The organism is Nocardia sp. NPDC059177, assembly GCF_042755165.1.
GTDB lineage: Bacteria > Actinomycetota > Actinomycetes > Mycobacteriales > Mycobacteriaceae > Nocardia.
On the sequence record NZ_JBHZBX010000004.1, the window covers coordinates 1 to 112418 of the forward strand.

Sequence of the window (112418 nt, forward strand, 5' to 3'; positions counted from 1 at the left end):
GCTGAACTGACGCGACTTCTTCTGTGCCACAACAACTCCGTTCAGTTACCCAAATTCTACTTTGGGCCACTGTCCGAAGAACTTCGGGCACCTCACCATGCGTTCGAGGTGCGCGCCGGTGAACACGCGATGCCGATGCTCGGTGACAAGAACCAGGCGAGCGCGGAGGACGAAACACAGTGTCTACCAGTACGAAACACGGTTGCAGTCAGCCATAGGCTATTGCTATCTTTATGGTGTGTACCTCCGATACCAGTACCGCCTCAACCCCACCCCGGGGCAACAGATGGCACTGGCGCGTGCGTTCGGATGCGCGCGGGTCGTCTACAATGACGCGATCGCCACACGCAAGCAGGCCCGGCGGGACGGACTGCCGTACCCGAAGGACGGCGAACTGTCGAAAGCCCTGACCGCGGTGAAGAAGACACCCGAGCGTGCATGGCTGACCGAAGTATCGTCGGTGGTGCTGCAACAGGCTCTCGCTGACGCGAACACCGCCTACCGCAACTTCTTCGCCTCGATCACCGGCAAACGCAAGGGTCCCAAATTGGGGGCACCCCGGTTCAGGTCGCGTCGCGACAATAGGCAGACGATCCGGTTCGTCCGAGGCGCCCACTCCGTCACCGCTGGCGGGAAGCTGCGCCTGCAGAAGATCGGCGACGTGAAAGTCCGCTGGTCTCGCGAGCTGCCGTCGGAGCCGTCGAGTGTGACTGTTGTCAAGGACGCGGCCGGACGATACTTCGCTTCGTTCGTTGTCGAGGTCGATCCGGCCCCGTTGCCGGAGGCCGACACCGAAGTCGGTATCGACCTCGGACTCGCGACGTTCGCGGTCTGCTCGGACGGGAAGACCATCACCTCCCCGAAGTTCTTTCGCCGTGCCGAACGGCGTGTGCGGAAAGCGCAACAAGCTATGTCCCGCAAGGACAAAGGTTCGAAGAATCAGAACAAGGCACGTATTCGTGTCGCCAAGGCCCACGTGCGGGTGGCCGACGCCAGACGCGATTTCGCACACAAACATTCCACGACACTGATCCGCGAGAACCAAGCGGTGTATGTCGAGGATTTGTGTGTGAAGGGTTTGGCGCGGACTAGGTTGGCGAAGTCGGTTCATGATGCTGGGTGGGGCATGTTCACCCGGATGTTGCTGGAGAAGGCTGCCCGGTACGGGCGGATGGTGGTGAAGGTCGACAGGTTCTTCCCGTCGACTCAGATGTGCTCGGACTGTGGGCGGGTGGACGGATCGAAACCGTTGTCGGTGCGTACATGGGCCTGCTCGTGTGGGGTGGTCCACGACCGTGATCTGAACGCCGCGAAGAACATCCTCGCCGCCGGACGGGCGGAGAGGCTAAACGCCTGCGGAGGGACTGTAAGTCCTGCCGCCTAGCGGAAGGCACGTCCCTGTGAAACAGGAACCCACCGAGAGCGCCTGTGAGGGCGCTGGTAGGAATCTCCCCTTCAGGGAAGTGGCCGTCAATTCGAGACAGAGCATCCGTGTATAGACGAATAGCACGGCAGCGAACACCGCAGGCTGACCCGCATCACCCTGGCCGGGGAGATCCCCGTCGGTGTCGACGGCGCCTCCAGCACGGTGATCGCCGGTGACGCGGCGCCCTATGTGCGGGCCCCCTGGCAGCGTGCGGCCTAGGAATTGACCACCACCGCAACACCTGCCGAGCCTCGGGTCCCCGGACCGGTGCCCGGGATGGATTACCCTTCGTCGACACGCACGTCCGGTGATCACGCGCGCCCAGGTCCCGACCGGCCCGGCCCGACGAGGGGATTCCCGTGAATTTGTGGAGTTATGTCCGGGGGCGGGGAGAGATGCTGAGCTTCCTGACCTATCAGCACGCCTCCCTGGCCTTCCAGACAGTGCTGGTCGGGACGGTCGTCGCGATCCTCATCGCGGTCACGGTCTACCGGCTGCCGCTGGCCTCGGCGCTCACACTCACCTCCAGCCGGGTCGCGCTGACCATCCCGTCGCTGGCGTTGCTGGCGCTGCTGCTCGTGCCGTTCGGGCTCGGTGTCGTCCCGTCGTTCATCATGCTGGCGTTCTTCGCCGCGCTGCCGGTGATCGGCAACGCCATCGTCGGCCTGCGCTCGGTGCCGGCCTCGGTGATCGAATCCGCGCGCGGAATCGGCTTGTCGCGCGGGCGGATCCTGCTCACCGTCGAGTTCCCGATCGCCTGGCCGGTGATCCTCACCGGCATCCGGGTCTCGACCCAGATGATCGTCGGTGTCGCGGCCATCGTCGCCTATGTACTCGGCCCCGGGCTCGGCTCGCTCATCTTCAACGGCCTGTCCCGCCTGGGCGGCGCCAACGCTCTCGAGATGGCGCTGACCGGCACCATCCTCATCGTCGCGATCGCGTTGGTGTTCGACGCGCTCCTCGTCCTGCTCGGACGACTCACCATCGCCGAAGGACTGTCATGACCGATGTGACCAGCCAGCCCGCCCCGGTGACCCCGCAGCGCACGGTGACCGGTGCGGCGATCACCCTCGACGGAGTCGTCAAGCGGTACAAGGGCCAGGACAAGCCCGCCGTCGAACGCCTCGACCTGGAGATCGAGGCCGGCGACATCGTCGCGTTCGTCGGGCCGTCCGGCTGCGGCAAGACGACCACACTGAAGATGATCAACCGCCTGATCGAGCCGACCGAGGGCCGGATCTTCATCGGCGGCCGCGATGTCACCCGGGAAGACCCCGACAAGCTGCGCCAGTCGATCGGCTATGTCATCCAGTCCGGTGGTTTGTTCCCGCACTGGTCGGTCGCCAAGAACATCGGCGCCATCCCGCGGGTGCTCGGTTGGGACAAGCAGCGCATCGCCGAACGCACCGAATACCTGCTGGACCTGGTCGGGCTGGACCCGGCCACCTTCGCCGACCGGCTGCCCAAGGACATGTCCGGCGGCCAGCAGCAGCGCGTCGGTGTTGCCCGCGCGCTCGCCGCCGACCCACCGGTGCTGCTGATGGACGAGCCGTTCGGCGCGGTCGACCCGATCACCCGGGTTCGCTTGCAGGACAGCCTGATCGCGATCCAGCACGAACTCGGCAAGACCATCGTCATCGTCACCCACGACTTCGAGGAAGCCACCAAGCTCGGCGACAAGGTACTCATCCTGTCCGAGGGCGGGCACATCGAGCAGTACGCGCGCCCGGAGGAGATCCTCACCGACCCGGCGACCCCGTTCGTCGAGGAATTCGTCGGCTCCGGCGCGAAACTGGCCTATCTCACGGTCTCGCGGGTCCGCGATGTCGACTACGACCCGGTCACCACCGCCCGGATCGGGGAAGCGGCGCCGACGGTGATCGGGCGGGCGAAAGCCGCCGGGCACACCTGGGTGGTGGTCGTCGACGAGTCGGGCCGCCCGCGGTCGTGGCCGTCGCTGACCGAGGTGGCGAGCAAGCCGGAAGTCTCCGACTACCTGGACCGCAGGCTGCCGGTGGTCGCCCAGTCCTCCACGCTCAACGACGCGCTCGACGCCATGCTGGCCGCCAGCCAGGGCGCCACCCTGGTCACCGACGGGCGCGGCGCGGTCGTCGGCTCGCTGAGTATCGGGTCGGTGACCGAGGTGATCCAGACCAAGCTGGCCGAGGGGCACGCCGCCGACACCGCATCCTCCTACGAGACCTACGTCGACGGGTCCGACCCGACACCGACCCCGGTCGTCGCCGCCGACGACGAACCCGGAACGGCCGAACCGTCGTGAACCGGCTGCGCCGCGTCCCGATCGACGTGTGGTTCGAGCCGATGATCATCGTGGTGATCGGCCTGGGCTACCTGTTGTGGTACCGGTCGACCACGTTCACCGCGACCGAGCAGGCCTCCCTGGGCTGGGACAACCTGCAGACCACGATCGGCGAACACATCCGGCTCACCGTGGTCGCCACCCTGATCGTGGTCGTGGTGGCGATCCCGCTCGGTATCGCGCTCACCCGGCCCGCGCTGAAACGGCTGGAACCGGTCGCGGTCAATGTGGCCAATATCGGTCAGGCCGCACCCGCGGTGGGCCTGCTGGTGCTGTTCACCTTCTGGCTCGGCACCGGATTCCGGACCGCGATCGTCGGCCTGGTCGTGTACGCGATCCTGCCGATCCTGCAGAACACCATCGTCGGGCTGCGCCAGGTGGATCAGCGCACGATCGAGGCGGCGCGCGGCATCGGGTTCTCGGCGGCGCGCACACTGGTGCGGGTCGAACTGCCGCTGGCGGTGCCGGTGATCCTCAACGGTGTGCGTACGGCCCTGGTCATCCTGGTCGGCACCGCGACGCTGAGCACCTTCATCGGCGCGACCAGCCTGGGCACCCTGATCACGACGGGCGTCACCCTGTTCCTGCCCAAGCTGCTCATCTCCGGCGCCGTCCTGGTCGGGCTGCTGGCATTGATCATCGACTGGCTCGGCCGGCTCGTCGAACTGGCCGCGACCCCCCGAGGTGTCTCATGAGACGAGCACGGCTGATCGGGCTGGTCGCGGCGTTCGCGCTGGCCGCCGGCTGCGGACTGGTGAGTTCCTCGGGTACCTTCCACGACGCGAGCCTGCCCGGCGGTGACCGGCCACTCGACGGTGCCGACCTGGTCGTGACCTCGAAGAGCTTCACCGAGGGGGTACTGCTGGGCAAGATCACCGCGACCTACCTGGCGGCGGCGGGCGCGTCGGTCACCGACCTGACCGGCGCGCCGGGTTCGGCGTCCTCGCGCCAGGCCCAGCTCAACGGCGACGCCGATGTGCTCTGGGAGTACACCGGCACCGGCTGGGTCAACTATCACAACGAGACCGAGACGATCGCCGACCCGCAGGAGTTGTGGCAGCGCGTCCACGATGTCGAGAAGGCCGACCACGACCTCGAGTGGCTGCCGCCGGCCAACTTCAACGACACCTACGCCTTCGCCGCCTCGGCACCCACCGCCGAACGGCTCGGGGTGACATCGCTGTCGGAGGTGGCCGCCTTGCCGGTGGCCGATCGCACCTTCTGCGTCGACGACGAATTCTTCAGCCGCTCCGACGGTTTCCTCCCGATGCTGCAGACCTACGGGATCCCGTACAACGACCCGAACGGCGTGCCCTCCGACAATGTCACCCGGATGGACGCCGGTGTCGTCTACACCGCCACCGCCAAGAGCGAGCCCTGCAATTTCGGCATGGTCTACACCACCGACGGCCGGGTGAAGAACCTGGATCTCACCGTCCTCGCCGACGACGAGAAGTTCTTCCTCCCCTACAGCGGGACCGCGGTCGTGCGCGGGGAGGTCATCGAGGCGCACCCCGAACTGCGCGAGCTTCTCGGCACCATCTCCGAACGCCTCACCGACGAACTCATGCAGGAACTCAACGGCCGCGTCGACATCGACGGGGAAGATCCCGCCGATGTCGCCTTCGACTGGCTGAAGAGCGAGAACTTGATCGAATAGGCCGGATCAGGCCGTACCGAGGACACTTTCGGGCGCCGGGGCGAAGGTCGCGCCGAGGTGGCGGACGAGGTCGTCCGCGGCGGCGGGCGACGCCGCGTAACCGAGATAGCCGTCGGGCCGGACGAGGTAGGCGGCGCCCGGTGCGCAGTGGTAGTGCCGGGCGAAGTCACCGTCGCTGTCGCGGATGACCGGCAGGATCGTCGGTGCGACAGCGGCTTCCGGCGTGGCCAGGAGATAGGTGTCGAGGTGGTCGTCGGTGAGCTTGCCGAGCAGCGTCACATGGCGCTCGATCTCGCCGAGCGCAGCCGCGTCACAGGTGTCGCCGGCATACCAGAGCAGCGTGTGGTCGGGCCCGGCGAGCAGGGGGAACAGCCGGAAGGCCGACGCCACACCGTCGCGGGTGAGACCGATCGCGTCGGGCGCGCGGCTGCCCGCGGTGGGAGCGGCCGCGCCGGTGGGGGATTCGGTGACGATCGGGCTGTCGCGGTAGTCGATCAGCAACTGGGCCTCGCGCAGCAGCACCCGTTCGGGATCCGATTCGCCGGCGCCGACGCCCTCCTCGGCGTCGCGCACGGTGCGGTCGACCACCTCCGTACCGACCGGTCTGCGTTCGGCGTCGTAGCTCGCCAGCAGCGACGGCGCGGCCACCTCGGCGACCGCCAGCGCCAGCTTCCAGGCGAGATTGTGCGCGTCCTGGATGCCGGTGTTCATGCCCTGAGCGCCGGTGGGCGGGTGGATGTGGGCGGCATCGCCCGCGACGAAAACCCGTCCGCGGCCGTAGGAGTCGACGATGCGGTGACTGATCCGGAACAGCGAGGACCAGCGCAGATGTGAGGCGGTCGTCGGTTCGGGCGCCAGCCGGTCGAGCACCGACTGGATATCGCGCAGCGACGGTCCCGGGCCGGTGGCCAGTCCGTGCTCGATCCGGTCTCCGTCGCCGGAGGTCTCGAGTTCCGGCGGCACCCGCATCGACACCCGGTAGCGCTGCCTGCCGGGCAGCGGAATACACACCAGGACATCGTCGGTGACGCCGTCCGTGCGATGCATCGACCGGATGTTGTAGCCGTGCGGCTGCGACCAGTCCAGCTCGACATCGCCGAGCATGTACTGCTCGGCGAAGGCCGCGCCCTCGAAGGACAAGCCGAGCGTCTTGCGGACGGTGCTGTGCGCACCGTCGCAGCCGACCAGATACCGGGTGCGGAGGGTGTGCGCACCGTCCGGGCCGGTGAGCACGGCGTCGACGCCGTCGTCGTCCTGGGTGAACCCGGTCAACCGCACGCCGCGCTCGACCCGCGTCCCCAGTGATGCCAGGTGCTGCCGCAGAATCCGCTCGGTCTCGTATTGGGGGAGCCCGAGGAACCCGAACGGCACCTCCGGGGGCAGGGCCAGCTCGAGCCGGTCCGCCTCGGCCCCGTTGACGTACACGATCTGCCCGCGCAGCACGATCCCGGCGTCGAAGACCTCCCGCAGGATGTCCATCGCCTCGAACAGTTCCAGCGTGCGGGGCTGGATGCCGACGGCTTTCGCGTAGTGCGGTGGTTCGGTCAGCGCGTCGACGATCCGGCAGCGCACCCCGCGCCGGACCACCTCGATCGCGGCGGCCAGACCCACCGGACCCGCGCCGACGATCAGCACATCGGTCTCGAACATGCGACATCACCTCACTGTGGAAGCCCCCGCCTCATGTTGTCCGCTGATCGTACGCCTGGCGTCGACCAGCGGAATCCCCGCTGACATCCAGTGAAGTACTGGCAACTGTACTCGGTGGTATGGTCGCTCCCGCGGTGCCTGCGACGACGCAGCCAGGGAAGGGTTCTCGAACATGGAACATCCGATCGAACGCCGCCGGTTCCTGCGCGCGGCCGGGGCGGGACTGCTCGGCGCGATGGTCTGGGAATCGCAGGCCGCGGCGGCACCGGCCACGCCGCCGGGTGTACGCAGCCCGCTGCTGTTCCACTCCCCGGCGGTCGAGCCGTTCGTCGACGAACTGCCGCGCCTGCCCGTGACGCGGGGCGAGCGCCTGGAACTCGTCGCGGAGTCCACCACCCACCGCTTCCACCGCGACCTGCCTGCCTCGCCCTCGCTGGGCTACAACGGCATGAGCTATCTGGGCCCGACCATCGAACATCGGGCAGGCACCCCGCTGCACCTGCGATTCGCGAACCGGATGACCACCCATCCGCTCGCCGCCGACATGGACACCAGCCTGCACGGCGTCGCCGAGAGCTTCCGGACCGAGCCGCCCTCGTCGCTGCACCTACACGGCGGCGTGACGCCACCCGGCAGCGACGGGCATCCCGAACAGCTGGTCTATCCCGGTGGCGACATCGACCACGACTTCCCCCTGGTCCAGGACACCGGTCACCTCTGGTACCACGACCACGCGATGGGCATCACCCGCGTGAACGTCTACGCGGGTCTGGCCGGAATGCTGTTGCTGCGCGACGAATTCGACACCGGCGAACCCGGCAACCCCCTGGGATTGCCGGCCGGCGAGTTCGAGGTACCGCTGGTCCTGCAGGAGAAACTGTTCACCGCCGACGGGCACCAGTCGGTCCGGTCGACCCCGATCGTGCCCGAGGGTAGCTGGGAGGGTGGCGCCGTCGGTGACATCGGCGTGGTCAACGGCAAGATCTGGCCGTATCTGCCCGTCGCGCGCGGCCTCTACCGGTTCCGGGTGCTCAATGCGGCGTCGTTCAGTGTGTGGAATCTGTTCTTCGGCAACCGGATGCGGTTCTGGGTGATCGGCAACGATCACGGCCTGCTCGACGCGCCGGTCCCCGCGCACGAACTGCGGCTCTCACCGGGGGAGCGGGTCGACCTGCTGGTCGACTTCGCCGAACTGGCCCCGGGCGAGACCGTGGAACTGCGCAACGACGAGGCGCCGGTCTTCCAGGCCGCGATCCTCGGCGAGGTCGCGATGCCGCGCTTCTGCCAGTTCCGGGTCGAGGACCGGCCGGGCTTCGCCGGCGGGGTGCCCGAACGTCTGCGCGGCGGGCCGGGACTGCCGCCGCCGCTGCCGCCGATCGAGACACCGACCGTGATCCGCACCGTCACCGTGAGTCAGCCCTACGAGCTGCGGGTGCCGCCGGCGATCATGTCGCTGAACAATCTCACCTTCGCCAGCACCGATATCGAGCTGCCGCGCCAGGGCACCGTCGAGCAGTGGAACATCGTCAACATCACCCCCGACCCGCATCCGATCCACCTGCACCTGGTCACCTTCCGGATTCTCGGCCGGACGCCGCTGCGCACCGTCGACTACCAGCTGGCCCATCCGCAGCCGCCGGTGGGGCAGAAGTGGGCGCCGCCGGCGGACGGGTTCCTGGCCGGGCCGATGGTGGCGCCGCAGCCGTGGGAAGCGGGCCACAAGGACATCGTGCGGGTCGACGGCGGCACCGTCACCAGCATCATCGTCCGGTTCCCGACCGCGGCGGAACTGGGCTTCGACCCGGACGCGCCGTTCCCGCGCCGGGCGGTGACCGAGCGTGCGGGCGCGGACACGCACACCGGGCATCGGACCACCGACCATGCTGGTCATCAGCACGACGACCTGCGCGGATACGTCTGGCACTGCCACCTGCTCGATCACGAGGACCACGACATGATGCTGAAGTACCGCATCGTGCCGTGACGGTTCCATACTTTCAGGTACTGAACACTATTCGGCGTAGTATGGTCGAGCCGATCGCAGTCAGCGAACGGACATGCTCACATCAGGAGGGCGGCAGTGGTCGAATCCGTCAAAGGCCAGGTCGAGCCCGCCGGGCCACCGGTGAAGTGCCCCACCGCCTTTCGCTACTGGGAGGCGCGCGACACCCCGCTGGTGCGCCGGGTCGAGCGCGTTTTCGAGACCGTGACCAGGCAGCGGCTGTTCCCCACCGACGAGCAGGCGATCGCCCTGTGCGAGGACCTGTTCAGCGGTGACCCGGTCGCCGAGCGCTTCGTCGCCGAGGTGATGCACGGCGAGATCGGGCCGAAGGCCGGGCGGGCGATGCTGGAGACGGCGCTGACCGAGGGCATCGACGCGGTACCGGACGCGCCGGAATCCATGCGCGCGCTGTTCGCCGAGTTCGAGACGGTGCCCGACTGGGTCGTCCCCGAACTGGTCGAACAGGGCGCGGCGATCTGGCGGCGCTGGGGCACCATGCTGTTCAGCTTCGCCGGCGCCGAAACTCTCGAGATGTACACCGAGGCCGCGGTCGCGACACCGCTGTCGCTGGCCGGTGGCTACGCCGGTGACAGTGCCCTGCGCCGCTTCCTGGAGACCTGCCGGTTCTGGATGGACGTCTCCGCGCGCGACGCCCTGCTCACTCCCGGCTCGGCGGGCCGGGCCACCGCGCTGAAGGTGCGGGTGATGCATGTCTCGGTGCGGGCGAAGGTCGGCGGCCATCCCGAATGGGATATCGAACGCTGGGGCCTGCCGATCAGCCAGACCTACCAGATGCTGACCCTGCTCGCCGGCAGCGTGACACCCGGCCTCGGCCTGTGGGCCCTGGGCTATCAGACGACCCCGTCGGAAATCCGTGCGCTGCTGCACTTCCAGAAGTACATGGGCCATCTGCTCGGCGTGCGGCTGCGCTGGTATCCCGACACCGTCCTCGACGGCCTGCGCGTGCTGGCGATGACCATCGCCTCGCGCTCCTACGACGCCGGTCAGCACGGGACCGAGCTGATCGAGTCGTATCCGGCGGCCTTCGCGCCTCGCGACGGGCACCGCGGCCTGGCCCGGTTGCGTGAGAAGTACAACTTCCGGATCAACTCGGTGTACTCCGCGATGTACATGGCGCCCGGCACCCGCCGCCACTACACGATGCCGCCCGCCTTCCCGTGGATCCTCATCCCGGTGCTGCGGTTCCCGCTGATCACCGTGATGGAGCTCGTGCGCCGGTTCTGCCCGCCGTTCGCGCGGGCACACGAGAAACTGATGCTGGCCCATCGCGAGAACTGGTACCGAGCCCAGATGCAAGGTCGCGAAGCGGCCTTCGACGCCAGCGGCGCCCTGCGCCGATGACCCCACCGAAAGCAGCCATGACCACCGCAGACATCGTCGAAGTATGGAACGGGCCGGGCCGCAGCGACGGCGAACTGACCCCGGTCGAGCCGCGCCACAACGGGTTACACGCCTCACCGAGCAAGCTCGCCTTCGAACACTGGTACTTCGACGCGCACCTCGACACCGGTCACGTGGTGATCGGGTTCCTCACCAAGCGCCGCCCCGAAGACCTGCCGCTGGCCCGGCCGTGGGTGGAGATGATGGTGTACGCCCCCGACGGCACCCGCCGCCAGGTGTCGAAGCGGTATCCGCATTCGGCGACCTCCTTCTCGCCGGATGCCTGCGATGTGCGGGTCGGTGCCAATACTGCGCGCACCGAATTCCGCGACGACGGCCTGCCGACCCATCATCTGCGGATGGCCGAGGACGGCCTGGTCTTCGACCTGCAGTTCCACAACGAGGTGCCCAGCTGGATGCCCGGCAAGGGCGAAACCCGCTTCGGCGCCAAGGATTCCTTCGGCTGGATGGTCGCCGCGCCGCGGGCGCGGGTGAGTGGCGCGATCGAGCTCGACGGCGTGCGTCATGAGGTCACCGGGCGTGGGTACCACGACCACAACTGGGGCGTCGGCGACATGAAGAAGATCATCGAGCGCTGGCATTGGGGGCGGCTCTACGTCGAGGACTACTCACTGCTGTTCGCCTCGGTGCTGACCCAGCAGAGCAAGGGCGGCCACGAGATCAACCCGCTGATGCTGGCCCACCACACCGACATCGTGCTCTCCACCGGCGAGACCTTGCTCACCGAGGGTCCCGCGCGTTTCGACGCCACGGCGGGTCGCACCTACCCCGAATGGGTCGAACTGCGGGTGCCGGACCAGCTCGAACTGCGCCTGGACGTGGAGCGGGTCATCCACGCCCACGACCTGCTCGACGATCTGCCGGTGGTGCGTTCGCGCCTGGCCAAGCCGCTGGTGCACCGGCTGGTCGGGCACCCCGGCTACTTCCGGTTCGAGTCCACCTTCGAGCTGACCGTGCACACCGGCAGCGGCACCGAGCGGCGCGGTGGAACGACGCTGCACGAATTGGTCGCGCTGACATGACCGCGGCGATCCGGGTGCCGGTGTCGTAGTCTCGGTGCGGATCTGGAGGTAGTCATGGTGTCGGCCGCATTGCTCGTCGTCGCGGGGATCGAGCTGGTGTGCGTGGTCGCGTTGTGGACGCGCACCCGCCGCGAAGCCCGCGTTCTGATCCTCGGGCTGGTCGGGCTCGGCATCGCCTACGACTCGGCGATCTTCGCCCTCGGCGCGCTGATCGGTGAAGGGTCACTGCTGCACGCGCTGAGCGTCGGCCGATTCGCCGGCCACGCCCTGCTCACCCCGCTGCTGGTGCTGTGGGCGGTCGATCGCGTCGGCGCGAGTACCCGGTGGCGCCGTGCCGGTGTGGTGCTGACGGTGCTGCTGGTGGCGTGGGGCGTGCTCGGCGAACTCGTGCACCTGCGGCTGGTGCCGCGCCATTTCGCCGACACCGTGCGCTACGCGGGCGAGCATCCGGCGGTGCCGATTCCGGCGCTCGTGGTGACCGCGGTGCTGCTGGCGGCGGGTGTGGTGCTGTGGCGGGCAGAAGGGCTGCGTTTCCCGGTGTTCGGCATCGTGGCGCTGATCCTCGCCTCCGGCGCGGCGGTGGCCTGTCCGCCATTGGGCAATGCCGGGGAAGCGGTGATGATCGTCGCGCTCACCGGTGCCGAACTCGTTGTGGCGGGCCGCGGATCAGCCGGTCAACTGCGCGGCTCGGAACTGGTGATGAACCGGAAGAACTCGCGGCGCTGATCCGCGGTCGGCACCGGCAGGTTCTGGTTGCCGTGCACGAAACCGATACCGGCGAAACACATCAGACCGGCCCGCATCTCCGCCTGCTCGGCCGAGAACCCCATCTCGATGAGCGTCTTGGACAGCGTGTGGAAGATCCGCTGGTCGAGGGCCTTCACCGCGTCGGCCACCTTGGCGTTGGTGCGCGCCCAGTCGCGAACCGCGAGCTCGACCTGCCAGACTCGTTCGCCGGTGAGCAGTCCGCCCATCCGGTCCAGGCGTTCCTGCACGGGGAGGTCGTCGAGGTCGTGGAATCCGCGGGCCGCGTCGTTCTGATCGGCGCACCAGAACTGCGCCGTGGTCTCGAGCAGCTGATCGATGCCGTCGAAATGCCAGTAGAAGCTGCCCTTGGTCACCCCCAGCTCATCGCAGACCTTGGCGATGGTGATGGCCCCGACACCGTCGCGCAGCAGCACACCCAGCGCCGCGGCGGTCCAGTCCTCGACGCCGAGCCTGCGCGCCGCCCCGCGCGCCGCCGCCGCTTTGCGCTTGGACACCGGCGCCGCCGGCCGGGAGCTCCCGGGTTCGTCGGTCATGGTCGTCTCCTCTCGGCATCGCGGACAGACCGTACTCGGTCGTACAGTTGAACCTACCAAAAGGTATGGGCAGGGGTCGCGGGTTCAGTCCGCCGCCGGCGGTGGCCGCTTGCGGCGCGCGGTCGTCTGGTCGATGCGCGGGTCCTCGGTCACCGAATAGTGTTTCACGTACTCGGACAGGAACGCCTGCACGGTCGCCGTGGCCGGGATGGCGAGCAGCGCGCCGACCGCGCCGAGCAGCGCGCCACCGGCCAGCACCGCCAGCAGCGCGATCGCGGCATGGACATCGACGGTGCGCGCGGTGATGCGCGGTTGCAGCAGATAGTCCTGGATCCACTGGTAGAGCACCGCGAAGACGATGATCCAGACCGCGTCGAGCGGGTCGACGGTCAAGGCGACGAACACCGGCAGGATCGCCGCGATGTAGGTGCCGAAGGTCGGGATGAACGCGGAGATCACGCCGAACCAGATGCCCAGCGCGATCGCGTTCGGAATGCCGAGGATCGCCAGGAACACCCCGTGCGCGACGGCCGAGACGATGGCCAGCAGCACCCGCGAATACAGGTAGCCGCCGGTCTTGTCGATAGCCAGGTCCCAGGCGTGCAGGAAGCTCTGTTGCCGGTCCGGGGGCAGCAGCGAGCACACCGTGCGCCGCACCTTCGGCCCGCCCGCGGTGAGATAGACGCTGAACAGGGCGATGGTGAGGAGCTGGATCAGCCCGCCGAGCACCGTGGTCGACACACCCCAGGCATTGTCGGCGGCGGTGCGCGCGTAGCCCTCGATCAGGTCGGACTCGCGCAGCAGCCGCTGACTCAGGTCGTGCGGGGTGAAGTCCTGGCCGAACGCGCGGTTGACCCAGCCGATGCCGTCGTCGAGCAGCCGCGGCGACTCGTGCGCCAGATTCGTCACCGTCTCCACCAGCAGGGTGACCAGCGCCGCGAGAAAGGCCAGCACGCAGGCGAAGGTGCCGACGAAGACCAGGGCGGTGGCCAGGCCGCGCGGCAGCCCGCGGCGCACCAGCAGCGCGACGGCGGGTTCCATGGCCAGGGCGATGAAGAAGGCCACCAGCAGCACGATCAGCAGACCGAGCAGCCGATGAAAAGCCCAGTCGGCCAGCAGGAACAGACCGAAGAAGACCAGCCCGAGCGCCATCGCGCGCGGCAGCCACGGCGGCATCCGGGCGCGCGTGCGCGGTGGGTTCTCCGGGGATTCGGTGTCCACGGCTCCCAGTGTCACCCCGGTCGGTCCCGCACCCCGGTACCGACCCGCGCACGATCATCGCCGGCGGGTGCTCACTGGCCGCGGGAGAAGACCGCGACCAGGAAGTCCGCGTCGTCGGTGAACGGGCGCAGGTCCCAGGTCGAGAGCAGCAGATCGACCGACAGACCGGCCGCCGCGGCATCGGCGAGGAACTCGGGGAACGGATAACCGCGGTCGGCGCCGAAGCCGGTGACCACCCGGCCGCCGGGCGCGAGGTGGCGGGCGAAGCCGGACAGCACCGCCGGCCGGGTCGACGGCGCGACGAAGGTCAGCACATTGCCCGCGCTGACGATGACATCGAAACCCGGATCGGGCAGGTCCACTTCGGCGAGGTCGCCGACCAGCCAGGTGGGTCCCGGATAGTCCGTGCGCGCCGCCTCGATCAGCACCGGGTCGATGTCGACGCCGACCACCGTGTGCCCGGCGGCGTGCAGGTAGCCACCGACCCGGCCGGGTCCACAGCCGGCGTCGAGCACCCGGCTGCCGCGCGCCAGCATCGCATCGATCAGCCGGGCCTCGCCGACGATGTCCTGGCCTTGCGCGGCCAGCGTCCGGAACCGCTGCACGTACCAGGCCGAATGATTCGGATCGGCGGCGGTGAGTTCCTCCCACCCGCTCGGTGTGCGCTCGTTCGACGACGCGCCCATGCTCGTCTCCTCCGCGATTCGACAACACTGTTGCGGCCCACCCTAGGCGGGACGGTTCACCCTTTGAGGCGCAGGACCGCGAGCACCCGGCGGTGCCGGGTGTCCGAGGGTGGCAGATCGAGCTTGGTGAAGATATTGCCGATGTGCTTCTCGACCGCGCGTTCGGTGACCGAGAGGGCCGCGGCGATGGCGTTGTTCGTCAGGCCCTGCGCCATCAGTTCGAGGACTTCGCGCTCACGCGGGGTGAGCCGCGCGAGGGAATCCTGCTGGCGGGAGGCACCCATCAGCTGGCTCACCACCTCGGGGTCGAGGGCGGTGCCGCCGGTGGCGACCCGGTGCAGAGCGTCGACGAAATCGCGGACATCGGCGACCCGGTCCTTGAGCAGATAGCCCACACCGCCGGCGCCACCGGCGAGCAGCTCGGTCGCGTACCGGGTCTCGATCCACTGGGAGAACACGAGCACGCCGGTCAGCGGGTACTTCCGGCGCAGTTCGATGGCGGCTAGGAGGCCCTCGTCGGTGAAGGTCGGTGGCATCCGGACGTCCACGACCGCGACATCGGGCGCGTGGGTGCCGACCACCTCGCTCAGTGTCGTCGCGTCGCCGACCATGGCGACCACCTCGTGGCCGCGTTCGGTGAGCAGCCCGGCCAGCCCGTCGCGCAGGATGGCGTTGTCCTCGGCGATCACCACCCGCAGCGAGTCGTGCGCGGCGGTCACTGCGGGCCCGCCGTCGGCAGCAGCAGGGTGATCACGGTGGGTCCGCCTGCCGGGCTGTGCACGTTCAGTGATCCGTCGACGGCCTGGGCACGGGCGGCGAGCCCGGTCAGGCCGCTGCCGGTGGTGTCCGCCCCCGGGCGGGGTGCGCCGCCGATGCCGTTGTCGCGCACGGTGACCGTGATGGTGCGGATACTGTCGGGCAGCACCGACACCTCGGCGCGGCTCGCCCGCGCGTGCTTGACCACATTGGTGAGCAGTTCGGCGACGGAGAAGTAGGCGATCGCCTCGATGGCCGGGCTGGGGCGCTTCGGCAGATTCACCTTCAGGGTCACCGGGACAGCGCAGCGTGCGGTCAGCGTCTCCAGCGCGGGGCCGAGGCCGAGTTCGAGGGCGGGCGGATGGATGCCGCGGACCAGTTCGCGCAGCTCGGTCAGGGCTTCCTTGGCCGAGGCGTGCGCGTCGGCGAGGAGATCGCGGGCGTCACCGCCGACGGCCAGGCGTTCCTCGGCGCGGCCCAGTGCCATGGCGATGGTGACCAGTCGCGCCTGGGTGCCGTCGTGCAGGTCGCGTTCGACCCGGCGCAGGGTGGCGGCGGCGTCGTCCACGGCGGCGCGGCGGCTGGCGCGCAGTTCGGCGAGCTGATGATCGCGCGGTGTCGCGGCCAGCAGGTGCACGGTGTGCATCCGGTGCAGCCAGCACACCGCGCGGATCAGCCAGGGCAGGGCGAAGCACCCGATGATGCCGACGGCGGACATGGCCAGTGCGCGCGGCCAGGTGTCGACGTAGAACGAACCGAACTGGACGAGGCTGTGGTGTTCGACGCCGTTCTCGTCCACCTGGACCGGATCCAGCAGCGCCCACGGAAGGGGGGAGACGGCGGTGAATCCGACGACGGCGATCACCGTGAGCAGCACATAGCCGACCACGACGCCGAGCACCGACTGCGCGACCAGGAACAGTGTCGCCCGCCAGCTCGCCCGATCGGTGAACGCGCTCTTCAGGAACCCGAAGAACCCCTGCTGCGGCGCGAAGTCCGGTGGCGGTTCGACCGTCGCGCCGAGCAGTTCCCGGCCGAGGACCCGATAGACCCGTCCCCACACCCGCCCGCCGAGCAGGACCAGTGCCAGCAGCGGAATACCGACGAGCAGGATCGAGAGATACAGCGCGCCGCCGAAGCCGAAGAACAGATAGCACACGGCCACGCAGCCGAGGACGAACGACAGGATCAGGTAGGCGAATTCTTTCCAGGTCCTGGCCTGGAACGGGGCGCGCAGGATCGCGCCGAGCACATCGGGCACGCGCGTGCCGGGGCTCGATGCGGGCTGTACGGCGGCCGGTGCGAGGGTCGGTTCACCACTGGGGTCGAGGACCAGGGTCGGCTCGGCGGGTTTCTCGGTCATGACTTCCATGGTTGTCGTCGTGGGTCGAGTTCTCGATCGAGCTGTCCACCGAATCCAAGGTGTGGCCAGCTACACCCTTCTTCCCTGGAAGGTTATCTTCTTCGGAGAAGTATCTGCTGTACCGAGTGCATGTGAGGGAGACGGATCCTTGTCGACATCTGGGCGCGGAAGCGATCCCGGCGCGATCTTCCGCCGGTATCTGAGTTCGGTGGTGCTGCACGCGCAAGCGGGCGCCAAGGCCGTCGACCTCGGCGCGACGGACCTGTACGCGCTCAATATCCTCGAGCTCAGTGGCGCGATGACCCCCGGCGAATTGGGGACGCGGGCCGGCCTGACCACGGGCCCGACCACCCGCCTGGTGGATCGGCTCGAACGGGCGGGCTACGTGCGGCGCGCCGCCGACCCCGGCGATCGCCGCAAAGTGATCGTCGAACCCGTCGATCAGCCCGCCGATCTGGACGCCGTGCTGGCGCCGGCCCGCCGCCGCATCGCCGACATCGTGGCGAGCTATACCCCGGAGCAGCGCGCGCTGCTCTTCGACTACTTCCACCGCGCGGCCGAGGCCTTCCAGCAGTCGGTCGACGACATCGCCGCGCGCGGCGCCGACGACCGGATCAGCTGAGCGGATCGCCGGGACGGCGCCGGCTGGACTGGTCGGCGGTGAGGTTGTGGTACAGCAAGCTCAGGTCGAGCGAGTCGGGGGTCGCCTTCCTGGCCTGCGTACCGCGGTCGACCTGGCGGTGCAGGGCCTCCATGGTCTCGTCGAGCTGGGTGGCGACCTCGGCGGCCTGGGCGAGATCGGTGCGCAGGTTCGGCGGTACCTCGCCGCGGTACTTGTAATAGATCTTGTGCTCGAGGCTGGCCCAGAAGTCCATCGCGATGGTGCGGATCTGGATCTCCACCGGGATCCGTTCGGTGCGGTCGGAGCGGAACACCGGAATCGACACGATCAGGTGCAGGCTCTGGTAGCCGTTGGGTTTGCGGTGGGTGATGTAGTCGCGCTCCTCGAGGACGGTGATGTCCTCCTGACCGGCCAGCATGTCCTTGATGACCCCGATGTCGGAGATGAAGCTGCACACCACCCGCACCCCGGCGATGTCGAGGACGTTCGCCCGGATCGAGGCCAGGTTCATCGCGTAGTTCTTGCGCTGCACCTTCTCCAGCACGCTCTCGGGCGATTTGAGCCGCGACCGCACGTGCTCGATGGGGTTGTACTCGTGGGCGTTGTTGAAGTCCTCGCGCAGGATATTGATCTTCGTGGTGACCTCGTCTATCGCGAACTTGTAGCCGAGCATGAAGTCGACGAACTGTTCACGCAGTGCCCACAGATCGTCGACGTCGACCCGCTCGCCGTTTCCGAGCGGAGCGAGGTCGGTCGTGTCGTCCAGCTGCCAGGGTTTCATCGAGCTCCATTGTGCCTGGCGACCGAATGGCGAGACGTTCTGGTGATTTCATCTCACGGTCGTGTGATCGCCCGGGCGGCCGTGTCCGCGACCTGTTCGTCGCTGAGACTGCTGTCGGGCAGGAGCGCGTGGGACAGGACGGTGCGGACGATGACCTCGGCGGCCTGGCGCGGGGGGAGCGCGAGCGCGGTGTCGCCGCGTGCGGCCACGAGTGGTTCGGCGAAGGTGGCGACGGTCTCGACGAGATTGCGCTCGGACTGATCGTGGCGGATCGCGATGGTCAGCAGCCAGGCGGGTTCGTGGTTGCGCAGGTAGGTGAATGCCGCGTGCGTGCGGAGGTATTCGAGCGCGAAAAGGGTCGCTGATCGGGCGATATCGGCAACGGGTTCGAACAGGTCGAGTGTGCCGTAGGCGGCCGCGACCATCCGCCCGATCTCGTGGCGGCCGAGCGCGGAGATCAGTGCCTTCTTGTCGCCGAGTTCACGGTAGGCCGTGGCGCGTGAGATGCCGGCCCGCTCGGCGACCATGGTCAGGGTCAGCCCGTCGAGGCCGGATTCGGCGATCAGGTCCACGGCGGTGTCGAGGAGTTCGTCGATGGACCGGGTCGAGGAGGTCATGGCTCTTTCTACTCCGATCGGGCCAGGGGATCTCTTGACACCCCGCTACATGCTGAGACTAATCTACCGAAGAGTCGCACGGTGGTGCTGCGGCGAATCGGTCGTGCGGACGCCGGACAACGATATCGGAGGGCGAAGTGGCACAAGAGCGAACCCATGCGGTGGTGCTGGGCGCGAGCATGGCCGGGCTGCTGGCCGCGCGGATACTGAGCGAGAGCTTCGCGCAGGTCACCGTGGTCGAGCGCGACGATCTGTCCGCGCCGGGGGACCGGCGCGGGGTGCCGCAGGGCAGGCACGTGCACGCACTGCTGGCGCGCGGAACGCAGATCTTCGAGGAGCTGTTTCCCGGGCTGACCGGGCAACTGCTGGCCGACGGTGCGGTCGAGTGCCGCGCGCTGAGCGAGATGCGGATGTCGCTGTCGGGCCACACGCTGCGCCGATCCGACAGCGGGTACTCGGTGCTGCAGGCGAGCAGGCCCTTCCTGGAATGGCGGGTGCGCGAACGTGTGCGCGCCCTGCCGAACGTCGTGGTGCTCGACGGACACACGGTCGAAGGACTGGACTACGACCGGGCCGCCGGGCGGGTGCGCGGCGTTCGGGTGGCCGGGCTGGGCGAGCTCTCGGCCGATCTGGTCGTCAGCTGTCTGGGCCGGCACGGGCCGATCGGGGACTGGCTCGCCGACCTGGGCTACGAGCGTCCGGCCGAGGAAGGCGTGCGGATCGACATGATGTACGCCAGCCGGAATGTCCGGCTGCCCGCCGGCGCGGTGGACGGCAAGGAGATCATCGTCTCCCAGCAGGACCCGGCCCGCGGGCTGGCGATGTTCGCGGTCGAGGACGGCAGGCATCTGCTCACCCTGATCGGCTACGGCAACGACCACCCGCCGACCGATCCCGACGGCTACTGGCGCTTCGCCGCCTCGGTGGCCCCGCCGGATGTGCGCCGGGCGCTGGTGGAGGCCCAACCGCTCACCGACATCGCCACCTACCGCTACCTGGCCAACCAGCGGCGTCGCTACGAGCGGCTGACCCGGTTCCCCGACGGACTCCTCGTCCTCGGTGACGCCGTGTGCAGCTTCAGCCCCGCTTTCGGCCAGGGAATGACGGTCTCCGCGTTGCAGGCTCTGCGCTTGCGCGCGGTCCTGGCCGACGGCAACCACGAGCTGCCCCGCCGCTGGTTCCGGGCCGCGGCCACGGCCATCGACGACGCCTGGCTGATCACCAAACTGTTCGACCTGGCCATGCCACACGTCGACGCGAGCGGACAGACCCGGATGCGGCTGGCCGGGCACCTGGCCGGGATCGGGCTGGCGGCGGGGGCCCGCGACGAGCGGGTGGGTCGCGCGGTCGCGCGCATCGCCGGGCTGCTGGACCGGCCGACCGCGGTCCTGCATCCGGAGACGCTGGCGCACACCGCCACCGCCCTCGGCGGCGTCGGCCTCGACCAGGCCCGGCAGCTGCTCACTGCCCCGCTGCGGACCCGGCACAGCACCTCGTTCGACCCGCTCCCGTACGGACCGGCGCGCGGCTTCCACCGGCTGACCGTCCGCTCGGTCGTGCGCGACACCCGCGACAGCGCGATCGTCGAGTTCACCGTCCCCGCCGAACTGTCCGGCAACTTCCGGTACGCCGCGGGCCAGCATCTCGTCGTGCGCGGCATCCGCGACGGCGAACCGATCCGGCGTAGCTACTCCCTCTGTGATGCGCCCGGTGCCGGCCGGCTGCGGATCGGCGTGAAACGCCAGGACGCGGGTGCGTTCTCCACCTACGTCGTCGACGGCAGGATCGCCGGGTCGGCGCTCTACGTCGGCGAGCCCGCCGGCGCGTTCACCCCGGTGCTCGATCCCACGGCGCGCCGTAGCTACGCGGCGGTCGCGGCGGGCAGTGGGATCACCCCGATCGCCGCCATCATCGCCGCGGTGCTCGGCACCGAACCGCACAGCACCTTCGTCCTGTATTACGGCAACCGCGTCGCCACCGACATCATGCTGGCCGACCGGCTGCACGAACTCGTGGATCGCTTCCCGGGGCGCCTGCGGGTGCGCCATCAGCTCTCGCGACAGGGCACGAGCACCCTGCCCCGATCGACGCAGGAGGTGATCTACCGGCGCGGCCGGATCGATCCGGCCGCGCTCGCCGGCGCCGACCACTGGTTCCTGTGCGGTCCGAAAGAGCTGGTGTCCCAGACTGTCACGGTGCTGACCGAGCGCGGCGTCGATCGTTCCCGGATCCAGTTCGAACTCTTCGAGACCGGCACCCCGAGCGCGCCGGCCGGGGACGCGCCGATCAGCCGCGTCACCGTCACCGGATACGGTCCGCCGCTGGAATTCGACATGCCGAGGAACCGGTCCATCCTCGACGCCGCCCTCGACCGCCGCGAGGACCTGCCGTACTCCTGCCTCGGCGGTTCCTGCGGAACCTGCCGCGCCACCGTGGAATCCGGGCAGATCGAGATGGACGAGGACCCACTGCTGGCGATCACCGACGCGGAGACCGCCGCCGGATACGTCCTGGCCTGCCGCACCCGCCCGGCCTCCGACGACGTCGCGCTCCGCTTCGCACCCTGACCGCACGACTGTGCCCCGCACCCGAGGGCGCGGGGCACAGTGGGGGATCAGAGGAAGCGGGCGATGAGGTCCTTCATGACCTCGTTGGCACCGGCGTAGATCCGCGCGATGCGCCCGTCCGCCCACATCCGCGCGATCGGGTACTCCTCCATGTAGCCGTAGCCACCGTGCAGCTGCACACAGCGGTCGATCACCTGGGACTGCTGATCGGTGGTCCAGTACTTGACCATCGCGGCGGTCTTCACATCCAGCGCGCCGCGCAGGTGCTTCTCGACCGCGGAATCGACGAAGGTCCGCACCACCTCGGCGATGGTCGCGCACTCGGCCAGCTCGAACCGGGTGTTCTGCATCGCGAACAGCGGCTTACCGAAAGCGTTGCGCTGCTTGACATAGGCGAGGGTCTCCTCGACCGCCGCCTCGATCGCCGCCGCGGCCGCGACACCACAGATCAGCCGCTCCTGGGGGAGCTGCTGCATGAGCTGGATGAAGCCCTGGCCCTCGGCGGTGCCGAGCAGGTTGGCCTGCGGTACGCGCAGTCCGTCGAAGAACAGCTCGGTGGTGTCCTGGCCCTTCTGGCCGATCTTCTTGAGCAGCCGGCCGCGTTCGAAGCCGGGGGTGTCGTCGGAGACCTCGGCCACGACCAGCGACACGCCCTTGGCGCCCTGGGTCGGGTCGGTCTTGACCGCGATGATCAGCAGGTCGCAGTTGCGGCCGTTGGAGATGAAGGTCTTGGCGCCGGTGATCAGGTAGTCGTCACCGTCCTTGACCGCCTTGGTGGCGATGTTCTGCAGGTCCGAGCCGGTGCCGGGCTCGGTCATCGCGATCGCGCCGATCCATTCGCCGGAGGCGAGCTTGGGCAGCCAGCGCTTCTTGTTCTCCTCGGTGGCGTAGGCGAGCAGGTAGTGCGGGACGATGCCGGTGTGCACGCCCAGCTGCATGGACGAATCGCCGCCCTTGACCTGCTCGCTGAACAGCACGGCCTCGTGGGCGAAGGTGCCGCCACCGCCGCCGTACTCCTCGGGCACCGACATGCACAGCAGGCCCAGCTCACCGGCCTGCCGGTAGACCTCACGGCTGGGGTATCCCTGGGCGGCGAATTCCTCGCGGTGGGGTGCGACGGTGTCGGTGAAGAAGGCGCGGGCCAGCTCGGCCAGGCCCTGCAGCTCCGCGTCGGCGTCGGTGTCGACGGTGCTCATCGAGTTCTCTCCTCGTTGTGGATGGACAGCACCAGAGTGGACATCCTGTTGGCGATCTGTCAATAGTCCCTGAAGAGTGATTTCATAGCGATGCCGAACTTGTTGACAATCTGTCAACAGTCCGCCATGGTATGAAGTACTTGGACATCCAACTATTGGATCACCTCCAACTATGCGCTCGGGCGCACCCCCAACGAACAGGACTGGCATGGTTCGCGAACTGACTCATTTCATCGGCGGCGCGCACGTCTCCGGCACCTCCGGCGCCTTCGGTGACGTCTTCGACCCGAATCTCGGCCGGGTGCAGGCCCGGGTGCCGCTGGCGAACGCCGGCGAGGTCGAGGCCGCGATCGCCGATGCCGCCGCCGCGCAGCCGGTGTGGGCCGCGTTCAACCCGCAGAAGCGCGCCAGGGTGCTGATGAAGTTCCTGACCCTGGTCAACGACGAGATGGACAGCCTCGCGGCGCTGCTGTCCTCGGAGCACGGCAAGACCATCGCCGACGCCAAGGGCGACATCCAGCGCGGCCTCGAGGTCATCGAGTTCGCCGTCGGTATCCCGCACCTGCTCAAGGGCGAATACACCGAGAGCGCGGGCACCGGCATCGACGTGTACTCGATGCGTCAGCCGCTCGGTGTCGTCGCCGGTATCACCCCGTTCAACTTCCCGGCCATGATCCCGCTGTGGAAGGCCGGTCCGGCGCTGGCCTGTGGCAACGCGTTCGTGCTCAAGCCGTCCGAGCGCGATCCGTCGGTGCCGCTGCGGCTGGCCGAGCTGTTCCTCGAGGCGGGTCTGCCGCCGGGGGTGTTCAACGTGGTCAACGGTGGCAAGGAAGCCGTCGACACGATCCTGCGCGACCCGCGGATCAAAGCGGTCGGCTTCGTCGGTTCGACCCCGATCGCCCAATACATCTACGAGACCGCGACCGCCAACGGCAAGCGCGCCCAGTGCTTCGGTGGCGCGAAGAACCACGCGATCGTGATGCCCGACGCCGACCTCGACGACGTCGCCGACCAGCTCATCGGCGCCGCCTACGGCTCGGCCGGTGAACGCTGCATGGCGCTGTCGGTGGCCGTGCCGGTGGGGGAGGAGACCGCCGATCGGCTGATCGGCAAGCTGACCGAGAAGGTCAACAAGCTCAATGTCGGCCGCTCCGACGACGCGGGCGCCGACTTCGGTCCGCTGGTCGGCGCCGACGGCGTGGACCGGGTGAACGGCTACGTCCAGATCGGTGTCGACGAGGGCGCGGAACTGGTCGTCGACGGCCGCGGCCTCACCGTGGACGGCGCCGAGGACGGCTTCTTCGTCGGTGCCAGCCTGTTCGACAAGGTCACCGCCGACATGCGGATCTACCAGGAGGAGATCTTCGGCCCGGTGCTCACCGTGGTCCGCGCGGGCGACTACGAACAAGCCCTCGGCCTGGTGAACGACCACCAGTACGGCAACGGCGTGGCCATCTTCACCCGCGACGGTGACACCGCCCGCGACTTCTCCTCGCGCGTGCAGGTCGGCATGGTCGGCGTGAACGTGCCGATCCCGGTGCCGATCGCCTACTTCACCTTCGGTGGCTGGAAGGGCTCGGGCTTCGGTGATCTCAACCAGCACGGCCCCGACTCGATCCGTTTCTACACCAAGACCAAGACGGTGACCCAGCGTTGGCCCGCAGGCCAGAAGGAATCCAACGCGTTCGTCATCCCGACGATGGACTGACCCGATGTTCACACTCGATGCCGACGAACGGGCGATCGGCGAGACCGCCCGCCAGTTCGCCGACGAGTTCCTCGCGCCCGACGCGCTGGAATGGGACGAGCGCAAGCACTTCCCGGTCGACGTCCTGCGCAAGGCGGGCCCGGTCGGATTCGGCGGGATCTACGTGCGCGAGGACGTCGGCGGCTCCGCGCTGCGCAGGCTCGACGCCGTCCGGATCTTCGAACAGCTCTCGACCGGCTGCCCGGCCGTGGCGGCCTACATCTCGATCCACAACATGGCCGCCTGGATGATCGACACCTACGGCACCGAACAGCAGCGTCACCGCTGGGTGCCGGGGATGGCCTCGATGGATCTGCTCGGCAGCTATGCCCTCACCGAACCCGGGGTCGGCTCCGACGCGGCGGCCCTGACCACCAAGGCCGTGCGCGACGGAGACGAGTACGTGCTCACCGGTGCCAAGCAGTTCATCTCCGGTGCGGGCGCCAACGATGTGTACGTGATGATGGTGCGCACCGGCGGCGACGGCCCGCGCGGGATCTCGGCGCTGATCGTGCCCGCCGACACCCCCGGTCTGTCGGTGGGGCCGAACGAGCGCAAGATGGGCTGGAACGCCCAGCCCACCCGTCAGGTGATCCTGGACGAGGCGCGGGTACCGGTGGCCAATCTGCTCGGCGCCGAGGGCGAAGGCTTCTCGATCGCGATGAACGGGCTCAACGGCGGCCGGCTCAATATCGCGGCGTGCTCGCTCGGCGGCGCCCAGTCGGCGCTGGACAAGACCATCGGCTATCTCACCGAACGGCACGCCTTCGGCAAATCGCTGATCCGCAACGAGGCCTTGCAATTCGAACTCGCGGACATGCGAACCGAACTGGAGGCCGCGCGCACACTGCTGTGGCGGGCCGCCGCCGCCCTCGACGCGGACGCGCCGGACAAGGTCGCACTGTGCGCGATGGCCAAGCGGTTCGCCACCGATGTCGGCTTCGACGTGGCGAACAAGGCACTGCAACTGCACGGTGGCTACGGCTACCTGCACGAATACGGCCTGGAGAAGATCGTGCGTGACCTGCGGGTACACCAGATCCTCGAGGGCACCAACGAAATCATGCGGGTTGTCGTGGCCCGTTCACTGACAGGAGCGGCATGACCGACGAACCCGAAGTGCTGATCACCGTCGCCGACGGGCTCGGGCTGATCACCCTGAACCGGCCCAGGGCGATCAACGCGCTCAATCATCCGATGGCCCAGGCCATCACCGAGGCGCTGCGCGCGTGGGCAGGCGACGACGCGGTGCGTGCCGTGGTTGTCACCGGCGCCGGTGAGCGTGGGCTGTGCGCGGGCGGTGACATCGTCGCCATCCACGCCGACGCGAAAACCGGGACGGCGGGCCCGGATTCGCCGACCGGGGTGTTCTGGCGCGACGAGTACGTGCTCAACGCGCTGATCGGCCGCTACCCGAAGCCGTATGTGGTGATCATGGACGGCATCGTGATGGGCGGCGGGGTCGGCCTGTCCGGGCACGGCAGCCATCGCATCGTCACCGAGCGGTCCCGGATCGGGATGCCCGAGGTCGGGATCGGTTTCGTGCCCGATGTCGGCGGCACCTATCTGCTGTCGCGGGCGCCGGGCGAGATCGGCACCCACGTGGCGCTGACCACCGCGCGGATGAACGCCGGTGACGCCATCGCCGCCGGGTTCGCCGACCACCACGTGCCCTCGGCCGCGCTCCCGGACCTGCTCGACGCGCTGCGCACCGAGACCGTCGACGCCGCCATCGCGAAGTTCGCCCAGGCGGCGCCCGCCTCGGACCTGGCCGCCCAGCGCGGCTGGATCGATGCCTGCTACCGCGCCGACACCGTCGAGGAGATCGTGGCCGCGCTGCGGGCCGACGAGTCCCCCGAAGCGGCCAAGGCCGCCGAGGATCTGCTCGCGAAATCGCCGGTCGCGCTGAAGGTCACGCTGCGGGCCCTGCGCGCGGCCCGCGCACTGCCGGGTCTGGAAGCGACGCTGAACCAGGAGTACCGGGTCTCGATCGCCTCGCTCGGCTCGCACGATCTGGTCGAGGGCATCCGCGCTCAGGTCGTCGACAAGGACCGCAACCCGCGGTGGCAGCCCGCGACCCTGGCCGAGGTCACCGATGCGCAGGTGGCGGCCTATTTCGCCGACCTGGGCGCGAACGAACTCGGTCTCAGCACTCCGGAGGCACAGGCATGAGCAAGAAGATCGGTTTCCTCGGGCTCGGCCACATGGGTGCGCCCATGGCCGCCAACCTGGTCGCGGCGGGCCATGACGTGCTCGCCTACGACCCGGTGCCCGCCGCCCAGGACCAGGCCCGCGCCGACGGCGCCACCGTGGTCGTCTCCGCCGCCGAGGCGGCCACCGGCCGCGACGTGGTGATCACCATGCTGCCCAACGGCAAGCTGGTGCTCGACGTCTACGCCGAACTGCTGCCCGCCGCGGCACCGGGCACCCTGTTCATCGACTGTTCCACCATCGACGTGGCCGATGCGAAAGCCGCGGCCGCACTGGCTGTCTCGGCCGGGCACCGGCCGCTGGACGCGCCGGTCTCCGGTGGTGTCGCCGGCGCGGCCGCGGGCACCCTCACCTTCATGGTGGGCGGTGCGGCCGCCGACTTCGCCGACGCGCTCGCGGTGCTCGAGGTGATGGGCGGCAAGGTGGTGCACTGCGGTGCCGCCGGGGTCGGCCAGGCCGCCAAGATCTGCAACAACATGCTGCTCGGCATCTCCATGATCGGTCTGTCCGAGGCGCTGGTGCTGGGCGAGCAGCTCGGCCTGAGCCACCAGTCCTTCTTCGACGTGGTCTCCACCGCCTCGGGCCAGAGCTGGGCCCTGACCAGCTACTGCCCGGTGCCCGGTCCGGTGCCGACCAGCCCGGCCAACAACGACTACCAGCCCGGTTTCGCCACCGCGCTCATGTCGAAGGACCTCACCCTGGCCGCGAACGCCTTGCGCGCCAACGGCATCGACGGCCAGCTGGGCGAACTCGCCGCCGCGATCTACGCCCGGTTCAACCAGACCGACGCAGGCCGCGACTTCTCGGCCATCGTCACCGACATCCGGGACCGGTCCGGGGAGGCGGGCGCGTGAGCGAGTTCGACACGATCCTGCTCGAGCGCAAGAACCGGGTCGGCTGGATCACGCTGAACCGGCCCAAGGCCCTCAACGCCCTCAACACCCAGGTCCTCGACGACATCGTCGCCGCCCTGGACGAACTCGAACGCGACGACGAGATCGGCGCGGTCGTGATCACCGGCTCGGCCAAGGCCTTCGCGGCGGGCGCCGACATCAAGGAGATGCAGCCCAAGTCCTACATGGACATGTTCATGGACGACTTCTTCGCCCGCTGGGACCGGCTGGCGCAGTTCCGCAAACCCACCGTGGCAGCCGTCGCGGGCTATGCCCTCGGTGGTGGCTGCGAACTGGCGATGCTGTGCGACATCCTCATCGCCGCCGACACCGCGCAGTTCGGGCAGCCCGAGATCAAGCTCGGCGTCATCCCGGGCATCGGCGGTTCGCAGCGGCTGACCCGCGCGGTCGGCAAGGCCAAGGCGATGGATCTCATCCTGACCGGCCGGAACATGGGCGCCGAGGAAGCCGAGCGGGCCGGGCTGGTCTCGCGGATCGTGTCCGCCGACCAGCTCCTCGAGGTCGCCGGTGCGGTCGCCGAGACCATCGCGGCCAAATCGCTGCCGGTCACCATGATCGCCAAGGAAGCGGTCAACCGCTCCTTCGAGACCACCCTCGCCGAAGGCATCCGCTTCGAGCGCCGGGTCTTCCACTCACTGTTCGCGATCGAGGACCAGAAGGAAGGCATGAGCGCCTTCGTCGACAAGCGGACCGCACAGTTCACCCACCGCTGACCTGTCACACGACACAGTTTCGAGGAACCATGACCGAGGCATTCATCTACGACGCGATCCGCACCCCGCGCGGTCGAGGCAAGAAGAACGGCGCCCTGCACGGCGTGAAACCGCTCGCCCTGGTGGTCGGGCTCATCGACGAGCTCAAGGCCCGTCATCCCGGACTCGACCCGCGCACGATCGACGACGTGGTGCTCGGCGTGGTCTCCCCGGTCGGCGACCAGGGCGGCGACATCGCCAAGACCGCCGCCCTGGCCGCCGGCCTGCCCGACACCGTCGCCGGTGTGCAGCTCAACCGGTTCTGCGGCTCCGGGCTCGAAGCGGTCAACACCGCCGCCCAGAAGGTGCGTTCGGGCTGGGAGCAGCTGGTGATCGCCGGTGGCGTGGAATCGATGTCGCGGGTGCCGCTGGGTTCCGACGGCGGCGCCATGGCCCTCGATCCGATGACCAACTACCAGGGCTACTTCGTCCCGCAGGGCATCGGCGCCGACCTGATCGCCACCATCGAGGGCTTCACCCGCGAGGACGTCGACGCCTTCGCCGTGCGCTCGCAGCAGAAGGCCGCGGCGGCCTGGTCGGGCGGCTACTTCGCCAAATCGATCGTGCCGGTCACCGACATCAACGGCGCCGTGATCCTCGACCACGACGAGTTCATGCGCCCGAACACCACCGTCGAGAGCCTGGCCGGGCTCGCCCCGTCGTTCGCGGCCATGGGCGAGATGGGTGGTTTCGACGCGGTCGCGCTCCAGCGCTACCACCACGTGGAGAAGATCGACCACGTCCACCACGCGGGGAATTCCTCGGGGATCGTGGACGGCTCGGCACTGGTGCTGGTCGGCAGCGAATCCGCCGGTGTGGCCGCCGGTCTCACCCCGCGGGCCCGGATCGTCGCCGCCGCGGTGAGCGGCGCGGACTCCACCATCATGCTGACCGGCCCGGTCCCGGCGACCGAGAAGGTGCTGGCGCTGGCCGGCCTCACCGTCGACGACATCGACCTGTTCGAACTCAACGAGGCCTTCGCCTCGGTGGTGCTCAACTTCCAGAAGAAGCTGCACGTGCCCGACGAGAAGATCAACGTCAACGGTGGCGCGATCGCCATGGGCCATCCGCTGGGCGCCACCGGCGCCATGATCACCGGCACCATGGTCGACGAGCTCGAGCGCCGGGGCGCGCGGCGTGCGCTGATCACCCTGTGCATCGGCGGCGGCATGGGCATCGCCACCATCATCGAGCGCGTCTGAGCGCCGGATCCCGGATAGAGGAAAGACCATGAGCGAGAACATGATTGCCTGGGAGCTGGGCGCCGACCGGGTGCTCGTGCTCACCATCGACGACCCGAGCCAGGCGACGAACACCATGACCGAGGCGTTCGCGCGGGATCTCACCGCCACCGTCGACCGCCTCGAGGCCGAGAAGGACAGCTTCGACGGGGTGATCCTCACCTCGGGCAAGCCGACCTTCTTCGCCGGCGGTGACCTGAACCTGCTGATGAACGCCACCGCCGCCGACGCACCGCAGATCGCGCTCGGTCTCGACACCTACAAGGCGGCCTTCCGCCGGCTGGAGACCCTCGGCAAGCCGGTGGTCGCCGCGATCAACGGCACCGCGCTCGGCGGCGGCTTCGAGGTCGCCCTCGCCACCCACCACCGCATCGCCCTCGATGCCAAGGGCAGCCTGCTCGGCCTGCCCGAGGTCACCTTCGGTGTGCTGCCCGGTGCGGGCGGTGTCACCCGGACCGTGCGGCTGCTCGGCATCACCGCCGCGGTGCTGAACGTGGTCGGCCAGGGCCAGCGGATGAAGCCGGCGAAGGCGTTGCAGGTCGGGATCGTGCACGAGGTCGCCGCGACCCGCGAGGAGATGTTCGACAAGGCCCGCGCCTGGATCGCGGCCAACCCCGAGGCCGCGCAGCCGTGGGATGTCAAGGGCTACAAGATCCCCGGCGGCACCCCGTCGAGCCCGGCGCTGGCCGCGAACCTGCCCGCCTTCCCCGCCAATGTGCGCAAGCAGCTCAAGGGCGCGCCGATGCCGGCGCCGATCGCGGTGCTGGCCACCGCCGTCGAGGGCGCGCAGGTCGATATCGATACCGCCTTCGCGATCGAGACCCGCTACTGCACCAACCTGATCTGCGGTCAGGTCTCGGCCAATATGATCAAGTCCCTGTTCTTCGATCTGGGGACGATCAACAAGGGCGGCAGCCGCCCGGAAGGCTTCCCCGTGCGCACGCCGGAGAAGGTCCTCGTGCTCGGCGCGGGCATGATGGGCGCGGGCATCGCCTATGTGCAGGCCCGCGCCGGCATGCAGGTCGTCCTGAAGGACGTCACCATCGAGGCGGCCGAGCGGGGCAAGGACTACTCGCGCAAGCTGCTCGACAAGGCGCTGCGCAAGGGCGCGATCACCCAGGACAAGTACGACGAGATCCTGGGGCGCATCCACCCGAGCGCCGATCCGGCCGACGCCGCGGGCTGCGATTTCGTCGTGGAAGCCGTCTTCGAGGACCCGGGCCTGAAGAAGAAGGTCTTCGGCGAGATCGAGGCGCTGGTGAACCCGGACGCCCTGCTCGGCTCCAACACCTCGACCCTGCCCATCACCGATCTGGCCACCGGCGTGCAGCGCCCGGCCGACTTCATCGGCCTGCACTTCTTCTCGCCGGTCGACAAGATGCCGCTGGTCGAGATCATCGTCGGCGAGCAGACCAGCGACGAGGCCATCGCCCGCGCCGTCGACTACACCCTGGCGATCAAGAAGACCCCGATCGTGGTGAACGACAGCCGCGGCTTCTTCACCAGCCGGGTGATCGGCCAGTTCATGGACGAGGCCATCGCCCTGGTCGCCGAGGGCGTGCACCCGGCCTCGGTCGAGCAGGCCGCCACCCAGGCCGGCTACCCGGTGGGCGCGCTGGCACTGGCCGACGAGATCAATATGAAGCTGGCGCAGAAGATCCGGCGCAGTCTCAAGGAGAACCTCCTCGCCGAGGGCAAGCGCTGGACCGAGTCCAAGGCCTACCCGCTCGTCGACGCCATGGTCGACGACTTCGACCGCCCCGGCCGCTTGGAAGGCCGCGGCTTCTACGAGTACGACGCCGACGGCAAGAAGCTGGGCCTGTGGCCCGAGCTGGCCGGCAAGTACACCCGCTCCGACCACGGCATCCCGTTCATCGACATGCAGGAACGGATGCTGTTCGCCGAATCCCTCGACACCGTCCGGTGTTTCGACGAGGGTGTGCTGCGCACGGTGCCGGACGCGAATATCGGATCGATCTTCGGTATCGGTTTCCCGGCCTGGACCGGCGGTGTCATCCAGTACATCAACCAGTACGCGGGTGGCCTGGCCGGATTCGTGGCCCGCGCGGACGAGCTGCGCGCCGCCTACGGTGACCGTTTCGAGGTCCCGGAGTCGCTGCGTACCAAGGCGGCGGCAGGCGAAACCCTCGGCTGACCTGCCCGTTGTAGCCAGCGACCCCGGTACCGGTGACCCCGGTGCCGGGGTCGCTGTCTTCGGCAGCTCCGCTGCTGCGGTAACTCTCCATTAGGTGTGCCGCAGATGCGTGGAATACACTTCTTCTGTGTCGTATTTGCGGATCAGTGAAGTCGCTGCCCTGATGGGTGTCAGCGATGACACCGTGCGTCGTCACCTCGACCAGGGCCGGTTGACCGCGGTGCAGCTGGACAACGGGCGCAAAGGGGTGGACGGACGCGAGCTGGCGGAATTCCTGCACGCCGGCGCGGAACATCCCGAGCCGGGCGTCACGGTCGCGACCTCGGCGCGCAATCGTCTGCGCGGGATCGTCACCCGGATCGTGAAGGACACCGTGATGGCCCAGGTCGAGATGCAGGCCGGGCCGTTCCGGCTGGTGTCGCTGATGAGCCGCGAGTCCGTCGACGAACTGGGTCTGGAAGTCGGCAGCATCGCGGTGGCCTCGGTCAAGTCGACACATGTCGTGGTCGAAATACCGGAGAACTGATGAGGGCGAACATGATTCGTACGATGTGCGTGGCCGGTGCGGTGGCGCTGGCCGCGGTCGGCTGTGGAACCGAGGACACGGCCGCGCCCGGGGACGGGATCTCCGGGACGGTGACCGTGTTCGCCGCGGCCTCGCTGACCGAGACCTTCACCGAGCTGGGTAAGCAGTTCGAAGCCGCGCACCCCGGCACGAAAGTGGTGTTCAGCTTCGCCGGCAGTTCGGCACTGGCCGAACAGATCGAGCAGGGCGCACCCGCGGACGTGTTCGCCTCGGCGGCGCCCAAGAACATGCAGCAGGTGCTGGACGCGGGCGACATCACCGCCCAGCCGGTGACGTTCGTGCGCAACCGCCTCGCGATCGCGGTCCCCGCGGGCAACCCCGGTCACATCACTGGGCTGGCCGACTTCGGCGCGGCCGAGCCGAAGATCGCGGTGTGCGCCGAACAGGTGCCCTGCGGTGCGGCGGCACAGACAGTGTTCGCCGCCGCCGGGGTCACCCCGCGGCCCGACACCAGGGAATCCGATGTGAAAGCCGTGCTGACGAAGGTGATCCTCGGCGAGGTCGACGCCGCCCTGGTCTACCGCACCGATGTCCAGGCCGCCGGTGACAAGGTCGAGGGCATCGCCTTCCCCGAGGCCGACACGGCGGTCAACGAGTACCCGATCGCGCCGCTGGCGCAGGCGCCCAATGCGGCGGCCGCGGCGGCCTTCGTCGAATTCGTCGGCTCGGCGCCGGCCCGCGCGATCTTCGCCCAGGCGGGATTCGACACCCCGTGACCCGCGTCGCGCGCCGGCGGGCGACGCGAGGACGGCGACCGCTGATCCTCGTGCTCCCCGCCGTGTGCGGGCTGATCTTCCTGGTCCTGCCGATGGTCGGACTGCTGCTGCGGACTCCGTGGCGCAGCCTGCCCGAGCGGCTGACCAGCGCCGAAGTCGGGGAAGCGCTACGGCTTTCGCTGGTCTGCGCGACCTCGGCGACCGTGGTCTGCCTGGTGCTCGGCATTCCGTTGGCCTGGCTGCTGGCCCGTGGTGACCTCCCCGGTGTCGGCCTGGTGCGGGCTCTGGTGACGGTGCCGCTGGTCCTGCCGCCGGTGGTCGGCGGCGTCGCGCTGCTGCTGGTGCTGGGCAGGCGGGGCATCGTGGGCAGGCACCTCGAGGAGTGGTTCGGGTTCTCGCTGCCGTTCACCACGCCCGGGGTGATCGTCGCGGAAGCCTTTGTCGCCATGCCGTTTCTGGTGATCTCGGTCGAAGGCGCGCTGCGCAGCGCCGACCCGCGTTTCGAGGAGGCGGCCGCGACCCTCGGCGCGTCCCGCTGGCTGACCTTCCGGCGCGTCACACTGCCCTCGGTCATGCCAGGGGTCGTCGCCGGTGCGGTGCTGTGCTGGGCTCGGGCACTGGGCGAGTTCGGCGCCACCATCACCTTCGCGGGAAGCTTCCCCGGCACCACGACCACCATGCCGCTGGCGGTGTACCTGGCCCTGGAAACCGATCCGGAGGACGCGATCGTGCTCAGTATCGTGCTGCTGGCGGTGTCGGTGGCGGTGCTCGCCGCCCTGCGGGACCGGTGGACGAAGGGGACACTGTGACCCTGCACGCCGAGATCCGGGTCGCCCGTGCGGCCTTCACCCTCGATATCGCCTGCGCAGTCGCGCCGGGGGAGGTGGTCGCGCTGCTCGGACCCAACGGGGCGGGCAAGACCACCGCGCTGCGGGCGCTGGCCGGGCTGACCCCGCTGACCGGCGGCCGGATCGCGCTCGACGACCGCGCCTGGGACGCACCACCGGGCACCTTCGTGCCGCCGGATCGCCGCTCGGTCGGGGTGGTCTTCCAAGACTACCTGCTCTTCGCGCATCTGAGCGCGCAGGAGAACGTGGCCTTCGGGCTGCGGGCGCGCGGACAGCACCGCCGGGTGGCCCGCGAGCGCGCCGCGCACTGGCTCGAACGGGTCGATCTCGGCGCCCGCCTGCACACCAGGCCGCGTGCCCTCTCCGGTGGCCAGGCGCAGCGGGTCGCGCTCGCGCGCGCCTTGGCGACCGACCCCGAGCTGCTGCTGCTGGACGAACCGCTGGCCGCCCTCGACGCGGGCACCAGATTGCAGGTGCGCTCGGAACTGGGCAGGCATCTGCGTGACTATCCGGGGCGCACGGTGCTGGTCACCCACGATCCGCTCGACGCGATGGTGCTGGCCGACCGCCTGATCATCATCGAGAACGGCGGCATCGTCCAGGAGGGGCCACCGTCCGAGGTCGCCCGGCACCCGCGCACCGACTATGTCGCCGACCTGGTCGGCCTGAACCTGTACCGGGGCATCGCCACGGGCACCACCGTCGACCTCGGAGGCGGCGCGCACTTCACCGTGGCCGAACCCGCCACGGGCGCGGTGCATATCGCCTTCGCGCCGAACGCGGTGAGCCTGTACCGGCAGCGACCGGACGGCAGCCCACGCAACACGTGGCAGGCGACGGTGGCCGGCATCGAACAGCACGCGCACACCACCCGGGTGCGGTTGGTGGGCGCGCCGTCGGTGCTGGCCGAGGTCACGCCCGCCACGGTCGCCGAATTGCGCCTGGAGCCCGGTGCGCGGCTCTGGGCGACGGTGAAAGCGACCGAAATCCGCACCTATCCCGCCTGAACTGCCGCTTCAGGCGCCCATCAGGCCGATATTGCTGTCGAGCAGCGCGGCCTGTTCGGCGAGCGCGCGGTCGTCGGGGGGATCGCCGACCTGGTCGACGAGATCGGTGCGGGTGATGACCACCAGTCCGCCGTCCCCGATATCGGGACCGGTCCTGACCTCGACGTGGCCCGCGGTCAGGACCAGGCGCGCGTCGGCGGCGGTGGTGTTGAGCAGGCGATGCAGGAGGGCGCTGGTGATGATTGCCTGCTCCGCGTGGTTCTCGTTCATGATCGGGTCACTTTCGTCGTGGCGATCGCTGAGCCGGGTAACCGGAAGTCATCGCGTTCAGCATACGCGCGGCTACCGGCTCGATCCGTCACGCCGGCCGATCGCGCGCACCCGCAGTGCGCGCGCGAGGTGATCACGCTGCTCGATCACCAAGCGGCGCAACGCACCCGGCGCGTCGGTGTTCGCCGCGAGCCACCGGTCGACGTCGTCGAGCGAGTCGGCGGCGGGGAACATCCCGAGCACGATCCGGCGGGCCAGCTCGATACTGCGCTGGTCCCAGACCGTGCGCAGATTCGCGAAGTACTCCGCGTCGAAACGGGCGATCAGCTCGCGGTGCTCGGCGGCCCGGAATCCGGCGATGACGGCGTCGAGGTGATCGTTGGTGAGGGCGGTGTCGGTGAGTGCCGCCGTCCACGCCGCGGCCTTCACCCGCGGGTCGGGGCGAGCCGCGAGGGCGCGGCGGTGGGCGGTGCGGCCCGAGGCGGTGTCGTCACCGGCGAGTTCGGCGTCCAGTTCGGTAGCGTCGGCGCGGCCGGTGGCGGCCAGGGCCGTCCACAGTGCCCAGCGCAGGTCCGGGTCCAGGGCCAGCCCCTCGGGCGCGGGCGCCCGGCCGTCGAGGATCGCCCGGATCTCGCCGGCGCGGCCCGCGTCGGTGGTGGCGGCGGTGGCCGTCGCGCGGGCCCAGGCCAGCTGCGCGCCGGAGCCGGGTTCCGCGGAAGCCAGGGTGGTCCAGCAGGATTCGAGCCACTCGCCGCGCCACAGCTGTCGCGCCTGGTCGGGCAGATAGTGGCCGATGGCGAAGGACGCGTTCGCCAGGACGGCGCTCAGCAGTGCGGTGTTCGGCTCCGAGGGTGCGAAGTCGCGGGCCATCCGCAGATAGCGGTCCACCGCGAGTTCCCCGTCGCGGGTGGCGTTCCACAGCGCCGACCAGATCAGGCCGCGGGCCAGCGAGTCGGTCACCCGGTCCAGGCTGCGCTGCACCGTGTCGAGCGATTCGGTGTCGAGGCGGACCTTCGCGTAGGTGAGGTCGCCGTCGTTGAGCAGGCGCAACGGGGCGGGCGCGAGGTCGACCGGGGTGCGCTCGGCCACGATGTCGAGTTCCACCCGGTCGCGGCGGACCAGCTCGCCCGCGTCGTCGAAGTCGTAGAGGCCGATGGCGAGGCGGTGCGGGCGTGGATCGGTCTGCACGAGTTCGGCGCCGTCGAGCGTCAGCGTGGACATGCCGCTGGTCTGCAACCAGGCTCGCGCCCAGCCCGCCAGGTCGCGCCCCGATTCCGTGGACAGCTCGGTGAGCAGGTCGGCGAGGGTCGTGTTGCCGAACGCGTGGGTCCGGAAGTAGCGGCGGGCACCGGCGAAGAAGGCGTCGCGGCCGACATAGGCGACCAGCTGTTTGAGCACGCTGGCGCCCTTGGCGTAGGTGATGCCGTCGAAATTGAGTTTGGCGGCCTCGAGATCGGTGATGTCGGCGACGATCGGATGGGTGGTCGGCAGTTGATCCTGCGAATACGCCCATGCTTTACGGCGATTGGCGAAGGCCACCCAGGCCTCGGTCCATTCGGTGGCCTCGGCGCTGGCCAGTGCGCCCATGTAGTCGGCGAAGGATTCCTTGAGCCACAGGTCGTCCCACCACACCATGGTGACCAGATCGCCGAACCACATGTGCGCCATCTCGTGCAGGATCGTGTTCGCGCGGGCCTCGTACTGTGCCGCGGTGGCCGCGCCCCGGAACACATAGGATTCGGTGAAGGTGACCAGGCCGGGATTCTCCATGGCGCCCAGGTTGTATTCGGGCACGAACACCTGGTCGTATTTGCCCCACGGGTACGGGTAGCCGAAGTGCTCGGCGAAGAAGTCCAGGCCCTGCCGGGTCACGGTCAGAATCGTGTCGGCGTCGAGGTAGCCGGCCAGCGAGGCACGGCACAGCACGCCCAGCGGCACGGTGAGTTCGTCACGCGCCCACGAGGATTCGACCCGGTGATACGGGCCGGCGGCGATCGCGGTGAGGTAGGTGGAGATCGGCAGGGTGGGGGAGAACTCGACCCGCTGGGACGCACCCTGCGCCTCGACCGTGGCGGCGGGCCGGTTCGACACGACCTCCCAGCCGGCCGGTGCGGTCACCGCGAAGGTGAACGGTGCCTTCATATCCGGTTGTTCGAAGCAGGCGAAGACGCGGCGCGCGTCGGCGGGCTCGTACTGGGTGTAGAGGTAGGTGCTGCCGTCGACCGGGTCGAGGAAACGGTGCAGCCCCTCACCCGAGCGGCTGTAGGCGCCGGTGGCCCGCACGACGACCACATTCGACGCGGCGAGCCCGGACAGTGTCAGGCGGGCGCCGTCGTAGTCGACGGGCACCTGCTGCCCGTTCACCGTCACCGAATCGACCGCGAGACCGAGAAAGTCGAGCCAGGTCCGCGTGCCGGTGGCATCGAAGGTGACGGTTGTCGTGGTCGCGAAGCTGGGCACGCTCTGATCGGCGGCCGCCGAGAGGTCCAGGTCGACCCGGTAGTCGCGGACAGTGACCGCGGCCGATCGCGCGGCGGTCTCGGAGCGGGTCAGGTTCGCGGTATGCACGCCTCGATCCTGCCAGCAGCCCGCGTGGGGCGGGCATCGACCGCGAGGAGTCCGGCCGGGATCGTGCCCGCCGGACGGGACCGCAGCTCGGCCGGTGTCCCGAGGTCGACGATACGACCGGCGTCGACGACCGCGACCCGGTCGGCGCGGTCGAGCTGACCGCGCAGATCGTGGCTGATCGAGAGAATCGCGGCGCCGTGGCGGTGCCGGTAGTCGTCGAGATGGTCCAGGACCCGTTGCGCCAGTGGCTGATCCAGGGCGGTGGTGATCTCGTCGCAGACCAGCACGCGAGGCTGTGCGCCGAGCGCCCTGGCCAGCGCCGCTCGTTGCAGCTGTCCGCCCGAGAGCCCGGCCGGATAGCGCCGGGCCTGGGTTTCCTCGATACCCAGTTCGGTCAGCAGGGTGATCGCCTGGGACGTCGCGGCGCCACGATCGGTGCCGCGCAGCCGGATCGCGGTGGCGGCGACCTGGTCGAGGACGGTGCGGCGCGGATCGAACGAGGCGGCCGACTCCTGCCAGACGTACTGCACGGCCGCGATCTGGGCTTTGCCGCGCCGCCGCAACGGCGGCAAACGCTGTGCGTCGAGCTGGATCTCGCCGCCGGCGGGGGTGACGAGCCCGGCGATACAGCGCCCGATCGTCGACTTGCCCGCGCCCGAGACACCGATCATGGCCAGCAGCTCACCGGGGTGCAGCTCGAGGTCGATCCCGTGCAGTGTCGGAGCGCCGCGATGGGTCACCGAGACTTCGCGCAGGCGCAGGACGGGTGTGGCCGGTGGGCGCGGTGCGCGTTCCCCCATGGCGGGGACCTCGGGTAGGTCACCGGTGGTGTGCACGCGGCCGTCGCGGACGAAAAGCGTTCGGTCGCCGACCTGTTCGACCGCGGCGGCGTCGTGCGTGACCAGCACGACGGCGGTGCCCGTATCGCGCAGGGCGGTCAGTCCGGTGAGCAGGGTCGCGCGGGCGATCGGGTCGAGGCCGACGGTCGGTTCGTCCATGACGAGCACGTCCGGGTCGAAGGTCAGGACCTGGGCCAGGGCCAGGCGGGCACGTTCGCCGCCGGAGAACTCGAACGGATACCTCCGCGCCAGCGCGTCGAGATCGGTCGCGTCGAGGTCGAACGCGGCGGCGGCCAGGGTCGCGGCCAGCCGGCGGCGCAGCTGCGCGCGGCCCGGGCGGGGCAGGCCGAGCCGGCGTGCCCGCAGCCGGGCGAGTTCGCCCAGCGCGGTCCCGATCCGGCGCGCGGGATTCAGGGTCGCGGCCGCGTCCTGTGGGAGATACCCGACCCGGATCGCGGCCCGGCGCCGCACCTGCCCGGTGACGGTGGTGCCGGTGACCGGTATCCCGGCGAGTGCGGTGGCGAGGGTGGTCTTGCCCGCTCCGGACGGGCCGAACAGCGTCACGATCTCGCCGGCCCCGATCTCGAGATCGGCGGCGTCGATGAGCACGGCCGTGCCCGCGGTGACCCGGAGTCCGCGCACACTGATCAGCGGCTCAGTCATCGCGGCTCATCCGGGCCATGCGCCGGGTGGCGAGGGTGCGCGGGTCGGCGAGCAGATCGTCACAGAGCAGATTGATCCCCACGATCAGCAGCACGATCAGCCCGGCCGGCAGCGCGACCGACCACGGCGCGATGGTCAAGGCGTCCTTGTTGGCCGCGACCGAGACCGCCCAATCGGTGGAGGTGGTGTCGAAGCCGAGGCCGAGGAAATTGGCCGAGGCCAGGAAGTAGACGGCGGCGGTGAACCGCAGGCACAGATCGGCGGCGATCGGGCGGGCCAGCACACCCGCCGCGTAGTTCCCGTAGCGGAGCGCCCGCGACTCACCTTGCATCCGTAAGGCATCCATGACCGGACTGCGGACGGTTCCGCGCGCGGCCATCCGCACGAACCGGGTGATCGGCGCGATCAGCGCGAAACCGATCGCACAGGCGATCGCGACCGCCGACCCGCGCGTGCGCAATGCGGCCACCATGATGATGAGCAGCGACGGCAGACACAGCAGCACGTCCATCGGCCGCATGAGCAGCTCGTCGACCCAGGCCCGTGGCGCCGCGGCCGCCGCGATCCCGATCACCGCGCCGGCCAGGTAGGCGATCAGCACGGTGCCGGCCGCGACGAGCAGAAAGGTCTGCCCGCCGGTGAGCGCGGCCGCGAGGACATCGCGACCGAGCCGGTCGGTGCCGAACGGCGACCAGTCCGACGGCCCGAACGGCGCCTGCCGATGCCGCGGCGCCCACCGGGCGAACACCGGACCGGCGAAGGCGACCAGCAGCGGAATCACGACGCAGCCGAGATACACCGCGCGACGCGCCGTCATCGCAGCGCTCCTTCGGCCGAGCGCGGGACCATGCGCTGTCCGGCGATATCGATCACGGTGTTGATGGCGATGGCGATCACGCCGGTGATCGCCACGATCGCCAGGATGACCGGGTCGTCGCGATTGCCGATGGCGCCGATCAACGCCGAGGCGATACCGGGCACCACGAACACCGCCTCCACGATCAGCACGCCGGACAGCAGGCCGTCACCGGTGCGGCCGAGTTCCTGCATCGCGGGCGCGAGCGCGTTGGGCGCGACATGGCGCGCCAGCAGCGACCATCGCCGCACCCCGAGCCGGCGCGCCTGGGCGATATAGGGCTGATCGAGCACATCGACCACACCGGCGCGCACCAGCCGGGCCAGCGGCGCGGCGACGCGGGCGACCATGACCACCAGCGGCAGCACCAGATATTCCGGTTGATCGAGCAGCGTGTCGAGATCGGTGCCGAGGAAGGTGGCGGGCAGCAGGTCCAGATCGATGGCGACATAGCTGACCAGCAGCACCGCCAGCACGAAATCCGGTATCGAGTCCAGCGCGATCCCGACCGTGGTGACCAGGCGATCGCACCACGAACCGGGCCACAGCCCAGCGGCGAACCCGGCGGTGACCGCCACCGGTACCAGCAGCGCCAGCGCCAGCACGGCCAGCAGCGCCGTGGTCAGGAACGGGTCGGCGATCACGCTGAGCACGCTGTGGCCGTTGGCGTAGGAGACGCCGAAGTCGCCGGTGAGCGCGCCACCGAGCCAGTCGAGGAAGCGTTGCAGCGGTGCGACATCGAGGCCGAGCAGCTGTCGTGCGGTCGCCCGCTGCTCCGCGCTGAGGACATCGTTGTTCTGGACATCGGCCGCGTCGCCCGGCAGCAGCAGCGAGAGGACGAAGACCAGCACCGCCAGCACGAACAGCTGTCCGGCCCCGATCACGGTGCGCCGCAGCAGGAATCGGGTGAACGGTGTCGACACGCGCACCGGTGCTACCGGATGCCGACCACGACGCGGTCGTCGCCGTACTGCCACACGATGCCGGCTTCGGCGAACCCGGCGTCCCTGGCGAAGGACACGTAGTCGTGGACGGTCGGCCGGTCGTGCACGGTGTGCTCGAAACCGCCGTCGCGCAAGCGGACCAGTTCGGCGAGTTCGGGCGCCCGGTGCACCGCGTCCCACCACTGCGCCCAGTCCTCGGCGTCGGCGGTGCCCCGGCGGGTAGCGCGCCGGACCGTCATGGCCTTGCCGAGCGCGTCCAGGCGCGGACCGGCGGGACCTTCGTAGAGATGGTCGCCGTCGATGAACACCCCGCCGGGTTTCAGTGCCGCCGCGCACGCGCGGATGAGCTCACGCAGCGGATCGCGGTTCATCCAGTGCAGCGCCGTCGTGCTGACGAAGGCGTCGGGCACCCGGTCCAGTGCGAGGGCATCGAGCCAGCCCTCGCGGCGCAGATCAGCGGAAACGGTACGGAACCGGGGTGATCCGAGCGCGCGGTCGGCCAGCCCCAGCAGCAGCGGATCGGCGTCGACGCCGACCACCCGCGCCGCGGGAAAGCGGTCGAGCAGTCGCTGTGCCAGGGTGCCGGGGCCGACCCCCAGATCGACGATGAGCAGGTCCTCGCGTTCGCGGAGTTCGTCGAGGACATCGCCGATCACCTCGAACCGCTGTTCACGGTCGGGCATGTAGTGCTCCTGCTGGCGATCCCAGCGGTCGATCCAGTAGCGGGCCCTGGCCGCGTCCAGCGCGGTCATCGGACGCGCACCCGGTCGAAGCGGGCCCAGCCGTGCGAGTTCGGCACGGCGGTGGGTACCTGCTGGAAGCGGTCGCGCGCGGCACTGTTCCACGCGGTGGTCCCGAAGAACACGAATCCTCCTCGATCGTGCAGAATCTCGTGCATGGTCCGATAGATCGCCGTGCGATCCTCGACACCCGGGGTGGCCTGGGCCTTCGCGTAGAGGGCGTCGAATTCCGGATCGGACCACTTCGTGCGGTTCTGCGGCGATCCGGTGAGCAGGCGCGACGCGAAATGATTCGGAATCGCCAGCGGCCCGGACTGTCCCATCGTCAGGTGCCCGGTCGACAGTGCGTCGGTGTAGTAGGTGTCCTTGGCGCCGAGCACCACGTTCACCCGCACCCCGCAGCGTTGCGCGTGCTCGGCGAACAGCCGGGCCGCTTCGACGAATCCGTGTGCCACCGGCGCGGTGAACAGGTCGAACGACAGGTCGCGCACACCGGCGCGGCGCAGCAGCCTGCCCACCTCGTCGGGATCGTAGGTGTGCTGCGGCAGTTCGGCGTAGTGCTGGAAACCCTTGCCGAACACGTCGTTGGACACCTCGCCCTGGCCTTCCAGGGCGATCTTCACCAGTTCGTCGCGGTCGAGCATCCGCATCACCGCGCGGCGCACGTCGGGGTTGTCGAACGGTGCCCGATCGGTCTTCATGGCGAAGAAGTGGATACCGCTGTTCGGTATCGCGGTCAGGCTCAGCCCACTCCGGCCCTGGAGGGTGCGCGCCGCCGAGGGCGTGAGGTTGTCGGCGTAGTCGACCTCGCCGCTCTGCACCGCCGAGAGCCGCGCATCGGACTCGGCGCTGACGATCCGCAACCGGCGGATCGCCGGGGCGCCGTCCCAGTAGTGGTCGTTGGCGGTGGCGACGAATTGCCTGCCCGCCTCGAAGGATTCGAAGACGAACGGGCCGGTGCCGACCGGGTGGTCGAAGTCGGTGGCGCCGTTCTGCACGATCTTGGTCCCGTAGGCCGACAGCGCGATCAGGAATTCGAAGGAGGGCTCGCGCAGCGCGATCTCGACCGTGCGCGCGTCGACGGCCCGGCTCTGGGCGAGATCGACGTGCTCGAGCGCGGAGGCGCCGATGAACGGCCGCCGCTGCGGCGGGCCGAGTACCCGCGCGAACGTGTACAGCACATCGTCGGCGGTGAAGGCCTTGCCGTCGTGCCAGCGCGCCTCGCGCAGCGCGATCCGCCAGCGGGTGCCGTCGGCGTTCGGCTCGGCGGCGGTGGCCAGGCGGGGGATCGGCGTCATCGTCTCGTCGATCTCGAAGAGGCCGTCGTAGACCGACTTCATTCTCGCCTCGTCGATGAACAGGGTGTTCACGCCGGGGTCGATGCCCTCGCCGGCACCCGAACCCTGGAACGCGGCGGTGAAGGTGTCGACCGCACCCTCGCCGTCGGCCGGCGACCGGTTGCACCCGGTCAGGGCGGCGCCCGCGGCGAGCGCGCCACCGAGCAGGAAGGTCCGACGACGCAACGTCGAGGACGGCATGTGTGGCTCCTATCGCGTCTGGTTCTCACGCGACGAAGACATGCGGAAACGAGCCACCCGGGGTGGCTCGGTTCGGCGTATCGATCAATACCCACGTGATCACGACCGTTCAGCACTGCATCCGCAGGTATCTGGCTTCGGCTCGCACGCGAGCCTCACAGTTGCGGGACAGCCCCGGAATCACACCGGTCTTCCCTGCGGACAGGCGTCATCCTACGCATGCCGGCGCGTGCGTGGATCTGCCTGCGGCCGTGCTGTGTTCGGGCGGAAATGACATACGAAGCCGGCGATTCGGATAACTGGAGAATTGCCGATTGTTAAATGGGTGGCAAGCCTTCTTCGACGAGCTGGTCGTGGATGACCGCGGACATCTGCTCGGCCAGTGGATCCAGCGGGGACGCCGGAATGGGCATTCCGTCATCGGTCTGTACCTGGATGAGCGCGCAGGCGAGTTCGGTGAAATCGCAGGATCGGATGATGCCCCAGGTGCGCATCACGACCATTTCCGTCGCCGGTGCGATGGTCACCGAACGGCTGCGCCAGCGCTGCGGCGGGGGTGCGCTGCGCCGGCGGCGGCGGGTGGCCGCCGCGGCGGTGGCCGTGTGCCGCTCGGCGATGAGCGCGGGCGGGATGTGCGCGTAGAGGTTGTCGCACAGCACCGCTGAACGGGCATCGGCCCTGGCCAGGGCGGTGAGTTTGCCCAGCGGCATGGCGTCGTCGGGGATCGCCCAGCCGTAGGCCGCTTTCCAGCGGTCGACCAGGTCGTCGAGCACGACCGATTCGAAGACGGTGATCCGGGCGGTCAGGTCGACCGATTCCTCGTCGATGAGGGCATGACGCTGGGCGGGGGTGAGGCGGTGGTCGACGATCCATTCGGTGCGGATTCTGGTCACTTCCCGCCAGACATGCAGATCGATCGCGCGCGTGCGAGATCGTTCCTCGTGCTCATCGCGATGTGATCGGGTCATTGCGCGCAATCCCTTCATCGTGCTGAACGGCCGTCTATTGCCTTTCCCTGAATGCGGTGGTAATTGCGATATCGGTCCCGACTCTATCGGCACGATTGCGCATTCGGCTATGACCGCGCATGGATAGTCGCCAAATATTTGCCGCGGATCTATAGCGGCCGAGATGAATTCCGCCGGCGCGGGGAGTGTGGGTCAGTTCGCGGGAGCGCCGAGGATGTCGGCGAGCACGGTCGCCTCGCTGATATCGGCGCGGCGGGCCGCGGTGAGCAGGGTGAGGGGTCCGTGCGCGGCCATCGTGCGCAATTCCGCGAGCGCGTCGGCATGGTCGGCGTCGTCGAGTTCGGCGCGATAGCGGCGGGCGAACTCGGCGAACCGGTCCGGGTCGTGGTCGTACCACTTGCGCAGGTCGGTGGAGGGCGCGGCCGCCTTGCACCAGGTGGTCAGGTCGGCGCGCTCCTTGCTGACACCGCGCGGCCACAGCCGGTCGACGAGTACCCGTTGTCCGTCGGTGGGTTCGGGGTCGTCGTAGATGCGGCGCACCACGACGTTCGGTCGCTGGGTCATCGGTTTCTCGCTTCCTGTTCGGCGGCAATGCCTTTCGCTGTCCGCAGGATGTCCTCGAGCATGGCGGGGGTGAGCCGGCCGGTGAAGGTGTTGTGCTGGCTGACGTGATAGCAGCCCAGCACGGTGACGGCACGGCCGTCGGGATGGGTCAGCCTCACCCGCGCGCCGTGGGCGAAGCGTGGCCGTGGCCGCGGCACCCGCCAGCCGCCTTCGGTCAGGACCGTGAACAGGGCCTGCCAGCCGAAGGCGCCCAGGACGACGATCACTGCCAGGGAATCGGCGAGCAATTCCAGTTCGCGGCTCAGGAACGGCGCGCACCGGTGCCGTTCCTCGGCGGTCGGCTTGTTCTGTGGTGGGGCGCAGTGCACGGGGGCGGTGAGGCGGGTGCCGAGCAGTTCGATGCCGTCGTCGACGGCCACCGGGTGCGCGCCGGTCGACAACCCGACCGCGTGCAGCGCCGCGAACAGGACCTCACCGCTCTGGTCGCCGGTGAACATCCGGCCCGTGCGATTGCCGCCGTTGGCCGCCGGCGCCAGCCCGACGACGAGGATCGACGCGTCGTCGGGGCCGAATCCGGGGACGGGCCGGGCCCAGTAGTCCTGATCGCGGAAGGCGGCCCGTTTCACCCGCGCGACTTCCTCGCGCCAGGCGACCAGCCGGGGGCAGGCGAAGCAGGAGGAGACCAGGCAATCCAGTTCGGCGACGGTCCGGGCCGCGCCGGCGGCCGACGGCGCCTGTTCGGGACCGCGATGGTTGATCTCGGTGGGTTCGCAACTCACGTCGCCGACCATGGCGACAAGTTTAGCCGCGCGGTACCGGCGGTACCACGTACGGTATTGGCATGGTGTCAACTGAGATCGTGACCGCCGACGGAGTCGTGCGCGGTCGAGTGGGCCGTCATGTCGTCAGCTGGCGTTCCGTTCCCTATGCGGCGGCGCCGGTCGGTGACCTGCGCCTGCGTGCCCCCCAACCGGTGCGGCCGTGGACGGGGGTGCGCCCGGCCATGGAGTTCGGCCGCGCCGCCGTCCAGCATCCCAACGGCGCGCGAACCGGGCCGCGCACCTGGCAGCCGATCGGCGAGGACTGCCTGACGCTGAATGTCACCGCGCCGGTCACCCCGTCTAAGACCCCGCTCCCGGTCCTGGTGTTCATCCACGGTGGCGGCTACCTCTTCGGGACCTCGAGCATGTACTCCGGTGCGCGTCTTGCGGTGCGCGGCGAGGTGATCGTGGTGTCGGTGAACTACCGGCTCGGCGGGCTCGGCTATGTCGACTTCAGTGAATTCTCCACTCCGGAACGGCCTTTCGACTCGAATCTGGGGTTGCGCGACCAGGTCGCGGCGCTGGGCTGGGTGCAGCGCAATATCGCCGCGTTCGGTGGCGACCCCGGCAAGGTGACCGTGTTCGGTGAGTCGGCGGGCGCGCACGCGGTGGTCTCGCTGCTGGCGACGCCGTCCGCGCGCGGGCTGTTCCATCGGGCCATCGCGCAGAGCGCCCCGGCCGACTGGGTCGCGCGGCCCGAGCAGGCGCGCCGGTTCGCCCGCCGCGTCCTCGAACGCCTCGGCGCCGATCCCGCCGACGCGGTGCGCACCCTGACCACGGTGCCCGCCACGGAGCTGTGCCGGGCCGCGGACAAGGCGCTGGGCCGGGCGCTGCGCGAGGAACCGGGCAGCTTCCCCTACGCTCCGGTGCCCGACGGCGACTTCCTGCCCGAAGCGCCCCTGGACGCGATCGCGGCGGGCCGGGCGCACCCGGTCCCGCTGATCATCGGGACGAATCTGGACGAGGGGACGCTGTTCCAGCGTTTCGGCAAAGCGGTGCCGCACACCCCGCAGCAACTGGACTCGGTGTTCCGGCGGTGCGCGCCGGGGACCGGCAAGCAGGTGATCAGCCGGTATCACGGCTATCCCGCGCCGCGCACCGCGGTACGGATCGGCGGGGACTTCATGTTCCTGCGGCCGACGCTGGCGGTCCTGGAGGGCCACAGCCGCTACGCGCCCAGCTACGCCTACCGCTTCGATTTCGCGCCGCGCGCGCTACGCGTGGCGGGCCTGGGCGCGACCCACGCGCTGGATCTGGTCCCGGTGTTCGGGTGGGTCGACGGACCGGTCGGCCGGATGATGACCGCGGCGGGCGGGCGCCGCGCGTTCCTCGCCGTGCAGGACTTCATGCAGGACAACTGGCTGCACTTCGCCCGCACCGGCAGTCCGTTGCCGACCTGGTCGCCCTACACCGAGCAGCGCCGCGCGACCTGTGTCATCGACCAGCCGCCCCGCATGCTGATCGACCCGGAGGCCGGCCGACGGGAAGCCTGGCACGGGGTCGTGGTCGCCGCGCGCGCCGATCGGAACGAGGCATGACCGTCGAGGCAGGCGCGGGCACCTTGGCGCAGCGGATCAAGACGCTCTACGCCGAGGACGCGCAGATCCAGGCGGCCAGACCCGCCGACGACATCCACGCCGAGATCACCAGGCCCGGTGCGCCACTGGCCCGGATCGTCGAGACGGCCATGACCGGCTACGCGGACCGCCCCGCCGTGGGTGTCCGGCGCACCGAGCTCGTGGGTGACCCGGTGTCCGGGCGCGTGACCCGGCGCCTGCTGCCCGCCTTCGACCTGTTGACCTACCGGGAGCTGTGGGAGCGCGCCCGCGGCGTGGCCGCCGCCTGGCACGCCGAGGGTCTGGCCGCCGGCGATTTCGTCGCCCTGCTGGGGTTCACCAGTGCCGACTACACGGTCCTGGACCTGGCCACCATCCATCTCGGTGTGGTCGCGGTCCCGCTCCAGGGTGGGGCCGGACTGGAACAGCTGCGCTCGATCCTGGACGAGACCGCGCCACGGGTGTTCGCCGTGGACACCGCGCATCTGGCCGTCGCCGTGGACGCGGTGCTCGCCGGCGCCACGCCGCACACCGTGGTGGTGTTCGACCATCACGCCGACGACGACGATCACCGCGACGCCCTCGCCGCCGCGCGGGCCCGCCTGACCGCCGCGAACTCGACGGTCACCCTCCGTACCCTCGCCGAGGTCGTCGACCGGGGCCGGGCCCTGCCGCCCGCACCGCTGTTCGTGCCCGCGCCCGGCGAGGACCCCCTCGCCCTGCTGATCTACACCTCCGGCAGCACCGGCACGCCCAAGGGCGCGATGTACAACCAGCGGCTGGTCGCGGTGAGCTGGCAGCCGCCCCGGCCGCTGTCGGCGATCACCGTGAACTTCCTGCCGCTGAGCCATATCGCCGCCCGCTTGACCCTGGCCTCGGTGCTGGCGCGCGGCGGCACCGCGTATTTCGCCGCGGCGGCGGACATGTCGACACTGTTCGACGACATCGCGCTCGCGCGGCCCACCGAGATCTTCCTGGTGCCCCGGGTGTGCGATCTGCTCTGGCAGCGCTACCAGCGTGAGCTGGCGCGGCGCGGCGGGCCGGATGTGGACGCCGACGCGCTCGCCGAGGAGGTGAAAACCGAACTGCGCGAACGGTTCCTGGGTGGCCGGTTGCTGCAGGTGCTGTGCGGCAGCGCGCCCATCGCCCCCGACCTGCGCGCGTTCGTCGAATCGGTGCTGCGGATGCGGATCCACGACGGGTACGGTTCCACCGAGACCGGCGGCGGGGTCATCTTCGACACGAAAGTCATGCGGCCGCCGGTGCTGGACTACAAGCTCGTCGACGTGCCCGAACTGGGCTACTTCACCACCGACAAGCCGTATCCGCGGGGGGAACTGCTGCTCAAGACGACCACCATGATCGCCGGTTACTATCGGCGGCCCGAGGTCACCGCGGCGGTGTTCGACAGGGACGGTTTCTGCCGCACCGGTGATGTGGTCGCCGAGCTCGCGCCCGACCGGCTGGCCTATGTCGACCGCCGCAACAATGTGCTCAAACTGTCGCAGGGCGAATTCGTGACGGTGTCGACACTGGAGGCGGTGTTCGCCGGGGCCGATCTGGTGCGCCAGATCTATGTCTACGGCAGCAGTGAGCGCGCGTATCTGCTGGCTGTCGTCGTGCCCACCGAGGCCGCGCTCTCAGGTCCGGCGGGGGAGTTGCGGGCCGCGATCGGCGCGTCGCTGCAACGGGCCGCGGTCGCCGCCGGGCTCGAACCGTATGAGATTCCGCGTGATTTCCTGATCGAGACCGAGCCCTTCTCGGTCGCCAACGGGCTGCTGTCCGGTGTCGCGAAACTGTTGCGGCCCAAGCTGAAGCAACGCTATGGCGACCAGCTCGAGCAGCTCTACACCGACGTGGCGCGGGAACAGGAGGACCAGCTCGCGCGGCTGCGTCGCGACGCCCCCGGCCTGCCGATTGCGGAGACCGTCGCGCGGGCGGCGCGCGCGGTGCTCGGCTGCGATGCCGCCGACCTGCGCCCGGAGGCTCGCTTCGCCGACCTGGGCGGGGATTCCCTGGCGGCACTGTCGTTGTCGACATTGCTGCGCGAACTGCTCGGCGTCGATGTGCCGGTGAATGTGGTGCTCGCACCAGGCAGCGATCTGGCCGCACTGGCCGCCTACCTCGAGCGCGGCACCCGCACCACCGATGTCGCCGCCGTCCACGGCCCTGATCCGACCGAGATCCGGGCCGCCGACCTGACCCTCGAGAAATTCCTCGACCTCGACGGCGCCGCCGATCTGCCGGTTCCGGATCAGGTGCGGACCGTGCTCATCACCGGCGCCAACGGCTACCTCGGACGTTTCCTGCTGCTGAACTGGCTGGAACGACTGGCCCCGCAGGGTGGCAAGGTCGTGTGCGTGGTGCGCGGCGGTGACACCGCGGCCGCGCGTGCCCGCCTCGACGAAGCCTTCGACACCGGCGACGCCACCCTCGCCGAACACTTCCGCGACCTCGCGACCGGCACACTCGAGGTGGTCCCCGGTGACCTCGGCGAACCCGATCTCGGTCTGCCGCAGCCGCTGTGGCAGCGGCTGGCCGGCGAAGTGGATCTGATCGTGCACTCGGGCGCGCTGGTCAATCACGTGCTGCCCTACGGTCAGCTGTTCGGCCCCAATGTCGTCGGCACCGCCGAGATCATCCGGCTCGCCCTCACCACGCAACGCAAACCGGTGAGCTACCTGTCGACGGTGGCCGTCGCGGCGCAGGGGGAGTCCTTCGCCGAGGACGGCGATGTGCGCGTGATGAGTCCCGTGCGCCGCCTCGACGACAGCTACGCCAACGGGTACGGCAACAGCAAATGGGCCGGTGAGGTCCTGCTGCGGGAGGCCTCGGATCGCTTCGGCCTGCCGGTCGCGGTGTTCCGTTCGGACATGATCCTGGCCCACCGCGACTATGCGGGTCAGCTGAACGTGCCGGATGTGTTCACCCGGCTGCTGTTCAGCGTGCTCATCACCGGGATCGCCCCGGAATCGTTCTACCGCACCGGATCAGGGGGTGACCGCCCGCGCGCGCACTACGACGGACTGCCCGCGGACTTCGTCGCCGCCGCGGTGACCGAACTGGGCGCGGTCGCCGACGCCGGCTACCGAACCTACGACGTGCTCAACCCGCACGACGACGGCATCTCCCTCGACACCTTCGTCGAGTGGCTGATCGCGGCCGGACATCCCATCGCGCGCGTCGCCGACTACACCGAATGGTTCACCCGTTTCGAGACCGCGCTGCGGGCGCTACCCGAACCGCAACGCAAACACTCGCTGCTGCCACTGCTGCACGCCTATCGGCGGCCCGGCCGGGCCCTGCCCGGTGCGGCGCTGCCCGCCGACGGTTTCCGTGCGGCGGTGCGGGCGGCGGGAATCGGTGCCGCCCAGGATATTCCGCACCTGGACGCGGCATTGATCGACAAGTACGTCAGCGATCTGGTCGGGCTCGGACTGCTGCCGTCACCGGTGCGGGGGTCGTAGGCTGGACGCAGTGACCGCGCGAGGACAGGAGCATGTGATGCGACGTTCCACCGTCGGCGCCGGCCTGGGGGCCAAGGCGCTGCGCACCCGCTGGCTGGTGCGCGCGCCGATCGCCCTGTACCGCGCGGGGTTCGGGTTCCTGCTCGGCCGACGCCTGCTCATGCTCGAACACCGGGGACGGGTCAGTGGTGAGCGTCGGTTCGTCGTCCTCGAAGTCGTCGAGCAGCCGGTCGCCGACGAATATGTGATCGTGTCCGGCTTCGGGGTGCGGTCGCAGTGGTATCGCAATGTCGTCGCGGATCCGTCGGTGCGGATCTCGACCGGGTTCCGCCGCAACCTGCCCGCCACCGCGACGCCGATGACCGAACAGGAATCCGCCGACGCGCTCGCCCGATACGCCCGGCAGCACCCGCGCGCGTGGAAACAGTTGCGCGCCACCATCGAACAGGCCACCGGCGCCCCGGTCGACACCCTGCCGATGGTGCGGCTGCGAGTGCGCTGACCGGATCAGATATCGAGCAGGTGCGGCAGCCCGGCCCGGAAACGGTCGGCGTCGACGGCCTTGGCCCCGGCGAACACGGGCAGGTCCACCAGCGTGAAACAGCTCGCGCGGCTGCCCGGGTCACCGGCGGAATCGAGCACCGCATTGGCCGCGGCGCGCCCGGATTCGTTGGCGCCCTCCATTGTCGCCAGGTCGATATGGCTGCGGATGTGGTCGCCACCGAAGTAGAGATTCGGGATGGCGCAGTGCGCGTCGGGCCGGTTGTCGTAGGAGCCGACGGTATTGACCAGCAGCGGCGTCGCGTTGTGGATGCCATCGCTCGACCAGGTGATGCCGGGGTCCAGATGCCAGGAGTGGATGTCCTCGTCGCGCAGCCAGCCGGTACCGGTGTTGAGCCAGGTCTTCAGCTGCGCCCACACCTCCGCGGCGATTTCCTCGGCACTGCACTCCTTGGCGGTGCGGCCGTAGACGATGCCGGGGGTGTCCCAGTCGGAGATGTCGACCGACAGGCACTCCACGACCGAACCGTCCCCGTAGGTGGCGGCGAAATCGCCCACCCACATCGGGGCCTGGCGCAGCGCGGTGATCGCCCACGGTGAACCGAGCGCGGCAATATGGCCCTCGGGGATATCGGTGGGGCGGCGCAGGAAATACTGGATGCCGACCATCCAGTCGGTGACCAGGTCGCGCATCCCCTCCAGGCGCGGGTCGGCATCCAGGATCGCCGGGCTCAGCAGGTCGACGACGCGGTCGACGGGGATCGCGCAGATGTAGTGATCGGCGGTCACCGTCGTCGTGCCCGCGCTACCCGTCACCGTCGCCGACTCGATGCGGCCACCGGCCAGGCGCAGTGAGCTCGCGCCCTGTCCCATGACGAACCGGACACCGAGGGACCGCAGGTAGGCGACCCACGGATCGATCCACGCGGCATTGGTCGGCCGGTTCAGGATGCGGTCCACCCCGCCGGAGAACTCCGGGACCAACCCGGAACCGGCCAGCACCAGTGCCTCGCCGATGGTGCCGATCGTGCGCGCCGAACTCGTCTGCGGTTTGGCCGCGACGGTGATCCGGGTCAGCGCGTTGACCAGGTACTTGCGGTAGGCGGCCGACTTGCCCTCGGCCCGCATGATCTGCTCCCAGGTGACGTATTCCCACTGCCCGAAACGGCGTTCGGTGCTCGAGGTGAACCACATGGTCATCTGCTTGGCGAAGAAAGCCAGCTCGTGGGCGGGCAGGCCGGGGATGAACTGCAGGGCGCCGATGATGTTGTTCTGGATCACCTGCGGGGTGAGCTGGGTGATGCCGCCCGCCTCGACCGGCAGGAAGATCGGCGCGGTGTTCTCGAAACCGGCGACCGTGCCCTCGACCCGGACGAGATTGTCGAGCACGCCGTTCGGGTTGCCGGGGAACGGGATCCGGCTCATCGTGTCCGGGACATTGCGGTAACACCCGGGGAAGAAACGGAAGCCGTGCTCGCCGGGCAGATCCTGCCTGCCGGGGCCCGCGGTGCCGGGCACACCGAGGCTGCGGGCCTTGCCGCCGAGGTAGGCGGGTTCGTAGACGGTCACCTCGTAGCCGCGTTCGGCCAGCTCGTGCGCCGCGCTGAGCCCGGCCATCCCGCCGCCGAAGATCGCGACCGACTTGCCCGGGGTCCGTAGCAGGGGCGAGCGCGGCCCCGGGGCGGCGGCGGCCGTGGGCGCGGTGACGGCCAGCGCGGCACCGGCGGCCAGGCCGGCGCGCAGGGCGGTGCGACGGGAGAAGGTGAGCGGGCTATCGGACATGCTGTGCTCCAGGTGCCACAGAGGTGAGCAGTGTGTGCGTCGGCGGCGCCACACGAGGGGGATTGCCACGCAACGTGGTGTGCGTGAGGTGTCGTTCGGCGATCGCGCCCCGGATCTCGTGTGCCATGTCGGCGAGGACGGTGGGGAGCTGATCGCGCTGGTGACGCAGCGCGCCCCAGCCCAGTCGCAGTGCGCGGGCCGGGGTGTAGAGCTCGCCGGGCCTGCGGGTGCGGGAAAAGATGCCGGTGGTGATCTCGGCGAGTTCCGCGTCGGCCTCGGCCCGGCGGTACAGCTCGATCTCCAAGGGGCGCATGGCCTCACCCCGGGCCAGGCGATTGGTCCAGTGGAAGATGTCGCGGCACTCGATCACCCGCGTGCGTTCCCAGCGCGCCAGCGCCAGATCGAGGACCGCCGGATCGTCGAGCACGCCGGCGACGGACTCGGCCAGCCTGCGGCCGTAGTGCAGGGCATCGCGAATCCCCTGCGCGGTGACGGGATCCTTGAAGTGACCGGCGTCGCCGGGCAGCGCCCAGCCCGGGCCGGTGGACCGGCGGAAATACGAGGCGATGCCGACGGCCGATCGGACACGTCCGACGCGTTCGCAGCCGTGTAGTCGATCGGCCAGTGCCGGAATCCGCTGCACCGCTGCGGTGTAGCGGCGTTCGGCCTCGCCCGGCCCGAGCTTGCCCTCGGCGCGCGGCGGCTGCACCAGGCTCAGCACCAGGCCGTCGTCGCAGGGGAACGCAGTGCCCAGATCGGCGCCGACGCGCCACTGCGCGGCGATATGGCGCTGTGCGTCGGCGGTGTCGCGCCAGTAGGCGAAATAGCAGTCGCGGCCACTGGGTACCGTCAGGAACGGGTCGTCGGCGCCGACCGCGCGGGCCACGGTGCTGCGCCGCCCGTCCGCGCCGACCACCAGCGCCGCCCGGATCTCGGTGACCGCACCCGCGCTGTCGGTGTAACGCACACCGGCGCACCGGTTCCCGTCGAAGACCACCGACTCCACCCGGCAGCGCTGGCGCACGTCGGCGCCCGCGGCGATCGCGGCCCGCACGAGCACCCCGTCGAGACCGGTGCGCCGCACGCACATCGCGTAGTCGATGCCGTCGACCGGCGGAAACACCGACCCGATACCGAATCCCGCGCCCTCGGCATAGGCGTGGGTCAGCCGGGGTGCGCCGAGCGCGGCCACCTCGGCGAGCACGCCGAGGCGCTGGAGTTCGGCCACCCCCGCGGGCCAGAGCAGATGGGTCGACAGGGTGTCCGAGGGCAGGGCGGCGGCGTCGAGGACGATCACCCGTCGCCCGGCCGCGGCCAGGGTGAGCGCGGTCGCGGAGCCGGCGCAGCGCGCGCCGACCACGACGACATCGGCCGACTCGACGCGGGGGACGGGGGAACCAGCCATTGTGAACCGCCTCGGTCATCAAGTCTCGGACACTGTGTCCGATCACGATCATGAGGTGCGCCGGGGCGAGAGTCAATACCACACGGCGACAACATGATTGCCAGGGGGGGTTGCACCGCCGACCGGAGGTTCGCGGGTCCGGCGGGCACAATGAGGACATGTCCCCACAACACGACGGCGCCACCGAGCAGCGTCCGGGGTGCCGATGCCCTCGCTGACGCGGGTCCCGCGATCGGCGCGCAAACCCTCCGACGATCGGCGCGTGGAATTCGAGCGCCGGGTGCTGGGCGCGGTCGAGGACCTGCTCGCCGAGGGCACCCCGTACACCGAACTCGCCGTGCAGAAGATCGCGACCGCCTCCGGCGCGGCCCGCTCGACCTTCTACCGCTACTTCCCGGACAAGAGCAGCCTGCTGATCCGGATGGCCGAGCTGGCCACCGTCGACCTGTTCGGCGCCGCCGAAATGTGGTGGCGCGCCGACCACACCGACCGGCAGGCCGGTGTGGTGGCGGCGATCGGCGCGATGATCGGCGGGTTCCGCGCGCACCGCTACCTGCTGCTGGCGCTGAGCGAGGTCTCCGCCTACGACCGTGCCGTCGCCCACTATTGGCGCACCAGGGTGGCCGGCTTCGCCGAGCTCGTGCACGCGCGGCTGGAGGCCGAGCGCGCGGCAGGCCGGGTGGCCGCGCACCTGGACTCCGCCGCGACCGCCCTGGTCCTCACCTCGATGGTCGAGCGCACCCTGACCGTCGCCTTCTCCGCCGACACCGGCATCGGTGACGAGGAACTGGCCGCCTCGCTCGGTCGCGCCATCTGGCTCGTCGTCTACGGGGACGCCGAGCCGGTCGGTTGAGCGGCGCGGATGCTACCGGTGCTTCGCGAGGAAGCCCGGGTCCGGGGTGAACGCGGTCAGGCCCACGTCGCGGTAGCCGCCGACGAGGCGCTCGTACTTGCGCCGGTTGCGCGCCATCGGTGAATCGGTGACCGCGGCGGGCAGGCGCTGGTAGGCGACCCGCAAAGCGGTGGTGAGCACCCGGAATTCGCGTTCCTGCCTGCGGCCCCAGGTGATCGGCATCAGCGCGCGGACCTCGGGGTGCATGATGCCGCAGCCCAGGATCATCGCGATGTGGCCGAAGGTGGGCGCGCCGAGTCGCCACAGCGGTTCGGTGATCGCGGGCAGGAAGTAGGGCCGTGGCGAACGCATGACGGTGCTGGTGGCGCCCTCGAGCGCGGTGGTCCGGCGCAGTTCGCCGATCATCTCGTCGTAATGGGCGAGGAGTTCGGGGAATTCGGCGATGGGCCGGGAGCTGCCCGGGAGATGCAGGCCGCGGGTCTTGTAGAGGTAGTGCTCCCAGATCGCCTGGCTCTGCGCGGGGGTCGGCTCGTCGCCGGTGAGTGTGAGGTAGGCGCCGCGCTGCACGAAGAAGGTCGAGTACAGGATCCAGTTCCAGGATCGCGGGTTGAGCGCGGAATAGCGCTCACCGTCGGGACCGACGCCCTTGACGTCACGGTGCAGCAGCATCAACCGCTCGGACTCGGCGGCCCGGTCGGCGTCCTCGCCGTGGTAGATCAGCTGGTCGGCGGCCGCGGTGCGGACCGCGCGCGCCCATGGCTCGTAGCGCGACCGGCCGGTGGCCTCGAGCGCCGCCGACACCGGCGGCAGCATCGGCTGATCGAACAGGGCGACACCGAACAGGCCGAACAGAACCGAACCGCCGACCTGCTCGAAGCGCTCGACGGCGGCAGCGGTGGCGGAACTGGCGGGGGCCCAGGTGGCGGTGTCGACAGCGCGCAGTTCCTTGTGCGGCACGGGGCAGGTCATCGTTGAACTCCTTTGTTCACTCCACTATTTCTGGTGCCGTGCGACACCAGAAATGCGTGTGATGTCAGGGTGCACCAGAATGGGGTGATGGTCAAGACGACACCGCGCGCCTACGGGGGTGTCGCCGCGGACGAGCGGCGTTCCCGGCGCCGCGCCGCCCTGCTCGAGGCCGCCCTCGACCTGCTCGCCGAGGAGGGGGCACAGGCGGTCACCAAGCGCGCGGTCTGCCACCGTGCCCAGCTCAACGACCGGTACTTCTACGAGCAGTTCACCGACCGTGACGCCCTGCTCACCGCGCTGTCGGAGGAGCTCACCACCCAGGGCATCGGCGCGGTGGTCGCCGCGACCCACGCCGCGGCACCCGACCTGCACAGCCAGGTCTACGCCGCCGCCGACGCCGCCCTGGGCTTCCTGCTCGCCGATCCCCGCCGCCAGGCCCTGCTGCTCAACGCCCACAGCACCGGATCGCTCTACACCGCACGCGTGGCCACCCAGCACGCCATCGCGACCGCGGCGAGCACCGTGAACCGCGAACTACGCCCCGATCTCACCGCCGACCCGGCCGACGCCGAACTGGCGGCCTACATCGTGGTCAGCGGCACCCTGGAACTCGTCGCCGCCTGGCTACGCGGCGAATTCACCACCACCCGCGAACACCTGACCACCCACGTCGCCGGCCAACTCCTCCAGGTCCCTCTCGCCGCCGGCCAATGGACGGGCCCGAACCCGATCGGCTGAGTTCGCCGCCGTTCGCTGGGGGACCTGTGGGCGAGCGGGCCACATGCGGCACACTGGATCGGTAATCGATTGCTGTGTGGCTGTTTTCGGGGGAGATTCGATGAGTGTGGTTGTGCTGGCCGTCCAGGACGTCGTGGGACAGGTGCTCGCCCAGCAGGGAAATCCGGTGCCCGAAGCGCCACCCGGCTCGGACACACCTCTGCAGCTGGTGCGCTACCTCCGCTGGCTCCCGGTGATCGCCGTGCCGATCGTGCTGGCGATCGTCGTCATCGTGCTGGTGCGCGTATCGCGGTCAGGTCGCGGGCCTGCCATGGACGCGCGGACCGGGCGGCCGTTGCCGCCGGCACACCCTGACCAGCGGTGGGCCCCACCGCCGACAGACCGGCCGATCGGCCCTGGCTCGGCGCGGCAGGGCGTCGATGGCTGGGGTTCGCCGGATTCGGCTGGGCGGGGTCGTCCGGATCGGGGCTGAGTAACTCTCACGTCGCCCAGCCCAGGCGGGTCAGCATTCGGTCGCTGTGCGAGCGGCCTGTGGTGCGGCGGGTGTGATGGGTGCCGGCGAGTAGCGCGCCGAGGCCCGCGCCTGCGGCGTTCATCAGCACGTCGTCGATCGAGGAGACGCGGCCGAGATCGAATGCGTACTGGGCGATCTCGAGCGTTGCCGAGAGGCCGGCCCCGATCAGTGTCATGCGCGCCGCCCCGGCCAGGCGCGGGAAACGCAGTGGCAGCAGGAAGCCCAAGGGGACGTACCAGCAGTGCCACCGGTACGAGCAGCGCCCACACGATCAGTACCGGACCCCAGGATTCCCACACGCTCCCCACCGGCGCCAGGGTAGCGCGGTTACGGGCCGACGATGCGGGTGGCGGCCAGCACGGTCGCGGCCCGGCGTTTGGCGAGCCGCCTGCCGTCGGCCTGCTCGGCGTCCTGGCGGGCGTGGGTGGCCGCGGTGCGGGCAAGGTCGGTGAGCATCCGCAGCAGCAGCGCGGCCGGGATCGCCGCGGTGATCAGGCCCTCGCGCTGGCCACGGCGGAGTTCGGCGATCTTGGGTTCGACGGTGCGCCGCAGGATCTCGGCGATGTCCTCGCCGGAGGGCTCGAGCTCGGCCCAGGCCTGCAGGCGAGCGTCTTCGGGATGGTCGACGAAGTGGTCGAACAACCGCCCGATGTAGGCCGGGATGTTCTCGGCGGTGAAACCGGTGTCGAGCGTGGTCTCGGTGGCCCACTGCTCGGTGACGGCGGCATACAGCTCGCTCTTGCCGGGAAAGTAGGCGTAGAGCCGGTCTTTGCTGGCCCGGGCGGTGGTCGCGATCCGGTTGATCCGGGCGCCGGCGATACCGAATTGCGCGAACTCGATCTTCGCCGCGGCCAGAATCCGCTCCCTGGTCGCCTCACCCGCTGCCCGCATGGCCGTATGGTACCTCTTGCCGAACCATCTGGTTCGGAACTATGGTCCTTTTCAGAACCGTATGGTTCTGGAACCGGCGAGACGAGGACATGATGAGCGCGGAGAAACCACGCTGGCAGCAACTCCGGGAGCAGAGCGAAGGCGTCGAGACCGCCGAACTGGACCAGCTCTGGACCCGGCTACGCCCGGCACGCGCCGAGGACATTCTCGGGGAATGGCGCGGTGACGCCTTTCAGACCGGCCACCCGCTGTGCCGCGCGCTGCCCGCCAGCCGCTGGTACGGCAAGAACTTCCTCGCCCTCGACGACGCCAAGCCGCTGATCTGCCGCGCCGAGGACGGCACTCTGTTCTCGAATGTCGAACTGGGCCAGGGCGAGGCGACCCTGTGGAATGTCGAGTTCCGTGGTGAGGTCACCGCGACCATGGTCTACAACGGCCGCCCGGTCTTCGACCACTTCAAGTGGCTCGACGACACCACGCTGATGGGCATCATGAACGGCAAGCCCGAGCTGGTGCTCTCGCGCGGCGCCTACTTCTACTTCCTGCTGGAACGGGTCTCCTGATGCGGACCACGGCGGTCCTGTCCCGGGATCCGGCGGCCGGGTTCACTGTCGAGCCGGTCGAGATCGACGAGCCGCGCGCCGGGGAGATCCTGGTGCGGGTGGTCGCGGCCGGCATCTGCCACACCGACCTGGTGAGCCGGCGCGCCGGCGCGGCCGACCGGCCGATCCTGCTCGGTCACGAGGGAGCGGGCGTCGTCGCCGCGGTCGGGCCCGAGGTGCGCACGGTGCAGCCCGGCGATCATGTGGTGCTGACGTTCCGGCATTGCGGCGCGTGCGTGAACTGCGCGGCCGGCCGGCCCGCCTACTGTGTGCGCGCCACCGCGCTCAACCAGTTCGGCCGCCGCGCGCACGAGGGTCCCCGGGTCCGGCTCGGTGACACCCCGGTCCTCGACGGTTTCTTCGGCCAGTCGAGCTTCGCCGGCTACGCGCTGACCACCGAGGACAACACCATCGTGGTCGACCCCGCCGTCGACCTGGCACTGGCCGCGCCGTTCGGCTGCGGATTCCAGACCGGCGCCGGGGCGGTGCTCAACGTGCTGCGCCCCGGCGCGGGGGACCGCCTGGTCGTATACGGCGCCGGCGCGGTCGGCATGGCGGGATTGCTGGCTGCCCGCACAGTCGACGATGTGCGCGTCGTGGTCGTCGAGACCTCGCCCGCGCGCCGCGAGCTGGCCTTGGAACTGGGCGCCGAGGCCGCACTCGACCCGGCCGAGGGGCCGACGGCGGCGCGCGTGCGCGAGCTCACCGACGGCGGCGCCACCCACGTCCTGGACACCACCGGCATCGCCGAGGTGCTCGGTGACGCCGTCACCGCGATGACCGTCGGGGGCACCGCGGTGGCGGTCGGCCTCGGCCGCGGCACCCCGCCCATCGATGTGGCCGATCTCGTCCTGCACGGCAAGACGATGCGCGGCTGCATCGAGGGCGACAGCGTGCCGGCCACCTTCATCCCGCAGCTGCTGGCGCTGCAGGCGAGCGGCCGTTTCCCAGCCGAACGTCTCGTCGCCCGCTATCCCCATACCGCTATCGATACCGCACTGGCCGACCAACGCGCGGGACGCGTGGTCAAGCCGGTGCTGACCTGGTGAACGCATGACGATTCTGGACACCGACATCCTCGCCCCGGCGATCCCGGCCGACGATGTCATCACGAGATCCGGCCACGAGGCCGCCCGCACCCAGCGGCGGCTCAGCGCCTTGCGGGCGGCACGGGCGGTCTTCGTCGCGCACGGCTACCACGGCGCGAGCATGGACGAGATCAGCACCAGGGCCGGCATGAGCAAACCGGTGCTGTACACGCACTACGCCAGCAAGCTCGACCTGTATCTGGCTGTGCTGCAAGGCTATCTGGACCGGATGGTCGACGGGATCCGGGACGCGCTGGCGGCCGACGCCGGCTCCGGGGACAAGGTGCGCCGCGCGGTACTGGCCTATTTCGACTTCGTCGACGAGGACCCGGGCGGGCACACACTGGTGTTCGAATCGGCGGTGCCCAGCGAGCCGTGCGTGCGCTGGCGGGTCCGCAACGCCATGGGCGAGTGCGCGGTGCTGGTCAGCGCGGAGCTGCGCGCGGCAGGCATGGACGACGTGCGCGCCTACGCGTGCGCCTTCGGCCTGGTCGGCGCCAGCCACTCGGCCGCGCGGCACTGGCTCGACGCCGGCCGCCCGATCCCCAAGAGCGAGGCCGTCGACACCGCTGTCGCGCTGTGCTGGAACGGCCTGTCCGGAACCACCCGGCGCTGAGGGCGCCTCAGCCCGCCGACACCGGCAGCGGGCTGCCGTCGAGCAGTTCGTCGGCGGGCAGCTGCCCGACCAGTACCGCCAGTGCCCGCTTCCAGCGGCGCAGCACGGCCTCGCGCTCACCGAGCGTTCCGGTGAGCATGGCCGTCATCGACAGGCCGGTGAGCAGGTCGATGGTGAATTCGATGAGGACTTCCGCGCGCGGGTCCGAGGCGTAGGGCTCCCCGAGGATCTCGGCGTAGAGCCTGCGCATCTCGGTGAAGACCCGGCGCTCCTCGTGCACGAGCCGATCGCGCAGCTCGGTGTCGGTGCGCGCGGCCACCCACAGATCCAGTGCCGTGAAGAACGCCGGACTGTTCAGATCCCGCCAGGCCAGATCGACCACCGATTGCAGCCGGTCGCGGCCCGGTGCCAGCAGGTCGGCTTCGCGCCGGAACCGGTCCAGGCGGAGGTCGACCACCTGGGAGGTGGCGGCGATGAGAAGTTCGGCGCGGGTGGGGAAGTGGTGCTGCACCGTGCCGCGGGCGAGCCCGGCCCGTTCCTGGACCGCGCTGATGGTGGTGGCCGCGTAGCCGCGCTCGAGCAGGCACTCGGCGGTGCAGGCGAGAATCCGCGCGCGCGTCGACTCACGTCGCTGCGCCTGGGTGCGGCGTGGTTGTTGCACGGTCATCCAAGAAATCGTACGCGCTGCCGATAAGAATCGGGAAACTTGACCGGCGAACCTTGTGATCGCTTATTGACGAGGCGGCAATCAGCTGGTGCAATCAACAAACCGTACGCAGTAACTGTTTTCTGGATGAAGGGCTGCGATGACGCAGATCTCCCACAGCCGCCGGGGCAGCGGCTCGCCGATCGTGCTGGTGCACGGTCTCGGCAGCCGCTGGCAGGTCTTCGCCCCGGTGCTGGACCGGTTGGCCGAACAGTACGAGGTGATCGCCCTGGACCTCCCCGGTTTCGGCGATTCCCCGGCTCAGCCCGAGGTCCGGCCCGGCCCGCGCGGCTACGCGCACTGGCTGACCGGCTGGCTGGCCGACAACGACATCCAGCGCCCGCATGTGGTCGGCAGTTCGATGGGCGGCGGCATCGCGCTGGAACTGGGACGCGCCGGAGTGGCCTCGGGCGTCACCGCGTTCTCGCCGGTCGGCTGGTACGGGCCCATCGGGTTGCGCTGGGTGCAGGGACTGCTCACCGTCATGCGCGGGGCCGCGCGGGTCGCGGGCCCGGCGCTGGACCGCGCAGTGGACTACCCGCTCGGGCGCACCGTGCTGCTGTCGTCGATGTTCGGCCGTCCGGCCGCGGTCCCGCCCGCCGCGGCGCGCACCGACCTGGCCGGACTGGCGGGCGCGAGCGCCTTCGCGGCCGCGCGCGACGACTTCGGCAACTATGTCCTGGGCCCCGGCGACGCGCCCGGCGCGCTCACCGAGATCCCGGTGACGATCGCCTGGGGCACCCGCGACATCGTGCTGACCCATCGCACGCAGAGCGCCCGCGCCCGCCGGGCACTGCCGTTCGCCCGGCACGTGGATCTGCCCGGCTGCGGGCACCTGCCGTTCAACGACGACCCGCAGACCTGTGTCCGGGTGATTCTCGAGGGAGCCGCATGACACCGTCCATCGCCGTCATCGGAACCGGTTTCGGTGGCCTGGCCGCCGTGATCGAGTTGAAGAAACAGGGATTCGACGACATCGTCGTGTTCGAGAAGGCCGACGAGGTCGGTGGCGTGTGGCGGGAGAACACCTATCCCGGCGCCGCCTGCGATGTGCCGTCGCCGTTCTACTCGTACTCGTTCGAACCGAATCCACGCTGGCCACACCGCTTCTCACGGCAGCCGGCGATCCTGGACTACATCCGCGAAGTGGCCGACAAGTACGATGTGCGCCGCCACATCCGGTTCGGCGTGGAGGTCACCGCCGCCACCTTCGACGACGACACAGGCAAGTGGACCGTCGAACTGAACGGCGCGGAGACCGTGGTGGTCGACGTGCTCGTCTCGGCGGTCGGCCAGCTCTCGCGCCCGGCCGTGCCTGCCATCGAGGGCATCGACAGCTTCACCGGCACCACCTTCCATTCCGCGGAGTGGGACCACGAGGTGGACCTGACCGGCAAGCGGGTCGCCGTGATCGGTACCGGGGCCAGCGCGATCCAGTTCATCCCGCAGATCCAGCCGCAGACCGCGCGGCTGACGGTGTTCCAGCGCAGCGCGCCCTACATCATCCCGCGCCCGGACCGCGAGTTCGGGCCGCGCCACCACCGGGTCTTCGAGAAGTTCCCGATCACCGAGCTCACCGAGCGCGGCACCTGGTACAGCGTGGTCGAAGGGCTGAGCCTGGCGTGGGTGTACGCCAAGCCGCTGGCCGCCGCGATCCGGGCGATCTCCAAGTGGCACATGCGCAGGCAGACCGCGGCGGTGCCCGGCCTGTTCGAGAAGGTGTGGCCGGACTACCCGATCGGCTGCAAACGGATCCTGTTCTCCGACAACTACCTGCCCGCGCTGGCACAGCCCGATGTCGAGGTGGTCACCGAAGGGATCAGCGCGATCACCCCGACCGGCGTGCGCACCGCCGACGGGCGCGAGCACGAGGTCGACGTCATCATCTGGGGCACCGGCTTCAAACCCACCGAGTTCCTGGCCCCGATGACGATCACCGGCGCCCAGGGGGTGGCCCTCGAGCAGGAATGGAGTGCGGGCGCGCACGCCTACTACGGCATGACCGTGCCGCGCTTCCCGAATCTGTTCATCATGTACGGCCCCAATACCAATACTGGTGGTGGCTCGATCATCTACTTCCTCGAGGCGCAGGCGAAGTACCTGGGCCGCTACGTCGCCCACCTGGCGGCGACCGGCAAGCCGCTGACGGTGCGGCCCGAGGTGGAACAGGCCTACGACACCCGCATCCAGGCCGAGCTCGGCGAGAGCGTGTGGAGCCGGTGCTCGTCGTGGTACCGCCAGGCCGACGGCCGGATCACGACCAACTGGCCACTGCTCGGAATTCAGTACAAGGCGCAGGCGAAGTTCGATCCTGCCGACTACGAGGTGATGACGTGATGACTGACTACGACTACGACGTGATCGTCGTCGGTTCCGGCTTCGGCGGCAGCGTGTCCGCGCTGCGCCTGACCGAGAAGGGCTACCGGGTCGGTGTGCTCGAATCCGGTCGCCGCTGGAACATCGAGGACTATCCGAAGACCAACTGGAACATCCCCAAAGCCATCTGGGCGCCGCGCCTGGGCCTGACCGGCCCACAGCGGATCAGCGTGCTGGGCAAGTGCCTGGTGTTCAGCGGATCCGGCGTCGGCGGCGGGTCGCTGATCTACGGCAACACCCTCTACGAGCCGCTGCCGGAGTTCTACGGTGACCGCGCCTGGGCCCACATCACCGACTGGAAGAGCGAACTCGCGCCCTACTACGACCAGGCCAAGCGCATGCTCGGCGTCGTGGAGAACCCGCGCGTCGGGCCGAAGGACGACGTGCTGTTGCAGGTCGCGCGCGATCTGAAGGTCGCCGACACCTTCCACCGCACCCATGTCGGGGTGTTCTTCAACGAGGGCAACGAGGGTGTCGAGGTCGACGATCCCTACTTCGGTGGCGCGGGTCCGCGCCGGGCCGGCTGCATCCACTGCTCGGAATGTTTCACCGGCTGCAAGCACAACGCCAAGAACACCACCACCCTCAACTACCTGCACCTGGCCGAGAGCAAGGGCGCGCAGGTACACGAGCTGACCACGGTGACCTCGGTCGAGCCCGACGGCCACGGCGGCTACCTGGTGCACGCCGTCGCCTCCAACGGCTGGTTCCGCAAGCAGCGGCGCACCTTCACCGCCGGGCAGGTGGTGTTCGCGGCCGCCGCGCTGGGCACCCAGAAACTGCTGCACACGATGCGCAAGAACGGCACCCTGCCGCAGCTCTCGCCGCGGGTGGGTGAGCTGACCCGCAGCAACTCCGAGGCGATCATCGGCGTCACCAGCAAGTCTCGCAAGGACTTCGCCCAGGGCGTGGCGATCACCTCCTCGATCCATCCCGAACCGCAGACCCACGTCGAGGTGTGCACCTACGGCAAGGGGCAGAACGCGCTGTTCCTGCAGACGGTGCCGATGATCGACGGTGGCGCGTTCCGGTTCCTGCGGCTGCTGCTGTCGATCGTGCTGCATCCGATCCAGTTCCTGCGCTCGCAGAACGCGCACGGCGCCTCGGAGCGCTCGGTGATCCTGCTGGTCATGCAGTCGCTGGACAATTCGCTCACCTCGTACCTGAAGGGCAAGCGTCTGGTGACGAAACAAGGCAGTGGTGAACCCAACCCGGAATGGATCCCGCTCGCGCACGACATCGCCCGCCAGTACGCCGGCAAGATCGACGGCGTGTCCGGCAATATCGCCACCGACGTGTTCAACATCCCGGCCACCGCGCACTACATCGGCGGCTGCACCATCGGTGATTCGCGCGAGACCGGCGTGATCGATCCGTATCAGCGCGTCTACGGGCACCCCGGCCTGCACGTCGCCGACGGCAGCGCGATCACCGCGAACCTGGGGGTCAACCCCTCGCTGACCATCACCGCGCAGGCCGAGCGGGCGATGGCGTTCTGGCCCAACAAGGGCGAGCCCGATCCGCGTCCCGAACTGGGTTCGGACTACCAGCGGATCAGCCCCGTCGTCCCCGTCGAACCCGCCGTGCCCGCCACGGCGCCCGGTGCGCTGCGGCTGCCGGCATGACCTCGAAGGAACCCGTGAACATCGACCGTCTGACCGCCCTCGAGCCCGCGTGCGCGCGGGAGTCGGCGCTGGAACTGTTCGACAGCCTGCCGCCGGTGGCACCCGCCGAGCTGACCGGGCGCTGGCACGGGCGCGAACTGGGCACCGGGCACCGCATGGACGGGTCACTGGAAGCCTCCGGCTGGTACGGCAAGCAGTTCGACGGCAGCGAACAGGTACACCCGCTGCTGTTCCTCGACGCCACCGGCGAGATCTTCGCCGTCGACCCGCGCCGGGTACCGCTCGGCCTGGTCGGCACGGTGCCGCCCTCGCTGGTGGCGAAGGGCCGTGGCCTGCTTCGGGTGCTCAAGCCGCTGCTGCGCACGCGCCGCTACCGGGCCCGGCTGCGCGAGGTCGAGCACCGTGGCGTGGTCACCACCGCGATGGTCTACGACCATCTGCCGATCATCGATGTCTTCCGCCGGGTCGACGAGAACACCCTGCTGGGCCTGATGGACTTCCGCGACAAACCGGAGCCGTATTTCTTCATCCTGGCCAGGGACTGATCCGTGGTGGCCGCCGACATGGCAACGGTGGGCGTCATCCGAACGTTGCCGGATCGGCACTGACAGATCACGGCCGGGAGGGGTACACCTGAAGTATGGACCCCTAGCCCCGTGAAAGGGGGAGTAGGCCATGGACGCCACGAGCCTTCCCCATCCCCATGAACACATCTTTCCCGATACCGAACGCACCACCCGCTCGCACGCCGGAGAATCCATCCAGGATTCGCTCAACTGGCCCGGATTGCTGTTCGTCGGCTTCGGGATCGTGCTGCTCGCGGCGACGTTGACCGCCGCCGGGTACGGTTTCGCCGGTTGGGCCGTGATCGCCGGCGTGCTGTGCGGCGTGTGCATGCTCGTCGGGATCGGGATCGTGCTCGCCGAGCATCGCCGGATCAAGGTGCACGAAGGGCTGCATCTGACCGACCCCTGCGGGCACTGAGCGCGGACGTCAGGACCGGCTCCCGGCGACGGGTGCCGATTCCGCGTGTCGTCAGAGCGCGGAGGTCTTCCCCTATCTGACTATTGTCGGCTAAAGTCTGCTGTGTCGAGAGTCGACAGTGGAAGGTGGCAGACGATGACAGCGGCAGCGGTCAAACAGCAGGTGCTCGAGCTCGGTGGAGCGTTCATGATGTCGCGCGAGGCACGCGCCTTCGGCGACTCGACCGGAGTGCCGGGGTTCTATCCGGGTTACGCGCGGGGGCGGGGCGGCGTGCTCGGGGAGGTCGACGCCGATGTCGTCACCGCCGCGTTCGGTTTCTTCGCGCCGGACTGTATCCGCCCCGCGTGGGAATCGGTGCCCATGCCGGCCGAGGCGGCCGCCACAGGCTACCTCGCCGCCTGCCACGACTTCGGCCGTCGCCGGCTGGCCGGCTTCGCGCAGGCCGACCGCCTGGTGGAGCTGTTGCAGCGGGTCAATGCGGCGGCGCCGACTCCGGCGCTTGGCCTGTTCGCGGGCTGGCGGGCCATGCCGCTGCCCGCCGACGGACCCGCCGCCGTGCTGCAGGCGACGCATGTCCTGCGGGAACTGCGCGGCGGCCTCCATCTGCTCGCCGTGCTCGCCCAGGGGCTCACCCCCTTGCAGGCCATCCTCATCGCCGGCTCACCGATCGCCGACGGACCCACCCAGGCGCAGCGTCTCGGCTGGACAGCGCCCTTCGAGGAGATCACCGACGACCAGCGGGTCCGCTGGGCCGCCGCGGAGAAGCTGACCGACGAGCTCATCGAGCCCTGCTTCGACGCCCTCGACGACACCGAACGCGCCGAACTGGCGACGCTGATGACCGAGGCGCACCGGGTCGCATTCACCCGCTAGCCGATTCAGGAACCGAGCACGTCGCGCCCGCGGCCCACGATCAGTGGGTCCGCGGTGCCGACGATCCCGCGATCCTTGTTGGCGTAGTCGAATCCGCCGAGCACATGCCGCATCGCGTTGAGCCGGGCCCGCTTCTTGTCGTTGCTCTTGACCACGATCCACGGTGCGTGATCGGTGTCGGTGTGCTCGAAGTTCTCCTCTTTGGCCGCGGTGTAGCGGTCCCACTTGTCCAGCGACGCCAGATCCATCGGTGAGAGCTTCCACTGCCGGACCGGATCGACCTGGCGGATGGCGAAGCGGGTGCGCTGTTCCAGCGGGGAGACCGAGAACCAGAATTTCACCAGATCGATGCCGTCCTCGACGAGCATCCGCTCGAACAGCGGCACCTGGGCCAGGAACCGCCGATGCTGTTCGGGCGAGCAGAATCCCATCACCCGCTCGACCCCGGCGCGGTTGTACCAGGACCGGTCGAAGAGCACGAGCTCGCCCGCGGCGGGCAGATGCTCGACGTAGCGCTGGAAATACCACTGGGTGGACTCGCGGGCCGACGGCTTCTCCAGCGCCACCACCCGCGCCCCGCGCGGATTCAGATGCTCCATGAATCGTTTGATGGTGCCGCCCTTGCCCGCCGCGTCGCGCCCCTCGAACACGATGACCACGCGCCGGCCGGTCGCCTTCACCCAGTTCTGCAGCTTGAGCAGCTCGATCTGCAGCAGTCGCTTGTCGGCCTCGTATTCCGTGTGCGAGAGCCGCTCGTCGTACGGGTACCCCTCGCGCCAGGTGTCGACGATGCGGCCCTCGGGGTGGGTGAGCAGGATCGGATCGTCGTCGTCGGTGTCGTCGACGGTGAACGCGGTGGTGTCGGTGAGATCCACGGCGGTGGCGAGATCGGCGATCTCGCTGAGATCGCGGGGGATCGGGCGCATCTCGACATCGGTCATCCCGCGGACAGTAGCGGCCGCGCGTGTCGGCGAGGTGAACGTGCGGTGTGGCGATGGCCGACGACCCGGTCCGGATACCGCACACTGACTCCATGGACGAGGGTACCTCGAACAATCGGGTCATCCGGATCGCCTCGGTGGCGGCGCTGGGCGGGCTGCTGTTCGGCTACGACAGTGCGGTGATCAACGGCGCGGTCGCCGCGATCCAGGACGAATTCGGGGTCGACGACGCCGTTCTCGGCTTCGCGGTCGCCTCGGCGCTGCTCGGCGCCGCCGCCGGCGCGATGACCGCCGGCCGGATCGCCGACCGGATCGGCCGGCTCAAAGTCATGCGGATCGCCGCGGTGCTGTTCTTCGTCAGCGCGCTGGTCACCTCGCTGGCCCCCGATGTGTGGACGCTGGTGCTCGGCCGGGTGATCGGTGGACTGGGCGTCGGTGTCGCCTCGGTCATCGCGCCGGCCTATATCGCCGAGACCGCGCCCGCGCGCATCCGCGGCAGACTCGGGTCGTTGCAGCAGCTCGCCATCGTGCTCGGCATCTTCCTGGCATTGCTGGTCGACTACCTGCTCGCCCACATCGCCGGCGGGGCGGGGGAGCAGCTGTGGTTCGGGCTCGAGGCGTGGCGCTGGATGTTCCTGTCGATGGCGGTGCCCGCGGTGGTCTACGGCGTGCTGGCCACCACCATCCCGGAATCGCCGCGCTATCTGGTCGCCACCCAGCGGATTCCCGAGGCGCGCCGGGTGCTGACGCTGCTGTTCGGTGAGAAGAACCTCGAACTGACCATCGGCCGGATCAAGGACAGCCTGGAAAGCGACACGAAACCGTCGTGGCGGGATCTGCGCAAGCCGGGAAACGGGATCTATCCGGTGGTCTGGGTCGGGCTGATGCTGTCGGTGTTCCAGCAGGCCGTCGGCATCAATGTCATCTTCTACTACTCGAACATCCTCTGGGAGGCGGTCGGTTTCGAGGAATCACAGTCGTTCCAGATCAGCGTGTTCACCTCGGTGGTCAATATCGCGACCACCATCGTGGCGATCCTGCTCATCGACAAGATCGGGCGCAGGCCGCTGCTGCTGATCGGCTCGATCGGTATGACAGTCACCCTGGCCACCATGGCGCTGTGCTTCGGCAGCGCGGACCAGGTACCCGATGCCGAGGGTGTGCTCGAGCCGCAGCTCACCGGCGCGCTCGGGCCGATCGCGCTGGTCGCGGCGAACCTGTTCGTCGTCTTCTTCGGCATGAGCTGGGGTCCGGTCGTGTGGGTGCTGCTGGGGGAGATGTTCCCCAACCGCATCCGTGGTGCGGCGCTCTCGCTCGCCGCGGCCGGTCAGTGGGCGGCCAACTGGGCGATCACCGTCTCGTTCCCGAGCCTGAAGACCTTCTCGCTCGGTGTCGCCTACGGCATGTACGCGGCCTTCGCCCTGCTCTCGCTGCTGTTCGTCGCCCGCTTCGTGCCGGAGACCAAGGGGATGACCCTCGAGGACATGGACGAGGCGACCGGCTACGAACACCCGTCCGCGCACGCCTGATACACCGCCACCCCGGTGTTCGCGCCGGCCGATTGCCGTGCGCGGATGGCACGTCGTGTGATCCGGTCGAGCTGCGCGATCTAGTATCAGGTCGCTTGTCCGGTAGTCCTCGAGTGCAGAAGGTGAGCATGCGCGAGCAGTCCCCGGCCGGTATCGGCCGCCGTGAAGTCCTGGCCGGCGCCGCCGGTGCCGTCGCGGGTCTGACCCTCGTCGGGCTCACCCCCGCTGCCGCGGTGCCCGCCGAAGTGCCGAAGTTCACCCCGCGCGCCGGATCGACCGTGCGGGTGCTGGTCACCGGGGACGCGGGCACCGGTACCCGCACCCAGTGGGCGGTCGCCGACGCGGCCAGGCAATTCCATGCGCGTGAACCGTTCTCGCTGGCCGTCGGCCTGGGCGACAACATCTACGAGTCCGGCCCGGCCGGCCCCGACGACCTCCAGTTCGCCACGAAGTTCGAGGATCCCAACGCGGGCCTGGACTTCCCGTGGGCGATGGTGCTCGGCAACCACGACACCAGCGCGATCTTTCCCGGCGACGGTGGCTGGCTCGCCCGCGGCAATCACGAGGTGGCCTACCACGCCAAGTCGGCGCGCTGGTGGATGCCGAGCCGCTACTACTCGGTGCGCGTGCCAGAGGAGAACCCGGTGGTCGAGTTCTTCGTCCTCGACATCAACCCACTGGCCGCCTACATCCCGCCGCTGCTCGACCCGTACTGGTCGGTCGACGGACCATACATGACCGAGCAGCGGGCCTGGCTGGACCGCGCGCTCGCCGAATCGCCCGCGCAGTGGAAGATCGCCTGCACCCACCAGCCGTACCTGAGCAACGGCCCGCACGGCGACGCGGGCAACTACGAGGGCCTGCCGATCGAACCGCTCAACGGGGTCCATGCCAAGCGCTTCTTCGAAGACCATGTGCTGGGCAAGGTGTCGATGCTGCTGTCCGGCCACGACCACACCCTGCAGGTCCTCGATCCGACACCGGCCACCAAGGGCACCCGCCAGATCGTGTCCGGTGCCGCGAGCAAGACCGCGGGCGGCGGGCACGGTTCCGCGGCGGGCCAGGCGCACCCCGCCCTGTTCGACACACAAGCCGAGCTGGGCTTCATGGTGCTGGACCTGACCGCGGACTCCGCGCGCCTGCGGGTGGTCACCGTCGACCTCGACACCGGCACCGGCACACCGGTGTTCGACCGTCGCCTCTGAGCGGATCGAGTGCGCTAGACGGAGTCGCAGCAGGCCGTCGACGCGCACTGGCCGGTCCTCGACCAGTCCATCGGGGTCACATCGGTGAGTACCAGCCTCGAACTCGGCTGCGGCGGCAGATCGAGCGGGATCCGTTCCAGGACACCGCCGGCGAACAGGTCGTAGAGCGGCAGCGTCTCGAGATGGACGTACCCGATATGGCAGTCACACACCGCCAGTGGGCACGGGCGCGGGGTGAGCGCGGCTCGGTAGCTGCCGTCGTAGAGATTGCCCAGTGGCGTGCGGACGAAGTGGCAGCGGCGCACGGTGCCGTCGCCGTCCACCGAGATCACCGATGACCCGGTGCGGCAGGCGGCCCCGGCCGAACGGTGAGGGTGGCGGCTGAAGGGGAACAACGCGTCGACGGCTGTCCACTCCGCGGCGTGCTCGTCGGTGTAGGTGTGGCCCTCGGCGGCATTCACCCAGAGATAGACATGCTCGGGGAGGTCGGCGCGCAGACGCCGGGCGTACTCGAGATGTTCAGGCAGGCCGACGATGCCGACACTGAACCGGATGCCATCGCGCGCGAGCCGTTCGGCCTTGTCGAGGAAGCGGCGATAGGGCGTCTGACCGGGATGATAGGTGCACCACAGGGCGAGAGTGGCCGGGTCGGCGGCCGCGGTCCAGTCCAGCCGGCCGCTGAGGTTGGTCTGGATGACCACCCGGTCGACGTGCGGCTGATGCGACAGTCGCGTGAGCGCGGTGCGGTACCACGAGCGCACCAGCCCCTCGCCCCACGGCGTGAACAGCAGCGAGAGCCGATCGCCGGTCTGCGCGCACGCCCACTCCGTGAAGCGGTGCAGGGCGGCGCGATCGGCGCGGAGCTGTTCGGTGCTGTCGCGGCGCTTGGCGAACGGGCAGTACGGGCAGTCGTAGTCGCAGGAGGCGAGCGGGCCACGGTAGAGCATCGTCAGGTCCATGGTCAGCGCAGCTCGTAGGCGGCCATGGCGGCGTGGACGTCGGCGGAGAAGAACTCGGGGCCGATGGCGTCGGAGTAGGCCAGCCCGTCGGGTGAGAGCCGCAGCAGGCCGGCGCCGGTGTCGGCGAGCCAGCCACGGTCGGCGAGGGTGTGCAGTTGTGGTCCGAAGTCGTCCCACGGATCGCTGCCGAACCGCTGCCGGTAGTCGGCGACCCGCAGGCCGTCGGCTTGCAGCAGCGACTGCAGCAGATGCCTGCGGGCGGCCTCGTCACCGTCGATCACCCGGCCGTGCACCGCGGAGCCGAAATCGCCGGTGGCGACGTAGGTGTCGATGATGCCGCGCACCTCGCGCATGTCGACGGCGTAGTCGAAGGAATAGTGCAGGCGGCTGGTGTAGGAGCGGGCGCCGCAGCCCAGGCCGATCATGCCGTCGGTCTGGCAGGCGTAGTCGTCGGGGCCCTGCGGCGGGGCGTCGCGTCGGCGGAACATGCGCATCGACACCTGGTCGTAGCCGTGCGCGAGCAGATGATCGCGGCCCTCGGCGTAACGCGCCAGTCGCTGCCGGTCCCAATCCCGGTCGGCCACGGCGGGATCGGCGTGCCGGGCCAGCCCGGTCAGCGGACGGACATAGAGCGGGTAGAGGTAGATCTCCTCGGGCCGCCACGCCAGCGCGGCATCGAGGGACTGTCGCCAGGTCGCGGCGGTCTGGCCGTCGATGCCGTAGATCAGATCGATGTTGAGCACCGGGATGCGTGCCGCCCTGGCCCGGCCCAGTGCCGCCTCGACATCCGCGCGCCGCTGCGGGCGGACCGCCGCGCGGGCCTCGGCATCGATGAAACTTTGCACGCCCAGACTCAACCGGGTGGCGCCCCGCTCGGCCAGCACCGCCAGGCGATCCGTGGTGCAGGTCGACGGGGACGCCTCGACCGAGAGCGGGATCGCGCGCAGATCGGCGCCCATGATCTCTTCGGCGATATCGCACAGCCGGGTCAGCTCGCCCGCGTCGAGGAAGGTCGGGGTGCCGCCACCGAACGCGGCGTTGGCGAATCTCGGCGGTATCGACTCACCCAGGGCCGCGCGCGTGGCGCGGGCCTGGCGGGTGAGGGCGTCCAGATAGCGGCCGGTGAGATCGTCGGGCGCGCCGACCCGGGTGAACAGGTTGCAGAAGCCGCACCGCACTTCACAGAACGGGATGTGCAGGTACAGCGAGAGCGCCGAACGGGATTCGCCTTCCCAGATCCGGCGCAGCGACGGCCGGTCGGGGAGGGGCCGGTAGGCGGTCTTGTGCGGGTAGGCGTAGACGTAGTGCTGATACGGCCGGGGCAGTGCGGTGGTGATCATGGGGACGGCTCCAGGAAGAAATGGCTGTAGGGGACCGTCCACACGGATTCGTGGCCCAGCCGGTGACCGGTGTAGCCGTCGTCTCCGTAGGCGGTGCCGTGGTCGGAGCACACGATCGCGAAGCAGCGCCCACGCGCGCGCAGCGCGGCGAAGAGCCTGCCGAGGTGACGGTCGATGTATTCGAGTGCGGCCGCGTGGGTGGCGAGGCTGTCACCCGCCTCGCGGGTGGCGCCGGGCAGATGGAACCAGTTGGGCTGGTGCAGGGCCGATGCGTTGAGGAACAGGAACAGGCGTTGCCCGGCCGGTGTCGTGGCGACGACCTGCTCGGCGCGCGCCACCTGCGCTTCGAACGAGGTCGGCGAGGCGACGGAGAACTCCGGCTCCCAATGGCTTTCGGCGAACAGATCGGGCAGCACGCTACCCAGCGCGCCCTGTTTGTTGAAGAACCCGACCCCGCCGATACACACCGTGTGATAGCCGCGTGCCGCGAGCGCGGTGACCAGATCGGGTTCGTCGAAGACGAAGGTGCCCTCGGCGGTGGTCTCACTGCCGGCGAACCGGGCCGCGAACAATCGTGGATGTGGTCCCGGTGCGGCCGGAGTCGGCAGGAATCCGGCGAAGATCGCCTGGTGGGAGGCATAGGTGAAACTGCCGGGTGCGTGACGGCGCTGCCATCGGCCGCCGGGCAGATGGGCCGACAGCGTGGGGAGCCTGCCCGCCGCGACGAGTTCGACCGCGACGTCGTAGCGCAGGGTGTCGAGGGTGAGCAACAGGATGTCGTCCCGGCCGACCACGTCGGTCATGTCCGGGCGATCCGGTGTGGTGCTGGGCCGGGTCATCGTGCGGATCCGATCATGACAGGTTCGGTCGTGGCGATAGCGAACCCGGGTGCGGCGGCCACCTGGGTGGCGTAGGTGTCCAGGCCCGCCGCCGTAGTTCCGGGGAGTCCGGTGAGGCCGGGCAGTAGATCGCCGAACGCGTTGACCTCGCCGACGGAGAACCGCCGCCATCCGATACCGGGCAGCAGGTCCACGCCCACGCACAGCGTCGCCGGAAAACAGGCTGCCGCGCGCTCGCAGACGGCGAGGGCCTCGGCCCAGTGCTCCCCGGCGGCGGCCCGCACCGCCGCGAGGTCGCCGCGGATACCGCCGAGATGCAGATTGGTCAGCGGCCCGCGACTGGTGCGTACCACCGCATGGGTGGCGCGACCGGCGACGACGACCACCCGCAGATCGGCCGAGCGGCCGTCGAGGGTGGCCTTCGGAATCCAGCGTTCGAGGTGTAGACCGTCGGGCGCGAGCCGGTCGATAATGCCGGCGATCACCCGCTCGTCGCGGTACCGGCGCACCCGCAGCGAATTGTGCAGTGCCCCTTCGTGATCGACTTCGACCGAGGTCCTCGCCTGCCAGCGGCCCGATGCCGTCGACTCTAGCGCGAGCACTCCCGACGCGGACGAGCCGTGGGCGGGTTTGACGAAGACCCGCGCGGCACCGGCGGCCCGCATCTGCTCCTTCACCGCCGTCCACCCGTCGACCGGTCCAGTCGCGGGGGACGCCGGAACCGGCACGCCCGCCGCGGCGAGGCGCGCATGGCAGCGCCGCTTGTCGAACAGCACGGCGAGATCGCCCGTGTCATCCAGGCGCCTGCCACCGCGCAGCGAGCCGACCGCGTCGAGGAAATTCGCGTACCAGCGTGCCGAACCCTCCACCCGTGTCTGTTCGTTCACTCCGCGCAACAGTGCGTCCACTGCCGGATTCTCACCCGGTGAATCGAGCCGGACGACCTCGTCGGCCGCGAAATCGTGGCCGCCCTCGACCAGCACCTGCTGCCAGGGGAGGACCCGTGGCGACGGATGACCTGCCGCGCGGGCGGCCTCGGTGAACAGCCGGACCCGCCGATTCTCGGCATTGCCGACCACCACCCAGCGCATCAGCTCACTCGCCGACCGCGACGAAACGCCACACGGTCTCGCCGTCTTCGTCGCTGTCCGCGTCGTCGGTGTCGAGGTTCAGCGCGACGCCGGCGGGCGTGAGGGTTTCGGTGAGCCGGGCGCCGATCTCGGTGCTCACGTAGTTGTGGTGCAGGTCGAGGGACTTCAGATGCGTCAGTGGCTGGCCGCCCAGCAGCGCGGCGACACCGTCGTCGGTGAGCACACCCATCGACAGATCCAGCTCGCGCAGCCGGGCCACCACCGGCGCCGAGGCCACCGCGGCACACACCGCGTCCTGCATCTCGCTGTTGCGCAGCGCCAGACGCTCGAGGTTCGGCAGCCGGTCGCCGGCCAGGATCGGCGCCAGGTCCGCGACTTCGCTGTCGCCGCCGTATTCGGGAGTGCCGAGCCACAATTCGAGGTCGACCAGCGCGGGCAGCTCGCTGGCCGCGACCCCACGCACCACCTCGACCGGCAGTCCGCCCGCCTCGACGGTGAGTTTGCGCAGATTCTTGTGCTCGACGGCAGGGAACACCAGGTTCTGGCCACCGCGCACACCGAAGTGCTCCAACACGGGGAAGGCGTCGAGCAGGGTGCCGACCTCGCCCTGGTTGATCCAGGAGATCTCGCACTCCTCCATCACGATGTCGCCGACGAACAGCGCGCGCAGGGCGGGCAGCCGGTCGCGGGCGGCGACGATCGCGGCGAAGATCTCCTCGGGGCCGCTGTCGTAGGCATCGGGCCAGCATCCGACGACGAGCGCGCGGACCTGTCCTGGGTCGACGGTGTCCAGGAACCGGGCGAAGGCCTCGGTCCAGGTCTCCTCGGGGTCGTAGGATTCCACGCCGATACGCCAGGCCACCTCATCGGCCGCGGGCAAGTCACGCACCGCGGCTGCCTGGGTGGCGGCGTCGGTGTGCCGGTCGGGAAATTGGTGGGTGGGCAAACCGCCCCACTCGCTCAGGTGCTCTCCGATGGTCATGAACTCCCGCCCCTTTCGACGTGCCGCCCCGGTGGTGACGCCTGCGTTTCTACCAAGTGCCACCGACAGATGTCGCGCCGGGCCGAATTGTCGGGGTGGTCACCGCTACCGGGTGTGGGCCAGTGCTCCGCCCTTCAAGGCGGGGGTGAAAGCCCACACGAGGAGTGAGGTTCCCCCCGATCGGTGGACAAGGGATTACGAGATTCAGGCGGCAACCGCTCGGATTGAACGTTCGAAGCTGTCAGGACTTTGCATCCCGATCGCCGAGTGCCGCCGCACAGTTTTGTAGCAACTGATCCAGTTGTCAACCGCGGCAACGAGTTCGGCTTTCGTCGCATACACGTGCCGGCAATATTCCTCGTGCTTGAAACTCGACCAGAACGATTCCGCGGGGCTGTTTTCCCAGCAAATCCCGGTCGCGCCCATCGATCGCCGCAGCCCGTGCCGGAAACAGGCTTTCGCGGTCAGACGTGCGGTGAACTCCCCGCCACGATCGGAATGCAGGACGGTCCCGCGACAACGACCACCCCGCGCGAGGACCGCGGCATCGATCGCCTCGGTCACCACATCGGCGCCGATGTGGTCGGCGATGCTGTAACCCAGCACTTTCCGGGAATGCCCGTCGCGGATCGCGCACAAGAACATCTCGCCGTCACCGCAGGTGGGATAGGTGATGTCGGTGAACCAGGCCGCGTCCGGGCGGCCCTGGTCGAAGACACGGTCCACCAGATCCGGCGGGAACGACGCGGTCGGGTCGACCACGGTCGTGCGCATCTTGAACGTGCGGGGGCTGATGCCCTCGAGCCCGATCGAGGCCATGATCTTGGCGACAGTCTTCTCGGTGACCCGCTCACCCTGTTCGTGCAGCTCGGCGGTGATCCGTGGCGCCCCGTAGGTGCCTCGGGAGTCGGTGTGGACTCCGGTGATCTTCATTTCCAGATCCGCGCGTCGCTGCTGGCGCGGCGTCAAAACTGTCGCCGCCCTGCGCTTGCGGTACTGGTAGTAGCCGGAGGTGGAAACCTTCAGCAGCCGTGCCATCCGGGTAAGTGAAAACCTTTGCCCCTCAGTAGTTTCGGTGCCAGCGGTCTCTTCGACGTTGTCGGGGCCGGCGTACTTGGCCATCAGATCGAACCGGGACGGTTCTTCTGCATCGCGGCAAAGTACGCCGAGGCTCTTACTAGGAAAGAGTTGTCTTTCTCCAGCTCGGCGACCTGTTTGCGCAGCCGCAACAACTCGGCGCGCTCGGCCGCGTCCAGGGGCTTGTCCCCGTGGGCCTCGGCGGCGGCGGTCCTACGCCGCTCGTCCTTGACCCAGTTGCTGAGCAGGCCTTCGTTGAGGCCCAGTTCCCGGGCGACTTCGGCGATCGTGCGACCGGAATCGATCACGCGATGGGCACTTCGACCTTGTACTCGGTCGTGAACGACCGACGCCTTGTGAGGAGGCATCAGGACATCCTTCCAGCATGGCATTCGTCCTGCGAATCAGGTGTCCACTATCCGGGGGGAGCCTCAGAGGGCTCCGGGGCCGAGCGTGCCCGAGACCGGACTGTGCTGTCAGACCCTTGGGATAGGCTCGAAACGTGCAGCTCCGGTACAACTTCCGCGTCTACCCGACGCCCGGCCAGCGGATCGCGTTGGCGCGGGCGTTCGGGTGCGCGCGGGTGGTGTACAACGACGCGCTCGCGGCACGCATGCACGCCTACCGATCCGGTGCGCCGCGCCTGTCGAACAGTGCGTTGTCGAAGCGGTTGACCGAGTCGAAGAAGTCGCCGGAGCGTGCGTGGCTTGCCGAGGTGTCGTCGGTGGTGTTGCAGCAAGCCCTCGCCGATCTCGATACCGCGTACCGCAACTTCTTCGCCTCGGTGACCGGGAAGCGGAAGGGTGCGCGGGTGGCGCCGCCGAGGTTTCGTTCCCGCAAGGACAATCGGCAGTCGATCCGGTTCACCCGCAACGCGCGTTTCGCGGTCACCGACAGTGGGAGGCTGCGTTTGCCGAAGGTCGGGGATGTCGCGGTCCGCTGGTCGCGTGTACTGCCGTCGGAGCCGTCGAGCGTGTCGGTCATCGTCGACGCGGCGGGTCGCTATTTCGCGTCGTTCGTGGTCGAGGTGAACCCGGAGTCGTTGCCAGGCATCGACGCCGAGGTGGGTATCGATCTGGGACTCACGACGTTCGCGGTCTGCTCGGATGGGAAGGTCATCACCTCGCCGAAGTTCTTCCGCCGTGCCGAACGACGGTTGCGGAAGGCGCAACAGGGTTTGTCGCGCAAGGAGAAGGGTTCGAAGAATCGGGCCAAGGCACGCCTGCGGGTCGCCAAGGCCCACGCGAAGGTGGCCGACGCCCGGCGCGACTTCGCGCATAAACAGTCCACGGCTCTGATTCGTGAGAACCAAGCGGTCTATGTCGAGGATTTGTGTGTGAAGGGTTTGGCGCGGACTCGGTTGGCGAAGTCGGTGCATGATGCGGGGTGGGGGATGTTCATCCGCATGTTGGAGGAGAAAGCGGCCCGGTATGGGCGCACGTTGGTGAAGGTGGACCGGTTCTTTCCATCGACGCGCACATGCTCGACGTGCGGTGTGGTCGGGGAGAAGAAGCCGCTGCATGTCCGCATGTGGGCCTGCTCGTGTGGGGCGGTCCACGATCGTGATCTGAACGCTGCCAAGAATATCCTCGCCGCTGGACGGGCGGAGAGGTTAAACGCTTGCGGAGGGATGGTAAGTCCTGCCGCCTAGCGGTGGTAGGCGTGTCCCGGTGAAACAGGAACCCATCGAGAGCGCCCGTGCGGGTGCTGGTAGGAATCCTCGGCCTTAGGCCGGGGAGGACGTCAACGTCGGCGCACACGACAGGTCCGCTGGGGACCGTGACTGGGAGAAAGACATGTACCGACAAGGCGATGTACTGATCGTGCCGCTGGCCGAACACGCCGTTCCCGGCAGTGCCCACACGACGCGGGGCGAAGCACGCGACAGCCGGGGCCGATTGGTGCTGGCACTGGGCGAGGTCACCGGCCACGCACACGCGATCCCCGGTCCCGGCACGCTGATCCGGGAGGCGGGTGTGTTCGGTCCGCTGCTGCTGCACCTGCCCGAAGGCGGACGGGTGGTGCACGAGGAACACGCGCCGATCGCCCTGCCGAAGGGATGGTTTCGGGTGATCCGGCAACGCGAGTACGTGCCGGGTTCGGTCCGGGTGGTGGCCGACTGATGAGCACCTACGACTGGCGGGCAGTCGCGGCAGCCACCGGCGCCGGTGACCGGGCTCGCGCGGAAGCCGGTGTCCGGCTGGCCTACACCTGTGCGGGACTGGCCGAACCCGAACAGATCCGCTGGGCCGGTTCCCCACGCGAGGCGGTGCGGTTGCTCGACGCCGGGCTAGACACCGGCGCCTCGGTGCGCACAGCCATCCGCGACGCGCCGTGGGCCGCCGAACGCGAACGGCTGCACACCGCCCTCTGCACGCACGGCTACAGCGCGCACTGGCGGGCTACCGGAGCGCCGCTCTGGGACGTGACGGAGATGGTCGTCGACCGGATCCGCACCGGCATCACCGAGCCGGTCGCCGGGACGGGCGGCGCAACGCGACGGCTCAGGTTGCTGATGCTCGATGCCGTACTGGGCCAGCATGACGCGGCCTGGCTCAGCGCATTCGACACCACGCCCGGCAGCCCGCTCGACGGCATCGCCGCCGTCGCGGCCGAGGCGGGCTGGTGGTGGCCCTACGAGAAGATCGCCGTGGTGTCGGAACGTCCCCTCGAACTGCACCGCGACGAAGCGGGCCGCCTCGATCGCGGCGACGGTCCGGCACTGGTCTACGCCGACGGTTTCGCGCTCCACGCCTGGCGCGGGATGCCGGTCCCCGCCGACTTCCTCGACGGTCTGCGCGAACTGACCCCGCAGCGCATCCGCGCCGAGGAGAACGCGGAACTGCGGCGGGTGATGCTCGAGTACTACGGCTACGACCGCTATCTGACCGAGTCCGAGGCCACCCCGCTGCATCGCGACGAGACCGGTGTGCTGTGGCGGATCGCGCTGGCCGACGACGAGGACGTGGTGATGGTCGAGGTGGTCAACTCGACCCCCGAACCCGACGGCAGCCACCGCGTCTATTGGTTACGGGTGCCGCCGGCCACCCGCACCGCGCGCGAAGGTGTCGCCTGGACCTTCGGGCTGGCCGCCGAAGCCTACGAACCGGTACAGCAGACCTGACCCGGCGCACCGGTGCCACGCGTCCGGGCCGGGCCGTGGCCGCGCGGGTCGACGCCGTGCTGGCCGAGTGCGGGGCCGCCGGCAGATGCGCCGGCCGGATCTCGGACGGTGAGGTACAGCGGGAACTATGTTCGGTGCACGACGATGCGCGCCACCAGCGCGCGGTGATCGGCACCGGGCAGATCGACGGTCTCGACCTCGGTCGCATGCGCATCGGCCAGTAGGAAGTGATCGATGCCGACCAGCGGCGGCACCCGCTTGTCGGTCGGATAGGTGACCAGCCGACCCGCGCCCGCCTGCGCCCCGGCGTCGGCGTAGCGACCGCCGGTCATCGCGCGGAAACGCGTGTGGTCGTGGGTGGCGTTGAAATCCCCGCCGACGACCACCGGCCGGTCACCCGGCGCTTGGTCGAGAATCGTGGTCAGCCGCGACAACTCGTCGGCCCACACACCGATGTCGTAGATCGGCGGCACTGGATGCACCGCGTAGATCGCGACCGGCCCGATCCCCGGTACGGTGGCGGTGGCCGAGATCTGGTTCAGTACGAATCCGTCGTACTCGACCGTCTCCGACAGCGGATAGCGGCTCCAGATCCCGGTCCCGCTCGCGGTCTGCCCCGGCGCCAGGTAGCGGTGCGGCAGCAAATCATCCAATCCGGCAAGGCCGAGTTCGGTGACAGCAGCGCGAGTCAGTTCGTTCACGGTGAGCAGGTCGACATTGTGCGCACGCACGAGCTCCACGAACGCGGCCGGATCGGCGCCGTCGAACAGCAGATTGGCTTGCACGGCGGTGATCGGCAACCCGTCGCCGCCACCGTCGGCGAAGTACAGCGGCGCCTGGGTGGCCACCGCGACGGCCGACACCACCACAGCGGCACCGGCCGCGAGCCACTGCCGCACCGCGGCGAACCCGACCACCCCGACCATCGCGCCACACATCAGCACCGGCGCGCCCGAGGCCGCCAGCACCAGCACCTCGACCGGCCACCCGAGGAAATGCAGCGCCACCCCGGCGACCGCCGCCACCGTTCCCGCCACGGCGACCACCAGCGTTCCGACCCGAAGTACCCGCGCACGCATACCGACAGCCAACCACACGCCTCGCACGTCGGCCGGTCCGGTGAATTCCGTTCAGCACGAGCCGGAGCAGCCGACGCGGGCCGAGCAGCGCGGAATCGGCGGGCGCCAGGGGAGATGGCGCGGGACGAGGCCCGGGGGTGGTAGGAAAGGGGACGTGTCGGCATCTGACGAGAATTCGGTTTCCCCTGGACGGTCCCGCGCGGAAGACGAGGTGGTGGACCTGGTCAGCGCGCTGATCCGGTTCGACACCTCCAACACCGGCGAGCTCGCGACCACCAAGGGCGAACGGGAGTGCGCCGAATGGGTCGCGCTGCAGCTGCAGGAGGTCGGTTACGAGACCGTCTACGTCGAGTCGGGCGCCCCGGGTCGCGGCAATGTGTTCGCCAGGCTGAAGGGCGCCGACGCGAGCCGTGGCGCGCTGATGATCCACGGGCACCTGGACGTGGTGCCCGCCGAGGCCGCCGACTGGAGCGTGCACCCGTTCTCGGGGGCGGTGCGTGACGGCTACGTGTGGGGTCGCGGCGCGATCGACATGAAGGACATGGTCGGCATGACCTTGGCGCTGGCGCGCCAGTTCAAGACCGAAGGCACCGTGCCGCCACGGGATCTGGTGTTCGCGTTCCTGGCCGACGAGGAGAACGGCGGCAGGTGGGGTTCGCAGTGGCTGGTCGACAACCGGCCCGACCTGTTCGACGGTGTCACCGAGGCTGTCGGTGAGGTCGGCGGCTTCTCGCTGACCGTGCCGCGTCCCGACGGCACCGAACGCAGGCTCTACCTGGTGGAGACCGCCGAGAAGGGCCTGGGCTGGATGCGCTTGCGCGCCAAGGCCAGAGCCGGCCACGGTTCGTTCCTGCACGACGACAACGCGGTCACCATTCTCGCCGAGGCAGTCGCCCGGCTGGGCCGCCACACCTTCCCGGTGGTGCTCTCGGATTCGGTCGCCGAATTCCTCGCCGCCGTCAGCGAGGAGTCCGGTCTGCAGTTCGATCCGGACAGTCCCGACATCGAGGGCCAGCTCGCCAAGCTGGGCACCATCTCGCGCATCATCGGCGCCACCCTGCGCGACACCGCGAATCCGACCATGTTGCAGGCCGGCTACAAGGCGAATGTGATCCCGCAGACCGCCGAGGCGGTGGTGGACTGCCGGGTGGTGCCCGGCAGGCAGGCGGCCTTCGAACGCGAGGTCGACGAACTCATCGGCCCCGATGTGGAGCGCGAGTGGATCACCGCACTGGACTCCTATGAGACCACCTTCGACGGGCACCTCGTGGACGCGATGAACGACGCGGTGCTCGCCAACGACCCGAACGGCCGCACCGTGCCCTACATGCTCTCCGGCGGCACCGACGCGAAAGCCTTCGCGCGGCTGGGTATTCGCTGCTTCGGCTTCGCGCCGCTGCAACTGCCGCCGGAGCTGGACTTCACCGCCCTGTTCCACGGGGTGGACGAGCGGGTACCGGTGCAATCACTGGAATTCGGCACCCGCGTGCTGGAACATTTCCTTCTGCACAGCTGATCGACCACCAATCCGAGAGGCCTTCATGAGCTACAACCCCTATGACGCATTGCCGAAGGTGCCGTCCTTCACTGTCACCTCCGCCGATATCACCGACGGGCAGCCGGTCGCCAACGACCAGGTGTCGGGGGTGTTCGGTGCGGGCGGCATGGACATCTCCCCGCAGCTGAGCTGGTCCGGATTCCCGGAGCAGACGCAGAGTTTCGCGGTGACCGTCTTGGATCCGGACGCCCCGACCGGCTCCGGATTCTGGCACTGGGCCGTGGCCAACATCCCGGCCTCGGTGACCTCGCTGGATACGGGTGCGGGCAGCGAGGACGGCAGTCTGCCGACCGGTGCGGTGACGCTGCGCAACGATGGTGGGTTCCCCGGTTTCGTCGGCGCCGCCCCGCCGAAAGACCATGGCCCGCACCGGTATTTCGTGGTGGTACACGCGGTCGACGTCCCCGAACTCGAGGTCGGACCCGACGCCGCCCCGGCCTACCTCGGCTTCAACCTGTTCTTCCACACCCTCGCCAGGGCCACGCTGATCGGCACCTACGAACAGCACTGAACCACAACGACGGTGGCCCCGGGAGAATCTCCCGGGGCCACCGTCGCAGCACTACTACTTCACGTTGACGACGTGCTCCGGCGGCGTCGCCGTGTAGAGCTCTTCGATGGTCGCGGCGTACTTGGTCGCGATCGGGGTGCGCTTGAGCGACATCTTCGGGGTGAGCTCGTCGCCACCGGGCTCCCACAGCGTCTCCACGACCACGAACCGCTTGATCTGTTCCACCCGCGACAGCTTGCGGTTGCCGTCGAGCACCGCCGCCTTGACCTCCTCGAGGATCTCGGTGCGCCGCGCGAGCTCGGCGTGGGTGGCCTCGGTCGCGCCGAACTCCTTGGCGCGCAGGGCGGCGACATCGGGATCGAGCATGATCAGCGCGGTGATGTAAGGGCGGGCCTCGCCGATGGCGACGGCCTGACCGATCATCGACGAGGCCGCCTTCATGGCGTTCTCGATATTGGACGGGGCGATGTTCTTGCCCGCCTCGCTGATGATGAGTTCCTTCTTGCGGTCCACGATGCGCAGGTAGCCGTCGGCGTCGAGGGTGCCGATGTCACCGGTGTGCAGCCAGCCGGCGTCGTCGATGGCCTCGGCGGTCTTGTCGGGCATGTTGCGGTAGCCGGGGGTGATGATCGGGCCACGCAGCAGCACCTCGCCGTCGGAGTCCAGGCGCAGCTCGCACCCGTCCATCACCTTGCCGACGGAGCCGGGCCGCGGCTTGTCGATCTCGGTGTAGGTACCGACGCCGGTGGTCTCCGACATGCCCCACACCTCGCTGACCGCGAAGCCCAGACCGAGGAAGTATTCCAGGGTCTCAGCGGGCACCGGGGCCGCACCGGACGCGGCGACCTTCAGCTCACCGAAACCGAGCGCCTCGCGCAACTTGGACAGCACCAGCGCATCGGCGACCTTGTGCTGCACGCCGAGCAGCAGGGAGGAACCCTCACCGGACAGCTTCGCTTTGGCCTGCGCCACACCGACGCCGATCGACCAGTTGGCCAGCGCCTTCTTCACCGGGCTCGGTTCGACGGCCAGCTTGTTCTCGATGCCGGTCTTGATCTTCTGCCAGACCCGCGGCACGCCGAAGAACGCCGTCGGTCGGGCGTCCGGCAGCGCCGCGGCGATCTCGCGGGCATCGGGAACGGTGGTGATCTGGATGCCGGTCAGCAGGCTCATCGCGTGCGCGGAGATGCGGTCGGCGACGTGCGCGGCAGGCAAATAGGAGACCGCGCGGTCGTCGAAACCGACCGGCAGCGGGCCGGTGATCAGGCCGACGACCTGGGCGATCACATTGCTCTGGGTCAGCTCGACGCCCTTGGGCGGGCCGGTGGTGCCGGAGGTGTAGATCAGCGTGGCCAGGTCGCCGGGCCGCACGGCCTGCCAGACGGCGTCGAAGTCGAAATCCGGCGCCGGGTCGGACTCGAGCTGGGCCAGGGTGATCGCGCCCTCGGGGGTGCCGTCGACCACGACGGTGTGCTCGATGTCGCCGTCGGCCTCACGGATGATGTCGAGGAACGCCTGCTCGGTGATGACCACCTTGTTGCCCGCGTTGGTGAACACGTGCGCGATCTGCTCGGGCGAGCTGGTGTTGTACACCGAGAACGGCGTCGCGCCCAGGTGCAGTGCCGCGGTGTCGATGAGGTTGAACTCGGGCCGGTTGGTGAGCATGATCCCGACCGCGTCACCGTGCCCGACACCGAGTTTCGCCAGTCCTGCAGCCAGGGCCCGCACCCGGGTGGCGTATTCGCCCCAGGTGATCTGCTGGGTCCCACCGACCGTGCGCAGAGCGATCTGGTCGGGCCGCAAGGCTGCGGTCTGCTGGAAGGCGGCGGGCACGGTGTGCACCGTGACGCCGGAAGCGTGCGCGAAACCGATGTCTGTCATATCCCTGTTCCCGAATAGGCTTAGCCGGACACCGTGCCAATGCGAGTGCAGATATCTCATCGTCTCGAGCGATGGGCCTCAATAGTGGCGCGGCTCACTCATCGTAACCGGACATACCGGATTGTGGCGTGCGTTACCCATGACCGCCGAAGCGGAAACGCCGCAACCACCGCCACCGGCCCTGGTCGCTTGGCAGCGCCGCGACCTCGGTAGACGTCGAATACTGCGGCGCCCACGGCGCGAAATCACGGGGAATCATGTGTTTGCGGCGCCGGATCTTGGCGTCGAGATAGCGGCGGCCGCGATCGGTGCCCAGCTGGATCGCCAGCGGGATCACCTCCACCGCGATCCCCACCTCGCGCAGCGCGCGGACCTTCTCCGGGTTGTTGGTCAGCAGCCGTACCTGGTGCATGCCGAGGTCGAGCAACGCTTTGGCGACGTGCTCGTAGCGCCGGCTGTCCGGATCCAGGCCCAGGTGTTCGTAGCTGTCGAAGGTGTCGAGGTCGAACTGCTCACTGGTGCGGTAGCCGATCGCCTTCCACAGCAGACCCGCCCCGCGCCCCTCCTGCTCGAGATAGACGAGCACGCCGGCCCCCTCGGTCTGGATCATGTCCATCGAACGCGCAAGTTCCGGCCCGCAATCGCAGTCGTCGGAGCCGAGCGCGTCACCGTAGAGGCAGCGGGAATGCACCCGCACCAGCGGTTTGTCGCCGGGTTCGCCGAACACCAGCAGATAGCCGCCGTCGGTGCGGCTGTCGAGCGAGTGCACCTGCACTCGCAGCTGGGTGCCGTTGCGGCTGAACTGATGGTCCGGCCGCAGATCGTCAGCGTCTCGTCCCGGCGCCGAGTCCGGCGTGTTCGGGACGGACTCGATGATCGTCAAGCGCTCCTCCGAGGGCTTCCGGCACCGGGAAACCCGGCGCGTGGACGGTACATGCAAGGCAACGGCGCGACTCTACTCCCGGTGCGTCCGCCGAGACGTCAAGCGGGGGTCACATCCGGGTCAACTGTCGCGGCGGCCTCGCGCGCGTAGACGTGCACGACCCGGTCGATCTCGGCGACATCGGGAAACACCGTCGAGACCGCACCGAGTTTCTGGGTGGGCAGCATCGCCGCGGTACACCACGTGAAGTCCGAGACGGTCAGCGCGGCTTCGGATTTCACCACCCGGTAGGCCAGCGCCGCGGCGAAGGCCGCCGCCGCGCCGACCGCGGCTTTGAGCACCTGCGGGAAGTGGTCGACGACGATGTCGTCGTCATCGGAGTACACGGTGCAGGCGAAACCGTCCACCGCGCACACCGTCGACACGCCGAGACCGCGCAGCCGGCGCGCGGTGTCGGCGGGGGAGTCGGTGTGCACCTCGGGCAGCAGCGCGTCGAGTTCCCCGGTCGTGCCGATCAGGTAGTCGATGACATCGAGGTGCAGGTAGAGCTCCTGCGGTGCGGCCAGAGCCGGTGCGGCGCAGACGATCACCTGCGGGCGATCGGGCAGCTCACCGAGCATGCCGAGGATCCGCTCGACGATCGCCACCGGCTGCTCGAAGGTGAGCACCACGACCGCCGAACCGTTGAGCGTCGCCCGCGCCGACGCGGTGTCGAGGTCGTCGACGAGCAACTGCACCTGCGGATCCCGGCATCCGATCAACCGCACCTCGCCGCTGGGCGTCATCACCACGGCGGTCACCAGCGTCGCGGCCTCGGGCACCACCTTGACCAGCGATTCGCCGACCCGGCGCCGGGCGAGCAGATCGAGGATGCGCTCTCCGTTGTCGTCGGCGCCGATGGCGGCGAGCAGCCGGACATCCAGGCCCAGTCGCGCCGCCGCGACCGCGCGGTTGAGGCCCTTCCCGCCGGGCGCGCCGGTGAAAGTGCCACCGACCGGCGAGTTCTCCGCGGGGAAGGCGTCGACTCGGTACAGGTGGTCGATCACCGCGTCACCGACGACGGTCACGACCTCGGCCGACAGCGGTGCGGCGGCGATGGATTCACCGGCGGGCCGCAGCGCCGGTGCGGGCCCGGCCGTCAGTAGTACGGCCAGCGCTGTGAGCGCACCGCGCTCGGCGCTGGACCTGAGCCGTTTGACGGTCGGCGCGTCCGGGATCGCGTCCGCGCCGATGGCGGTGTGCAGCCGGATCCAGTGCTGTGCCAGGTACTCCCGGCGCGCGCCGAGGTTGACCGCGTAGAGCTCGGCGGGATCGATGCCGGCATGCGGGGGTTCGCGGAGCAGGCCGAGAACCAGGGTCGCGTCGACGATCAGCCGGTCACTCGGCGGCAATTGCCGGGCGGCCTCACTGAGTACCGGCAATACGGCGTCCTCCCGGGCGATCCCGGTCCGCTGGGCAAACCGTGTCACCACCGGCAGCTCGAGGATCGGCATCGCGCCGATCTCGGTGTGCCGCAGCCGATCTGCGCTGACACCGGAGAATTTGCCCAGGCGCGCGAGGATGGCGCGTACGACGTCGGTACGGGGGTCCTGCGGAACCATCGGCACGCGATCGGCCTCCAAAAGTCGACCCGAAGGTGGTTTACCGACCCGCTGATCGGGCAATTACCAACTTACAACGGCAATTGACCCCAGTGAAGGGCAAATGCCACACTGGAATTGGGCGATCCTCGCCATTCCGGACCGGATCGGCCCAGGCAACGATCCACGGTGCACCCGGCGCCACCGCCGATGCACTCGCCGCACACGGCACGTCCCACGTGCCGGCCGGCGTCTCAGGAAACGGGAGCCGCAGCTCCCCTCATGGAATCGGAGTATCCGATGACCATTCACCTCACCCCGGACGACATGCGCAGCACCCGCAGCCCCGAATACGCCGAACGTGTCGGCGCGAATCCGGAACGCTGGCAGCTCAGCTGGCTGCCCGACCGGACCCTCACCCGCGAGCAGGCCTTCGCCGGCATGCAACTCGACGAACTGATCAGCGATGTCACCGCCACCCACGACCGGATGGCACACGCGCAGATCAACGCCCACGCCGATACCCTCGGCATCGTGTGGGAACAGGCGATCATCCGGCTGTACAAGCGGATGATCGAACGCTTCGGCGACGGTGACCCCGTCGAACTCACCCACCGGGCGGCACCAGCGCGCCCACGCACCGCACCCCAGCTGTTCGGGCACGGCAACGCGGCGCGGCGGGTCTACTTCGGCTAGGCCGAGTGGGTGCGATGCTCGGCGCCGACCGCCTCGGCCAGCGAACCGAAACCGCCCGCGCGCAGCTGCGCGGCGATGCCGCGATGGATGCGGGTGGTCCAGAACAGGCCACCGTAGATGAATCCGGTGTAGCCCTGCAGCAAGGTGGCGCCGGCGAGAATGCGCTGCCAGGCTTGCTCGGCGGTCTCGATCCCGCCGACCGAGATGAGCACGACCTGATCACCCACCCGGGCATAGAGGCGGCGCAGTACTTCCAGTGACCGATCCGCGACGGGCGCACCGGACAGTCCACCGGCGCCCATCGCCTCGACCTCGGCGGCCGGGGTGTTCAGCCCGTCACGACGGATAGTGGTGTTGGTGGCCACGATCCCGGCCAGGCCGAGCTCCACCGCGAGATCGGCGACCGCGTCGACATCCTCGTCCGACAGATCGGGCGCGATCTTCACCAATACCGGCACCGACACACAGGCCAGCACCGCCTGCAGGATCGGCCGCAGTGACTCGACGGCCTGCAGATCACGCAGACCTGGGGTGTTGGGGGAGGACACGTTGACCACGACGAAATCGGCGAGCGGCCCGAGCAGCCGCGCGCTGGTCGCGTAATCGCCCGCGGCGGCCTCGGGTTCGACGACCTTGGTCTTGCCGATATTCGCCCCGATCGGGACGGTGGGATGCGCGCCGTGCAGCCGCGCGGCGGCCGCGGCGGCCCCGTGATTGTTGAACCCCATGCGGTTGATCAGGCCGTGGTCGGCGGGCAGCCGGAACAGCCGCGGCGCCGGATTACCCGGCTGGGCCCGCGCGGTAACAGTCCCGATCTCGGCGAAACCGAAACCGAGCGAACCCCAGGTGTTCGCGCCGTCGGCGTTCTTGTCGAATCCGGCGGCCAGCCCCAGCGGGGCGGCGAAGTCGACGCCGAACGCGGTGGTGGCCAGGATCGGATCGTCGACCACGGTCAGCTTGCGCACCAGCCAGCGCGTCGGCGGGAACCAGGTGGCGAACCGCAGCGCGGCGAAGACCAGATGGTGCACCCGCTCCGGCGGGATCAGGAACATCAAGCGTAGTAAGAGGGCGTACATGGGTCGGCTCACAATCCAGGTTCGGGCACGGGGAGGACGGCGTTCTTGCGGCGGCGCAACAACACCCGGCGGCTGCCGTCGGTGTAGGCGCGCACCCGCGACAGTTCCCAGCCACCGAATTCGGCCTGGATGGCCAGCCGCATCGAGGCGGTGACCCGGGTGACCTCGGGTGGCAGCCGCAGCGGCACGTACTCGTAGTCGTCGTTGCTGGTTTCCCAGCCCGGCGGGATCGCCGAACGTGAACCGCGAGGCTTGACGGCCATCACTGCCCTCTCTTCCGCTCGTCCGCGCCGATCCGCTGCAGACCCTCGCCCGCGGCGGAGGCCACGTAGAGATCGCCGGTGCGTTCGTCGACGGTCACCGCGTCGGGCTGTCGCAGGGTCGCGAAGCGCCCCACCTCGACGCCGATGCCGGTCGACAGGTCGTAGCCGACGACCTCGTTGCTCTCCGTGCGGGTCACCCACACCGTGTCGGAGCGCGGATCGTAGGCGAGCGCGTAAGGCGACGATGGTACCGGGAAACGCTGACGCAGCACGAGCGGACCGGCCGAGTAGACCAGCAGTTCACCGCCCGCGGTATCGGTGACGATGATGCGTCCGTGCGGGTCGGTGACCAGATTCGTCGCGCCGTCGCCGGCCCGCAGCATCAGCCCGAGCGCGTCGTCGCCGACGCTGACGACGGCGGTCTGCTCGCGGTCGAGCACGGTGATGGCGTCCCCGGTGACCGCGATCGCGTCCGCGGAGACCAGGCCGGTGACGGTGCGCGTCACAGTGCCGTCGGCGGCGAGCACCCGGACAGTTCCGTCGGCGGTACCGACCACGAGCGTGCCGTCGGTGCGTGTTTGCACACTGCGCAGGTCACCCTCGACGGGTGTCTCGGTGACGGTGCCGGTGGCCGCGTCGACCCGCAGGACCCGATCCGGGGCCGCGATCAGTACCTCGCCCGGCGTGCCCTGGGCGAGCGCGGCGCCGGCGACGGGCAGGGTAACCGTGCGCGGCGCGGTGGGGGAGGCGGGATCGGTCAGGGTGAGTGTGGTGCCCGCGGTGTCGAGTGCCGCGATCCGCCCCGTCGAGCGTTCAGCCAGCAACGCCGCTGTCGCCGGGGCAGGGAAGACCTGACCGGCGGGTGCCGACGTGGTGGCCGGGGAGACCGCCGCGGTGGCCGGTTCCCGGGTCGGCACATCCGGGCCGCCGTCCTCACCGGCACATCCTGTCAGCACCACCAGTGCCGCCGCGCCGAGAAACGCTGAGGCGACCGAGCCGCGAGGGCGCATGCACCGAACTCCTTTATTCCGCACGAGGTGACCGCTGATCACCATCTGACCATGATGACTCACCGGTAGCTCCGACCGGGTGGCGCACGTCAGGGTGTCGGTGACCCGGGTTACTGTTGACGCGTCGACAATTGACCGCCGAGCAGTGGGCAGGAGATCGCCACGATGACCGACCGGACAGCAGTGGGCTTCGGCATCGATGACATCACCGTCGGCCCCTTCGCCCACGGCTTCGGCACCACCGAGGACGGCCGCCCGTTCGCCTTCCGCACCTGGAGCGCCACCCTCACCATCGAGATCTACCGCGACGACCTGGGCGAATCCGTCCCGGAACCGGCCGATGTGGTGGCCACCGCGCAGGCCCCGATCACCGATATCGACCTCGGTGACGAACGCAGCGTGACCGCGTTCGTGCGCGATCTGCTGCACCACACCACCCCGGTCGCGGCCGCCGCTGTCCGGGACATCACGATGGTGCGTGGCCTGCTGGGACGTATCAGTGCCGTCATTGATGGTATGTAGATGGTGATGTCTTCCACACTTTTCGCCAGGGCCGCTGCGGCCACCGCCTGCCTGACGGCCCTCGTCGCCCTAGCCGCGTGCTCGGGAACCACCGACGAGGCCTCGGTCGACGCCGCACGGTCCTCGGCCAACGCCTCCCTCGCCTCCTCTGTCGCGGCGTCCTCGAGCAAGGCCAACGCGCCGCTGCCGACCGCCGCGGAACTCGACGCGCAGATCAAACGCGCGCTCGACCCCAACCTGCCCGACGCCGAGCGCACCGACCTCATCGAGGACGGCGAAGCGTTCAAGGACGCGATCCCCGACATGTACCAGGCGCTGCGCGACAACCCGCACGCCGTCTACGGCGTGGTCGATCCGGTCTTCGACAACCGCGACGGCACCCTCACCGCGACCATGCGCCTGGACAAGGACGGTTCAGGAACCAATATCCGCACCACCATCGTGCATTTCGTGCTGCTCGACGGTAAGTGGAAGATCTCGCGCACCGACCTGTGCGGCATCCTGCGCTCGGCCGACTACCGCACCGCCGCCTGCGGCTGACCATGCGGGAATCGCGTTCGATGCGGTGGGGCCGGTTCGTCCACCGCCACCGCTACCTCGTGCTCGGACTGTTCGTCTTCACGGTGCTGATCTCGGGCTGGTTCGGCCGGGACATGGCAGGCCGCTACACCCAGGAGGGCTGGTTCGACGAGTCCAGCCAGTCGGTGGCGGCCTCGAAACTGGCCGACGACACCTTCGGCCGCGACACCGACGGCGACCTGATCGTCATCTACACCGCCCCACCGGGCACCACCGTCGACGATCCCGCCGTCCGTGGGCCGGTGACAGCGGCGCTGGACGATCTGCGCGCCGAACACGGCGAGCGCATCCACAAGATCGACAGCTACTGGGACAGCCCGTTCTCGGCGAACGCCGCCGACCCGACCAAGCAGCACGCCTTCGCCAGTATCGGGCTCGCCGGCGGTGGCGGCACTGCGACAGTCAACAACTATCTCGCGCTGAAGCCCTATCTGAACGCCGATGTGCCCGGCGCGGGTCCGGGCGGTACGACCGTCCAGCTGGCCGGTCTGCAGCCGGTCGTCGAGGGCATCAATATCGGCATGCAGCACGACATCAAACGCGCGGAGATCATCGCGCTGCCGATCGTGGCGATCCTGCTGTACTTCGTCTTCGGCGGTGTCGTCGGCGCGCTGCTGCCGGTGCTGATCGGCGGGCTGACCATTCTCGGTACCTCCGGGATCCTGCGGTTCCTCACCGACCACATCGAGGTCAATGTCTTCGCCAGCGCGGTGATGACGCTGGTCAGTCTCGGGCTCGCGATCGACTACGGGCTCTTCACCGTGACCAGGTTCCGGGAGGAATTGGCCGCGGGCCGTGATGTCGAAGAAGCGACCGCGCGCACGGTGGCCACCGCCGGCCGGACGGTCCTGTTCTCGGCGGCGATCATCGCGGTCAGCTTGGGCGCGCTGTTCATCTTCCCCAACGGCGTGCTGCGCTCGGTGCCCTACGGCGGCATCTCCGCGGTCATGCTGGCCGCGTTGCTTTCGGTGACCGCGCTGCCCGCGGCGCTGAGCATTGTCGGCAGGCGCATCGACTGGCTGGGCTGGAAGCGGTTCACCCGCAGCAAGACCGAGGACGAGATCGACGCCGGGTTCTTCTCCCGGCTGGCCCAGTGGGCGATGCGGCGGCCGTGGGCTGTGGTCGTGCCGATTGTGCTCGCGCTGCTGGCGCTGAGCGTCCCGATGCGCCACATCGAGTTCGGTGGGATCAGCGAAAAATATCTGGCCGCGGACAATCCCGCGCGCGTGGCCCAGGAGGACTTCGACCGGCTGTTCCCGGGCTTCCGTACCGAGCCACTGAAACTGGTCATCGTGGGAGCTACGCCCCAGCAGCTGAGCGATATCCGGTTCGAGGCCAATCAGATCCCCGGATTGACCGGCCGGTTCGAACCGGCCGCGCCGACGAAGAACGACGTCAATGTGCTCTCGGCGGGATTGAGCGACAAACGCGACGCCGACCGGGTGATCGACACTCTGCGCGCGCTCCCCGCACCACCGGGCGTGGAGGTGATGGTCGCCGGTATCCCCGCGCTCGAACGCGACAGCATCAACGGCTTGATCGACGGATTGCCGCTGCTGCTGGCGATTCTGATGGCCGCGGCCCTGGCCTTGATGATGATCGCGTTCCGCTCGGTGATCCTGGCGGTGAAGGCGGTGGCGATGAGCCTGCTCAGCCTGATGTCCACGCTGGGTGTGCTGACGTGGATCTTCGTGGAGGGCCACGGAGCAGGCACGTTCGAGTTCACGCCCGGTCCGCTGATGTTCGCGGTGGTGGCGTTGATCGTGACGGTGATCTTCGGCCTGTCGACCGATTACGAGGTGTTCCTGCTGTCCAGGATCGCGGAGAAACGCGCGTCCGGGGCCGACGCCACCGAGTCCATCCGGTACGGCGTCGCACACACCGGCGGCGTGATCACCTCGGCCGCGGCCATCCTGATCGTCGTCACGGGCGCCTTCGGCTTCTCCGACCTGGTGCTGATGAAGTACATCGCCTACGGCATGATCGTCGCCCTCATCATCGACGCCACGATCATTCGCATGGTGCTGACACCGGCGCTGCTGAAGATCATCTGGCGCTGAACAGTTCGTCTGGAAGGTGGTGGGGGACCGGTTGATCCGGTTCCCCACCGTTGTTCGGGGGAGGGGAGTGGACGCGCGGACCGAAGAATGAACGGAGGGAAGTAGGAGGGCCGCGCCGAGGATTCACACAGAGAATTTTCTTGTGTTGTTCGAAGTACCTAACATATAACATGGTGATACGTGGATATGCGCATCTATCTATAGATCTTCCTTACTCAGTCAACACCCGACCGAACTGCAACACCAAAACAGCTCGGAGGGCGGGGGTCGGGTTGACAGCAAACATGTCTGATCGGCTACCGTGTCAACGATGACTACCGGGACGGCTTTGCGCCACACACGGATTGGCTACCCGGTGCTGTTCTGAGCGCTGCGCGGGCCGGTATCGGTCCGCTTGTCGAACGAGGGTCCGATGGTGCGCGGGCTCCGCCTTCGTCGTGTTGATCACAGGACATCAACTACGACAGAAGGACCCAACAATGACTGCAACGCACGGTACGTTGGTCGACGTGCGGACACCTGATGGTGTCGCCGACGCATATGTCGCCTACCCCGATGACGGCGCCGCCCATCCGGGAGTGCTGGTGATTCAGGACGGTTTCGGGCTGCGGCCCAGCCTGCGGACGCTGGCCGAACGTATCGCCGCCCACGGCTACACCGTCCTGGTGCCGAATGCCTATTACCGGCACGGCAACGCGCCGGTAATCGAGCTACCGAACTTCATCGACCCGGAGCAGCGGCCGGAGATCCTCCAGCAGGTCTTCCCGATGATCCGCGAGTTGACACCGGAGCTCCTGCGCTCCGATACCGGCGCTTACCTCGAATGGCTGGCGGCGGCGCCCTTGGTCGCCGAGGGGAAGGTCGGACTCACCGGCTACTGCATGGGTGCGCGGCTGGCGGTGATGGCCGCGGCCATGTTTCCTGATCGGGTCGCGGCAGTGGCCGGATTCCATGGCGGACCGCTGGTCACCGCCACTCCGGACAGTCCACACCTGGCCGTCGGAAACATCACGGCGGAGCTGTATTTCGCCCACGCCGGCGAAGATCACCACATGACTCCGGACCACATCGCCCAGTTCGACACGGCACTCGCCGATGCCGGCGTCCGGCACCGCACCGAAGTCTACGAGGGAGCCCACCACGGCTACACCCAAGCCGACACCTCCGCCTATCACCCCGAGGCCGCCGAACGGCACTACCGCGAGTTGCTCGCTCTGTTCGACCGAAATCTGCGCCGGTAGGGTATCGCGAACCCCGGACAGGGGAGTGGGCACGCCAGGTCTGAGTCGAGCTCACCCAGCGCTGCGGTCCTCGGCCTGTCGTGACATGAGAGCGCGTTTTAGTAGGTGACCAACCCCGCGGACCTCGGCGTCGGCGGACCCGAGGAAGAAGCTCGCGGCCACCGCTGCGAAAGCGGGTGTGAGCATCGGAGTGAGCTCGCGACCGGACTCGGTGAGTTCGAGAACGACCGCTCGACGGTCCTCGACTCCGGGCCGACGGCGCAGCAGGTCTTTGGCTTCGAGTCGGTCTATCAGCCGGGTCGCCCCGCCTGTGTCGATATCGAGCGCAGTGGCCAGGCGTTTCGGACTGTTCTCACCGCCGGCGAGATTGATCAGTAGCGCTGCCTGCTGAGCGGTTACCCCATGGGTGGCGAGCTCTCGATCCAGCGATCTCGACAGTTCCCGCGCGGAAGCGTGCAGCAGCGACGCGGTCCGTACGGCAGTGGCGTTCTCCATCGCGCCAATATAGCTGCCTAGACTGTAACTGTCTAGGCAGCTATATTGGTATGTATTGGAACTTCGGTAGCGAGACAGCGCGTGCCGTGGTCCGACCAGCCGCGCTCCCGCAAGGTGGCCACCCGCGTGGGTATGGGTCGGATAGGCTCGCGAGCATGGCCGTCTACCTAGTCACCGGTGCCGCTGGATTCATCGGCGCGAACTACGTGCATTTCCTGCTCGAACGCGAGCCGGACGCACACGTCGTAGCAGTCGACTACATCGGGTTCGCGGGCAACATCGCCAACCTGGACACCGCCATCGGCAAGGTCAGCTTCGTTCAAGCCGATATCGCCGACCTGGAAGCGATGGAAGCGATCTACCGGAAGCACCGGCCGGATTTCGTGGTCAACTTCGCCGCCGAGTCCCATAACGATCGCGCGATCCTAGGGCCGTCGGTGTTCATGCGGTCCAACGCCCTGGGTGCGCAGGTGATGGCCGAAGCCAGCCGCTTGGTGCCGGTGACCTCCCATGTGCACGTATCGACGATCGAGGTGTACGGGGAACTGGCCGCCGGGCAGCAGTGGTTCACCGAACGCTCACCATTGAACGCCAAGACGCCGTACTCGGCGGCCAAGGCGGCCGGCGATCAGATGGTGCGCGCCTACATGGCGACCTATCCCGACCTGAATGTCCGAATGACTCACTGCGCCAACAATTATGGTCGCTTCCAGCTGCCGGAGAAACTGATCCCGCTGGCGGTGACGAACCTGCTGCGCGGCCGCAAGGTTCCCGTCTATGGCGATGGGTTGCAGTCGCGGGACTGGCTGCACGTCGACGACCATTGCGCGGCCGTGCATCAGGTGTTGCACGCCGATCTTCCCCCGATTCCTGTGGCTGCAGGCACGGATCCGGGATTGCTACCGATTTTCGACATTTCCGCGCGCTGCGAGGTCACCAATCTCGATATCGCGCGGCGGGTCTGCGCTGAGCTGGGTCTCGATCCCGCCGAATGGATCGAACACATTCCCGACCGGCCCAACCACGATCGCCGCTACCTCATCGACCCCACCAAGCTCGAAACCGAGCTCGGCTGGGCACCGACACGGGAGTTCGATGCCGGGATCGCTGAGACGGTGGCCTGGTACGTGTCCCATCGTGACTGGTGGGAGAAGATCATCGCCGAAAAGGGCGACCTCGGTTTCGACTGGTCACGTGTCGGTCCGGCTGCTGTCGGCTAGCGCGCGGCGGTGGTCGCGGCCGCGACGGCGGTGATCACCTTCTCGACGGTGCCGGCGTCCATGGACCGCCACAACGGCAGGCAGATATGGCGGGCGGCGAAGTCGTCGGCCTGAGCGAACCGATCGCCCGCGTTGAGGTTGGCGAACACCGGCTGTCGGTGCAGCGGTTGTTCGTAGACGCCGCGTGCGAGGGTCACCCCGTGCTCGGCCGCCGCAGCTCGTAGCGCATCCCGGTCGATATCGTCAGCGAGCAGTGCGATGCATTTATGGCCGCTGACCTGGTTGTTCTCGCCGATGTCGGGGAAGGTCAAGCCGGTACCGGCAAGGTTTCGCCGGTAGCGGTCGATGATGGCGCGGCGCGTGCAGGTGTCGTCGGTGAGCTGATCGAGGCCGATCGTACCCAGGGCCGCGCCGATCTCGGTCAGCCGCCAGCTATTGCCTGCCAGGATGTGAACGCCGTCGCTGGTCTTACCTTGGTTGCGGTATTGCCGGGCGAACGTCGCGAGGGCGTTGTCGCTGGTGGTGATCGCGCCGCCCTCGCCGCCGGTGGTGACGACTTTGGTCGCGAAGAACGACCAGGCCGCCGCGACCCCGAATCCGCCTGCGGGGATGCGGTGCAGGTGCGCGCCGTGCGCGTGGGCGGCGTCTTCGACGAGCGCCACCCTCGCACGTTCGCACATCGCGACCAGTTCCGGCAGTCGGGGACTCAGGTATCCGCCGACGTGGACGACCACCACAGCGGCAACCGAGCCCGATAGTCGCGCGGCGATATCGTCGAGGTCGGGATACAGGCCCGAGTCGTAGAGTTCGACCCGAGCTCCCGCCCGCAGGGCTGCCGCGGCGGTCGCGTAGTTGGTGTTCGTCGGGACCAACACGGTGCGCCCGGCCACGTCCAACCAGGAGAAGATGATCTCCAGGGCGGTGGACCCGGAATTGACCGCGACTGCCTCACGCACGCCGGCCATCGCGGCAGCCCGCCCCTCGAACGCCTCGGTGTGCTGGCCCAACACCAGGTCACCGGAGCTCAGGATGTCGGTGATCAAGGACGCCGCCGCCGTGATCTCGGCGTCGGTCAATGCGGCGGTGAACGGGATGATCATCGCGCCTCCTGCATCGACTCGCTGACCCAGGGCTGCCCGGCGACCAGGCCGCACGCATCACCTGGCGCCGCGCGACCAGCTGTCATGGCGAGAGGTAGCGCTGTGCCGGTGATCGCGATGGCGACTTCGCGGGAAGCGTGCATCGCCAGGGTCATCTTGCCGGGCAGAACCGTCCACAATCCGTGAAGCTGTTCGCGGTAGGTGTGGTCGATGACCGCGTAGTTCGGCGAGGTGCCCCACCGGTCGGCATCGGTGCCCAGGTGTTCGGTTTTCGAGCAGACCCACGCGCTGGCGCGACCGTGCTCGATGATTCCCGGTGCGAGCCAGTCTCGTAATTCGGCGTCGAGCGCGGCGGCCTCGCCGGTGGGCACCGGCCAGCGTCCTGCTTTCGTCACTGCGGGCTGGACCCCGCCGTAGCGCGATGCCAGGACCACCCCGGTAGCGGTCGGCGCCAAGGCAGGCCACCCGAACTCGAGCCCGATCAACGGGCGCGACAGGACACCTGGGTAGGCGGTCAGCATCTCCAACCGCGACGAGAGCGCGGTGCCGATCATCGACCCCGCGTCATCGAGCAAGGCGCGGGTGCCGATGCCCGCGCACACCACAACTATCGGCGCGCACGTCAACCCTTGGGCGGTCGCGACACCGTGTACCCGGCGATCCTCGAGGAGAATCCGGGCGGCTTTCACCCCGACCACGATTTCCACGCCCAACACAACGCAGTGCGCGGCAAGGTCATTCAGGAGCGCGTGGGTGTCGATGACCAGTTCGCTGGTCGCGCACGCGGCGACATCGCGACCGTGAACACGCAGTATCTCGTTGATTTCGCGGCCATCGACGCGATGGTTGACGATGTCGTGACGCCGCCACAACCGGCGGTAGGTGTGCATCGTCTCCGGTGTGCCGTAGTACCAGCACGGCTGGGTCGCTACCACACAGTCGGGAAAGGCCGTCCGGTAGGCGATCTGGGCTTGCGCGCAGGTGGCGACGATCTCGGGGTGCCAGCGCGCATACAGGGCCCCGGAGTGGATCAGACCGTGATTGCTCGTCGTCGCGCCCGCACCCAGCAGGTCACGCTCGATCAGCCGCACACTCATTCCCGCGCCCGCTAGCCTTGCCGCGATCATCAACCCGGCGACTCCACCGCCGATGACAACACAATCAATCCCGCTTTTCATCGCACCCCCTGCGATAAGTTGGGCCATCCGATTGGCCCGGTGCCTGGTATCCAGGGTGGTGCGAATCGGGGCGGCAATGACCCGTTCCGCGTCTCCAGGTGTCTACACCTCGATAGCATCGACCCATGACGACTCGTAGTCGGTGTGGGGAGGAGCACGGGGCGGCTGCAGTGGCTGGAGCCCAGCTCAAGGCTGCGCGTGAAGCCGCCGGGCTGTCATTGTCGCAGATGTCGGCCCGGCTGAACTTCAGCAAATCAGCACTGGGGCACTACGAGACCGGTGCCCGCAGTGCGCCGCCGGACCTCGCGTTGTGGTACGAACGCATCTGTGGCGCCTACACAGATCCCGTCGCCGCGGTGACCGCGCTGGGCCGCGCGGATGTCGACCGCCGCTCATTCCTGCTGCGCGCCGCCTACACCGCCGCGTTGAGCGCGACGGCGCTGACTGCCCTCGACGCGAGCCGCCTGATCGCGACGTCAGCGACTCGCACAGTCGGCATGGCCGAAGTCGACGCGGTTCGCGCGGTCACCTCGGCGTTGTTGTCGCTGGATGAAGCACGTGGTGGCGGTATCGGACGCACCGCGGTCGCGGAATTCCTCGTCACCGACGTCGCCGATCTGCTCGGATCGCAGTTCGCTGACGCGGGCGTGCGTCGCGAGGCGTTCTCGGCAGCCTGCGAGCTGGCCTACCTGGCGGGGTTCAAGGCCCACGACGCGGGCCAGGACGGAATTGCGCAACGCTACTACGTCGCCGCGCTTCGGCTGGCCGAGCACGCGGCGAACCCCGTGCAACAGGCGTGGGTTCTGCGCGCGTTGGCATTGCAGGGCGTCGATATCCGGCAACACCGCTTCAGCGTCGACCTCGCCGAAGAAGCGGCGCGGCGCGTGCACGGGCATCTGGGTGCTGACACGGCCGCGCTGTTCACGGTCGGGTTGGCCCGCTGCCATGCCGAATCCGGCAACCACGTCCAAGCCCGAGACGTACTCCGCCGGGCGGAGCTGACGATTTCCGCCGATCTCACCGAGCCCGCACCTCACGCGATCGCGATGTGGTGCCCGAACAAGGCCACCGTTGTCGACCAAGCCGCGAAAGCCTTCACCGCGCTCGGCGAACACGGACAAGCCCAACAGCTGTTCACCCTCGGTGCGTCGATCTGGAACCCGGGCACGCACGCACGCGTGCACGCGCTCACCTGCGCCGACGCTGGGATCGCCCAGTGGAAGACCGGCGACGATGGTGGCGCGGTCGCGCTGTGGGCCTCGGTCGTCCCGGTCCTGCAACGAGTGCGGTCCGCCCGAACCGCGAAAGCGCTCGACAAGATCGCCCGCCACGCACCCGAACTCGTCACCACAGCTGTCTGACCTGAGCAGCGTGGACAGCTGCGAACCGTGGATCAAAAGCCTGGACCGGCGACCGATGTCGAATTGGAGTGTCGTGGAATGTCGGGTCAGTGGCGGCCGCGTTCCGGGAGGACGAGTTGCGCGCCGGTGGCGGGATGGTCGAAGACGTCGACCGGGTGGCGGTAGACGTCGGTGAGGAGTTCGCGGGTGAGGACGGTGCGCGGCGGTCCGTCGGCGGCGACGCGGCCGTCGGCGAGGACGGTGACCCGGTCGGCGTAGGCGGCGGCCACACCGAGGTCGTGGACTACGACGACCACGGCGGCGCCGTCGGTGGCGCGCTCGGCGGCCAGCTTCAGCACGGCTTCCTGGTGGCCGATGTCGAGGGCGGCGGTCGGTTCGTCCAGGAGCACGGTGGCGGTGTCCTGGGCGAGGACGCGAGCCAGGGCGACGCGGGCGCGTTCACCGCCGGAGAGGGAGGGGAACGCGCGGGTGGCCAGGTGGGTGACGTCGGTGGCGGCGAGTGCGGCGTCGACGAGGGCGTCGTCGTTGTCGGCGGCGGGGGTGTGCAGCCAGGGGGAGCGGCCCATCGCGACGACTTCGCGTGCGGTGAAGGGGAAGCCGACGGTGTGGGACTGGGGGAGTACGGCGCGGCGCCGGGCCATGTCGGCGGGGGACCAGTGGGTGAGTGCGTGGCCTTCCAGTTTCACGGTGCCCGCGCTGGGTTCGAGTTCGCCGGCGAGGGCGGCGAGCAGGCTCGATTTGCCTGCCCCGTTGGGGCCGACGAGTGCGACGATTTCGCCTGCGGTGACCTGGAAGTCGACGTCGGCGAGGACGGTGCGGGTGCCGCGCCGCACGGTGAGTCCGGTGGCGCGCAGGGTGACGGTGCCGGGTGTGGGCCGGGCGGGGACGTCGGGGGTGCGGGCGAACAGGGATCGCCAGGAGGTGCTGTGGCGGGTGGTGCCGGTCATCCCCAGCCTCCTGCCCTGGCCCTGGTGCGGCGCAGCAGCCAGAAGAAGAACGGGCCACCGATCAGTGAGGTCAGCATGCCGAGGGGGAGGTCGGCGTTGTGGACGAGGGTGCGGGCGACGACGTCGGCGCCGAGTAGGACAACGGCGCCGAGGATCGCGCTGAGCGGGACGAGTACGCGGTGGCCCGGTCCGACGAGCATGCGGACCAGGTGCGGCACGATGAGCCCGACGAACAGGATGATGCCGCTGAAGGCGACGCCTGCGGCGGTGAGGACGGCGACGACCACGATGACCTGTCGGCGCAGGCGTTCGACGTCGACGCCGAGGTGACGGGCGGCGGAGTCGCCGAGGGCGAGCAGGTCCAGGCGTGGTGCGATCAGGACGGCGGCGAGGATGCCGGTGGCGGCGAGGGTGGCGACGACCGCGACCGATGGCCAGGTGGCGCCGTTGAGGCTGCCCATCTGCCAGAACACGATCTGGTCGCGGGCGGCGGGGGTGGCGACGAACAGCAGCAGGGCGATGAGTCCGCCGGCGAAGGCGTTGATGGCGACGCCGGTGAGGATGAGGGTGACGACTTCGGTGCGTCCGCCGGATCGTGACAGCAGGTACACCAGGGCGGTGGTGAGGAGTCCGGCGAGGAAGGCGGCTGCGGCGACGGACCAGGCGGCGACGAATGCGCCGCCGATCACGATCACGGTGCCCGCGCCGACGGCGGCGCCGGCGGAGACGCCGATGACGCCGGGTTCGGCGAGGGGATTGGCGAAGACACCTTGTAGCAGCGCGCCTGCGGTCGCGAGGGCGGCGCCGACGAGGACGGCCAGGGCGACGCGGGGGAACCGGACCTGCCACAGGGTGACTTCCCCGGCGGGGTGGGCGGGCAGCGGGCCGAGGTCGAGGCCGATGCGGTGGGTGATGCTGCCGAAGACTTCGGCGGCGGTGGTGGGTACCTGGCCGAGGACGGCCGAGACCAGCGCCAGCGCGATCAGGGCGAGGACGGCGAGTGCGCAGACGACGGTGACCCGGGTGGCGCGGTGCCGGGTGGGTGGTAGCGGGTCGGGGGTGGCGTCGGTGATGCGTGGTGTCGCGGTGGTCGGCTGGGCTTTGTTCATGTGTTCTTGCCGTAGACGGCGTCGGACAGTGCGGAGATGACGCGGCCGGTGTTGGGGCCGAAGCTGAGGATCACCGCGTCGGACATGTCGACGACGCGGCGGTTGCGGCCCGCGGGGGTTTGGGCGATGCCGGGGATTTTTTCCAGGCCGTCGACGCCGCCGACGGATTTCAGTCCGTCGGACATGACGAGCAGGACGTCGGGTGCGGCGGCGATCATGGCTTCGCTGGTGATGGTGACGAAGGGTTCGTCGACTCCTGCGGCGGTGCCTGCGTCGATGCCGCCGATGGCGGTGATGAGCGAGTCGGCGCCGGAGCCGCGGCCGGCGATCATGGTGATGGCGGTGCTGCGCAGGTAGAGGAACGCGATCTTGGGTGCCGGGTCCTGGTGTGGGACGCGGGCGGTGGCGGCGGCGATCTCGTCGCTGGTGCGTTGTCCGAGGCGGGTGCCTGCGTCGGGGACGCCGAGTGCGGTGGCGACGGCTTCGATCTGGGGGACGACGCCGTCCATGCTGCGGTCGGGGTCGAAGTAGACGACGTTGACGCCGGCGGCGCGGAGTTGTTCGCGGACCGCGGGTGCGGCGCTGGTGGTGTCGGTGAGGAAGACCGAGGGGCGCAGGGCGAGGACGGCTTCGACGCTGAGGCTGCCGTTGCCGCCGGCGACGTTGGTGACGTGGGCGGCGGCGGGGAAGGAGGCGGAGGTGCTGCGGCCGACGAGGTTGGCGCCGAGTCCGAGGGCCCAGACGGTCTGGGCGAGGGTGCCGTAGCGGTCGACGGCGATGATGCGGGAGATGTCGGTGACGGTGACGTCGCTGCCGTCGTAGGACTGGACGGTGACGGGGAGTTGCGGGGTGGGTGTGTCGCCGATCGGGACGGGGTCGAGGTCGGCGAGTTGGGCGGTGGCCGGACCCTGCGAAATGGCAGTCGATGCAGAATTGCTTCCTGTGCACGCGACGGCGCCGGTCAGCACCGTCGCCGCGAGCATCGCCGTCAACACACCACGCAGTCTCATGCAGGTAAGGCTAGCCATCATTCGGAACGGGCGCTCACATCGTCCAACGCGGCGGCGATGGCCCGGGGCAACTCCAGAGTTTCCGCGGCCAGTACACCGGTGAGCTGACCGATGTCACGCGCGCCGACGATCATGCTCGCGATACCCGGCCGGTCCCGGATCCAGGCCAGCGCGACGGCCAGCGGGGAGGTGCCGAGGCCGTCGGCGGCGGTGACCAGCGCATCCACCACCCGGACCGCGCGGTCGTCGTCGAGCCTGCGCCGGATCTCGGCGGCGGTGGCCTCGTCGGCGCCGCGCGAATCGGCGGGGACGCCGTCACGGTATTTCCCGGTGAGAATGCCGCCGGCCAGCGGCGCGGAGGCGATGGTGCCGACGCCGTGATGGCGGGCGGCGGGAATCACATCGGTCTCGGTACCGCGGGCGAGCAGCGAATACGGGGTCTGGGCCGCGGTGACCGGGGCGATGGCGGCGAGGCTGGCCAGTTGCCAGGCCGCGAAGCCGCGCACGCCCGCGTAGCGGGTGCGGCCGGTCCGCACGGCGGTGTCGAGGGTGGCCGCGACCTCGTCGAGGGGAGTGTGGGGGTCCCAGGCGGCGATGCTCCAGATGTCGAGATGGTCGGTGCCGAGTTCGAGCAGGGTCCGGTCGAGTTGTTTGAGCAGGGTGCGCCGGGAGGCGTCGACGACGGGCCCGACGGCCGCCGGGGCGGGCACCGTGTCGCCGACCCCGGTTCCGGGTGCGTGCAGGACGATGCCGGCGCAGCCGCTGAGGACGAGGTCGTCCCGGGAGACCAGGTCGCCGAGCAGTTCGGCCAGTATCTGCTGTGCGGCGCCGTCGCCGTAGATCGGGGAGGTGTCGACGAGCGTGCCACCAGCCTCGGTGAACGCCGCCAACTGCACCGCTGCCTCGTCGGCGTCGGTATGTGTCCCCCAGGTATGTGTCGCCAAGCCGATCCGCGACACCCGAAGTCCGCTGCGTCCCACCGTTCGCTGTTCCATCACCGCGCCCGCGTTTTCGTCACGGCGACAAGACTAAGCGCACGGTGCGATGTCACCTGCCGACGACCCGCACTCTCAGCAGATCCCTAGGTGGGCGGGCGGCGACGGGGGACAGCGACGGGTAGGGTCGCTGCGAGGTCGCGGCCGTCGTTGCCGCAGCGCAAGCAAAAGCCCAGGAGGACGCGGTCTTTCGGGCGTGAGGCAGCAGGAGGACGTGGTGGGCGAGTCGATGACCTGGATACAGGCATTGGTACTCGGGTTGGTGCAGGGGCTCACGGAGTTCCTGCCGGTCTCGTCGTCCGGGCATCTGCGGATCGTGTCGGAGGTGTTCTTCGGTTCGGATGCGGGTGCGTCGTTCACCGCGGTGACCCAGCTGGGGACCGAGGCGGCGGTGCTGGTGTATTTCGCCAAGGACATCTGGCGGATCCTCGTCGCCTGGTTCACCACGCTGGGGATGCGGCTGCGGGAGCGGTCGCAGCAGGAGGTGCCGGTGGGTGAGCGGGTCACCACCAGGCTGCCGGTGATGGATCGCAGCGCGCGGGAAGCGCACGAGCGGGATGCGCAGCGTGAGCTGGACTACCGGGTCGGCTGGTATGTGATCATCGCGACGATCCCGATCGGTGTGCTGGGTTTCCTGTTCAAGGACGAGATCCGGACCGGTGCGCGCAATCTGTGGCTGGTGTCGTTCATGCTGGTGGCGTTCGCGCTGGTGATCGCGGCGGGTGAGTATTACGGCAGTAAGTCCCGGCCGATCGAGAAGCTGACCACCCGCGACGGTTTGGTGATGGGTTTCGCGCAGTGTCTGGCGCTGATTCCCGGTGTGTCGCGGTCGGGTGCGACGTCGACGGCCGGTTTGTTCCTGGGTCTGGAGCGGGAGGCGGCGGTGCGTTTCTCGTTCCTGCTGGCGATTCCCGCGGTGACGGCGTCGGGTTTGTTCAGCCTGCCGGATGCGTTCGAACCGGCTGGTGAGGGTCTGAATGCCAGTGGTCCGCAGTTGCTGGTCGCGACGCTTCTGGCCTTCGTGGTCGGCTATGCCTCGGTGGCGTGGTTGCTGAAGTTCGTCGGCAAGCATTCGTTCTACTGGTTCGTGGGTTACCGGATCATTCTGGGCCTGACCGTGATGGGCCTGCTCGCCGCGGGTGTCATCTCGGCGACCTGAGGTGTCGGCGATTCGATGGTTAGGCTGGTCCCATGACGGTGATCCTGCTCCGGCACGGAGTGTCCACGTCGAATGTCGGGCGGACCCTGGCGGGCCGGAGTCCCGGTGTCGAGCTCACCGAGCGCGGGACCGAGCAGGCGGCCGCGGTCGCCGACCGGCTCGCGAGCTTGCCGATCGAACATATCGCCAGTTCGCCGCTGTTGCGCTGTCAGCGCACGGTGGCGCCGCTGGCGGAGAAGCTGGGGCTGGAGCCCGACTGTGACGAGCGTCTGATCGAGGTCGATTACGGTGACTGGACCGGTCGCCCGATCGCGGAGTTGCTGGGCGAGCCGCTGTGGAAGGTCGTGCAGGCGCACGCGTCGGGGGCGGTGTTCCCCGGCGGTGAGGGGCTGGCGCAGGTGCAGCAGCGGGCGGTGGCCGCGATTCGTGACATCGAGCGCACGTTGGCCGAGCGGGCCGGTCGTGACGTGTTGTGGGTGGCGTGCGCGCACGGTGATGTCATCAAGTCGATTCTGGCCGACGCGCTGGGCCTGCATCTGGACGGTTTCCAGCGGATCGCGGTGGAGCCGGCGTCGATCAGTGTGGTGCGGTACGGCTCGATGGGGCCTGCGGTGTGGAAGTTCAACGACACCGGCGCCGATCTGTCCGCGTTGGCCGGGGTGGCGCCGCCGGTGCCCGGCGGCGAGGTGGCGGTGGCCGCGAGCGCGGATAATGGGAATGCCGGGCACCGCGATTCTCCTTAGCGGGAGTGTGTTCGTGAGTGTCGATCAGGGTTTCGTCTCAGGAGGTGCATGTGTCACGCGCAATCCATGTCTTTCGCACCCCCGATCGTTTCGTCGCCGGGACAGTCGGTGAACCGGGCGATCGTTCGTTCTACCTGCAGGCTGTGCAGGAACCGCGCGTGGTCAGCGTGCTGCTGGAGAAGCAGCAGGTGAAGGTACTCGCCGACCGGATGGGTTTGCTGCTGGACGAGGTGGCGCGCCGCTTCGGTGCCGAGGTGCCGCCCGAGGGCGAGGACGTGCGCGATGTGGCGCCGCTGGTGACGCCGATCGATACCGAGTTCCGGGTCGGGACCATGGGTCTGGGCTGGGATGCCGACGCGAACGCGGTGGTGGTGGAGTTGCTGGCGATCACCGAGACCGAGGTCGACGAGTCGGTGGTGCTCGATGACACCGAGGAGGGCCCGGACGCGGTGCGGGTGTTCCTGACGCCGATTCAGGCGCGGGAGTTCGCGTTGCGGTCGACCCGGGTGATCGCGGCGGGTCGTCCGCCGTGCCCGCTGTGTGGGGAGCCGTTGTCGGCGCGGGGGCACATGTGTGTGCGCACCAACGGGTATCGGCGCGGCGAGATCTTCGGTGCGGCCGAACTCGACGAGGAGTGATGCGGTGTCGGCGCTGACCGAGGGTGAGCTGGAGATCGTCGGGCGGGTCGGCGTGGCGAGCAATCTGACGCTGGTGTGTGAGATCGCCGGGCCGGGGCCCGGCGGTGGCCCGTTGCGGGTGGTGTACAAGCCGGTGCGTGGTGAGCGGCCGCTGTGGGATTTCCCGGACGGCACGCTGGCCGGGCGTGAGGTGGCGTCGTATCTGATCTCGGAGCGGTTGGGGTGGGGTGTCATTCCGGAGACGGTGTTGCGCGACGGCCCGTTCGGGTCGGGGATGGTGCAGCGCTGGGTGACCTCGGTGGACAATCGCACCGATGCGCGGCAGCGGCTGGATCTGGTGGATCTGTGTACGCCGGGGACGGTGCCTGCGGGGTTCTGTGAGGTGTTGCGGGCGTTGGACGGTGACGGTCGCGAGGTGTCGCTGATCCATGCCGATGATCCGCGGTTGCAGCGGATGGCGGTGCTGGATCTGTTGCTCAACAATGCCGATCGCAAGGGTGGGCATGCGCTCGAGGGTGTGGACGGTCAGGTCTACGGTGTCGATCACGGTATCTGCCTGCACAGTGAGCCGAAGTTGCGGACGGTGTTGTGGGGGTGGGCGGGTTCGCCGGTGCACGAGTCGCTGATCACCGACATCTCGGTGTTCGCGGCGAATCTGCCGGGGGCGGTGGCGGATTCGCTGGCGCCGCATATCACCGATGCCGAGATCACCGCGTTGATCGAACGGACGAAGTCGTTGCTGGAGCATCCGGTGATGCCGGTCCCGGATTCCGCGCGCCCGATCCCCTGGCCCGCGTTCTGATCGATGCCCCGCCTGCGGGTGGATGACGGTGCTTTATGGGGTCTGTTGCCTGGTCAGGGCCGGTGCTAGTGTGCTCCAAGCACTTTCGTCATCAACGCAAGATCAGAGGAAAAACATGTCGACTCGTTCGATCGTCACCACCTCGGCGGCCGCGCTGCTGCTCACCGGCGCTGTGGCTGCTGCCGCGGCGCCCGCGCAGGCGTTCCCGGCCGGGTGGTGGACGGAGAAGACCTTCGTGTGCAAGGCCACCGACCGTGCCGGTGCGCCGCTGCCGGATGTGACCGTGGAGGCGGCCGATCAGGTGGGTGCGGCGTACTACGCGCTGCCGCAGTTCGGTCCCGAGGTGGACGGCACCAACGTGCAGTGCTACGCCCAGCCCTGATCGGCTGAGCCGAGGTGAGGTGTCGCCGCTCCCGACGCGCGACGACACCTCGCTCCCGGTGCTGTGGGCGTCGGCGCCCCGATTATCAGATCCGGGATAATCACGTTCGATAATTGCGCCTCGCGGAATCGGGGCCGGGTGCCGTGTCGTTCTCGTCCGGCAATCGTTCGCCGAGGCGGGCGCCTACGCGGTGTGGGGATCTGCCCGCAGCGCCGCGACCAGCTGTTCTGCTCGAGCACAACACTTGACGCACGCCGGCGGACACGCTGGTGTCCAGGTAGCGGCCGGCGCCGCGACCCCGCGAGCTACCGCCTGACCCGGCCCGCGGGGCGGGCACTCCGGCGGGGGCTCTACCCTCGAATCATGCAGTCCTGGTCCGATATCGCCCTACCGACCGTCCCCGGAGCAGGGCCGCCGTTGCGGTTGTTCGACACCGCCGACCGCCAGGTCCGCCCGGTCACCCCTGGCGCGACCGCGAAAATGTATGTCTGCGGCATCACCCCGTATGACGCCACCCACCTCGGTCATGCCGCCACCTATCTGACATTCGACCTGGTCAACCGCCTGTGGCGGGATGCGGGCCATGATGTGCACTATGTGCAGAACGTGACCGATGTCGACGATCCGCTCTTCGAGCGCGCGGCCCGTGACGGGGTCGACTGGCGTGAGCTGGGTAACTCCGAGATCGAGCTGTTCCGGGAGGACATGACCGCCTTGCAGGTGCTGCCGCCGCGGCACTACATCGGGGCGATCGAATCGGTCGACGAAGTGGTCGAGCTGGTGCAGAAGCTGCTGACCGCGGGCGCGGCCTACACCGTCGACGACGCCGAGTACCCCGATATCTACTTCCGTACCGACGCCACCGAGCAGTTCGGTTACGAATCCGGCTACGACCGCGCGACCATGGAGACACTGTTCGCCGAACGCGGCGGCGACCCGGACCGGGCGGGTAAACGCGACACCATCGACGCGCTGCTGTGGCGGGCGGCCCGGCCGGGTGAACCGTCCTGGCCTGCCCCGTTCGGGGCCGGTCGGCCCGGCTGGCACATCGAGTGTGCGGCGATCGCGCTCAACCGTATCGGTACCGAGTTCGATGTCCAGGGTGGCGGCTCGGACCTGATCTACCCCCATCACGAGTATTCCGCCGCGCACGCGGAGGCGATCACCGGCGCGCGTCGTTTCGCCCGCCATTATGTGCACTCCGGGCTGATCGGCCTGGACGGTGAGAAGATGTCGAAGTCCAAGGGCAATCTGGTGCTGGTGTCGAAGCTGCGCCGCTCCGGGGTCGATCCGGCGGCGATCCGCGCCGGCCTGTTCGCCGGGCACTACCGGCAGGACCGTATGTGGACCGACGAGGTCCTGGCCACCGCGCAGACCCGGCTGGATCGCTGGCGTGAGGCCACCGCGCTGCCCGCGGGCCCGTCGGCGGCCGAGACCGTCGCGCGGCTGCGCCAGCACCTGGCCGACGACCTGGACACGCCGAAGGCTCTGGACGCGGTCGACAACTGGGCGGGTCAGGCCATCGCTTACGGCGGCACCGACACCGCTGCTCCCGCCCTGGTCCGGACTGCGGTCGACGCGCTGCTGGGTATCGCTCTCTGAGCCCTGCGGTCCGGGTGCGGGCCGCAGGGCATCGATCAGCGGATGCGCGGGTCCTTCAGCGACGTCATCGCTTCCATGAGCGAGGAGTGAACGGCGGTCAACTCCGGTGTCGAGAACGATTCCCAGGACTGCTCGCCCGCGTCCTCGGTGGAGTCTGCCTGCCCCCAACTGTCGTCGCCGGAGCCGTCGGTGGAGGTTTCGTCCCAGGACGCGTTGCCCGGATTGTGCTTGTACACCCACCACAGGTGGCCGAACGGGTCGGCGAAGCGGGAGAGTACGTCGCCCCAGAAATCGGTCGGCTCGGTCACGATCCGCGCACCACGCGCGGCGGCTCGTTCCAGGGTGGCGGCCGGATCGTCGACGTAGACGCGGACGAAGGACGGTGTATACGGCCAGTCCGGTTTGCGGTCGGCGATCGTCAGCGTCGAATCGCCGATCCGCAGTTCGGAATGCAGAATGAGGCCGTCGGTGTCGGCGGTCCGCGCCTCGGGGACCTCGATCGCCCCGAACACCGCGACCAGGAAGCCGAGCAGACCTGCCGCGTCGTCGGTCCAGATGAAGGGGTCGACCGTGGCGGATCCGGCGGGTGCCGGGGGGACGGCGGGAGTGGTGGACATACTGTCTCCTTTCGGTTGGTGCCCTGATATTCGCCGCAGTTGCGGACAGGATGTGGCCGCAACTGTGCCTGGCCTCGGGGTGTGTCGACCAGCACTCGCATCCTCGCGGTCTGCTGCAGAGCCGTCGGCACTGGTCCGGTGCCGACCTCGCCCGCCGGCTCGGTGCCGGTGTCGGCTGATTCGCTCCCCGATCGCGGTGTCGGGTTCTAGATTCGTGCGATGGAAACGATCCGGATCGATACACCGGCGGGTACGCCACTCGATGTCATGATCGCGCGCCCGGCGGGGGCGGGGCCGTGGCCGGGTGTGGTCGTCTTGCACGATGCGCTCGGAGTGAGCGAGGACTTGCGCCGTCAGGTCGAGATCGTCACCGGTGCGGGCTTCATGGTGATCGCGCCGAATCTGTTCACCCGGGGGCGGGTGCGCTGTATCCGGCAGGCGTTCCGGGCGGTCGCGTTCACCGGGACCGGGCCTGCGGTGGCGGAGATCCTGGCCGCCCGCGACCATCTCGCCGCCGACCCGGACTGCACCGGCCGGATCGGGGTGCTCGGTTTCTGTCTGGGTGGCGGATTCGCGCTGCTCACCGCGCCGCGGGGATTCGATGCCGCGGCACCGTTCTACGGCAGCCTCTTCGGCGACTACCAGACCCTGCTCGACGGTGCTTGCCCGGTGGTTGCCAGCTATGGTGGCCGTGATCCCGCACTGTCGAGTGCGCCGGAAAAGCTGACGGCGGCACTGACCGCGGCCGGGGTCGATCACGACATCAAGACCTACCCGGATGTGACGCACGGTTTCGCCAATGTCATGCCCGGTGATCGGGTGTTGCAGCGGATCGGTCTGGGGCATGACGCGGCGGCCACCGAGGACGCGTGGCAGCGGATCTTCGCCTTCTTCGACCGGTACCTGCGCGGCGGCGACTGAGCGTTCGGCCCGATTGCCGAGGGTGTGCGGCACCTATACTGTGGGCCACAGCTCAGCTGACCTGCCGTCGATCGGAGAGCGTCACATGGGGTGCTATCAGCGGATCGTGGTGGGGACCAACGGCTCGGAGTCCGGGCAGACCGCGGTGACGGTGGCCGGTGAGCTCGCCGCGCGGCTAGCGGTCGGGGTCACGGTGGTCAGTGTGTGGAAGGAAGCGACGCTCAAGGCGGGTACCGATGCCGCCTGGGCCCAGCAGGTCACCGCCGAGGCCGCGGCGGTGTTGGCGGCGGCCGGTGTCGGTGCGGTGGAGCGGGTCGAGCTCGACGGTGCGGCGGGGCCGGTGCTGCTGGAGGTGGCGGCGCGGGTGCCGGGGACGTTGCTGGTGATCGGTGGGGGTGGGCTGGGCAGATCCAAGGCGCGGCTGCTCGGTTCGACCGCCAATCATGTGTCCCATCACAGCGATACCGATGTGGTGTTCACCCACAAGGTGCCGAAGCGGTGGACGACGATGGGTTTGACCACCGACGGGTCGGAGAGTTCGCTGACCGCGGTGCGCCGCGGCTACGAGCTCGCGTCGGCGCTGGGTGCGCGTCCGTTCCTGGTGACCGCGGCCAAGACCGAGTCCGAGGGCGCCGACACGCTGGCCGAGGTGGAGGGGCAGGTCGAGCTCGCCGATCCGGAACTGTTCGGGCGTGATGTGCTGACCGGGGTGCCCGCGGCGGAGGCGATCTGCAATGTGGCCTGGAAATACGATCTGGTCGTCATCGGCAATCGCGGGATGAGTGGTCCGGCGCGGCTGCTGGGTTCGGTGGCCAACAAGGTCACCCATGACATCGACACCAATCTGCTGTTGGTCGATACCACGCCCCGGTAGCGAGTTAGCTCCGGTTTAGCGGGGAAGCGGACAACTTGCCTGATCGGGCCTGATCGGTCACCTATGATCAGCTGCACGCGCGTAGTTCGGAACACGACGGAGTGGACGCCGGATGGATGCTGGGATCGTAGCG

Annotated in this window: 108 protein-coding genes, 1 pseudogene and 1 riboswitch (1 of these 110 running past the window's edge); of the genes and pseudogenes, 61 read left to right on the forward strand and 48 right to left on the reverse strand. The window is 69.1% G+C overall.

What is annotated here, in order from left to right; genetic code table 11:
* Positions 1-286: 286 nt before the first annotated feature.
* The 6 genes and pseudogenes from ACFXK0_RS06385 to ACFXK0_RS06410 all read left to right on the forward strand — a co-directional run bounded on the left by ACFXK0_RS06385 (position 287) and on the right by ACFXK0_RS06410 (position 5406).
* The gene (locus ACFXK0_RS06385) at positions 287-1384 is read left to right on the forward strand and encodes an RNA-guided endonuclease InsQ/TnpB family protein (RefSeq protein ID WP_379408804.1); all 1098 of its coding nucleotides are present in this window, start codon (positions 287-289) and stop codon (positions 1382-1384) included.
* Positions 1385-1510: 126 nt separating this feature from the next.
* Positions 1511-1645 (forward strand): annotated as a pseudogene (locus ACFXK0_RS06390) (taurine catabolism dioxygenase); the annotation flags it as partial.
* A 140-nt stretch (positions 1646-1785) separates the two neighbouring features.
* Positions 1786-2430: an ABC transporter permease gene (locus tag ACFXK0_RS06395; protein WP_379408806.1), complete on the forward strand. Its 645-nt coding sequence runs from the start codon at positions 1786-1788 to the stop codon at positions 2428-2430.
* Complete coding sequence (locus ACFXK0_RS06400) at positions 2427-3707, forward strand: ATP-binding cassette domain-containing protein (protein WP_379408807.1); 1281 nt, start codon at positions 2427-2429, stop codon at positions 3705-3707. Before ACFXK0_RS06395 ends, ACFXK0_RS06400 begins: the two co-directional genes overlap by 4 nt.
* A complete protein-coding gene (locus ACFXK0_RS06405) occupies positions 3704-4441 on the forward strand; it encodes an ABC transporter permease (protein ID WP_379408808.1) in 738 nt (245 codons plus the stop codon). Before ACFXK0_RS06400 ends, ACFXK0_RS06405 begins: the two co-directional genes overlap by 4 nt.
* Positions 4438-5406, forward strand: a complete 969-nt coding sequence (locus ACFXK0_RS06410) for a glycine betaine ABC transporter substrate-binding protein (protein ID WP_379408809.1) — start codon at positions 4438-4440, stop codon at positions 5404-5406. Before ACFXK0_RS06405 ends, ACFXK0_RS06410 begins: the two co-directional genes overlap by 4 nt.
* Positions 5407-5412: 6 nt before the next feature.
* Here ACFXK0_RS06410 and ACFXK0_RS06415 read toward each other — a convergent pair whose 3' ends face one another.
* Positions 5413-7056 carry an FAD-dependent monooxygenase gene (locus ACFXK0_RS06415; protein ID WP_379408810.1) on the reverse strand — a complete coding sequence of 548 codons (1644 nt, stop codon included), beginning with the start codon at positions 7054-7056 and terminating at the stop codon, positions 5413-5415.
* A gap of 172 nt (positions 7057-7228) precedes the next feature.
* Here ACFXK0_RS06415 and ACFXK0_RS06420 point away from each other — a divergent pair, with 172 nt between their 5' ends.
* The 4 genes from ACFXK0_RS06420 to ACFXK0_RS06435 all read left to right on the forward strand — a co-directional run bounded on the left by ACFXK0_RS06420 (position 7229) and on the right by ACFXK0_RS06435 (position 12228).
* On the forward strand, positions 7229-9040 hold the full coding sequence (locus ACFXK0_RS06420) for a multicopper oxidase family protein (RefSeq protein ID WP_379408811.1): 1812 nt from the start codon (positions 7229-7231) through the stop codon (positions 9038-9040).
* A 96-nt stretch (positions 9041-9136) separates the two neighbouring features.
* Complete coding sequence (locus ACFXK0_RS06425; RefSeq protein ID WP_379408812.1) at positions 9137-10420, forward strand: oxygenase MpaB family protein; 1284 nt, start codon at positions 9137-9139, stop codon at positions 10418-10420.
* 17 nt (positions 10421-10437) lie between these two features.
* Complete coding sequence (locus tag ACFXK0_RS06430; RefSeq protein ID WP_379408813.1) at positions 10438-11502, forward strand: lipocalin-like domain-containing protein; 1065 nt, start codon at positions 10438-10440, stop codon at positions 11500-11502.
* Between the two features lie 54 nt (positions 11503-11556).
* Complete coding sequence (locus ACFXK0_RS06435) at positions 11557-12228, forward strand: hypothetical protein (protein WP_379408814.1); 672 nt, start codon at positions 11557-11559, stop codon at positions 12226-12228.
* On the opposite strand, the gene ACFXK0_RS06440 is transcribed toward ACFXK0_RS06435, so the two are convergent.
* The 5 genes from ACFXK0_RS06440 to ACFXK0_RS06460 all read right to left on the reverse strand — a co-directional run bounded on the left by ACFXK0_RS06440 (position 12177) and on the right by ACFXK0_RS06460 (position 16829).
* Positions 12177-12803, reverse strand: a complete 627-nt coding sequence (locus ACFXK0_RS06440; protein ID WP_379408815.1) for a TetR/AcrR family transcriptional regulator — start codon at positions 12801-12803, stop codon at positions 12177-12179. The two genes, ACFXK0_RS06435 and ACFXK0_RS06440, sit on opposite strands and share 52 nt — an antisense overlap.
* An 84-nt stretch (positions 12804-12887) precedes the next feature.
* On the reverse strand, positions 12888-14024 hold the full coding sequence (locus ACFXK0_RS06445) for an AI-2E family transporter (protein ID WP_379408816.1): 1137 nt from the start codon (positions 14022-14024) through the stop codon (positions 12888-12890).
* Between the two features lie 71 nt (positions 14025-14095).
* Complete coding sequence (locus ACFXK0_RS06450) at positions 14096-14710, reverse strand: class I SAM-dependent methyltransferase (RefSeq protein ID WP_379408817.1); 615 nt, start codon at positions 14708-14710, stop codon at positions 14096-14098.
* Positions 14711-14766: 56 nt separating this feature from the next.
* Entirely contained in the window at positions 14767-15408 is a 642-nt protein-coding gene (locus ACFXK0_RS06455; protein ID WP_379409173.1) for a response regulator transcription factor, read from the reverse strand.
* 17 nt (positions 15409-15425) lie between these two features.
* Positions 15426-16829, reverse strand: a complete 1404-nt coding sequence (locus tag ACFXK0_RS06460; protein WP_379408818.1) for a sensor histidine kinase — start codon at positions 16827-16829, stop codon at positions 15426-15428.
* A gap of 148 nt (positions 16830-16977) precedes the next feature.
* On the opposite strand from ACFXK0_RS06460, the gene ACFXK0_RS06465 reads away from it, so the two are divergent.
* A complete protein-coding gene (locus ACFXK0_RS06465) occupies positions 16978-17451 on the forward strand; it encodes a MarR family winged helix-turn-helix transcriptional regulator (RefSeq protein ID WP_379408819.1) in 474 nt (157 codons plus the stop codon).
* Here ACFXK0_RS06465 and ACFXK0_RS06470 read toward each other — a convergent pair.
* Positions 17444-18232 (reverse strand): GTP pyrophosphokinase family protein, encoded by a 789-nt coding sequence (locus ACFXK0_RS06470; protein ID WP_379408820.1) that lies wholly within the window; start codon positions 18230-18232, stop codon positions 17444-17446. The genes ACFXK0_RS06465 and ACFXK0_RS06470 overlap by 8 nt on opposite strands.
* 53 nt (positions 18233-18285) lie before the next feature.
* Positions 18286-18849, reverse strand: a complete 564-nt coding sequence (locus ACFXK0_RS06475) for a TetR/AcrR family transcriptional regulator (protein WP_379408821.1) — start codon at positions 18847-18849, stop codon at positions 18286-18288.
* A gap of 137 nt (positions 18850-18986) precedes the next feature.
* Here ACFXK0_RS06475 and ACFXK0_RS06480 point away from each other — a divergent pair, with 137 nt between their 5' ends.
* Positions 18987-21416, forward strand: coding sequence for a 2Fe-2S iron-sulfur cluster-binding protein (locus ACFXK0_RS06480; protein ID WP_379408822.1), 2430 nt, complete (start codon positions 18987-18989; stop codon positions 21414-21416).
* Positions 21417-21463: 47 nt separating this feature from the next.
* On the opposite strand, the gene ACFXK0_RS06485 is transcribed toward ACFXK0_RS06480, so the two are convergent.
* On the reverse strand, positions 21464-22612 hold the full coding sequence (locus tag ACFXK0_RS06485; RefSeq protein WP_379408823.1) for an acyl-CoA dehydrogenase family protein: 1149 nt from the start codon (positions 22610-22612) through the stop codon (positions 21464-21466).
* A gap of 208 nt (positions 22613-22820) precedes the next feature.
* Between ACFXK0_RS06485 and ACFXK0_RS06490 the strand changes: the two genes are divergently transcribed.
* From ACFXK0_RS06490 to ACFXK0_RS06540, 11 genes are all read left to right on the forward strand, one after another.
* Positions 22821-24320 carry a CoA-acylating methylmalonate-semialdehyde dehydrogenase gene (locus tag ACFXK0_RS06490; protein WP_379408824.1) on the forward strand — a complete coding sequence of 500 codons (1500 nt, stop codon included), beginning with the start codon at positions 22821-22823 and terminating at the stop codon, positions 24318-24320.
* Between the two features lie 4 nt (positions 24321-24324).
* Positions 24325-25464, forward strand: a complete 1140-nt coding sequence (locus ACFXK0_RS06495) for an acyl-CoA dehydrogenase family protein (protein ID WP_379408825.1) — start codon at positions 24325-24327, stop codon at positions 25462-25464.
* Positions 25461-26531 (forward strand): enoyl-CoA hydratase/isomerase family protein, encoded by a 1071-nt coding sequence (locus ACFXK0_RS06500; RefSeq protein WP_379408826.1) that lies wholly within the window; start codon positions 25461-25463, stop codon positions 26529-26531. Before ACFXK0_RS06495 ends, ACFXK0_RS06500 begins: the two co-directional genes overlap by 4 nt.
* A complete protein-coding gene (gene mmsB, locus ACFXK0_RS06505) occupies positions 26528-27424 on the forward strand; it encodes a 3-hydroxyisobutyrate dehydrogenase (protein WP_379408827.1) in 897 nt (298 codons plus the stop codon). The genes ACFXK0_RS06500 and mmsB overlap by 4 nt, the downstream gene beginning before the upstream one ends.
* Entirely contained in the window at positions 27421-28197 is a 777-nt protein-coding gene (locus ACFXK0_RS06510; RefSeq protein ID WP_379408828.1) for an enoyl-CoA hydratase, read from the forward strand. Before mmsB ends, ACFXK0_RS06510 begins: the two co-directional genes overlap by 4 nt.
* Before the next feature lie 29 nt (positions 28198-28226).
* Positions 28227-29438, forward strand: coding sequence for an acetyl-CoA C-acetyltransferase (locus tag ACFXK0_RS06515; protein WP_379408829.1), 1212 nt, complete (start codon positions 28227-28229; stop codon positions 29436-29438).
* 28 nt (positions 29439-29466) lie between these two features.
* The gene (locus tag ACFXK0_RS06520; protein WP_379408830.1) at positions 29467-31632 is read left to right on the forward strand and encodes a 3-hydroxyacyl-CoA dehydrogenase NAD-binding domain-containing protein; all 2166 of its coding nucleotides are present in this window, start codon (positions 29467-29469) and stop codon (positions 31630-31632) included.
* Positions 31633-31759: 127 nt separating this feature from the next.
* On the forward strand, positions 31760-32158 hold the full coding sequence (locus ACFXK0_RS06525) for a molybdopterin-binding protein (RefSeq protein WP_379408831.1): 399 nt from the start codon (positions 31760-31762) through the stop codon (positions 32156-32158).
* Positions 32159-32169: 11 nt separating this feature from the next.
* The gene (modA, locus tag ACFXK0_RS06530; protein WP_379408832.1) at positions 32170-32934 is read left to right on the forward strand and encodes a molybdate ABC transporter substrate-binding protein; all 765 of its coding nucleotides are present in this window, start codon (positions 32170-32172) and stop codon (positions 32932-32934) included.
* The gene (gene modB, locus ACFXK0_RS06535; RefSeq protein ID WP_379408833.1) at positions 32931-33743 is read left to right on the forward strand and encodes a molybdate ABC transporter permease subunit; all 813 of its coding nucleotides are present in this window, start codon (positions 32931-32933) and stop codon (positions 33741-33743) included. The genes modA and modB overlap by 4 nt, the downstream gene beginning before the upstream one ends.
* Entirely contained in the window at positions 33740-34789 is a 1050-nt protein-coding gene (locus ACFXK0_RS06540) for an ABC transporter ATP-binding protein (protein WP_379408834.1), read from the forward strand. Before modB ends, ACFXK0_RS06540 begins: the two co-directional genes overlap by 4 nt.
* 9 nt (positions 34790-34798) lie before the next feature.
* On the opposite strand, the gene ACFXK0_RS06545 is transcribed toward ACFXK0_RS06540, so the two are convergent.
* From ACFXK0_RS06545 to ACFXK0_RS06590, 10 genes are all read right to left on the reverse strand, one after another.
* Positions 34799-35059, reverse strand: coding sequence for a hypothetical protein (locus ACFXK0_RS06545; protein WP_379408835.1), 261 nt, complete (start codon positions 35057-35059; stop codon positions 34799-34801).
* Positions 35060-35131: 72 nt separating this feature from the next.
* A complete protein-coding gene (gene pepN, locus ACFXK0_RS06550) occupies positions 35132-37627 on the reverse strand; it encodes an aminopeptidase N (protein ID WP_379408836.1) in 2496 nt (831 codons plus the stop codon).
* Complete coding sequence (locus ACFXK0_RS06555) at positions 37609-39129, reverse strand: ABC transporter ATP-binding protein (RefSeq protein ID WP_379408837.1); 1521 nt, start codon at positions 39127-39129, stop codon at positions 37609-37611. Before ACFXK0_RS06555 ends, pepN begins: the two co-directional genes overlap by 19 nt.
* Entirely contained in the window at positions 39122-39946 is an 825-nt protein-coding gene (locus tag ACFXK0_RS06560; protein WP_379408838.1) for an ABC transporter permease, read from the reverse strand. The genes ACFXK0_RS06555 and ACFXK0_RS06560 overlap by 8 nt, the downstream gene beginning before the upstream one ends.
* Complete coding sequence (locus ACFXK0_RS06565; protein ID WP_379408839.1) at positions 39943-40908, reverse strand: ABC transporter permease; 966 nt, start codon at positions 40906-40908, stop codon at positions 39943-39945. The genes ACFXK0_RS06560 and ACFXK0_RS06565 overlap by 4 nt, the downstream gene beginning before the upstream one ends.
* An 11-nt stretch (positions 40909-40919) precedes the next feature.
* The gene (locus ACFXK0_RS06570; protein ID WP_379408840.1) at positions 40920-41681 is read right to left on the reverse strand and encodes a class I SAM-dependent methyltransferase; all 762 of its coding nucleotides are present in this window, start codon (positions 41679-41681) and stop codon (positions 40920-40922) included.
* Entirely contained in the window at positions 41678-43207 is a 1530-nt protein-coding gene (locus ACFXK0_RS06575) for an ABC transporter substrate-binding protein (protein WP_379408841.1), read from the reverse strand. The genes ACFXK0_RS06570 and ACFXK0_RS06575 overlap by 4 nt, the downstream gene beginning before the upstream one ends.
* A gap of 104 nt (positions 43208-43311) precedes the next feature.
* Positions 43312-43443: riboswitch (cobalamin riboswitch) on the reverse strand.
* Between the two features lie 81 nt (positions 43444-43524).
* Positions 43525-44175: a hypothetical protein gene (locus ACFXK0_RS06580; RefSeq protein ID WP_379408842.1), complete on the reverse strand. Its 651-nt coding sequence runs from the start codon at positions 44173-44175 to the stop codon at positions 43525-43527.
* Between the two features lie 192 nt (positions 44176-44367).
* Positions 44368-44739 carry a DUF488 domain-containing protein gene (locus tag ACFXK0_RS06585; protein WP_379408843.1) on the reverse strand — a complete coding sequence of 124 codons (372 nt, stop codon included), beginning with the start codon at positions 44737-44739 and terminating at the stop codon, positions 44368-44370.
* Entirely contained in the window at positions 44736-45530 is a 795-nt protein-coding gene (locus ACFXK0_RS06590) for a uracil-DNA glycosylase (RefSeq protein ID WP_379408844.1), read from the reverse strand. The genes ACFXK0_RS06585 and ACFXK0_RS06590 overlap by 4 nt, the downstream gene beginning before the upstream one ends.
* Positions 45531-45580: 50 nt before the next feature.
* On the opposite strand from ACFXK0_RS06590, the gene ACFXK0_RS06595 reads away from it, so the two are divergent.
* Genes ACFXK0_RS06595 through ACFXK0_RS06605 form a run of 3 tightly spaced genes read left to right on the forward strand, consistent with a single transcriptional unit; the run spans position 45581 to position 51085 of the window.
* Positions 45581-47098 carry a carboxylesterase/lipase family protein gene (locus ACFXK0_RS06595; protein ID WP_379408845.1) on the forward strand — a complete coding sequence of 506 codons (1518 nt, stop codon included), beginning with the start codon at positions 45581-45583 and terminating at the stop codon, positions 47096-47098.
* Positions 47095-50583, forward strand: coding sequence for a carboxylic acid reductase (gene car / locus ACFXK0_RS06600; protein WP_379408846.1), 3489 nt, complete (start codon positions 47095-47097; stop codon positions 50581-50583). Before ACFXK0_RS06595 ends, car begins: the two co-directional genes overlap by 4 nt.
* A 37-nt stretch (positions 50584-50620) precedes the next feature.
* The gene (locus ACFXK0_RS06605; RefSeq protein ID WP_379408847.1) at positions 50621-51085 is read left to right on the forward strand and encodes a nitroreductase family deazaflavin-dependent oxidoreductase; all 465 of its coding nucleotides are present in this window, start codon (positions 50621-50623) and stop codon (positions 51083-51085) included.
* A 5-nt stretch (positions 51086-51090) separates the two neighbouring features.
* Here the strand turns inward: ACFXK0_RS06605 and ACFXK0_RS06610 are convergent, their stop codons facing one another.
* Both ACFXK0_RS06610 and ACFXK0_RS06615 read right to left on the reverse strand, forming a co-directional pair.
* Positions 51091-52866: an FAD-dependent oxidoreductase gene (locus tag ACFXK0_RS06610; protein ID WP_379408848.1), complete on the reverse strand. Its 1776-nt coding sequence runs from the start codon at positions 52864-52866 to the stop codon at positions 51091-51093.
* Positions 52856-54271, reverse strand: coding sequence for an NAD(P)/FAD-dependent oxidoreductase (locus ACFXK0_RS06615; RefSeq protein WP_379408849.1), 1416 nt, complete (start codon positions 54269-54271; stop codon positions 52856-52858). Before ACFXK0_RS06615 ends, ACFXK0_RS06610 begins: the two co-directional genes overlap by 11 nt.
* 262 nt (positions 54272-54533) lie before the next feature.
* On the opposite strand from ACFXK0_RS06615, the gene ACFXK0_RS06620 reads away from it, so the two are divergent.
* Positions 54534-55124, forward strand: a complete 591-nt coding sequence (locus tag ACFXK0_RS06620; protein ID WP_379408850.1) for a TetR/AcrR family transcriptional regulator — start codon at positions 54534-54536, stop codon at positions 55122-55124.
* A 12-nt stretch (positions 55125-55136) separates the two neighbouring features.
* Here ACFXK0_RS06620 and ACFXK0_RS06625 read toward each other — a convergent pair whose 3' ends face one another.
* Positions 55137-56093, reverse strand: coding sequence for an oxygenase MpaB family protein (locus ACFXK0_RS06625; RefSeq protein ID WP_379408851.1), 957 nt, complete (start codon positions 56091-56093; stop codon positions 55137-55139).
* Between the two features lie 87 nt (positions 56094-56180).
* Between ACFXK0_RS06625 and ACFXK0_RS06630 the strand changes: the two genes are divergently transcribed.
* Together ACFXK0_RS06630 and ACFXK0_RS06635 are read left to right on the forward strand one after the other, a co-directional pair.
* The gene (locus tag ACFXK0_RS06630; RefSeq protein ID WP_379408852.1) at positions 56181-56831 is read left to right on the forward strand and encodes a TetR family transcriptional regulator; all 651 of its coding nucleotides are present in this window, start codon (positions 56181-56183) and stop codon (positions 56829-56831) included.
* A 100-nt stretch (positions 56832-56931) separates the two neighbouring features.
* Positions 56932-57303 (forward strand): hypothetical protein, encoded by a 372-nt coding sequence (locus ACFXK0_RS06635; RefSeq protein WP_379408853.1) that lies wholly within the window; start codon positions 56932-56934, stop codon positions 57301-57303.
* A 7-nt stretch (positions 57304-57310) separates the two neighbouring features.
* Here ACFXK0_RS06635 and ACFXK0_RS06640 read toward each other — a convergent pair whose 3' ends face one another.
* Both ACFXK0_RS06640 and ACFXK0_RS06645 read right to left on the reverse strand, forming a co-directional pair.
* Positions 57311-57571: a VanZ family protein gene (locus tag ACFXK0_RS06640; RefSeq protein WP_379408854.1), complete on the reverse strand. Its 261-nt coding sequence runs from the start codon at positions 57569-57571 to the stop codon at positions 57311-57313.
* Positions 57572-57672: 101 nt separating this feature from the next.
* A complete protein-coding gene (locus ACFXK0_RS06645) occupies positions 57673-58236 on the reverse strand; it encodes a TetR family transcriptional regulator (RefSeq protein ID WP_379408855.1) in 564 nt (187 codons plus the stop codon).
* Between the two features lie 89 nt (positions 58237-58325).
* Between ACFXK0_RS06645 and ACFXK0_RS06650 the strand changes: the two genes are divergently transcribed.
* The 3 genes from ACFXK0_RS06650 to ACFXK0_RS06660 are packed head-to-tail and all read left to right on the forward strand — an operon-like array spanning position 58326 to position 60542.
* Positions 58326-58799 carry a DUF4334 domain-containing protein gene (locus ACFXK0_RS06650; protein ID WP_379408856.1) on the forward strand — a complete coding sequence of 158 codons (474 nt, stop codon included), beginning with the start codon at positions 58326-58328 and terminating at the stop codon, positions 58797-58799.
* Positions 58799-59887, forward strand: a complete 1089-nt coding sequence (locus tag ACFXK0_RS06655; RefSeq protein ID WP_379408857.1) for an NAD(P)-dependent alcohol dehydrogenase — start codon at positions 58799-58801, stop codon at positions 59885-59887. Before ACFXK0_RS06650 ends, ACFXK0_RS06655 begins: the two co-directional genes overlap by 1 nt.
* A gap of 4 nt (positions 59888-59891) precedes the next feature.
* Complete coding sequence (locus ACFXK0_RS06660; RefSeq protein ID WP_379408858.1) at positions 59892-60542, forward strand: TetR/AcrR family transcriptional regulator; 651 nt, start codon at positions 59892-59894, stop codon at positions 60540-60542.
* Between the two features lie 7 nt (positions 60543-60549).
* Here ACFXK0_RS06660 and ACFXK0_RS06665 read toward each other — a convergent pair whose 3' ends face one another.
* Positions 60550-61209, reverse strand: coding sequence for a TetR/AcrR family transcriptional regulator (locus tag ACFXK0_RS06665; RefSeq protein WP_379408859.1), 660 nt, complete (start codon positions 61207-61209; stop codon positions 60550-60552).
* 139 nt (positions 61210-61348) lie between these two features.
* Here ACFXK0_RS06665 and ACFXK0_RS06670 point away from each other — a divergent pair, with 139 nt between their 5' ends.
* The 6 genes from ACFXK0_RS06670 (at position 61349) to ACFXK0_RS06695 (ending at position 67106) form a co-directional block, all read left to right on the forward strand.
* A complete protein-coding gene (locus tag ACFXK0_RS06670) occupies positions 61349-62143 on the forward strand; it encodes an alpha/beta fold hydrolase (protein ID WP_379408860.1) in 795 nt (264 codons plus the stop codon).
* Positions 62140-63585 (forward strand): flavin-containing monooxygenase, encoded by a 1446-nt coding sequence (locus tag ACFXK0_RS06675; RefSeq protein ID WP_379408861.1) that lies wholly within the window; start codon positions 62140-62142, stop codon positions 63583-63585. The genes ACFXK0_RS06670 and ACFXK0_RS06675 overlap by 4 nt, the downstream gene beginning before the upstream one ends.
* Positions 63585-65249 (forward strand): GMC oxidoreductase, encoded by a 1665-nt coding sequence (locus tag ACFXK0_RS06680; protein WP_379408862.1) that lies wholly within the window; start codon positions 63585-63587, stop codon positions 65247-65249. Before ACFXK0_RS06675 ends, ACFXK0_RS06680 begins: the two co-directional genes overlap by 1 nt.
* Positions 65246-65794, forward strand: coding sequence for a DUF4334 domain-containing protein (locus ACFXK0_RS06685; RefSeq protein WP_379408863.1), 549 nt, complete (start codon positions 65246-65248; stop codon positions 65792-65794). Before ACFXK0_RS06680 ends, ACFXK0_RS06685 begins: the two co-directional genes overlap by 4 nt.
* 130 nt (positions 65795-65924) lie before the next feature.
* A complete protein-coding gene (locus ACFXK0_RS06690) occupies positions 65925-66233 on the forward strand; it encodes a hypothetical protein (protein ID WP_379408864.1) in 309 nt (102 codons plus the stop codon).
* 135 nt (positions 66234-66368) lie between these two features.
* Positions 66369-67106, forward strand: a complete 738-nt coding sequence (locus ACFXK0_RS06695) for a hypothetical protein (protein WP_379408865.1) — start codon at positions 66369-66371, stop codon at positions 67104-67106.
* Between the two features lie 5 nt (positions 67107-67111).
* Here ACFXK0_RS06695 and ppk2 read toward each other — a convergent pair whose 3' ends face one another.
* The gene (gene ppk2 / locus ACFXK0_RS06700; RefSeq protein ID WP_379408866.1) at positions 67112-68047 is read right to left on the reverse strand and encodes a polyphosphate kinase 2; all 936 of its coding nucleotides are present in this window, start codon (positions 68045-68047) and stop codon (positions 67112-67114) included.
* A gap of 92 nt (positions 68048-68139) precedes the next feature.
* On the opposite strand from ppk2, the gene ACFXK0_RS06705 reads away from it, so the two are divergent.
* Positions 68140-69576, forward strand: coding sequence for a sugar porter family MFS transporter (locus ACFXK0_RS06705; RefSeq protein WP_379408867.1), 1437 nt, complete (start codon positions 68140-68142; stop codon positions 69574-69576).
* Between the two features lie 128 nt (positions 69577-69704).
* Entirely contained in the window at positions 69705-70781 is a 1077-nt protein-coding gene (locus ACFXK0_RS06710; RefSeq protein ID WP_379408868.1) for a metallophosphoesterase, read from the forward strand.
* A gap of 14 nt (positions 70782-70795) precedes the next feature.
* Here the strand turns inward: ACFXK0_RS06710 and ACFXK0_RS06715 are convergent, their stop codons facing one another.
* The 7 genes from ACFXK0_RS06715 to ACFXK0_RS06745 form a co-directional block, all read right to left on the reverse strand.
* Positions 70796-71728, reverse strand: a complete 933-nt coding sequence (locus tag ACFXK0_RS06715; RefSeq protein WP_379408869.1) for an STM4011 family radical SAM protein — start codon at positions 71726-71728, stop codon at positions 70796-70798.
* A gap of 14 nt (positions 71729-71742) precedes the next feature.
* Positions 71743-73080 carry an STM4012 family radical SAM protein gene (locus ACFXK0_RS06720; RefSeq protein ID WP_379408870.1) on the reverse strand — a complete coding sequence of 446 codons (1338 nt, stop codon included), beginning with the start codon at positions 73078-73080 and terminating at the stop codon, positions 71743-71745.
* On the reverse strand, positions 73077-73919 hold the full coding sequence (locus ACFXK0_RS06725) for an STM4013/SEN3800 family hydrolase (protein WP_379408871.1): 843 nt from the start codon (positions 73917-73919) through the stop codon (positions 73077-73079). The genes ACFXK0_RS06720 and ACFXK0_RS06725 overlap by 4 nt, the downstream gene beginning before the upstream one ends.
* Complete coding sequence (locus tag ACFXK0_RS06730) at positions 73916-75010, reverse strand: STM4014 family protein (RefSeq protein ID WP_379408872.1); 1095 nt, start codon at positions 75008-75010, stop codon at positions 73916-73918. Before ACFXK0_RS06730 ends, ACFXK0_RS06725 begins: the two co-directional genes overlap by 4 nt.
* A gap of 4 nt (positions 75011-75014) precedes the next feature.
* Positions 75015-75992 carry an STM4015 family protein gene (locus ACFXK0_RS06735; RefSeq protein WP_379408873.1) on the reverse strand — a complete coding sequence of 326 codons (978 nt, stop codon included), beginning with the start codon at positions 75990-75992 and terminating at the stop codon, positions 75015-75017.
* A 204-nt stretch (positions 75993-76196) separates the two neighbouring features.
* Positions 76197-77114: an IS3 family transposase gene (locus ACFXK0_RS06740; protein ID WP_379408874.1), complete on the reverse strand. Its 918-nt coding sequence runs from the start codon at positions 77112-77114 to the stop codon at positions 76197-76199.
* The gene (locus ACFXK0_RS06745; RefSeq protein ID WP_379408875.1) at positions 77114-77461 is read right to left on the reverse strand and encodes a transposase; all 348 of its coding nucleotides are present in this window, start codon (positions 77459-77461) and stop codon (positions 77114-77116) included. Before ACFXK0_RS06745 ends, ACFXK0_RS06740 begins: the two co-directional genes overlap by 1 nt.
* A 110-nt stretch (positions 77462-77571) precedes the next feature.
* Between ACFXK0_RS06745 and ACFXK0_RS06750 the strand changes: the two genes are divergently transcribed.
* The 3 genes from ACFXK0_RS06750 to ACFXK0_RS06760 all read left to right on the forward strand — a co-directional run bounded on the left by ACFXK0_RS06750 (position 77572) and on the right by ACFXK0_RS06760 (position 80193).
* Complete coding sequence (locus tag ACFXK0_RS06750) at positions 77572-78720, forward strand: RNA-guided endonuclease InsQ/TnpB family protein (RefSeq protein ID WP_379408876.1); 1149 nt, start codon at positions 77572-77574, stop codon at positions 78718-78720.
* 145 nt (positions 78721-78865) lie between these two features.
* Positions 78866-79192: a hypothetical protein gene (locus ACFXK0_RS06755; protein WP_379408877.1), complete on the forward strand. Its 327-nt coding sequence runs from the start codon at positions 78866-78868 to the stop codon at positions 79190-79192.
* Positions 79192-80193 carry a DUF6745 domain-containing protein gene (locus tag ACFXK0_RS06760; protein WP_379408878.1) on the forward strand — a complete coding sequence of 334 codons (1002 nt, stop codon included), beginning with the start codon at positions 79192-79194 and terminating at the stop codon, positions 80191-80193. Before ACFXK0_RS06755 ends, ACFXK0_RS06760 begins: the two co-directional genes overlap by 1 nt.
* A gap of 125 nt (positions 80194-80318) precedes the next feature.
* Here the strand turns inward: ACFXK0_RS06760 and ACFXK0_RS06765 are convergent, their stop codons facing one another.
* A complete protein-coding gene (locus ACFXK0_RS06765; RefSeq protein WP_379408879.1) occupies positions 80319-81272 on the reverse strand; it encodes an endonuclease/exonuclease/phosphatase family protein in 954 nt (317 codons plus the stop codon).
* Between the two features lie 154 nt (positions 81273-81426).
* Between ACFXK0_RS06765 and ACFXK0_RS06770 the strand changes: the two genes are divergently transcribed.
* Together ACFXK0_RS06770 and ACFXK0_RS06775 are read left to right on the forward strand one after the other, a co-directional pair.
* Positions 81427-82788: a M20/M25/M40 family metallo-hydrolase gene (locus tag ACFXK0_RS06770; RefSeq protein WP_379408880.1), complete on the forward strand. Its 1362-nt coding sequence runs from the start codon at positions 81427-81429 to the stop codon at positions 82786-82788.
* Positions 82789-82813: 25 nt separating this feature from the next.
* On the forward strand, positions 82814-83341 hold the full coding sequence (locus ACFXK0_RS06775; RefSeq protein WP_379408881.1) for a YbhB/YbcL family Raf kinase inhibitor-like protein: 528 nt from the start codon (positions 82814-82816) through the stop codon (positions 83339-83341).
* A gap of 54 nt (positions 83342-83395) precedes the next feature.
* Here ACFXK0_RS06775 and ACFXK0_RS06780 read toward each other — a convergent pair whose 3' ends face one another.
* The 3 genes from ACFXK0_RS06780 to ACFXK0_RS06790 form a co-directional block, all read right to left on the reverse strand.
* On the reverse strand, positions 83396-85222 hold the full coding sequence (locus tag ACFXK0_RS06780) for an AMP-dependent synthetase/ligase (protein WP_379408882.1): 1827 nt from the start codon (positions 85220-85222) through the stop codon (positions 83396-83398).
* A gap of 133 nt (positions 85223-85355) precedes the next feature.
* Positions 85356-86105: a GTP cyclohydrolase II gene (locus ACFXK0_RS06785; RefSeq protein WP_379408883.1), complete on the reverse strand. Its 750-nt coding sequence runs from the start codon at positions 86103-86105 to the stop codon at positions 85356-85358.
* 98 nt (positions 86106-86203) lie between these two features.
* Complete coding sequence (locus ACFXK0_RS06790; protein ID WP_379409174.1) at positions 86204-87706, reverse strand: PfkB family carbohydrate kinase; 1503 nt, start codon at positions 87704-87706, stop codon at positions 86204-86206.
* A gap of 279 nt (positions 87707-87985) precedes the next feature.
* Here ACFXK0_RS06790 and ACFXK0_RS06795 point away from each other — a divergent pair, with 279 nt between their 5' ends.
* The gene (locus tag ACFXK0_RS06795; RefSeq protein ID WP_379408884.1) at positions 87986-88381 is read left to right on the forward strand and encodes a hypothetical protein; all 396 of its coding nucleotides are present in this window, start codon (positions 87986-87988) and stop codon (positions 88379-88381) included.
* On the opposite strand, the gene ACFXK0_RS06800 is transcribed toward ACFXK0_RS06795, so the two are convergent.
* Genes ACFXK0_RS06800 through ACFXK0_RS06810 form a run of 3 tightly spaced genes read right to left on the reverse strand, consistent with a single transcriptional unit; the run spans position 88378 to position 90730 of the window.
* Positions 88378-89457, reverse strand: coding sequence for a quinone-dependent dihydroorotate dehydrogenase (locus ACFXK0_RS06800; protein ID WP_379408885.1), 1080 nt, complete (start codon positions 89455-89457; stop codon positions 88378-88380). The two genes, ACFXK0_RS06795 and ACFXK0_RS06800, sit on opposite strands and share 4 nt — an antisense overlap.
* A gap of 8 nt (positions 89458-89465) precedes the next feature.
* The gene (locus tag ACFXK0_RS06805; RefSeq protein ID WP_379408886.1) at positions 89466-89720 is read right to left on the reverse strand and encodes a DUF5703 family protein; all 255 of its coding nucleotides are present in this window, start codon (positions 89718-89720) and stop codon (positions 89466-89468) included.
* Positions 89720-90730 (reverse strand): hypothetical protein, encoded by a 1011-nt coding sequence (locus tag ACFXK0_RS06810; RefSeq protein ID WP_379408887.1) that lies wholly within the window; start codon positions 90728-90730, stop codon positions 89720-89722. The genes ACFXK0_RS06805 and ACFXK0_RS06810 overlap by 1 nt, the downstream gene beginning before the upstream one ends.
* A 165-nt stretch (positions 90731-90895) precedes the next feature.
* Here ACFXK0_RS06810 and ACFXK0_RS06815 point away from each other — a divergent pair, with 165 nt between their 5' ends.
* The 4 genes from ACFXK0_RS06815 (at position 90896) to ACFXK0_RS06830 (ending at position 95132) form a co-directional block, all read left to right on the forward strand.
* The gene (locus ACFXK0_RS06815; protein WP_379408888.1) at positions 90896-91252 is read left to right on the forward strand and encodes a hypothetical protein; all 357 of its coding nucleotides are present in this window, start codon (positions 90896-90898) and stop codon (positions 91250-91252) included.
* 6 nt (positions 91253-91258) lie between these two features.
* Complete coding sequence (locus tag ACFXK0_RS06820; RefSeq protein WP_379408889.1) at positions 91259-91792, forward strand: hypothetical protein; 534 nt, start codon at positions 91259-91261, stop codon at positions 91790-91792.
* 2 nt (positions 91793-91794) lie between these two features.
* The gene (locus ACFXK0_RS06825) at positions 91795-93891 is read left to right on the forward strand and encodes an MMPL family transporter (RefSeq protein ID WP_379408890.1); all 2097 of its coding nucleotides are present in this window, start codon (positions 91795-91797) and stop codon (positions 93889-93891) included.
* A 479-nt stretch (positions 93892-94370) separates the two neighbouring features.
* On the forward strand, positions 94371-95132 hold the full coding sequence (locus ACFXK0_RS06830; RefSeq protein ID WP_379408891.1) for a dienelactone hydrolase family protein: 762 nt from the start codon (positions 94371-94373) through the stop codon (positions 95130-95132).
* Positions 95133-95183: 51 nt separating this feature from the next.
* Here the strand turns inward: ACFXK0_RS06830 and ACFXK0_RS06835 are convergent, their stop codons facing one another.
* Positions 95184-95627: a MarR family winged helix-turn-helix transcriptional regulator gene (locus tag ACFXK0_RS06835; RefSeq protein ID WP_379408892.1), complete on the reverse strand. Its 444-nt coding sequence runs from the start codon at positions 95625-95627 to the stop codon at positions 95184-95186.
* A 155-nt stretch (positions 95628-95782) separates the two neighbouring features.
* Here ACFXK0_RS06835 and ACFXK0_RS06840 point away from each other — a divergent pair, with 155 nt between their 5' ends.
* Positions 95783-96847, forward strand: a complete 1065-nt coding sequence (locus tag ACFXK0_RS06840; RefSeq protein ID WP_379409176.1) for a dTDP-glucose 4,6-dehydratase — start codon at positions 95783-95785, stop codon at positions 96845-96847.
* On the opposite strand, the gene ACFXK0_RS06845 is transcribed toward ACFXK0_RS06840, so the two are convergent.
* Together ACFXK0_RS06845 and ACFXK0_RS06850 are read right to left on the reverse strand one after the other, a co-directional pair.
* Complete coding sequence (locus ACFXK0_RS06845) at positions 96844-97947, reverse strand: DegT/DnrJ/EryC1/StrS family aminotransferase (protein WP_379408893.1); 1104 nt, start codon at positions 97945-97947, stop codon at positions 96844-96846. The genes ACFXK0_RS06840 and ACFXK0_RS06845 overlap by 4 nt on opposite strands.
* On the reverse strand, positions 97944-99152 hold the full coding sequence (locus ACFXK0_RS06850; RefSeq protein WP_379408894.1) for an NAD(P)/FAD-dependent oxidoreductase: 1209 nt from the start codon (positions 99150-99152) through the stop codon (positions 97944-97946). Before ACFXK0_RS06850 ends, ACFXK0_RS06845 begins: the two co-directional genes overlap by 4 nt.
* A gap of 143 nt (positions 99153-99295) precedes the next feature.
* Between ACFXK0_RS06850 and ACFXK0_RS06855 the strand changes: the two genes are divergently transcribed.
* Entirely contained in the window at positions 99296-100486 is a 1191-nt protein-coding gene (locus ACFXK0_RS06855; protein ID WP_379408895.1) for a helix-turn-helix domain-containing protein, read from the forward strand.
* Positions 100487-100572: 86 nt separating this feature from the next.
* Here ACFXK0_RS06855 and ACFXK0_RS06860 read toward each other — a convergent pair whose 3' ends face one another.
* From ACFXK0_RS06860 to ACFXK0_RS06875, 4 genes are read right to left on the reverse strand one after another with little or no spacing between them, the layout of a single operon-like run.
* Positions 100573-101433, reverse strand: coding sequence for a heme ABC transporter ATP-binding protein (locus tag ACFXK0_RS06860; RefSeq protein WP_379408896.1), 861 nt, complete (start codon positions 101431-101433; stop codon positions 100573-100575).
* A complete protein-coding gene (locus tag ACFXK0_RS06865) occupies positions 101430-102542 on the reverse strand; it encodes a FecCD family ABC transporter permease (protein ID WP_379408897.1) in 1113 nt (370 codons plus the stop codon). Before ACFXK0_RS06865 ends, ACFXK0_RS06860 begins: the two co-directional genes overlap by 4 nt.
* Positions 102539-103552, reverse strand: a complete 1014-nt coding sequence (locus ACFXK0_RS06870; protein WP_379408898.1) for a hemin ABC transporter substrate-binding protein — start codon at positions 103550-103552, stop codon at positions 102539-102541. The genes ACFXK0_RS06865 and ACFXK0_RS06870 overlap by 4 nt, the downstream gene beginning before the upstream one ends.
* A 17-nt stretch (positions 103553-103569) precedes the next feature.
* On the reverse strand, positions 103570-104547 hold the full coding sequence (locus ACFXK0_RS06875) for an aldo/keto reductase (protein ID WP_379408899.1): 978 nt from the start codon (positions 104545-104547) through the stop codon (positions 103570-103572).
* Between the two features lie 217 nt (positions 104548-104764).
* Here ACFXK0_RS06875 and ACFXK0_RS06880 point away from each other — a divergent pair, with 217 nt between their 5' ends.
* The 6 genes from ACFXK0_RS06880 to mshC all read left to right on the forward strand — a co-directional run bounded on the left by ACFXK0_RS06880 (position 104765) and on the right by mshC (position 109873).
* The gene (locus ACFXK0_RS06880) at positions 104765-105706 is read left to right on the forward strand and encodes an undecaprenyl-diphosphate phosphatase (protein ID WP_379409178.1); all 942 of its coding nucleotides are present in this window, start codon (positions 104765-104767) and stop codon (positions 105704-105706) included.
* A 32-nt stretch (positions 105707-105738) separates the two neighbouring features.
* Complete coding sequence (locus ACFXK0_RS06885; RefSeq protein ID WP_379408900.1) at positions 105739-106449, forward strand: histidine phosphatase family protein; 711 nt, start codon at positions 105739-105741, stop codon at positions 106447-106449.
* Positions 106450-106499: 50 nt separating this feature from the next.
* Positions 106500-107087: a DUF3090 domain-containing protein gene (locus tag ACFXK0_RS06890; RefSeq protein ID WP_379408901.1), complete on the forward strand. Its 588-nt coding sequence runs from the start codon at positions 106500-106502 to the stop codon at positions 107085-107087.
* Positions 107088-107091: 4 nt separating this feature from the next.
* Positions 107092-107889, forward strand: coding sequence for an SCO1664 family protein (locus ACFXK0_RS06895; protein ID WP_379408902.1), 798 nt, complete (start codon positions 107092-107094; stop codon positions 107887-107889).
* A 115-nt stretch (positions 107890-108004) separates the two neighbouring features.
* Positions 108005-108271, forward strand: coding sequence for a hypothetical protein (locus ACFXK0_RS06900; protein ID WP_379408903.1), 267 nt, complete (start codon positions 108005-108007; stop codon positions 108269-108271).
* Between the two features lie 363 nt (positions 108272-108634).
* The gene (gene mshC, locus ACFXK0_RS06905) at positions 108635-109873 is read left to right on the forward strand and encodes a cysteine--1-D-myo-inosityl 2-amino-2-deoxy-alpha-D-glucopyranoside ligase (protein WP_379408904.1); all 1239 of its coding nucleotides are present in this window, start codon (positions 108635-108637) and stop codon (positions 109871-109873) included.
* 35 nt (positions 109874-109908) lie between these two features.
* Here mshC and ACFXK0_RS06910 read toward each other — a convergent pair whose 3' ends face one another.
* The gene (locus ACFXK0_RS06910) at positions 109909-110490 is read right to left on the reverse strand and encodes a VOC family protein (RefSeq protein WP_379408905.1); all 582 of its coding nucleotides are present in this window, start codon (positions 110488-110490) and stop codon (positions 109909-109911) included.
* 219 nt (positions 110491-110709) lie between these two features.
* Between ACFXK0_RS06910 and ACFXK0_RS06915 the strand changes: the two genes are divergently transcribed.
* From ACFXK0_RS06915 to ACFXK0_RS06925, 3 genes are all read left to right on the forward strand, one after another.
* Entirely contained in the window at positions 110710-111411 is a 702-nt protein-coding gene (locus tag ACFXK0_RS06915; RefSeq protein WP_379408906.1) for a dienelactone hydrolase family protein, read from the forward strand.
* Positions 111412-111496: 85 nt separating this feature from the next.
* Positions 111497-112285, forward strand: coding sequence for a universal stress protein (locus ACFXK0_RS06920; protein ID WP_379408907.1), 789 nt, complete (start codon positions 111497-111499; stop codon positions 112283-112285).
* Positions 112286-112397: 112 nt separating this feature from the next.
* On the forward strand, positions 112398-112418 hold the start of the coding sequence (locus tag ACFXK0_RS06925; protein ID WP_379408908.1) for a hypothetical protein. The gene runs 1398 nt beyond the window's last position; the window shows 21 of its 1419 coding nt (coding positions 1-21); its start codon is at positions 112398-112400; its stop codon lies beyond the right edge, outside the window.

Coding starts and splice junctions, on each gene's coding strand:
- ACFXK0_RS06385 (WP_379408804.1), top strand. CDS start 287: ATGGCACTGGCGCGTGCGTTCGGATGCGCGCGGGTCGTCTACAATGAC.
- ACFXK0_RS06400 (WP_379408807.1), top strand. CDS start 2,427: ATGACCGATGTGACCAGCCAGCCCGCCCCGGTGACCCCGCAGCGCACG.
- ACFXK0_RS06410 (WP_379408809.1), top strand. CDS start 4,438: ATGAGACGAGCACGGCTGATCGGGCTGGTCGCGGCGTTCGCGCTGGCC.
- ACFXK0_RS06415 (WP_379408810.1), bottom strand. CDS start 7,056: ATGTTCGAGACCGATGTGCTGATCGTCGGCGCGGGTCCGGTGGGTCTG.
- ACFXK0_RS06420 (WP_379408811.1), top strand. CDS start 7,229: ATGGAACATCCGATCGAACGCCGCCGGTTCCTGCGCGCGGCCGGGGCG.
- ACFXK0_RS06430 (WP_379408813.1), top strand. CDS start 10,438: ATGACCACCGCAGACATCGTCGAAGTATGGAACGGGCCGGGCCGCAGC.
- ACFXK0_RS06435 (WP_379408814.1), top strand. CDS start 11,557: ATGGTGTCGGCCGCATTGCTCGTCGTCGCGGGGATCGAGCTGGTGTGC.
- ACFXK0_RS06440 (WP_379408815.1), bottom strand. CDS start 12,803: ATGACCGACGAACCCGGGAGCTCCCGGCCGGCGGCGCCGGTGTCCAAG.
- ACFXK0_RS06450 (WP_379408817.1), bottom strand. CDS start 14,710: ATGGGCGCGTCGTCGAACGAGCGCACACCGAGCGGGTGGGAGGAACTC.
- ACFXK0_RS06460 (WP_379408818.1), bottom strand. CDS start 16,829: ATGACCGAGAAACCCGCCGAGCCGACCCTGGTCCTCGACCCCAGTGGT.
- ACFXK0_RS06470 (WP_379408820.1), bottom strand. CDS start 18,232: ATGAAACCCTGGCAGCTGGACGACACGACCGACCTCGCTCCGCTCGGA.
- ACFXK0_RS06475 (WP_379408821.1), bottom strand. CDS start 18,849: ATGACCTCCTCGACCCGGTCCATCGACGAACTCCTCGACACCGCCGTG.
- ACFXK0_RS06485 (WP_379408823.1), bottom strand. CDS start 22,612: ATGAGCACCGTCGACACCGACGCCGACGCGGAGCTGCAGGGCCTGGCC.
- ACFXK0_RS06490 (WP_379408824.1), top strand. CDS start 22,821: ATGGTTCGCGAACTGACTCATTTCATCGGCGGCGCGCACGTCTCCGGC.
- ACFXK0_RS06495 (WP_379408825.1), top strand. CDS start 24,325: ATGTTCACACTCGATGCCGACGAACGGGCGATCGGCGAGACCGCCCGC.
- ACFXK0_RS06500 (WP_379408826.1), top strand. CDS start 25,461: ATGACCGACGAACCCGAAGTGCTGATCACCGTCGCCGACGGGCTCGGG.
- mmsB (WP_379408827.1), top strand. CDS start 26,528: ATGAGCAAGAAGATCGGTTTCCTCGGGCTCGGCCACATGGGTGCGCCC.
- ACFXK0_RS06515 (WP_379408829.1), top strand. CDS start 28,227: ATGACCGAGGCATTCATCTACGACGCGATCCGCACCCCGCGCGGTCGA.
- ACFXK0_RS06520 (WP_379408830.1), top strand. CDS start 29,467: ATGAGCGAGAACATGATTGCCTGGGAGCTGGGCGCCGACCGGGTGCTC.
- modA (WP_379408832.1), top strand. CDS start 32,170: ATGATTCGTACGATGTGCGTGGCCGGTGCGGTGGCGCTGGCCGCGGTC.
- ACFXK0_RS06545 (WP_379408835.1), bottom strand. CDS start 35,059: ATGAACGAGAACCACGCGGAGCAGGCAATCATCACCAGCGCCCTCCTG.
- ACFXK0_RS06555 (WP_379408837.1), bottom strand. CDS start 39,129: ATGACTGAGCCGCTGATCAGTGTGCGCGGACTCCGGGTCACCGCGGGC.
- ACFXK0_RS06560 (WP_379408838.1), bottom strand. CDS start 39,946: ATGACGGCGCGTCGCGCGGTGTATCTCGGCTGCGTCGTGATTCCGCTG.
- ACFXK0_RS06570 (WP_379408840.1), bottom strand. CDS start 41,681: ATGACCGCGCTGGACGCGGCCAGGGCCCGCTACTGGATCGACCGCTGG.
- ACFXK0_RS06575 (WP_379408841.1), bottom strand. CDS start 43,207: ATGCCGTCCTCGACGTTGCGTCGTCGGACCTTCCTGCTCGGTGGCGCG.
- ACFXK0_RS06580 (WP_379408842.1), bottom strand. CDS start 44,175: ATGACCCGATCACATCGCGATGAGCACGAGGAACGATCTCGCACGCGC.
- ACFXK0_RS06585 (WP_379408843.1), bottom strand. CDS start 44,739: ATGACCCAGCGACCGAACGTCGTGGTGCGCCGCATCTACGACGACCCC.
- ACFXK0_RS06590 (WP_379408844.1), bottom strand. CDS start 45,530: ATGGTCGGCGACGTGAGTTGCGAACCCACCGAGATCAACCATCGCGGT.
- ACFXK0_RS06595 (WP_379408845.1), top strand. CDS start 45,581: ATGGTGTCAACTGAGATCGTGACCGCCGACGGAGTCGTGCGCGGTCGA.
- car (WP_379408846.1), top strand. CDS start 47,095: ATGACCGTCGAGGCAGGCGCGGGCACCTTGGCGCAGCGGATCAAGACG.
- ACFXK0_RS06605 (WP_379408847.1), top strand. CDS start 50,621: ATGCGACGTTCCACCGTCGGCGCCGGCCTGGGGGCCAAGGCGCTGCGC.
- ACFXK0_RS06610 (WP_379408848.1), bottom strand. CDS start 52,866: ATGTCCGATAGCCCGCTCACCTTCTCCCGTCGCACCGCCCTGCGCGCC.
- ACFXK0_RS06615 (WP_379408849.1), bottom strand. CDS start 54,271: ATGGCTGGTTCCCCCGTCCCCCGCGTCGAGTCGGCCGATGTCGTCGTG.
- ACFXK0_RS06625 (WP_379408851.1), bottom strand. CDS start 56,093: ATGACCTGCCCCGTGCCGCACAAGGAACTGCGCGCTGTCGACACCGCC.
- ACFXK0_RS06630 (WP_379408852.1), top strand. CDS start 56,181: ATGGTCAAGACGACACCGCGCGCCTACGGGGGTGTCGCCGCGGACGAG.
- ACFXK0_RS06635 (WP_379408853.1), top strand. CDS start 56,932: ATGAGTGTGGTTGTGCTGGCCGTCCAGGACGTCGTGGGACAGGTGCTC.
- ACFXK0_RS06645 (WP_379408855.1), bottom strand. CDS start 58,236: ATGCGGGCAGCGGGTGAGGCGACCAGGGAGCGGATTCTGGCCGCGGCG.
- ACFXK0_RS06650 (WP_379408856.1), top strand. CDS start 58,326: ATGATGAGCGCGGAGAAACCACGCTGGCAGCAACTCCGGGAGCAGAGC.
- ACFXK0_RS06655 (WP_379408857.1), top strand. CDS start 58,799: ATGCGGACCACGGCGGTCCTGTCCCGGGATCCGGCGGCCGGGTTCACT.
- ACFXK0_RS06660 (WP_379408858.1), top strand. CDS start 59,892: ATGACGATTCTGGACACCGACATCCTCGCCCCGGCGATCCCGGCCGAC.
- ACFXK0_RS06665 (WP_379408859.1), bottom strand. CDS start 61,209: ATGACCGTGCAACAACCACGCCGCACCCAGGCGCAGCGACGTGAGTCG.
- ACFXK0_RS06670 (WP_379408860.1), top strand. CDS start 61,349: ATGACGCAGATCTCCCACAGCCGCCGGGGCAGCGGCTCGCCGATCGTG.
- ACFXK0_RS06675 (WP_379408861.1), top strand. CDS start 62,140: ATGACACCGTCCATCGCCGTCATCGGAACCGGTTTCGGTGGCCTGGCC.
- ACFXK0_RS06680 (WP_379408862.1), top strand. CDS start 63,585: ATGACTGACTACGACTACGACGTGATCGTCGTCGGTTCCGGCTTCGGC.
- ACFXK0_RS06685 (WP_379408863.1), top strand. CDS start 65,246: ATGACCTCGAAGGAACCCGTGAACATCGACCGTCTGACCGCCCTCGAG.
- ACFXK0_RS06690 (WP_379408864.1), top strand. CDS start 65,925: ATGGACGCCACGAGCCTTCCCCATCCCCATGAACACATCTTTCCCGAT.
- ACFXK0_RS06695 (WP_379408865.1), top strand. CDS start 66,369: ATGACAGCGGCAGCGGTCAAACAGCAGGTGCTCGAGCTCGGTGGAGCG.
- ppk2 (WP_379408866.1), bottom strand. CDS start 68,047: ATGACCGATGTCGAGATGCGCCCGATCCCCCGCGATCTCAGCGAGATC.
- ACFXK0_RS06705 (WP_379408867.1), top strand. CDS start 68,140: ATGGACGAGGGTACCTCGAACAATCGGGTCATCCGGATCGCCTCGGTG.
- ACFXK0_RS06710 (WP_379408868.1), top strand. CDS start 69,705: ATGCGCGAGCAGTCCCCGGCCGGTATCGGCCGCCGTGAAGTCCTGGCC.
- ACFXK0_RS06715 (WP_379408869.1), bottom strand. CDS start 71,728: ATGCTCTACCGTGGCCCGCTCGCCTCCTGCGACTACGACTGCCCGTAC.
- ACFXK0_RS06720 (WP_379408870.1), bottom strand. CDS start 73,080: ATGATCACCACCGCACTGCCCCGGCCGTATCAGCACTACGTCTACGCC.
- ACFXK0_RS06725 (WP_379408871.1), bottom strand. CDS start 73,919: ATGACCCGGCCCAGCACCACACCGGATCGCCCGGACATGACCGACGTG.
- ACFXK0_RS06730 (WP_379408872.1), bottom strand. CDS start 75,010: ATGCGCTGGGTGGTGGTCGGCAATGCCGAGAATCGGCGGGTCCGGCTG.
- ACFXK0_RS06735 (WP_379408873.1), bottom strand. CDS start 75,992: ATGACCATCGGAGAGCACCTGAGCGAGTGGGGCGGTTTGCCCACCCAC.
- ACFXK0_RS06740 (WP_379408874.1), bottom strand. CDS start 77,114: ATGGCCAAGTACGCCGGCCCCGACAACGTCGAAGAGACCGCTGGCACC.
- ACFXK0_RS06745 (WP_379408875.1), bottom strand. CDS start 77,461: ATGCCATGCTGGAAGGATGTCCTGATGCCTCCTCACAAGGCGTCGGTC.
- ACFXK0_RS06755 (WP_379408877.1), top strand. CDS start 78,866: ATGTACCGACAAGGCGATGTACTGATCGTGCCGCTGGCCGAACACGCC.
- ACFXK0_RS06760 (WP_379408878.1), top strand. CDS start 79,192: ATGAGCACCTACGACTGGCGGGCAGTCGCGGCAGCCACCGGCGCCGGT.
- ACFXK0_RS06765 (WP_379408879.1), bottom strand. CDS start 81,272: ATGCGTGCGCGGGTACTTCGGGTCGGAACGCTGGTGGTCGCCGTGGCG.
- ACFXK0_RS06775 (WP_379408881.1), top strand. CDS start 82,814: ATGAGCTACAACCCCTATGACGCATTGCCGAAGGTGCCGTCCTTCACT.
- ACFXK0_RS06780 (WP_379408882.1), bottom strand. CDS start 85,222: ATGACAGACATCGGTTTCGCGCACGCTTCCGGCGTCACGGTGCACACC.
- ACFXK0_RS06790 (WP_379409174.1), bottom strand. CDS start 87,706: ATGGTTCCGCAGGACCCCCGTACCGACGTCGTACGCGCCATCCTCGCG.
- ACFXK0_RS06795 (WP_379408884.1), top strand. CDS start 87,986: ATGACCATTCACCTCACCCCGGACGACATGCGCAGCACCCGCAGCCCC.
- ACFXK0_RS06800 (WP_379408885.1), bottom strand. CDS start 89,457: ATGTACGCCCTCTTACTACGCTTGATGTTCCTGATCCCGCCGGAGCGG.
- ACFXK0_RS06805 (WP_379408886.1), bottom strand. CDS start 89,720: ATGGCCGTCAAGCCTCGCGGTTCACGTTCGGCGATCCCGCCGGGCTGG.
- ACFXK0_RS06810 (WP_379408887.1), bottom strand. CDS start 90,730: ATGCGCCCTCGCGGCTCGGTCGCCTCAGCGTTTCTCGGCGCGGCGGCA.
- ACFXK0_RS06815 (WP_379408888.1), top strand. CDS start 90,896: ATGACCGACCGGACAGCAGTGGGCTTCGGCATCGATGACATCACCGTC.
- ACFXK0_RS06820 (WP_379408889.1), top strand. CDS start 91,259: ATGTCTTCCACACTTTTCGCCAGGGCCGCTGCGGCCACCGCCTGCCTG.
- ACFXK0_RS06825 (WP_379408890.1), top strand. CDS start 91,795: ATGCGGGAATCGCGTTCGATGCGGTGGGGCCGGTTCGTCCACCGCCAC.
- ACFXK0_RS06830 (WP_379408891.1), top strand. CDS start 94,371: ATGACTGCAACGCACGGTACGTTGGTCGACGTGCGGACACCTGATGGT.
- ACFXK0_RS06835 (WP_379408892.1), bottom strand. CDS start 95,627: ATGGAGAACGCCACTGCCGTACGGACCGCGTCGCTGCTGCACGCTTCC.
- ACFXK0_RS06840 (WP_379409176.1), top strand. CDS start 95,783: ATGGCCGTCTACCTAGTCACCGGTGCCGCTGGATTCATCGGCGCGAAC.
- ACFXK0_RS06845 (WP_379408893.1), bottom strand. CDS start 97,947: ATGATCATCCCGTTCACCGCCGCATTGACCGACGCCGAGATCACGGCG.
- ACFXK0_RS06850 (WP_379408894.1), bottom strand. CDS start 99,152: ATGGCCCAACTTATCGCAGGGGGTGCGATGAAAAGCGGGATTGATTGT.
- ACFXK0_RS06860 (WP_379408896.1), bottom strand. CDS start 101,433: ATGACCGGCACCACCCGCCACAGCACCTCCTGGCGATCCCTGTTCGCC.
- ACFXK0_RS06865 (WP_379408897.1), bottom strand. CDS start 102,542: ATGAACAAAGCCCAGCCGACCACCGCGACACCACGCATCACCGACGCC.
- ACFXK0_RS06870 (WP_379408898.1), bottom strand. CDS start 103,552: ATGAGACTGCGTGGTGTGTTGACGGCGATGCTCGCGGCGACGGTGCTG.
- ACFXK0_RS06875 (WP_379408899.1), bottom strand. CDS start 104,547: ATGGAACAGCGAACGGTGGGACGCAGCGGACTTCGGGTGTCGCGGATC.
- ACFXK0_RS06885 (WP_379408900.1), top strand. CDS start 105,739: ATGACGGTGATCCTGCTCCGGCACGGAGTGTCCACGTCGAATGTCGGG.
- ACFXK0_RS06900 (WP_379408903.1), top strand. CDS start 108,005: ATGTCGACTCGTTCGATCGTCACCACCTCGGCGGCCGCGCTGCTGCTC.
- mshC (WP_379408904.1), top strand. CDS start 108,635: ATGCAGTCCTGGTCCGATATCGCCCTACCGACCGTCCCCGGAGCAGGG.
- ACFXK0_RS06910 (WP_379408905.1), bottom strand. CDS start 110,490: ATGTCCACCACTCCCGCCGTCCCCCCGGCACCCGCCGGATCCGCCACG.
- ACFXK0_RS06915 (WP_379408906.1), top strand. CDS start 110,710: ATGGAAACGATCCGGATCGATACACCGGCGGGTACGCCACTCGATGTC.
- ACFXK0_RS06920 (WP_379408907.1), top strand. CDS start 111,497: ATGGGGTGCTATCAGCGGATCGTGGTGGGGACCAACGGCTCGGAGTCC.